Source organism: Kitasatospora sp. NPDC088779 (genome assembly GCF_040685395.1).
GTDB lineage: Bacteria > Actinomycetota > Actinomycetes > Streptomycetales > Streptomycetaceae > Kitasatospora.
The window spans coordinates 1-115,343 of record NZ_JBFBHW010000013.1; the positions used below are offsets into that span (position 1 = coordinate 1).

General features: G+C 72.8%; 91 protein-coding genes, 5 tRNA genes, 1 rRNA gene and 1 pseudogene (1 of these 98 running past the window's edge). 72 read left to right on the forward strand and 26 right to left on the reverse strand.

Going from position 1 to position 115,343, the window contains the following annotated elements:
• Positions 1 to 130 precede the first annotated feature (130 nt).
• The 5 genes from rrf to AB0P03_RS14570 all read left to right on the forward strand — a co-directional run bounded on the left by rrf (position 131) and on the right by AB0P03_RS14570 (position 5,160).
• A 5S ribosomal RNA gene (gene rrf, locus AB0P03_RS14550) occupies positions 131 to 247 on the forward strand.
• Positions 248 to 488: 241 nt separating this feature from the next.
• Complete coding sequence (locus tag AB0P03_RS14555; protein WP_363588363.1) at positions 489 to 3,077, forward strand: sensor histidine kinase KdpD; 2,589 nt, start codon at positions 489 to 491, stop codon at positions 3,075 to 3,077.
• A 109-nt stretch (positions 3,078 to 3,186) separates the two neighbouring features.
• Positions 3,187 to 3,867, forward strand: coding sequence for a response regulator (locus tag AB0P03_RS14560; protein ID WP_033351413.1), 681 nt, complete (start codon positions 3,187 to 3,189; stop codon positions 3,865 to 3,867).
• A 67-nt stretch (positions 3,868 to 3,934) separates the two neighbouring features.
• A complete protein-coding gene (locus AB0P03_RS14565) occupies positions 3,935 to 4,342 on the forward strand; it encodes an OB-fold nucleic acid binding domain-containing protein (protein WP_063347599.1) in 408 nt (135 codons plus the stop codon).
• Between the two features lie 2 nt (positions 4,343 to 4,344).
• Positions 4,345 to 5,160: a DUF3159 domain-containing protein gene (locus AB0P03_RS14570; RefSeq protein ID WP_363588361.1), complete on the forward strand. Its 816-nt coding sequence runs from the start codon at positions 4,345 to 4,347 to the stop codon at positions 5,158 to 5,160.
• A gap of 96 nt (positions 5,161 to 5,256) precedes the next feature.
• Here the strand turns inward: AB0P03_RS14570 and AB0P03_RS14575 are convergent, their stop codons facing one another.
• The gene (locus tag AB0P03_RS14575; RefSeq protein WP_063347598.1) at positions 5,257 to 5,928 is read right to left on the reverse strand and encodes a TrkA family potassium uptake protein; all 672 of its coding nucleotides are present in this window, start codon (positions 5,926 to 5,928) and stop codon (positions 5,257 to 5,259) included.
• On the reverse strand, positions 5,928 to 6,596 hold the full coding sequence (locus tag AB0P03_RS14580) for a TrkA family potassium uptake protein (protein WP_363369779.1): 669 nt from the start codon (positions 6,594 to 6,596) through the stop codon (positions 5,928 to 5,930). The genes AB0P03_RS14575 and AB0P03_RS14580 overlap by 1 nt, the downstream gene beginning before the upstream one ends.
• Positions 6,597 to 6,825: 229 nt before the next feature.
• On the opposite strand from AB0P03_RS14580, the gene AB0P03_RS14585 reads away from it, so the two are divergent.
• Positions 6,826 to 8,895 carry an APC family permease gene (locus tag AB0P03_RS14585; protein ID WP_363588359.1) on the forward strand — a complete coding sequence of 690 codons (2,070 nt, stop codon included), beginning with the start codon at positions 6,826 to 6,828 and terminating at the stop codon, positions 8,893 to 8,895.
• Between the two features lie 365 nt (positions 8,896 to 9,260).
• The gene (locus AB0P03_RS14590) at positions 9,261 to 10,607 is read left to right on the forward strand and encodes a class I SAM-dependent RNA methyltransferase (RefSeq protein ID WP_363629276.1); all 1,347 of its coding nucleotides are present in this window, start codon (positions 9,261 to 9,263) and stop codon (positions 10,605 to 10,607) included.
• A gap of 173 nt (positions 10,608 to 10,780) precedes the next feature.
• On the opposite strand, the gene AB0P03_RS14595 is transcribed toward AB0P03_RS14590, so the two are convergent.
• Positions 10,781 to 10,978 (reverse strand): hypothetical protein, encoded by a 198-nt coding sequence (locus AB0P03_RS14595; protein WP_363588357.1) that lies wholly within the window; start codon positions 10,976 to 10,978, stop codon positions 10,781 to 10,783.
• Between the two features lie 441 nt (positions 10,979 to 11,419).
• Here AB0P03_RS14595 and AB0P03_RS14600 point away from each other — a divergent pair, with 441 nt between their 5' ends.
• The 4 genes from AB0P03_RS14600 to AB0P03_RS14615 all read left to right on the forward strand — a co-directional run bounded on the left by AB0P03_RS14600 (position 11,420) and on the right by AB0P03_RS14615 (position 16,059).
• A complete protein-coding gene (locus AB0P03_RS14600) occupies positions 11,420 to 12,379 on the forward strand; it encodes a LysR family transcriptional regulator (RefSeq protein ID WP_363629161.1) in 960 nt (319 codons plus the stop codon).
• A gap of 210 nt (positions 12,380 to 12,589) precedes the next feature.
• A complete protein-coding gene (locus AB0P03_RS14605) occupies positions 12,590 to 15,250 on the forward strand; it encodes a collagenase (protein ID WP_363629163.1) in 2,661 nt (886 codons plus the stop codon).
• Positions 15,251 to 15,403: 153 nt separating this feature from the next.
• On the forward strand, positions 15,404 to 15,640 hold the full coding sequence (locus tag AB0P03_RS14610) for a toxin-antitoxin system HicB family antitoxin (RefSeq protein WP_063347592.1): 237 nt from the start codon (positions 15,404 to 15,406) through the stop codon (positions 15,638 to 15,640).
• Entirely contained in the window at positions 15,637 to 16,059 is a 423-nt protein-coding gene (locus tag AB0P03_RS14615) for a fic family toxin-antitoxin system, toxin component (protein WP_350886206.1), read from the forward strand. The genes AB0P03_RS14610 and AB0P03_RS14615 overlap by 4 nt, the downstream gene beginning before the upstream one ends.
• A gap of 74 nt (positions 16,060 to 16,133) precedes the next feature.
• On the opposite strand, the gene AB0P03_RS14620 is transcribed toward AB0P03_RS14615, so the two are convergent.
• Positions 16,134 to 16,994 (reverse strand): GNAT family N-acetyltransferase, encoded by an 861-nt coding sequence (locus AB0P03_RS14620; RefSeq protein WP_363588353.1) that lies wholly within the window; start codon positions 16,992 to 16,994, stop codon positions 16,134 to 16,136.
• A 244-nt stretch (positions 16,995 to 17,238) separates the two neighbouring features.
• Between AB0P03_RS14620 and AB0P03_RS14625 the strand changes: the two genes are divergently transcribed.
• The 6 genes from AB0P03_RS14625 to AB0P03_RS14650 all read left to right on the forward strand — a co-directional run bounded on the left by AB0P03_RS14625 (position 17,239) and on the right by AB0P03_RS14650 (position 22,645).
• On the forward strand, positions 17,239 to 18,195 hold the full coding sequence (locus AB0P03_RS14625) for an ATP-grasp domain-containing protein (RefSeq protein ID WP_363629165.1): 957 nt from the start codon (positions 17,239 to 17,241) through the stop codon (positions 18,193 to 18,195).
• Positions 18,192 to 18,998 carry an alpha-L-glutamate ligase gene (locus AB0P03_RS14630; protein ID WP_363629167.1) on the forward strand — a complete coding sequence of 269 codons (807 nt, stop codon included), beginning with the start codon at positions 18,192 to 18,194 and terminating at the stop codon, positions 18,996 to 18,998. The genes AB0P03_RS14625 and AB0P03_RS14630 overlap by 4 nt, the downstream gene beginning before the upstream one ends.
• 124 nt (positions 18,999 to 19,122) lie before the next feature.
• Positions 19,123 to 19,953 carry a putative RNA methyltransferase gene (locus AB0P03_RS14635; RefSeq protein ID WP_363629170.1) on the forward strand — a complete coding sequence of 277 codons (831 nt, stop codon included), beginning with the start codon at positions 19,123 to 19,125 and terminating at the stop codon, positions 19,951 to 19,953.
• A 94-nt stretch (positions 19,954 to 20,047) separates the two neighbouring features.
• Entirely contained in the window at positions 20,048 to 21,400 is a 1,353-nt protein-coding gene (locus AB0P03_RS14640) for an ATP-binding protein (RefSeq protein ID WP_363629171.1), read from the forward strand.
• Between the two features lie 27 nt (positions 21,401 to 21,427).
• Positions 21,428 to 21,835: a nucleotide pyrophosphohydrolase gene (locus tag AB0P03_RS14645; protein WP_363588365.1), complete on the forward strand. Its 408-nt coding sequence runs from the start codon at positions 21,428 to 21,430 to the stop codon at positions 21,833 to 21,835.
• 165 nt (positions 21,836 to 22,000) lie between these two features.
• The gene (locus AB0P03_RS14650) at positions 22,001 to 22,645 is read left to right on the forward strand and encodes a DUF6099 family protein (protein WP_363629173.1); all 645 of its coding nucleotides are present in this window, start codon (positions 22,001 to 22,003) and stop codon (positions 22,643 to 22,645) included.
• Here AB0P03_RS14650 and AB0P03_RS14655 read toward each other — a convergent pair.
• Together AB0P03_RS14655 and dapD are read right to left on the reverse strand one after the other, a co-directional pair.
• Positions 22,585 to 22,827 (reverse strand): hypothetical protein, encoded by a 243-nt coding sequence (locus AB0P03_RS14655; protein ID WP_363588341.1) that lies wholly within the window; start codon positions 22,825 to 22,827, stop codon positions 22,585 to 22,587. The two genes, AB0P03_RS14650 and AB0P03_RS14655, sit on opposite strands and share 61 nt — an antisense overlap.
• A 452-nt stretch (positions 22,828 to 23,279) precedes the next feature.
• Complete coding sequence (gene dapD, locus AB0P03_RS14660) at positions 23,280 to 24,269, reverse strand: 2,3,4,5-tetrahydropyridine-2,6-dicarboxylate N-succinyltransferase (protein ID WP_363588339.1); 990 nt, start codon at positions 24,267 to 24,269, stop codon at positions 23,280 to 23,282.
• A gap of 176 nt (positions 24,270 to 24,445) precedes the next feature.
• Between dapD and AB0P03_RS14665 the strand changes: the two genes are divergently transcribed.
• From AB0P03_RS14665 to argF, 3 genes are all read left to right on the forward strand, one after another.
• The gene (locus AB0P03_RS14665) at positions 24,446 to 26,044 is read left to right on the forward strand and encodes a 3' terminal RNA ribose 2'-O-methyltransferase Hen1 (protein ID WP_363629175.1); all 1,599 of its coding nucleotides are present in this window, start codon (positions 24,446 to 24,448) and stop codon (positions 26,042 to 26,044) included.
• A complete protein-coding gene (locus AB0P03_RS14670; RefSeq protein ID WP_363629177.1) occupies positions 26,041 to 28,776 on the forward strand; it encodes a polynucleotide kinase-phosphatase in 2,736 nt (911 codons plus the stop codon). Before AB0P03_RS14665 ends, AB0P03_RS14670 begins: the two co-directional genes overlap by 4 nt.
• Before the next feature lie 229 nt (positions 28,777 to 29,005).
• Positions 29,006 to 30,007 carry an ornithine carbamoyltransferase gene (gene argF / locus AB0P03_RS14675; RefSeq protein ID WP_363588333.1) on the forward strand — a complete coding sequence of 334 codons (1,002 nt, stop codon included), beginning with the start codon at positions 29,006 to 29,008 and terminating at the stop codon, positions 30,005 to 30,007.
• A gap of 9 nt (positions 30,008 to 30,016) precedes the next feature.
• Here the strand turns inward: argF and AB0P03_RS14680 are convergent, their stop codons facing one another.
• Positions 30,017 to 30,589 (reverse strand): superoxide dismutase family protein, encoded by a 573-nt coding sequence (locus AB0P03_RS14680; protein WP_363629178.1) that lies wholly within the window; start codon positions 30,587 to 30,589, stop codon positions 30,017 to 30,019.
• A gap of 470 nt (positions 30,590 to 31,059) precedes the next feature.
• On the opposite strand from AB0P03_RS14680, the gene acnA reads away from it, so the two are divergent.
• Both acnA and AB0P03_RS14690 read left to right on the forward strand, forming a co-directional pair.
• On the forward strand, positions 31,060 to 33,705 hold the full coding sequence (gene acnA, locus AB0P03_RS14685; protein ID WP_363588329.1) for an aconitate hydratase AcnA: 2,646 nt from the start codon (positions 31,060 to 31,062) through the stop codon (positions 33,703 to 33,705).
• A 186-nt stretch (positions 33,706 to 33,891) separates the two neighbouring features.
• A complete protein-coding gene (locus AB0P03_RS14690) occupies positions 33,892 to 35,217 on the forward strand; it encodes a glycoside hydrolase family 18 protein (RefSeq protein ID WP_363586436.1) in 1,326 nt (441 codons plus the stop codon).
• A gap of 56 nt (positions 35,218 to 35,273) precedes the next feature.
• Here the strand turns inward: AB0P03_RS14690 and pepN are convergent, their stop codons facing one another.
• Complete coding sequence (gene pepN / locus AB0P03_RS14695; RefSeq protein ID WP_363586435.1) at positions 35,274 to 37,838, reverse strand: aminopeptidase N; 2,565 nt, start codon at positions 37,836 to 37,838, stop codon at positions 35,274 to 35,276.
• Positions 37,839 to 38,129: 291 nt separating this feature from the next.
• Between pepN and AB0P03_RS14700 the strand changes: the two genes are divergently transcribed.
• Complete coding sequence (locus tag AB0P03_RS14700; protein WP_363620413.1) at positions 38,130 to 38,696, forward strand: disulfide bond formation protein DsbA; 567 nt, start codon at positions 38,130 to 38,132, stop codon at positions 38,694 to 38,696.
• Between the two features lie 63 nt (positions 38,697 to 38,759).
• Here the strand turns inward: AB0P03_RS14700 and AB0P03_RS14705 are convergent, their stop codons facing one another.
• Entirely contained in the window at positions 38,760 to 40,070 is a 1,311-nt protein-coding gene (locus tag AB0P03_RS14705; RefSeq protein ID WP_363629278.1) for an amino acid permease, read from the reverse strand.
• A 382-nt stretch (positions 40,071 to 40,452) separates the two neighbouring features.
• Between AB0P03_RS14705 and AB0P03_RS14710 the strand changes: the two genes are divergently transcribed.
• The 4 genes from AB0P03_RS14710 to AB0P03_RS14725 all read left to right on the forward strand — a co-directional run bounded on the left by AB0P03_RS14710 (position 40,453) and on the right by AB0P03_RS14725 (position 43,805).
• Positions 40,453 to 41,052 (forward strand): biotin transporter BioY, encoded by a 600-nt coding sequence (locus AB0P03_RS14710; RefSeq protein ID WP_363586434.1) that lies wholly within the window; start codon positions 40,453 to 40,455, stop codon positions 41,050 to 41,052.
• A gap of 44 nt (positions 41,053 to 41,096) precedes the next feature.
• Positions 41,097 to 41,582: a ribose-5-phosphate isomerase gene (locus tag AB0P03_RS14715; protein WP_063347575.1), complete on the forward strand. Its 486-nt coding sequence runs from the start codon at positions 41,097 to 41,099 to the stop codon at positions 41,580 to 41,582.
• A gap of 384 nt (positions 41,583 to 41,966) precedes the next feature.
• Positions 41,967 to 43,106 (forward strand): PP2C family protein-serine/threonine phosphatase, encoded by a 1,140-nt coding sequence (locus AB0P03_RS14720; RefSeq protein ID WP_350886172.1) that lies wholly within the window; start codon positions 41,967 to 41,969, stop codon positions 43,104 to 43,106.
• A gap of 501 nt (positions 43,107 to 43,607) precedes the next feature.
• On the forward strand, positions 43,608 to 43,805 hold the full coding sequence (locus tag AB0P03_RS14725; protein ID WP_063347574.1) for a hypothetical protein: 198 nt from the start codon (positions 43,608 to 43,610) through the stop codon (positions 43,803 to 43,805).
• Positions 43,806 to 43,839: 34 nt separating this feature from the next.
• Here the strand turns inward: AB0P03_RS14725 and AB0P03_RS14730 are convergent, their stop codons facing one another.
• Complete coding sequence (locus tag AB0P03_RS14730) at positions 43,840 to 44,631, reverse strand: DUF6348 family protein (RefSeq protein WP_363629180.1); 792 nt, start codon at positions 44,629 to 44,631, stop codon at positions 43,840 to 43,842.
• Positions 44,632 to 44,841: 210 nt separating this feature from the next.
• Between AB0P03_RS14730 and AB0P03_RS14735 the strand changes: the two genes are divergently transcribed.
• A complete protein-coding gene (locus AB0P03_RS14735) occupies positions 44,842 to 45,414 on the forward strand; it encodes a hypothetical protein (RefSeq protein WP_363629181.1) in 573 nt (190 codons plus the stop codon).
• Between the two features lie 109 nt (positions 45,415 to 45,523).
• Here the strand turns inward: AB0P03_RS14735 and AB0P03_RS14740 are convergent.
• Positions 45,524 to 45,594 (reverse strand) — tRNA-Gly (locus AB0P03_RS14740).
• A 157-nt stretch (positions 45,595 to 45,751) separates the two neighbouring features.
• Between AB0P03_RS14740 and AB0P03_RS14745 the strand changes: the two genes are divergently transcribed.
• The 5 genes from AB0P03_RS14745 to clpX all read left to right on the forward strand — a co-directional run bounded on the left by AB0P03_RS14745 (position 45,752) and on the right by clpX (position 50,655).
• Positions 45,752 to 45,825, forward strand: a tRNA-Pro gene (locus tag AB0P03_RS14745).
• A 294-nt stretch (positions 45,826 to 46,119) separates the two neighbouring features.
• Positions 46,120 to 47,514, forward strand: coding sequence for a trigger factor (gene tig / locus AB0P03_RS14750; RefSeq protein WP_350886166.1), 1,395 nt, complete (start codon positions 46,120 to 46,122; stop codon positions 47,512 to 47,514).
• A 265-nt stretch (positions 47,515 to 47,779) separates the two neighbouring features.
• Positions 47,780 to 48,397 carry an ATP-dependent Clp protease proteolytic subunit gene (locus AB0P03_RS14755; protein ID WP_360211667.1) on the forward strand — a complete coding sequence of 206 codons (618 nt, stop codon included), beginning with the start codon at positions 47,780 to 47,782 and terminating at the stop codon, positions 48,395 to 48,397.
• A gap of 56 nt (positions 48,398 to 48,453) precedes the next feature.
• A complete protein-coding gene (locus AB0P03_RS14760) occupies positions 48,454 to 49,116 on the forward strand; it encodes an ATP-dependent Clp protease proteolytic subunit (RefSeq protein WP_350886164.1) in 663 nt (220 codons plus the stop codon).
• A 249-nt stretch (positions 49,117 to 49,365) separates the two neighbouring features.
• The gene (clpX, locus tag AB0P03_RS14765) at positions 49,366 to 50,655 is read left to right on the forward strand and encodes an ATP-dependent Clp protease ATP-binding subunit ClpX (RefSeq protein WP_063347569.1); all 1,290 of its coding nucleotides are present in this window, start codon (positions 49,366 to 49,368) and stop codon (positions 50,653 to 50,655) included.
• A 97-nt stretch (positions 50,656 to 50,752) separates the two neighbouring features.
• Here clpX and AB0P03_RS14770 read toward each other — a convergent pair whose 3' ends face one another.
• Both AB0P03_RS14770 and AB0P03_RS14775 read right to left on the reverse strand, forming a co-directional pair.
• Positions 50,753 to 51,535 (reverse strand): hypothetical protein, encoded by a 783-nt coding sequence (locus AB0P03_RS14770; protein WP_363586431.1) that lies wholly within the window; start codon positions 51,533 to 51,535, stop codon positions 50,753 to 50,755.
• A gap of 101 nt (positions 51,536 to 51,636) precedes the next feature.
• Positions 51,637 to 52,512: a hypothetical protein gene (locus AB0P03_RS14775; protein WP_363629182.1), complete on the reverse strand. Its 876-nt coding sequence runs from the start codon at positions 52,510 to 52,512 to the stop codon at positions 51,637 to 51,639.
• A gap of 186 nt (positions 52,513 to 52,698) precedes the next feature.
• On the opposite strand from AB0P03_RS14775, the gene AB0P03_RS14780 reads away from it, so the two are divergent.
• Together AB0P03_RS14780 and AB0P03_RS14785 are read left to right on the forward strand one after the other, a co-directional pair.
• Complete coding sequence (locus AB0P03_RS14780) at positions 52,699 to 55,338, forward strand: valine--tRNA ligase (RefSeq protein WP_363369869.1); 2,640 nt, start codon at positions 52,699 to 52,701, stop codon at positions 55,336 to 55,338.
• Between the two features lie 316 nt (positions 55,339 to 55,654).
• Entirely contained in the window at positions 55,655 to 56,176 is a 522-nt protein-coding gene (locus AB0P03_RS14785; protein WP_363586429.1) for a hypothetical protein, read from the forward strand.
• Positions 56,177 to 56,198: 22 nt separating this feature from the next.
• Here AB0P03_RS14785 and AB0P03_RS14790 read toward each other — a convergent pair whose 3' ends face one another.
• The 3 genes from AB0P03_RS14790 to AB0P03_RS14800 all read right to left on the reverse strand — a co-directional run bounded on the left by AB0P03_RS14790 (position 56,199) and on the right by AB0P03_RS14800 (position 60,576).
• Complete coding sequence (locus AB0P03_RS14790) at positions 56,199 to 57,737, reverse strand: glycosyl hydrolase family 18 protein (protein WP_363629183.1); 1,539 nt, start codon at positions 57,735 to 57,737, stop codon at positions 56,199 to 56,201.
• A gap of 171 nt (positions 57,738 to 57,908) precedes the next feature.
• Positions 57,909 to 59,063, reverse strand: a complete 1,155-nt coding sequence (gene wecB / locus AB0P03_RS14795) for a UDP-N-acetylglucosamine 2-epimerase (non-hydrolyzing) (RefSeq protein ID WP_363586427.1) — start codon at positions 59,061 to 59,063, stop codon at positions 57,909 to 57,911.
• A gap of 79 nt (positions 59,064 to 59,142) precedes the next feature.
• Positions 59,143 to 60,576, reverse strand: coding sequence for a glycosyltransferase family 2 protein (locus AB0P03_RS14800; protein WP_363629185.1), 1,434 nt, complete (start codon positions 60,574 to 60,576; stop codon positions 59,143 to 59,145).
• A 174-nt stretch (positions 60,577 to 60,750) separates the two neighbouring features.
• Here AB0P03_RS14800 and AB0P03_RS14805 point away from each other — a divergent pair, with 174 nt between their 5' ends.
• The 8 genes from AB0P03_RS14805 (at position 60,751) to rodA (ending at position 69,658) form a co-directional block, all read left to right on the forward strand.
• Entirely contained in the window at positions 60,751 to 62,142 is a 1,392-nt protein-coding gene (locus tag AB0P03_RS14805; protein ID WP_363586425.1) for a folylpolyglutamate synthase/dihydrofolate synthase family protein, read from the forward strand.
• A 1-nt stretch (position 62,143) separates the two neighbouring features.
• Positions 62,144 to 62,494 (forward strand): DUF4233 domain-containing protein, encoded by a 351-nt coding sequence (locus AB0P03_RS14810; protein ID WP_063347563.1) that lies wholly within the window; start codon positions 62,144 to 62,146, stop codon positions 62,492 to 62,494.
• 110 nt (positions 62,495 to 62,604) lie between these two features.
• Positions 62,605 to 63,018, forward strand: a complete 414-nt coding sequence (gene ndk / locus AB0P03_RS14815) for a nucleoside-diphosphate kinase (protein WP_063347562.1) — start codon at positions 62,605 to 62,607, stop codon at positions 63,016 to 63,018.
• 318 nt (positions 63,019 to 63,336) lie between these two features.
• Positions 63,337 to 64,362, forward strand: coding sequence for a rod shape-determining protein (locus AB0P03_RS14820; protein WP_031076009.1), 1,026 nt, complete (start codon positions 63,337 to 63,339; stop codon positions 64,360 to 64,362).
• 95 nt (positions 64,363 to 64,457) lie between these two features.
• Entirely contained in the window at positions 64,458 to 65,390 is a 933-nt protein-coding gene (mreC, locus tag AB0P03_RS14825; protein ID WP_363620237.1) for a rod shape-determining protein MreC, read from the forward strand.
• A 3-nt stretch (positions 65,391 to 65,393) separates the two neighbouring features.
• On the forward strand, positions 65,394 to 66,035 hold the full coding sequence (gene mreD, locus AB0P03_RS14830; protein ID WP_363586423.1) for a rod shape-determining protein MreD: 642 nt from the start codon (positions 65,394 to 65,396) through the stop codon (positions 66,033 to 66,035).
• A 51-nt stretch (positions 66,036 to 66,086) separates the two neighbouring features.
• The gene (gene mrdA, locus AB0P03_RS14835) at positions 66,087 to 68,462 is read left to right on the forward strand and encodes a penicillin-binding protein 2 (protein WP_363629187.1); all 2,376 of its coding nucleotides are present in this window, start codon (positions 66,087 to 66,089) and stop codon (positions 68,460 to 68,462) included.
• Complete coding sequence (gene rodA / locus AB0P03_RS14840; protein WP_363586421.1) at positions 68,459 to 69,658, forward strand: rod shape-determining protein RodA; 1,200 nt, start codon at positions 68,459 to 68,461, stop codon at positions 69,656 to 69,658. Before mrdA ends, rodA begins: the two co-directional genes overlap by 4 nt.
• A 143-nt stretch (positions 69,659 to 69,801) precedes the next feature.
• On the opposite strand, the gene AB0P03_RS14845 is transcribed toward rodA, so the two are convergent.
• Positions 69,802 to 71,094: a M14 family zinc carboxypeptidase gene (locus tag AB0P03_RS14845; protein ID WP_363629189.1), complete on the reverse strand. Its 1,293-nt coding sequence runs from the start codon at positions 71,092 to 71,094 to the stop codon at positions 69,802 to 69,804.
• A 468-nt stretch (positions 71,095 to 71,562) separates the two neighbouring features.
• Here AB0P03_RS14845 and AB0P03_RS14850 point away from each other — a divergent pair, with 468 nt between their 5' ends.
• Positions 71,563 to 73,506, forward strand: coding sequence for a TIGR03960 family B12-binding radical SAM protein (locus AB0P03_RS14850; protein ID WP_363586419.1), 1,944 nt, complete (start codon positions 71,563 to 71,565; stop codon positions 73,504 to 73,506).
• 193 nt (positions 73,507 to 73,699) lie between these two features.
• On the opposite strand, the gene AB0P03_RS14855 is transcribed toward AB0P03_RS14850, so the two are convergent.
• Positions 73,700 to 74,074 (reverse strand): peptidoglycan-binding domain-containing protein, encoded by a 375-nt coding sequence (locus AB0P03_RS14855; protein WP_363586418.1) that lies wholly within the window; start codon positions 74,072 to 74,074, stop codon positions 73,700 to 73,702.
• A 411-nt stretch (positions 74,075 to 74,485) separates the two neighbouring features.
• Between AB0P03_RS14855 and AB0P03_RS14860 the strand changes: the two genes are divergently transcribed.
• The 10 genes from AB0P03_RS14860 to AB0P03_RS14905 all read left to right on the forward strand — a co-directional run bounded on the left by AB0P03_RS14860 (position 74,486) and on the right by AB0P03_RS14905 (position 87,148).
• On the forward strand, positions 74,486 to 75,247 hold the full coding sequence (locus tag AB0P03_RS14860) for a TIGR03936 family radical SAM-associated protein (RefSeq protein ID WP_363629191.1): 762 nt from the start codon (positions 74,486 to 74,488) through the stop codon (positions 75,245 to 75,247).
• Positions 75,248 to 75,679: 432 nt separating this feature from the next.
• On the forward strand, positions 75,680 to 79,249 hold the full coding sequence (locus AB0P03_RS14865; protein ID WP_363629192.1) for an Rne/Rng family ribonuclease: 3,570 nt from the start codon (positions 75,680 to 75,682) through the stop codon (positions 79,247 to 79,249).
• Positions 79,250 to 79,482: 233 nt separating this feature from the next.
• Positions 79,483 to 79,800 (forward strand): 50S ribosomal protein L21, encoded by a 318-nt coding sequence (gene rplU, locus AB0P03_RS14870; RefSeq protein WP_280677087.1) that lies wholly within the window; start codon positions 79,483 to 79,485, stop codon positions 79,798 to 79,800.
• Positions 79,801 to 79,814: 14 nt separating this feature from the next.
• Positions 79,815 to 80,072: a 50S ribosomal protein L27 gene (gene rpmA, locus AB0P03_RS14875; protein WP_360211510.1), complete on the forward strand. Its 258-nt coding sequence runs from the start codon at positions 79,815 to 79,817 to the stop codon at positions 80,070 to 80,072.
• A gap of 100 nt (positions 80,073 to 80,172) precedes the next feature.
• Positions 80,173 to 81,651 carry a GTPase ObgE gene (gene obgE / locus AB0P03_RS14880; protein ID WP_363586415.1) on the forward strand — a complete coding sequence of 493 codons (1,479 nt, stop codon included), beginning with the start codon at positions 80,173 to 80,175 and terminating at the stop codon, positions 81,649 to 81,651.
• 321 nt (positions 81,652 to 81,972) lie between these two features.
• On the forward strand, positions 81,973 to 83,109 hold the full coding sequence (proB, locus tag AB0P03_RS14885; RefSeq protein ID WP_363586414.1) for a glutamate 5-kinase: 1,137 nt from the start codon (positions 81,973 to 81,975) through the stop codon (positions 83,107 to 83,109).
• 294 nt (positions 83,110 to 83,403) lie between these two features.
• The gene (locus tag AB0P03_RS14890) at positions 83,404 to 83,802 is read left to right on the forward strand and encodes a hypothetical protein (protein ID WP_363586437.1); all 399 of its coding nucleotides are present in this window, start codon (positions 83,404 to 83,406) and stop codon (positions 83,800 to 83,802) included.
• Positions 83,803 to 83,938: 136 nt separating this feature from the next.
• Complete coding sequence (locus AB0P03_RS14895) at positions 83,939 to 85,261, forward strand: glutamate-5-semialdehyde dehydrogenase (RefSeq protein ID WP_363586413.1); 1,323 nt, start codon at positions 83,939 to 83,941, stop codon at positions 85,259 to 85,261.
• A gap of 133 nt (positions 85,262 to 85,394) precedes the next feature.
• Positions 85,395 to 85,973: a hypothetical protein gene (locus tag AB0P03_RS14900; protein WP_363629194.1), complete on the forward strand. Its 579-nt coding sequence runs from the start codon at positions 85,395 to 85,397 to the stop codon at positions 85,971 to 85,973.
• 116 nt (positions 85,974 to 86,089) lie between these two features.
• A complete protein-coding gene (locus AB0P03_RS14905) occupies positions 86,090 to 87,148 on the forward strand; it encodes a hypothetical protein (protein ID WP_363629196.1) in 1,059 nt (352 codons plus the stop codon).
• Here the strand turns inward: AB0P03_RS14905 and AB0P03_RS14910 are convergent, their stop codons facing one another.
• Both AB0P03_RS14910 and AB0P03_RS14915 read right to left on the reverse strand, forming a co-directional pair.
• The gene (locus tag AB0P03_RS14910) at positions 87,149 to 88,735 is read right to left on the reverse strand and encodes a HAMP domain-containing sensor histidine kinase (RefSeq protein ID WP_363586410.1); all 1,587 of its coding nucleotides are present in this window, start codon (positions 88,733 to 88,735) and stop codon (positions 87,149 to 87,151) included.
• Positions 88,725 to 89,402: a response regulator transcription factor gene (locus AB0P03_RS14915; protein ID WP_363586409.1), complete on the reverse strand. Its 678-nt coding sequence runs from the start codon at positions 89,400 to 89,402 to the stop codon at positions 88,725 to 88,727. The genes AB0P03_RS14910 and AB0P03_RS14915 overlap by 11 nt, the downstream gene beginning before the upstream one ends.
• 129 nt (positions 89,403 to 89,531) lie before the next feature.
• Between AB0P03_RS14915 and AB0P03_RS14920 the strand changes: the two genes are divergently transcribed.
• Positions 89,532 to 90,926, forward strand: a complete 1,395-nt coding sequence (locus AB0P03_RS14920; protein WP_363629197.1) for a DUF2079 domain-containing protein — start codon at positions 89,532 to 89,534, stop codon at positions 90,924 to 90,926.
• Between the two features lie 68 nt (positions 90,927 to 90,994).
• On the opposite strand, the gene AB0P03_RS14925 is transcribed toward AB0P03_RS14920, so the two are convergent.
• Positions 90,995 to 92,089, reverse strand: a complete 1,095-nt coding sequence (locus AB0P03_RS14925; RefSeq protein WP_063347544.1) for a M48 family metallopeptidase — start codon at positions 92,087 to 92,089, stop codon at positions 90,995 to 90,997.
• Between the two features lie 248 nt (positions 92,090 to 92,337).
• Here AB0P03_RS14925 and AB0P03_RS14930 point away from each other — a divergent pair, with 248 nt between their 5' ends.
• From AB0P03_RS14930 to AB0P03_RS15000, 15 genes and pseudogenes are all read left to right on the forward strand, one after another.
• Positions 92,338 to 92,484 carry a hypothetical protein gene (locus AB0P03_RS14930; protein ID WP_159398425.1) on the forward strand — a complete coding sequence of 49 codons (147 nt, stop codon included), beginning with the start codon at positions 92,338 to 92,340 and terminating at the stop codon, positions 92,482 to 92,484.
• Between the two features lie 152 nt (positions 92,485 to 92,636).
• On the forward strand, positions 92,637 to 92,792 hold the full coding sequence (locus tag AB0P03_RS14935) for a hypothetical protein (protein WP_167745857.1): 156 nt from the start codon (positions 92,637 to 92,639) through the stop codon (positions 92,790 to 92,792).
• Between the two features lie 124 nt (positions 92,793 to 92,916).
• On the forward strand, positions 92,917 to 93,549 hold the full coding sequence (gene nadD / locus AB0P03_RS14940) for a nicotinate-nucleotide adenylyltransferase (protein ID WP_363586407.1): 633 nt from the start codon (positions 92,917 to 92,919) through the stop codon (positions 93,547 to 93,549).
• A 12-nt stretch (positions 93,550 to 93,561) separates the two neighbouring features.
• Entirely contained in the window at positions 93,562 to 95,400 is a 1,839-nt protein-coding gene (locus tag AB0P03_RS14945; protein WP_363629198.1) for an LCP family protein, read from the forward strand.
• A gap of 129 nt (positions 95,401 to 95,529) precedes the next feature.
• Entirely contained in the window at positions 95,530 to 95,988 is a 459-nt protein-coding gene (rsfS, locus tag AB0P03_RS14950) for a ribosome silencing factor (RefSeq protein WP_063347541.1), read from the forward strand.
• Positions 95,985 to 96,632 carry a histidine phosphatase family protein gene (locus AB0P03_RS14955; RefSeq protein ID WP_363620420.1) on the forward strand — a complete coding sequence of 216 codons (648 nt, stop codon included), beginning with the start codon at positions 95,985 to 95,987 and terminating at the stop codon, positions 96,630 to 96,632. Before rsfS ends, AB0P03_RS14955 begins: the two co-directional genes overlap by 4 nt.
• Positions 96,633 to 96,859: 227 nt before the next feature.
• A tRNA-Ala gene (locus AB0P03_RS14960) sits at positions 96,860 to 96,932 on the forward strand.
• 43 nt (positions 96,933 to 96,975) lie between these two features.
• Positions 96,976 to 97,048: transfer RNA gene (locus tag AB0P03_RS14965), tRNA-Ala, on the forward strand.
• Between the two features lie 263 nt (positions 97,049 to 97,311).
• Positions 97,312 to 97,384: transfer RNA gene (locus tag AB0P03_RS14970), tRNA-Ala, on the forward strand.
• 97 nt (positions 97,385 to 97,481) lie between these two features.
• Positions 97,482 to 98,786 carry a hypothetical protein gene (locus AB0P03_RS14975; protein ID WP_350878238.1) on the forward strand — a complete coding sequence of 435 codons (1,305 nt, stop codon included), beginning with the start codon at positions 97,482 to 97,484 and terminating at the stop codon, positions 98,784 to 98,786.
• A 264-nt stretch (positions 98,787 to 99,050) separates the two neighbouring features.
• Positions 99,051 to 101,933, forward strand: a complete 2,883-nt coding sequence (leuS, locus tag AB0P03_RS14980) for a leucine--tRNA ligase (protein ID WP_363629200.1) — start codon at positions 99,051 to 99,053, stop codon at positions 101,931 to 101,933.
• Between the two features lie 274 nt (positions 101,934 to 102,207).
• The gene (locus AB0P03_RS14985; RefSeq protein WP_363629201.1) at positions 102,208 to 103,071 is read left to right on the forward strand and encodes a hypothetical protein; all 864 of its coding nucleotides are present in this window, start codon (positions 102,208 to 102,210) and stop codon (positions 103,069 to 103,071) included.
• Positions 103,072 to 103,203: 132 nt separating this feature from the next.
• Positions 103,204 to 104,049, forward strand: coding sequence for a DegV family protein (locus AB0P03_RS14990; RefSeq protein ID WP_363586403.1), 846 nt, complete (start codon positions 103,204 to 103,206; stop codon positions 104,047 to 104,049).
• Positions 104,050 to 104,561: 512 nt separating this feature from the next.
• On the forward strand, positions 104,562 to 105,254 hold the full coding sequence (locus AB0P03_RS14995; RefSeq protein WP_363629203.1) for a helix-hairpin-helix domain-containing protein: 693 nt from the start codon (positions 104,562 to 104,564) through the stop codon (positions 105,252 to 105,254).
• Between the two features lie 284 nt (positions 105,255 to 105,538).
• Positions 105,539 to 107,978, forward strand: a pseudogene (locus AB0P03_RS15000) (ComEC/Rec2 family competence protein).
• Positions 107,979 to 108,179: 201 nt separating this feature from the next.
• Here AB0P03_RS15000 and AB0P03_RS15005 read toward each other — a convergent pair.
• Positions 108,180 to 108,917: a chitinase gene (locus tag AB0P03_RS15005; protein ID WP_363588276.1), complete on the reverse strand. Its 738-nt coding sequence runs from the start codon at positions 108,915 to 108,917 to the stop codon at positions 108,180 to 108,182.
• A gap of 305 nt (positions 108,918 to 109,222) precedes the next feature.
• A complete protein-coding gene (locus AB0P03_RS15010; protein ID WP_363588274.1) occupies positions 109,223 to 109,516 on the reverse strand; it encodes a hypothetical protein in 294 nt (97 codons plus the stop codon).
• 139 nt (positions 109,517 to 109,655) lie between these two features.
• Between AB0P03_RS15010 and holA the strand changes: the two genes are divergently transcribed.
• Positions 109,656 to 110,654 carry a DNA polymerase III subunit delta gene (gene holA, locus AB0P03_RS15015; RefSeq protein ID WP_363588272.1) on the forward strand — a complete coding sequence of 333 codons (999 nt, stop codon included), beginning with the start codon at positions 109,656 to 109,658 and terminating at the stop codon, positions 110,652 to 110,654.
• A gap of 403 nt (positions 110,655 to 111,057) precedes the next feature.
• Here the strand turns inward: holA and rpsT are convergent, their stop codons facing one another.
• A complete protein-coding gene (gene rpsT / locus AB0P03_RS15020; protein WP_270147017.1) occupies positions 111,058 to 111,327 on the reverse strand; it encodes a 30S ribosomal protein S20 in 270 nt (89 codons plus the stop codon).
• Between the two features lie 174 nt (positions 111,328 to 111,501).
• Positions 111,502 to 111,807, reverse strand: a complete 306-nt coding sequence (locus tag AB0P03_RS15025) for an antibiotic biosynthesis monooxygenase (RefSeq protein ID WP_363588270.1) — start codon at positions 111,805 to 111,807, stop codon at positions 111,502 to 111,504.
• 188 nt (positions 111,808 to 111,995) lie between these two features.
• Here AB0P03_RS15025 and lepA point away from each other — a divergent pair, with 188 nt between their 5' ends.
• Positions 111,996 to 113,864 carry a translation elongation factor 4 gene (gene lepA, locus AB0P03_RS15030; RefSeq protein ID WP_363588268.1) on the forward strand — a complete coding sequence of 623 codons (1,869 nt, stop codon included), beginning with the start codon at positions 111,996 to 111,998 and terminating at the stop codon, positions 113,862 to 113,864.
• Positions 113,865 to 114,026: 162 nt separating this feature from the next.
• Here the strand turns inward: lepA and AB0P03_RS15035 are convergent, their stop codons facing one another.
• Positions 114,027 to 115,343, reverse strand: the 3' portion of a protein-coding gene (locus AB0P03_RS15035; protein ID WP_363588280.1) for an ABC transporter ATP-binding protein. The gene runs 582 nt beyond the window's last position; the window shows 1,317 of its 1,899 coding nt (coding positions 583–1,899); its start codon lies beyond the right edge, outside the window; its stop codon occupies positions 114,027 to 114,029.

The window sequence follows — 115,343 nt, forward strand, 5'->3', positions numbered from 1 at the left end:
GGGGTGGAGTTGACCGGTACTAATAGGCCGAGGGCTTGTCCTCAGTTGCTCGCGTCCACTGTGTTGTTCTGAAACAACGACCCCAACCCGTTTGGTCACGGGGTTGGTGCGGTTGACAGTTTCATAGTGTTTCGGTGGTCATAGCGTGAGGGAAACGCCCGGTTACATTCCGAACCCGGAAGCTAAGCCTTACAGCGCCGATGGTACTGCAGGGGGGACCCTGTGGGAGAGTAGGACGCCGCCGAACAATTATTCCGAAAAGACCCCCTCCCGTCCGGGAGGGGGTCTTTTTGCATTTCCCGGAGACAGGGCAGAAGGCTTTCACGCCGGCCCGGCCGAGGGGGGCGGGCGCCGTCAATATGTCGCTAAAACCGCATGATCAGTCCACTGATCAGCGGAAAATCGCCGCTCACGCCGTAGTCTCGAAGGGAAGGGGAACAGGTGTCCGGGGGTGGCCCCGGAGCAGAGCCGGATCAAGAATGGTGCTCATGGGACGAGGCAGGCTGCGCATCTACCTTGGGGCGGCCCCCGGGGTCGGCAAGACGTACGCCATGCTCGCCGAGGCGCACCGGCGACAGCAGCGTGGCACGGACGTCGTGGTGGCGTTCGTGGAGGATCACGGCCGGCGGCTCACCGCGGAGCTCGTCGACGGGCTGGAGGTCGTGCCGCGCCGGCAGCTGGTGCACCGGGAGGCCACGTTCGCCGAGATGGACGTGGACGCCGTCCTCGCCCGCCGCCCGCAGGTGGCGCTGGTGGACGAGCTGCCGCACACCAACATCCCCGGCTGCCGCAACGCCAAGCGCTGGCAGGACGTCGAGGAGCTGCTGGCGGCCGGGATCGACGTGATCTCCACCGTCAACATCCAGCACCTGGAGTCGCTCGGCGACGCCGTCGAGGGCATCACGGGGGTGCGCCAGCGCGAGACCGTGCCGGACGCGGTGGTGCGCCGGGCCGACCAGATCGAGCTGGTCGACATGTCGCCGCAGGCGCTGCGGCGGCGGCTGGCGCACGGCAACGTGTACGCGCCGGAGAAGATAGACGCGGCCCTGGCCAACTACTTCCGCCCGGGCAACCTGACCGCGCTGCGCGAGCTGGCGCTGTTGTGGACCGCCGACCGGGTCGACGAGTACCTGCAGAAGTACCGGGCCGAGCAGGGCATCGAGGGCACCTGGCAGGCCCGGGAGCGGATCGTGGTGGGCCTGACCGGCGGCCCCGAGGGGGCGACGCTGATCCGGCGGGCGGCCCGGATCGCGGCCCGTGTCTCGGGCGGCGAGCTCCTCGCCGTCCACATCTCCCGTTCGGACGGGCTCTCGGGCACCGGCTCCCCGCAGACGCTGATCGAGCAGCGGGCCCTGGTGGAGAGCCTCGGCGGCTCCTTCCACGCCGTCCTCGGCGACGACCCGGCCGCCGGGCTGCTGGACTTCGCCCGGGGCGTGAACGCGACCCAGATCGTGCTGGGCACCAGCCGACGGCCGGCCTGGCAGTACCTCTACGGGCCTGGCGTCGGCACCACGGTGACCCGGGAGGCCGGCGACATCGACATCCACATGGTCACCCACGAGCACGCCGGGCACGGACGCGGGCGGGTGCCGGTGCGCCGGATCACCGACCTGGGCCGCCCCCGTACCATCGCGGGCTGGCTGATCGGGATGGCTGGTCCACCGGTGCTGGCGCTGGTGCTGACCGCGATCGGCGGGCTGGGCCTGTCCACCGACATGCTGCTGTTCCTGTCGCTGACGGTGTGCGCGGCGCTGGTCGGCGGGCTGCTGCCGGCGATCGGGTCGGCGCTGGTCGCCTCGTCGGTGCTGAACTACTACTTCACGCCGCCGATCCACACCTTCACGATCAACGAGCCGCAGAACATCATGGCGGTGGCGATATTCACCGTGGTCGGCATCTCGGTCGCCTCCGTGGTCGACCTGGCGGCCCGGCGCACCCACCAGGCGGCCCGCAGCCAGACGGAGGCGCAGACGCTCAGCGCGCTGGCCGGTACCGTGCTGCGCGGCGCGCCGAACGGGGACGGGGTGCTGACCGCGCTGATGGAGCAGGTCCGGGAGACCTTCGGGCAGGAGAGCGCCGCGCTGCTGGAGCGTCCGGAGCCGCTCGGTGCCTGGGTGCCGGTCGCCACCGCCGGGCCGCGCCCGCCGGAGCGGCCGGAGGAGGCCGACGTGGACGTCCCGGTCGGCGACAGCCTGGCGCTGGTGCTGCGCGGCCGGGTGCTGCCGGGGGCGGACCGGCGCCTGCTCGGGGCGTTCGCCGCGCAGGCGGCCGTGGTGCTGGAGCGCCGCCGGCTGGCCCGGGAGGCCGCGGCGGCCCGCCGGGAGGCGGAGGGCAACCGGATCCGCACCGCCCTGCTGGCGGCGGTCTCGCACGACCTGCGCACCCCGCTGGCGGGGATCAAGGCGTCCGTCACCTCGTTGCGGGCGGCCGACGTCGAGTGGGCGCCGGAGGACGAGGCGGAGCTGCTGGCCGGCATCGAGGCCGGGGCCGACCGGCTCGACCACCTGATCAACAACCTGCTGGACATGAGCCGGTTGCAGACCGGTACCGTCACCCCGCTGATCCAGGAGACCGACCTGGACGAGGTGGTGCCGTTCGCCCTCGGCGGGGTGCCGCCCGAGTCCGTGCGCCTCGACGTCCCGGAGACGCTGCCGATGATCCGGGCCGACGGCGGCCTGCTGGAGCGTTCGCTGGCCAACCTGGTCGAGAACGCCGTCAAGTACAGCCCGGACGGCGTCAAGGTGCTGGTCAAGGCCGACGCGCTGCGTCAGCCGGGCGGTTCCGGGCGGGTCGAGCTGCGGATCGTGGACCGCGGCCCGGGCGTGCCCGAGGACGCCAAGGAGCGGATCTTCGCGCCGTTCCAGCGCTACGGGGACGCGCCGCGCGGCGCCGGGGTGGGGCTCGGGCTCGCGGTGGCGCGCGGCTTCGTCGAGGCGATGGACGGTACCGTCACCGCCGAGGACACCCCCGGCGGCGGCCTCACCATGGTCGTCAGCCTGCCCGCCGCCGAGCGGCCGCCGGAACCGGGGGAGGCGGCCGGTGACGGGCACGATCCGCTGTCGCGGCTGATCACGTGACAGCCGGTGGCCTGCCGCTCCGGCCTGTCGTTCCTCGCTTCCGCACGTCGTATGTTCAGCAAGTCCCACAGTCCGTAAGTCCGACAGCCCTGAAAGGCGGAGCCCGTAAATGACCCGGGTCCTCGTCGTGGACGACGAACCGCAGATCGTCCGCGCGCTGGTGATCAACCTCAAGGCCCGCAAGTACGAGGTCGACGCGGCCCATGACGGCGCGAGCGCCCTGGAACTGGCCGCCGCCCGCCATCCCGACGTCGTCGTCCTCGACCTGGGCCTGCCCGACATGGACGGCGTCGAGGTGATCCGCGGCCTGCGCGGCTGGACCAGGGTGCCGATCATCGTGCTGTCGGCCCGGCACGCCTCCGACGAGAAGGTCGAGGCCCTGGACGCCGGTGCCGACGACTACGTCACCAAGCCGTTCGGCATGGACGAGCTGCTCGCCCGGATGCGCGCCGCCGTACGCCGCGCCGAGCCGGTCGCGGGCGAGGACGACTCGCTGGTCGTCACCGAGAGCTTCACCGTCGACCTCGCCGCCAAGAAGGTCAACCGGGACGGCACCGACGTCCGCCTCACCCCGACCGAGTGGCACCTGCTGGAAGTGCTGGTCCGCAACGCCGGCCGACTGGTCAGCCAGACCCAGCTGCTCCAGGAGGTGTGGGGCCCCGCCTACCGCACCGAGACCAACTACCTGCGGGTCTACCTCGCCCAACTGCGCCGCAAGCTGGAGCGCGACCCCTCGCACCCGCGCCACTTCATCACCGAACCGGGCATGGGCTACCGCTTCGAGAGCTGACCCCCGGGGCGCCCCCGGTGGCCGTACGGCCTGCCGCCGGGGGTGCGGAAACCGGTACCCTTCCGGCATGAGTGGTGACAACAGCAGCGACCAGCCGCAGGGGCGATTCCGCCGCATGCTCAGCCGGCTGACCTCCTCGGCCGAGGAGCTGCAGGCCGAGGAGCTGCGCCAGGAGAGCGCGGCGGAGTCGGGCTGCACGCCGATCGCCGGCTGCGCGGACCGCGAGCTGGTCACCGTCGCGGGCACGCTGCGCACGGTGACGCTCCGCCCGCGGGCCGGGGTGCCGGCGCTGGAGGCCGAACTCTTCGACGGCACCGAGGCGCTGGACGTGGTCTGGCTCGGCCGCCGCTCGATCGCGGGCATAGAGCCGGGCCGCCGGCTCGTCGCCAGCGGCCGGATCAGCCACGCACGCGGGCGCCGCGTGCTGTTCAACCCCCGCTATGAGCTGCGTCCGGTCGGACACGGGAGCGAATGAGCGTGAGCAACCAGCCCGGCGGCGAGTCCGCCGCCCAGCTTGACCTGGCCGCGAACCACCACGCGCCGCCCGGCCCGCACGGACCCGGGGCCGCGGCCGACGCGGCCGTCCGCGAGGCCGTCGTCGCCAAGGAGGCCGCCGACAGCGCGGCCGAGGAGGCCGCCCGCAAGGCCGCCGCCTCCAAGGAAGCGGCCGACACCATTCTGCAGGCCTTCGGCGGCGTGCGCGGCATGATCGACATGACGCTGCCCGGCCTGGTCTTCATCGTCACCTTCAACATCACCCACCAGGTCAGCTCCGCCGCCTGGGCCGCGCTGGGCCTGTGCGCGGTGTTCGTGGTGACCAGGCTGGCCCGGCGGGAGACCGTCCAGCACGCCTTCAGCGGGGTGTTCGGCGTCGCCCTCGGCGCCTGGATCTCGATGAAGAGCGGTCGCGCCGAGGACTTCTACCTGCCCGGCCTGCTGTGGAACGTCGGCTACTGCATCGCCCTGGCGGTCTCCGCCCTGGTGCGCTGGCCGATGATCGGCGTGATGCTCGGCCCGGTCACCGGCGAGATGTTCACCTGGCGCAAGGAGAACCCGGGCCGGTTCGCCGCCTACACCAAGGCGACCTGGGCCTGGGTGGTGATCATGGGCCTCAAGCCGGTGATCCTCTTCCCGCTGTACTTCACCCACAACGTCAACCTGCTCGGCTGGCTCAAGGTCGCCCTCGGCATCCCGCCGATGCTGCTGGCGATGTACGTCACCTGGCAGATCCTGCTCAAGGCGCCGCCGCCGATCAAGGCGCAGTTCGACGACGACGAGGAGCCGGCCCGCTAGCCGGAGCCCCGGCCGGCCGGTCCGAACGCGACGGGCGAGGGCCCGCACCCACCAGGGGTGCGGGCCCTCGCCCGTGTCCGGTCCGCGCCTTCGGCCCTACTGGGCGCCGGAGGACGCCGACAGCAGGTCCTCCAGTTCCTCCTCGCGCTCCTGTGCGGCCACGAAGAGCAGCTCGTCGCCGCCCTCCAGGGTGTCGTCCTTACCCGGCACCAGCACCCGGCCCTCGCGGATGATCGTCACCAGCGCGGTGTCCTGCGGCCAGGCCACGTCGCCCACCCGGGTGCCGACCAGCTCGGTGTCGGCGGCCAGGGTCAGCTCGACCAGGTTGGCGTTGCCCTGGCTGAAGCGCATCAGCCGGACCAGGTCGCCGACGCTGACCGCCTCCTCGACCAGGGCGGACATCAGACGCGGGGTGGACACGGCCACGTCCACGCCCCAGGACTCGTTGAAGAGCCACTCGTTCTTCGGGTTGTTCACCCGGGCGACCACCCGCGGCACCGCGTACTCGGTCTTGGCGAGCAGCGAGACGACCAGGTTCACCTTGTCGTCGCCGGTCGCAGCGATCACCACGTGGCAGCGCTGCAGGGCCGCCTCGTCCAGCGAGGTGATCTCGCAGGCGTCGGCCAGCAGCCACTCCGCCATGGGTACCCGCTCCACCGAGATGGAGTTGGGGTTCTTGTCTATCAGCAGGACCTCGTGCCCGTTCTCCAGCAGCTCGCCCGCGATCGAGCGACCCACGGCACCAGCCCCGGCAATGGCGACCCGCATCAGTGACCCTCCTCCTTCGGCCCCTGCGCGAACGCGGCCTCGACCGCCGTCAGGTCGCCCCGGCGCAGCATCACGTGCACCAGGTCGCCCTCCTGCACCACCATCTGGGGCGAGGGCAGCACGCCCTCGCCGAGCCGGGTGACGAACGCCACCCGGGCGCCGGAGGACTCCTCCAGCACGCTGATGCGGTGACCGACCCAGCCCGGGGCGTAGGCGACCTCGGCCAGCTGGACGCCGCCGCTCGGGTCCTGCCACAGCGGCTCGGCGCCGCTCGGCAGCAGCCGGCGCAGCATCTGGTCGGCGGTCCACCGGACCGTCGCCACGGTCGGGATGCCCAGGCGCTGGTAGACCTCGGCGCGGCGGGGGTCGTAGATCCGGGCCGCGACGTTCTCCACGCCGAAGTTCTCCCGGGCCACCCGCGCGGCGATGATGTTGGAGTTGTCGCCGCTGGAGACCGCGGCGAACGCGCCGGCCTCCTCGATGCCCGCCTCGCGCAGGGTGTCCTGGTCGAAGCCGACGCCGGTCACCCGGCGCCCGTTGAACCCGGCGCCCAGCCGACGGAACGCGGTCGGGTCCTGGTCGACCACGGCCACCGAGTGGCCCTGTTTCTCCAGGGCTCTGGCGAGGGCCGAGCCCACGCGGCCGCAGCCCATGATGACGATGTGCACCGGCGCTACCTCACCCGTCCCGTAGGGTTCTTGACCTGCGCAAACACCGTTCATCTCCCTTTCCCGCCCGGCTTCCCTGGGCGAGCGTTCTTGTGGGGCGCCGACTCACAACGTGAGTGTTGCCCGCCGACTCGTATCCGACACGCTAGCCGGTCCATAGAACGCAGTCGCGACGAAGGGGGGGACAAACGGCGGAGCCCGGCCCGGGAAGCCCCTACGATTCCTTAACGTGCCTATGCCGACTGACCTACCGAAACGCATCCTGATCGGGCGCGCCCTGCGCAGCGACAAATTGGGCGAAACACTTCTGCCCAAGCGGATCGCGCTGCCCGTCTTCGCCTCGGACGCGCTCTCCTCGGTCGCGTACGCCCCCGAGGAAATCCTGCTGACGCTCTCCGTGGCGGGTGCCTCGGCGATCCACTTCTCCTGGCAGATCGGCGTCGTCGTCGCGATCGTGATGCTCGCGGTGGTCGCCTCCTACCGGCAGAACGTGCACGCCTACCCGAGCGGCGGCGGCGACTACGAGGTCGCGACCGTCAACCACGGGCCCAAGTCGGGGCTCGTCGTCGCCAGCGCCCTGATGGTCGACTACGTGCTCACCGTGGCCGTCTCGACGACCTCGGGCGTCGCCAACGTCGTCTCCGCCGTCCCCGCGCTGCGCGGCCACGAACTGACCCTGTCGGTCATCGTCGTGGTGGTGCTGATGGGCATGAACCTGCGCGGCGTCCGCGAATCCGGCACCGCCTTCGCCGTCCCGACGTACGCCTTCATGATCGGCGTCATCGGCATGGTCGGCTACGGCTTCGTCCGGCACTTCCTGCTCGGCCAGGACATGCCCGCCGAGAGCTCCGGATTCCACCTCGCCGCCACCCCCGGCAACGAATCGCTGGCCGGGTTCGCCATGGTGTTCCTGCTGCTCAAGTCGTTCTCCTCCGGCTGCGCCGCGCTCACCGGCGTGGAGGCCATCTCCAACGGCGTGCCGGCCTTCCGCAAGCCCAAGAGCAAGAACGCCGCCACCACCCTGCTGATGATGGCCAGCATCGCCGTGGTGATGTTCATGGGCATCATCTGGCTGGCCCGCCTCACCGGCGTGCAGATGGCCGAGAACCCGGCCGAGCAGCTCGTCGGCTCCTCGCCCGGCTACCACCAGAAGACCGCGCTCGCCCAGATCAGCGAAGCCGTCTTCAACAACTTCACGCCCGGCTTCTACTTCGTCGCCGCCGTCACCGGCCTGATCCTGGTGCTCGCCGCGAACACCGCCTTCAACGGCTTCCCGGTGCTCGGCTCGATCCTCGCCCAGGACCGCTACCTGCCGCGCCAGCTGCACACCCGCGGCGACCGGCTGGCCTTCTCCAACGGCATCATCCTGCTGGCGATCGCCGCGATCCTGTTCGTCATCGCCTTCGACGCGGACCCCAACCGGCTGATCCAGCTCTACATCGTCGGCGTCTTCGTCTCCTTCAACATGAGCCAGTCCGGCATGATCCGGCACTGGACCCGGCTGCTGCGCACCGAGACCGACCCGGCCAAGCGCCGCCACATGCAGCGCAGCCGGGCGATCAACACCTTCGGCCTGGTGATGACCATGGCCGTGCTGATCGTCGTCCTGGTCACCAAGATCAGCCACGCCTGGATCGCGATCGCCGCGATGGTCGTGCTCTTCGTGATGATGAAGGGCATCCGCCGCCACTACGACCGGGTCTCCGAGGAGCTCATCGCCGCCGAGGAGCCGGACGACGTGGTGCTGCCCACCCGGGTGCACGCCATCGTGCTGGTCTCCAAGCTGCACAAGCCCGCGCTGCGCGCCCTCGCCTACGCCAGGCTCGCCCGCGCCCACACCCTGGAGGCCGTGACCGTCAACGTCGACCCGGCCGACACGGCGGCGCTGCGCCGGGAATGGGACGAGCGCGGCATCGAGGTGCCGCTCAAGGTGCTGGACTCGCCGTTCCGCGAGATCACCGGGCCCGTCCTCGACTACGTGAAGAACCTGCGCCGCAGCAGCCCGCGCGAGGTGGTGTCGGTCTACATCCCCGAGTACGTGGTCGGCCACTGGTACGAGCACCTGCTGCACAACCAGAGCGCGCTGCGGCTCAAGGGGCGGCTGCTGTTCAAGCCCGGGGTGATGGTCACCTCGGTGCCGTGGCAGCTGGAGTCCTCCGAGCGGCGCAAGCCGCAGAAGGCCTGGTCGGCGCCGGGTGCCGTCCGGCGTGGCGAGCCTCGGGCGCCGAAGGCCGTAAAGTCGAAGGTCCCCGTTATGCCAGACGCCACCGCTGACAGCAGCAAGGACTCCGCCCAGTGACCCGCAACACCCCGTCCCGCTCCTCCGGATCCTCGGGCAAGGGCGCCCGCAAGGGCGCCGCCAAGCCCGGCAAGGTCGCCCGGCCGCGCTGGGGCAAGCCCGTGCGCCCGGCCGCCACCGACCGCGACGGCTTCACCGCGCAGACCGCGCCGCTCGCGCCGGGCGAGCCTGCTCCCGCGCGTCCGGCGGAAGCCGACACGGGGAAGCCGAAGGCCGCCCGTACGCAGAAGACCGACAGTGCGCAGAAGGCCGAGCGCTCCAAGGACGGTGCGCCGAAGGGCGACCGTGCGCGGGGATCCCGCGCGCAGGCGTCCCGCACGCCGGGGGAGCGGCCGCGCAAGCAGGCGGTGCGGCCGCCGAAGGCGCTGCGCACCGCGCCGCGGGCCGCGCGCCCCGAGACGCCGTCCGGCGATCCGCTGGTCGGCCAGCGCTACGAGGTCGAGGTCGGCCCGGTCGCGCACGGCGGCGGGCACTGCGTGGCCCGGTACGAGGGCCGGGTGCTGTTCGTCCGGCACGCGCTGCCCGGCGAGAAGGTGGTCGCACTGGTCACCGAGGGCACCTCCACCTCCCGGTTCCTGCGGGCCGACGCGGTCGAGATCCTGGAACCCGCCAAGGAGCGGATCGCGCCGCCGTGCCCGTTCTCCGGGCCCGGCAAGTGCGGCGGCTGCGACTGGCAGCACGTCACCCCGGGCGGGCAGCGCAAGCTCAAGGGGCAGGTGCTGACCGAGCAGCTGGCCAAGCTGGCCGGTCTCACCCCGGCCGAGGCGGGCTGGGACGGCAGCGTCGAGCCGGTCGGCGGCAAGCTGCCGGCCGGGCAGGTGCCGACCTGGCGCACCCGCGTGCAGTACGCCGTGGACCAGGAGACCGGGAAGGTCGGCCTGCGCAAGCACCGCTCGCACGAGGTGCAGCCGGTGGACCGCTGCCTGATCGCCGCCGAGGGCGTCACCGAACTCGGCATCGAGGCCCGCGACTGGCCGGGCATCGCCTCGGTCGAGGTGATCGCCGCGAGCGGATCCTCGGACCGCCAGGTGGTGCTCACCCCGCGCCCCGGCGCCCAGCTGCCGCTGGTCGAGCTGGACAAGCCGGTGTCGATCGCCCGGGTGGACGACCAGGGCGACATCCACCGCGTGCACGGTCGCAGCTTCGTGCGCGAGCGGGCGACCGGGCGGACCTGGCGGGTCAGCAACGGCGGCTTCTGGCAGATCCACCCCGAGGCGCCGGACACCCTGGTCGACGCCGTCCTGGACGGCCTGGACCCGCAGTGGGGCGAGAACGCGCTCGACCTGTACTGCGGCGTCGGCCTGTTCGCGGGCGCGCTGGCCGACCGGGTCGGCGAGGAGGGCGCGGTGCTCGGCATCGAGTCCTCCAAGCAGGCCGTGGCCGACGCCCGGCACAACCTGGCCGCGCTGGACAACGTGCGGATCGAGTGCGACCGCGTCGAGACGCTGCTGCCGCGCACCGGCATCACCGCCACCGACCTGATCGTCCTGGACCCGCCGCGCTCGGGCGCCGGGCGCGAGACCGTCGCGCACCTGGTCGGCCTGGAGGCGCGCCGGATCGCGTACGTCGCCTGCGACCCGGCGGCGCTCGCCCGGGACCTGGCGTTCTTCCGCGAGGGCGGCTACCGGCCGGTCTCGCTGCGGGCCTTCGACCTGTTCCCGATGACGCACCACTTCGAGTGCGTGGCGGTCCTGGAGCCGATCGGGAAGTGACCCGGCGGCCCTCCGGGGTGCCGGCCGGCTTCGACGGGCGCTGATCGCGTTCGAGGCGGTCCGGGGGGCTCCGGGGACTCCGAGGGCTCCGGGTAGTTCGGCGGAGGAGACGGCAGAGGAGGCGGCACCCGTTCACGCGGGTGCCGCCTCCTCGCCGTTCCGGTGCGGGACGGTCAGGGCCGGTTGTGCTCCTCTTCGTCGGCGCTGTGCGGAAGGTCGATCCCGTGCTGGGCGGCGAGCCGGAGCAGTCCGGCGATCCGGCCCTCGTACGCCTGGACGCCGTCGGCGTCCCCTTCGGCCCGGGCCGCTGCGAGGTCCCGGCGGGCCTGGGTGAGCTGCTCGCGCAGCTCCTGGTCGAACATGGCTGTCATTGCCGGCCTCCAGACCGGTCGGTGCCGCTCCGCGGAACGCTCAGGAGAGTTCAGAGTCCCGGAAGGTGAAGAACTCTTCAAGTCTCGCTCGCCCCGGCGGGGCGGCGTCGGGCGGGGTGGCCGCGGAGGGCCACGGGGGGCTTCGGAGGATCTTCGGAGGGGCTTCGCGGGGGCCGGCGTCGGGCGGGGTGGCGGGTGCCGGGCCGGGCGGTCGCCGGGGTGGGGGTCAGGGAGTGGTCAGGGGGACGCAATGCGCCGGTAAAGGCCGCTGCCGGCGCCGCCGTTCGGCTCCCGGAGGGGGCTTGACGAGGTGATTCGCGCGGGGCGAAGGTGAGCGGCCGACATGTCATGTGTGCTGTTGCACAGCCACCGCCGGGGCCGCACCCTCCAGCCCGGAGCGGTCGGCCGGGAGGGTGCGGCCCTTGCGTGAGGGGGAGGGTCATGGAGCTGGAACTGCGGCACCTTCGCGTGCTGTGCGCCATCGCCGACACGGGGAGCGTCGGCAGGGCCGCCGTCCTGCTCGGCGCCTCGCAGCCCGCGACCAGTACGCAACTGCGCCGGATCGAACGCCACCTGGGCGCGCCACTGTTCGAGCGCACGGCCGTGGGCGTCGCGCCGACCTGCTTCGGTGTCGAGGTGGTGGCCGCCGCGCGCGACCTCCTCACCCGCGCCGACTGCCTCGGCCGCCGCCCGGCGGCCCCCGGCGAGCCGGCCCGCCAGGAGCTGCGCCTGGCCGCGACCATCTCGCCGATCCTGCCGGGACTGGTCACCAGGGCCCGGCACCAGCGGCCCGACCAGCGCTTCACGGTGACCTCCGTCTACCGCTCGTCGGACATCGTCGACCTGCTGGAGCAGGGTGACGCGGAGGCCGCCGTGGCCGTCGACTACCCGGGTCGGGAACTGCGCCACTCGCCGGCCGTCGCGCACCGCGGCATCGTCACCGAGCCCGCCTTCGTCGCACTCCCGGCGGGCCACCGGCTCCGGCACCGCACCGAGATCGCCCTGGTGGACCTGGCCGAGGAGGACTGGTTCCTCACCCCCGACGACGGGGCCGGCTGGCACGGCGTGTTCTACGGCGCCTGCGCCGCGGCGGGCTTCACCCCGGCGACCGTCCACGAGTTCCTCGGCGGGCGGCTGGAGCTGCAGGAGATGATCTCCGCCGGGCTCGGGATCTCCGTCGTCCAGGCGACCACCAGGCCGCTGGCCGAAGTGCTGGTCAAGCCGCTCGCCGGGACGCCGATCTGGGTCCGCCACCTGCTGGCCTGGCGGGCCGCCGGGGTGAGCGGCGAGGTGGTGGAGACGCTGTTCGGCGCGGCGGCCGCGGCCTACCGGGACCTGATCGCCAGTTCGCCGACCTTCCAGGCGTGGGCGGCGCGGACGTACCGGCCGGTCCGGCCGTAGGGAGGCCGGGTCCGGAGGGGGGAGGCCGGGTCCGGCCGGGGGGCCGGGGCGGGCGGCCGGTCCCGGTGGGGCGGTGTTATGCCCGCCACAGTCGATGTCATATGACCTGTGACATTGTTCTGGCGGGTCGCCCGATGGCAGGATCACGTCGACTTCCCCCAAGCCTCGGCAGTCGTCCAGTCACCTCCCCCACAGGAGAAGGACCCCGCAGTGCGCCTTCGCATACCCCTCCCCACGCTCATGGCCGGCGTCGTCGCCGGCTGTGCCACCGCCGCCACCCTGCTGCCCGTCCCCGCGCTCGCCGCGTCCGGGCCGGCCGCCCAGCCGCCGACCGGCGCCAGGTCGTCCGCCGCCGCCCCGGCGACGGCCGACGCCGCGTCGGCCGTCCCGAAGCCGCTGGGGGCCTTCCTCGCGGCCGATCCCTCCGAGGCCGCCGCCCCCGCCGCCAAGCCGCTGCCGCCGGCGCTGCTGGGCCAGGTCGTGATGGGCCAGCCGGCCGGCACCGTCGTGCAGACCGCGCCCCGCCCGGCCCAGCCGCACGCGCCCGCGGCCAAGCCGGGCAACTCCGCGGCCCAGCCGGGCAGTTCGGCCCGTGCCGTCGCCGGTGCGGCCGGTGCCGCCGCTGGTACGGCCGGTGCCGCCGCGCCGAGCTGCACCCCCGCCGACTTCGGCGGGCGCAGCGGCGCCGACCTGGTCTCCTTCCTCGAAGGCTCGACCACGGACTGCGTGAACACGCTGTTCAACGTCACCGGCACCGACGCGGGCAGGATCTTCAAGGAATCCCAGATGCTCACCGTCGCCAACGCCTACCAGGGCCTGGCGGCGAACTACACCGGGGACAACTCCACCGGCATCCTGCAGCTCGTGCTCTTCCTGCGGGCCGGGTACTACGTCCAGTCCAACAACGCGGACGCGGTCGGCCCCTACGACGCGGCGCTCACCACTGCCTCCAAGGCCGGGCTCGACGCCTTCTTCGCCGGCCGGCACTGGACCGACGTCACCGACAACAACGGCACCGTGCTCAACGAGGTGCTGGTCCTGACCGACAGCGCCAACGTGCAGGGCAGCTACCTGGGCGTCTACAAGCAGGTGCTGACCAGCTACAACAACTCGTACAACGCCTTCCCGAAGATGCTCAAGGCGGTCAACGCCGTGCTGTCCGCGCCGCTGTGGCGGGGCAACTGGAACAGCGACTTCGTCAGCGCGGTCGGCGCCGACCCGAGCATCGGCACCGTCCTGGGCGACTTCGCGCTCAACCACAAGGACCTGCTCGGCACCGCCAACGCCTACCTCGACGTCAACGCGGGCAACGACCTCGGCCGGATGGCCGGCGACGGCCCCGTCGTCGAGGCCGCGGTCAAGGGGAAGGTCAAGGCGGTGCTCGACGGCGCCCAGATCACCGGCGTCACCGGCCCGTTGTACGTCCACACCGCCTACCAGGCCAACGCCTTCGACCCCGGCCAGTGCTCGTACTACGGCACCTGCGACCTGCCGGCGAAGCTGACCGCGGCGGTGCTGCCGAACCAGCTGGTCTGCGACAACCGCACCATCCAGACCGAGTCGCTGTCGCCCGCCGACCTGGCCGCCGTCTGCACCAGCCTGCGCGGCGAGGACACCTTCTTCCACAACCTGGTGAAGGACAACGGCCCGGTCAACCCGTACGACAAGAACATGACCCTCGCGGTCTTCGCCAACCAGGCCGACTACCTGAACTACTCCTGGGCGATCTTCGGGAACTCCACCGACAACGGCGGCCAGACCGTCATGGACCCGACCGACCCGAACAACCGCGCCGTGTGCGTGATGTACCAGAAGTCGTGGAACGACGGCTTCACCGCCAACGTGTGGAACCTCAACCACGAGTACACGCACTACCTCGACGGCATCTACGACATGAAGGGCAACTTCTCCACCGAGATCTCCGTGCCCGACATCTGGTGGATCGAGGGCGTCGCCGAGTACGAGTCCTACGCCTACCGCGGCACCACCGACACCCAGGCGATGGCCGAGGCCGCCAAGCACACCTACAAGCTCAGCACCGTCTTCCAGAACACGTACGGCAACTCGGACTCGGTGCGCACCTACCCGTGGGGCTACCTCGCCGTCCGGTACATGTTCGAGAAGCACCCGGCCGACGTCTACGCCATGCTCGGCCACTTCCGCACCGGTGACTACCAGGGCGGCTACGCGGTCTACAACGGCATCGGCACCGGCTACGACGCCGACTTCGACGCCTGGCTCGACGGCTGCGCCGGCGGCGCCTGCTACGCGGCCGGCCCGACCGCGCTGTTCGCCCAGGCCGTCAACGGCGCCACCGTCACGCTGACCGACAAGTCCGTCCAGACCGGCCCCGGCCAGATCACCGCCTGGCACTGGACCTTCGGCGACGGGACCTCCTCCGACCAGCGGAACCCGAGCCACGGCTACGCCGCCGCGGGCACGTACACCGTCGCCCTGACCGTCACCGACGCCACCGGCAGGACCGCCAGCACCCCGGCCTCGGTCACCGTCACCACCGGCACCGGCGGCGGCACCACCCTGCCGACCTGCACCGACCCGCGCACCGACGCGCTCGGCCAGAACTGCTCCCGGTCCAACCTCACCGCCACCGCCGGCAACCTCGACTACCTGTACGTCTACCTGCCGGCCGGCGTCAGCACCCTGAAGATCAGCACCTCCGGCGGCACCGGCACCGCGTACCTGTACTACAACGCGGACACCTGGGCCTCGCCGAACGCCTTCACCGCCTCCTCCACCAACGCCGGCAGCACGCAGAGCATCACCGTCACCAACCCGACGGCCGGCTACCGCTACATCAGCCTCTACGCCAACACCGACTTCAGCGGGGTGACGGTCAGCACCCAGTTCTGATCCGGTCCCGCGTCCGCTCCCGGGCGGCCAGGCCCGCGGCACCCTGCCGCGGGCCTGGCCGCCCGGCGTCCGTGGGGGCGTCCGCCCGGTGTGCGCGCGCCCGGCGTGCGTGCGCCCTTGTTGTGCTAGCACTTCAGCGCTAGCTTGAGATTCATGGGTAAGAAACAGCTGAACGTCCGGGTGGACGCCACGACCGCGGAGATGGCCCGGGAACGGGCGGAGCAGCAGGGGATCAGCATGAACCAGTACATCGAGCGCCTGGTCCAGCAGGACATGGGCGAGGCGGGGCGGGCCTTCGTCGACGCCGCCGCCCAGTTCATGAAGGAGTACGAGACGGCCTTCCTGGCCGAGTTCGCGGAGCCGGGCGACCTGAAGGACGTGCGCCGTTGAAGCTGGAGGTCGACCTCTCGTGGCTGCTCATGACCGCCGAGCAGTACACGCCCGGTGACCCGCAGGTCACCGACTACGGGTCGTTGCTCGCGGCCGTCGCCCGGCACCAGGCCGAGATCTTCGACATCGACGTCTACCCCGAACCGCAGGACCGCGCCGCCGCCCTGATGCACCAGCTGATCCGGGTGCCGGCCCTGGAGAAGACCAACGAGCTCTACGCCACCGCCGTCGCCTATGCCTACCTCGTCGCCAGCGGCTGCACCGTCGCCACCACCGCCCGCGAGGTGCGCAGCCTCGCCCGGGCCATCCGGGAGGGGCGGCTCGGCGTGTCCGGGGTCGCCGAACGGCTGGCGGGGTGGGTCGTCGACGAGGCCGAGGGGGAGGGCGTCAGCGGGGCGGAGGACGAGGACGACGACTGACCGGGCGGGCCCATGCCCGGTCGCGTCGTCCTCGTCATCCGTTCAGCAGGGCTCTGGTCGGTGCGCCCGGCGGGTCAGTCGCCGGGCCGCTCCGGGGCCGGCTCGGCGATCAGGGCCGTCGCGAACGGACGGAAGCCCGCCCGGCGGTAGATCCGGGCGACCTCCTCGTCGGCGGCGGACAGGAACACCGTCCGCACGCCGTTCGCCCGCGCGTGCGCGACCAGGGCCGCGGTGACCGCCAGGCCCAGCCCGCGCCGCCGCGCGGCCGGCAGCGTCCCGACCCCGGCCACCTCGGTGACCGCGCCCACCGGATTGTGCTGGCCCGCGCACAGCGCGGAACCGTCCTCCAGCGCGGCGGCCAGCACGGTGGCGCCGTCGGTGATCCGCCGTGCGATCCGCTCCACCGCGCCCTCCGCCACCAACCGCCCTGCGGCCTCGGCCAGTTCGGCCGCACCCACGGCGCCCACGCCGGTGCCGGGCTCGGCGAACGCCAGGTGCGGAACGGCGACCGCCGACGCCAGCTCCGGTGCGTCCGCGCCCAGCACCTCCACCCGCACCTCCTCCGGCAGCTCGGGCGCCGGGGCCGGCTCGTCCTGCGGGCCCAGCACCAGCAGCGGGTGCTCGTGCACCGCGAGCCCGGCCGCCTCCACCGCGGCCCGCAGCTCCGGACTCCGCTCGGCCACCCACTCGAAGGCCTCCGGCTCGCCCAGCTCCCGCTGGCGGGCCAGCACCCGCAGGACGTCCTCGGCGGTGGTGGCGGGGCCGTCGTGGTCGAGCGTGGGGCGGGCGTAGTAGGGCCAGCCCGCGCTCTCGCGGACGAACAGGGTCAGCGGGCCGAAGTCCTCGGCCCGTGCGGCGCTGCGCGGCACCGCGTCGTAGTAGCGCTCGATCGCGTCGAGGAGGGAAGGGTCGGGAGCATGATCAACAGAAGTCACGGCGTGCATCCAAGCAGGGGCGCCGGCGGCCCGCCACCGCTTTGTTCCCGGGCTTCGCGCCGGGGGCGCCAGGGGCGGTGACGGGCGGCGCGGCGCGGGCGCGGGCGCCTGATTGTTGCTGAACGCTTACCGGCTCGCAGTGATCTTGTGCGTATACCGCGTGGCATGCTGATGCCTTGACAGCTCTGCCGAAGGGGGACGGCGGACGTCCGCACTCGGCTCGGCAAGGGGGGAAGACAGGCCCATGAGGCTCTGCTTTCTGGTGGAGGAGCACTACCGGCACGACGGCATGCCGCTCGACGTGGCACGCCAGCTCACCGCGTGGGGGCACCGGGTGGACGTGCTGCGCCCCGGGGACTCACTGATGGCGATCTCCGAGGCGATCCGGGCCGGCAGCCACGACGCCTGGGTGCTCAAGACCGTCTCCGGCGGGCCCGGACTCACCCTGCTGGACGCGGCCGCCGCCGTCGGCCTCACCACCGTCAACGACGTCCGCTCCATCCGCGGCGTCCGCGACAAGGCGCTCGCCTCCGTCATCGCCAGCACCCGCGGCCTGCCCGTCCCCGTCACCTACGCCACCGCCCGCTGGGAACGGCTCGCCGAGATCCCGGCCGCCGAGTACCCGCTCGTCGTCAAGCCCGCCGACGGCAGCTCCGGACGCGCCGTCCGGCTCGTGCCCAGCCCCGACCACCTCCTCGACCTCGGCGCCGAACTCGCCGACGAGGGGCTGTTGATCGCCCAGCCCTACGTGCCCAACTCCGGCACCGACCTCAAGGTGTACTGCGTCGACGGCGAGCTCTTCGCGACGGAACGTTCCTCCCCGCTCCACCCCGGGCAGGGCGTGCGCGAACGGCAGGTCCCGTTGCCCGGGGAGGTCGCGCGGATCGCGGCGCAGGTCGGTGAGGTGTTCGGGCTCGACCTGTACGGCGTCGACGTGCTGCTCGGGCCGGACGGGCCGGTGGTCGTCGACATCAACGACTTCCCGAGCTTCCGCCAGGTGCCGGACGCGGTCGCCAGGGTCGCCCGGGCGGTGCTGCGGCTCGCGCGCAGCGGGACGGCCGTGTCGGCGCCCGCGCCCGCACTGGTGTCGGCGGGTGGTGGCGCGGGGTACGGGCAACTGGGCTTCGGTCGTGGAGAGTTCGGCGGAGCCGGCTTGGGTGGGGCCGGCCTTGACGGGGCCGGCCTGGGCGGGGCGATATGAGGATCGGCCTGATCACCGCCGACCCCGGACACCCGGTGCTCGCGGCGACCGCCGCCCTGCTGGCGGACCGGCACGAGGTGACGATCGTCGACCCTGCCGGCCCGGCGGGGCCGGCGCTCGCCGACGTCTATCTGCTCAAGGCCCACACCCGTCGACCCCTTTCACTCGCACGAGAGTTGGAGCGGCGCGGGGCGCCTGTCATCAACTCGGCCGCGGCCACCGAACTCTGTCAGGACCGGGTGCGGATGGCCGAACTCGCGCGCGCGGCCGACCTGCCCTTCGCGGCCACCCGTGACGCCGGGCGGATCGCCGAACTCGCCGATCCCGACTACCCGTTCGTCGTCAAGAGCCGGCACAGTCGGCGCCACGACCTGGTCGCCCGGGTCGACGGCCCGGCCCGGTTGCGCGAACTCGTCGCGCGTTGGCCCGACGAGCCCGTCGTCACCCAGTCGTTCGTCCCGGGGACCGGCTGGGACCAGAAGCTGTGGGTGATCGACCGGCAGGTGTTCGCCGCCCGGCGGCGGTCCGAACTCGCCGACGGCCAGGGGGAATCGGGGCAGGGGCAGGACTGGGAGCCGCCTGCCGAACGGGCTGCGCTGGCTCTGCGCGTCGGCGAGGTGTTCGGGCTCGACGTCTACGGCGTCGACCTGCTCGACGGGCCCGCCGAACCCGTCATCGTCGACGTCAACGCCTTCCCCGGCATCCGTGGACGGCTGGGCGCGCCGGAGGCGCTCGCCGCCCTCGCCCTGCGCGTCGCGGCGGAGCGCGGGCGCGGGCACGTCGCGCAGGGGCGGGGCCGGTAGGCCGGGTAGCGGGGCCGTCGGACCCGGGGCGGGTTCGGCGGGCCGTCGGGGGCGAGCGGGGTCGTTAGGCTGGTTACTCAGGGCCACCGGGCACCCGGGCCGAACGGCGAGAGAAGACGGAACGTTGCTGCAGGACATCGAGCGCTACCTGGCCTGCCCCCACTGCGCGCAGGCCCTCACCCGGCACGAGCGCGCCCTGCGCTGCCCCGCCGGCCACAGCTTCGACCTCGCCAAGCAGGGCTACGTCAGCCTCCTCGCCGGCGACGCCCACACCGGCACCGGCGACACCGCCGAGATGGTCGCCGCCCGTGCCGACTTCCTCGCCGCCGGCCACTACCGGCCCATCGCCGACGCCCTCGCCGAGGCCGCCGCGGACGCCGACCCCGAAGGCCTCGTCGCCGACCTCGGCGCCGGCACCGGCCACTACCTGGCCCATGTCCTCGACGCCCTGCCCGGCCGCGTCGGGGCCGCCCTCGACATCTCCAAGTTCGCGCTGCGCCGCGCCGCCAAGGCCCACCCCCGGATCGGTGCCGTGGTCTGCGACGCCTGGCGGCCGCTGCCGCTGCGCGACGCCTCCGCCGGGCTGATGCTCAACGTCTTCGCCCCGCGCAACGGGCCCGAGATCCGCCGCGTGCTGCGCCCCGGCGCCACCCTGCTGCTGGTCTCGCCCACCGCCCGCCACCTGCGTGAACTCGTCGGCGCACTGGGCCTGTTGTCGGTCGACGAGGAGAAGCAGCGGCGGATCGACGAGAAGCTCGGACCCTACCTGACCTCCGCCGGCCGGCGGCAGGTCGAGTTCACCCTGCGGCTCGGCCCGGACGACGTGCGCACCGTCGTCGGCATGGGCCCCAGTGCCTGGCACACCGACCCGGACCGCCTGGCCGCCGCGCTCGCGGACCTGCCGGACCCGGTCGAGGTGACCGCCTCCGTGACGGTGGCCGCCTACCGGCGCTGAACGTCGGGCGCGCGCGGGGTGTGGCCGCCACGTTGGGATGAATCTGCTGAGCAGGCACGTTTCTGCCGACCGGCCTGCGGCTAACGTCCGATGGGTGAACCGCGACGCCACCCGGCCCGCCGCGCCGGCCCACCCCCGACCGAGCGCCCCGGGGCCCGATCGGCCATCCGTAACACGTCCCACCGTCGAGGAGCTCCGGCTCACCTCGTTCAAGTCCTACCGGCGCGCGGTCCTGCCGCTCGCGCCCCTCACCGTCCTGCACGGGCCCGCCGGCGTCGGCAAGTCCAACGCCCTCGACGCACTGGCCGTGCTCTCCCGGCTGGCCCTCGGAGAGGAGATCGCCGACTCCTTCGACGGGCTGCCCGACCGCACCGGCCCCCTGGCCAAACCCGTCCGCGGCGGCCTGACCGGGTGCGTCCCGCACGGGCGCGACGCCGTCATCCTCGGCTGCACCGTCCGCTCCCCGCACGGCCGCATCCGGCTCGACGTCGTCGTCCGCACCGACGGCCCGGTGCGGATCGCCCGCGAATCGCTCACCCTGGACGGCCGCACCCTCGTCGACACCGGCGAACAGGACGTCCGCAAGCGGCGCGTCAACGTCTGCTGGCACAACGACACCCGCCAGGGAGACATCCGGGCGCCCTTCCCCAGCGGCACCATGATCACCGCGCAACTGCCGCTCCGGGTGGCCGGCTCCTCCCGGGGCGAACGGCAGGTCCTCGCCGCCACCGAGGACCTGCTCACCGCCCTGCGCGAGGTCTTCCCCGTCCACCCCGTCCCCGCCCTCATGCGCGGCTGGGCCCGACCCGACCCGCAGGCCCGGCTGCGCAGCAACGCCGCCAACATCTCCGCCGTCCTCGCCCGGCTCGGCAACGAGTGCCCGCGCCGCTACGGGCAGCTCCTGCGCGCCGTCCAGTCCGCCGCCCCGCACCCGCTGCTCGGACTCTCCCTCGCCCACCGCGGCAGCGGGCCCGACCAGCGCGTCCTCGCGGTCTTCGACGAAGGCGTCCTCGGACGCACCGGGGCCGACCAGGCCTCCGACGGCATGCTGCGCCACCTCGCGTTCGCCGCGGTGCTGCTCACCGGGGCCGGGGTGCTCGACCTCGACGTGGCCGCCGAGGTGCCGTGGGCGCACCGGCAGCTCACCGTGCTCGCCGAGGACCTCGGCGCCGGGCTCGCCACCGAACAGACCGCCTCACTGCTACGGCTGGCCCGGGACATGTCCGGGCGCAACCAGCTGCGCGTCCTCGCCGCGCTTCAGGAGCCCGCCGCGGCGCGGGAGGCGCTCGGCGTGGCCGAACCGCGGTCGGGCGCGGCCGTGCTGGTCGAGTGCCGGCGCGACCCGGACTCGGGGCACACCGTGCTGCGGCCCGAGACGACCAGGGTGCCGGCCCAGTGCGGGCGCGGGGACGGAGCCGACCCGGGGGCGGACGAGGTGGACGGGTGAGGTAGACCTGGACGGGTGAACGAACGAGTGACGAGGCCGGGGGAACCGGCCGGGCCCACCGGGCCGACCTTGGAGGCCCTGCGGCAGCGGCTGGCGGACTTCGCGGCGGCCCGGCGCTGGGAGCCCTTCCACACGCCGAAGAACCTGGCGGCCGCGCTGAGCGTGGAGGCCGGCGAACTGCTGGAGATCTTCCAGTGGTCGACGCCCGAGCAGGCGGCCGCGGTGATGTCCGATCCGGAGCGGGCCCACCGGGTGCGGGACGAGGTCGCGGACGTCCTCGCGTACCTGGTGCAGTTCTGCACGGTGGTCGGGGTGGATCCGCTGGAGGCCCTCGCGGCCAAGATCGAGCGGAACGAGCTCCGCTTCCCGGTGCCGGACGGACCGGCGGACGCCGACCAGGGCGGGGCGGGTGTCAACCCGGACGTGGACGAATAATCCTTGTGAGGGACGGGAGTTATCCACAGCCCCGGACTTGTCCACAGCTTTCCCGATGACGGATGCGGCCTCGCCGACTTCGCCGCACGCTTTCGCCGTGACCACCTGCCCGCCCCACCGGCGGTGGTGGTCCCACGGCGACAGCGAGCGAAAGGAGTGGCGGCCATGGAGGCGCTGCGACTGATCAAGAGGGCCCGGCACGCCCTGGCCGAGGCCAGACACGTACCGGATGTGCTGGCCGAGGCGCGGCAGGCCGCGCTGCTCACCGAGGCGGTGGGGGCCAGGCTGGCGGAGCTGGACGACGACGAGCTCGCCGGGCTGGGGCAGCAACTGGCCGAGGCCGCGGCGCACGCGGCGGTCTGCCTGGAACGCTCGGTCGTCAGGGCCGCCGTGCTGAGCGGAGGCCGGGCCGGGCGGCTCACCGAACTCGGCGAGCTGGCACCGGCCTTGGGCGCGCTGGACGGGCTGCTGCGGGACGTCGGGGAGACGCTGGTGGTGCTGGCCTGCGGGGCCGACACCGAGAGCCTCTACTGGACGTGCATCGACGGTGTGGACGCGGTGTCGGAGTGCAAGGACCTGGCCGGGCGGCTGCGGAAGGTGGCGGGCAGGTTGGAGGGAGAGGAAGGCGCGGTGCTCGGCGGGGCGCCGGCCGAGCGGGGCTCGCCCTTACTCGTGGTCCGGCTCGACCCGCCGGACGAGGGCGGGCCGACGGGGGAGGGCGGGCCGACGGGGGAGGAGCAGGCGCCGGACTATCGGGTGCCTGGCGTGGCCGGAGCGTCGGAGGAGGAGGTGTCCGTACCGGTGGGATAGGCGGCCGGGCCGTCCTCCCGGATGCCGGGGGACTGTAACTCGGCGAGATCCGCGGACACCGAGGCGAGCAGTTCGTGCAACTGTTCCAGCAGGCTCTTCTGCGCGGCGGGCCCGGACGAGGTGCCGGCGGCCGAGCCCGCCGGGCTGCTCGGGAGCTGCGGCGTGGCAGTTGGTTCGGTCATGACGGGACCTCTTCGGATCGGTAGTGCGGCGTGAAGCGGCCGACGGTGGCTCGGCCCGCGCAGCGGGGGTGCCTGATGCCTGGCCACCGAGGCACACGCCCCCGCCGCAGCAACCAACGAACCGCTCCGGCGGCCGGTCACCGCGCGCCACCCGATGTGGTCCAACTCCGTTACGCCGTAAGCCTCCCGGGTGATCCCGGCTTGCCGCCGCGAAGCGGCCTGGGCTAGGCGCGCGACGAGACACTCCCGGCTTGCTCGGCGCCGAGCAAGCCGGGAACCCGAGCAAGCCGGGTGCCCGAGCAAGCCGGGACAGGGCCAAGGCTTCGGGCGAGGGGAAGGAGGGGAGGGAGGGGGAGGGGGGAGGGGGCCCGCACGCCCGCCGAAAGCCGCAGAACGCACTCGGGGTCCGGAGCCCGAGTCGGCTCCGAACCCCGATGGTGTGGTCCCGCAGGTCAGTTGTGGGCGTGCAGGTCGGCGTTGAGGCCGCCCCAGGAGCCGGAGCGGGCGATGACCTCGACGGCGCCGGTCTGCGAGTTGCGGCGGAACAGCAGGTTGTCCTGGCCGGACAGCTCGACGGCCTTGGCCACGGTGCCGTCCGGGGTGGTGACCCGGGTGCCGGCGGTGACGTAGAGGCCGGCCTCGATGACGCAGTCGCTGCCGAGCGAGATGCCGATGCCGGCGTTGGCGCCGAGCAGGCAGCGCTCGCCGACCGAGACGACCTGCTTGCCGCCGCCGGAGAGGGTGCCCATGATCGAGGCGCCGCCGCCGATGTCGCTGTGGTCGCCGACGACGACGCCCGCGCTGATCCGGCCCTCGACCATGGAGGTGCCGAGGGTGCCGGCGTTGAAGTTGACGAAGCCCTCGTGCATCACGGTGGTGCCGGCGGCCAGGTGGGCGCCGAGGCGGACGCGGTCGGCGTGGGCGATGCGCACACCGGACGGGGCGACGTAGTCGGTCATCCGCGGGAACTTGTCGATGCCGTACACGGCGAGCTGGCCGCCCTGGGCGCGGACCGCGAGGCGGGCCTGCTCGACCGCGTCCACCGGGACGGGGCCGATGCTGGTCCACGCGACATTGGCGAGCAGCCCGAAGACGCCGTCCAGGTTCTGGCCGTGCGGCTTGACCAGGCGGTGGCTGAGCAGGTGCAGGCGCAGGTACACGTCGTGGGTGTCGAGCGGCTTCTCGTCGAGCGAGGCGATGGTGGTGCGCACGGCGACCACCTCGACGCCGCGGCGCGGGTCGGCGCGCAGCGCCTCGGCGGCGCCGGCGCCGAGTTCGGCCTCGGCCTGCTCGGCGGTCAGGCGGACGGTGCCGGCCGGGCCGGGCTCGGCGGCCAGGGCGGGGGCGGGGAACCAGGTGTCGAGGACGGTGCCGTCGGCGGCGATGGTGGCCAGGCCGGCGGCCACGGCCCCGTTCGGGAGGGAGGTCGATTCAGCAGTCACACCGTGCACGTTAACCAATGCGGGGCCCTGCTGCCGAACACGCCCGTCGTACGGACGCGGCCGTCGGTCGGCACGCCCCCGCCGTGCGTACACGGCCACCGACGGGCTGCGGCGGACGGCCGCCGAGCCGGAAAACCCGGTGTTCAGCGGAGGTTTGCTCGGCGATACTCGGGCGGGTGTTCATGTCGATCTCCACCACCGGCAGCGTCGAGGGCCCGGCCACCGATCTCGGCTTCCTGCTGCACAAGCACCCGGGCAAGGTCCAGCGGTTCGCGACGTCGCACGGCGAGGCGCACGTCTTCTACCCCGAGGCGGGCGACGACGTCTGCACGGCGGCGCTGCTGCTGGACGTCGACCCGATCGCGCTGGTCCGCAAGGGCCGGGGCAAGGGGCGCGGCGGTTCGCCGGACTTCGCGCTCGCCCAATACGTCAACGACCGCCCGTACGCGGCGTCCTCGCTGCTCGCGGTGGCGCTGCGGACGGTGTTCCGGTCCGCGATGAAGGGCGCCTGCCCGGCCCGGCCCGGGCTGGCGGACCGGCCGCGCCCGCTGCGGATCACGCTGCCCGCGGTGCCCGCGAACGGCGCGGGCGAGGGCGGTGGCCCGGCGATGGCGGTCCGGCTGTTCGAGCCGCTGGGCTGGCGGGTCGAGGCGGTGGCGCTTCCGCTGGACGAGGCGTTCCCGGAGTGGGGCGAGTCCCGGTACGTGCGGCTCACGCTGGTCTCGGACGCTGTGCGGCTCGCCGACGCGCTCCAGCAGCTGTACGTGCTGCTGCCGGTGCTGGACGGCGCCAAGCACTACTGGGTCGCCCCGGACGAGGTGGACAAGCTGCTCGCCGCCGGCGAGGGCTGGCTGGCCGCCCACCCGGAGCGCGACCTGATCACCCGCCGCTACCTGTCCCGGAGCCGGGCGCTGACCCGGGTGGCGATGGAGCGTCTGGAGCTGGCCCGGCTGGCGGAGGCGGACGACCGGGAGCCCGAGGAGGTCGACAACGCGGTCGACGAGCGGCCGGAGGAGCCGGAGGAGGCCGCCGGGGCGACATCGGAGCCCAGGCCGCCGTCCCTCGCCGGGCAGCGCCGCGCCGCGATCCTCGCCGCCCTGCGGGAGGTGGGCGCGGCCCGCGTCGCCGATCTCGGCTGCGGCCGGGGCGAGTTGATCGGCGAACTGCTGAAGGACGCCCGGTTCACCGAGGTGCTCGGCGTGGACGTGTCGGCGCGGGCCTTGCAGGCGGCGGCCCGCGGACTGCGCCTGGACCGGATGCCGGAGCGGCAGGCGGCCCGGGTGACGCTGGCGCAGGGCGCGCTGACGTACACGGACGCCCGGTTGAAGGGCTTCGACGCGGCGGTGCTGTGCGAGGTGGTCGAGCACCTGGACCTGCCCAGGCTGCCCGCCCTGGAGTACGCGGTGTTCGGCGCGGCCCGGCCGGGGGCGGTGGTCGTCACCACGCCGAACGCCGAGTACAACGTCCGCTGGGAGAGCCTGCCAGCGGGCGCTGTCCGGCACGCCGACCACCGCTTCGAGTGGTCGCGCGCCGAGTTCCGCGCGTGGGCCGAGCGGGTCGCGGCGGTGTTCGGTTACACGGTGGTGCTGCGCCCGGTGGGGCCGGAGGACGGGGAGGTCGGCGCGCCGACCCAGCTGGCCCTGTTCCGCCTCGGCACCAGCCCGACCGAGCAGACCCCGACCGAGCACACCCCGACCGGCGCCACCCGGACCGACCCGGCCGCGACCGAGCACACCCCGACCGACCCGGCGCCCGAAGGAGGCGAATCCCGATGACCGACGAAGCGACCCCGACGTCCGAGCAGCACCAGCACCAGGAGCACGACCAGGGTCAGCCCCAGGACCACCCCGCCCCCCGCCGTCTCCCCGTCACCGACGTCTCCCTCGTCGTCCTGATCGGCACCAGCGGCGCCGGCAAGTCGACCTTCGCCCGCCGCCACTTCCTGCCCACCCAGGTCGTCTCCTCCGACTTCTGCCGCGGCCTGGTCGCCGACGACGAGAACGACCAGTCGGCCTCCGCCGAGGCCTTCGACGTCCTGCACTACATCGTCGGCAAGCGCCTCGCGGCCGGCCGGCTGACCGTCGTGGACGCCACCAACGTCCAGCCCGAGGCACGCCGCCAGCTGGTGCGGATCGCCCGCGAGCACGACGTGCTGTCGATCGCGATCGTGCTGGACGTCCCGCCGGGCGTGTGCGCCGAGCGCAACCGCTCCCGCCCGGACCGCCGGCTGCCGGCCCACGTCGTCCCGCGCCAGCACCGCGAGCTGCGCCGTTCCCTGCGCGGCCTGGAGCGCGAGGGCTTCCGCAAGGTGCACGTGCTGCGCGGCGCGGCCGAGGTGGCGGCGGCCGAGGTGGAGCTGGAGAAGCGCTACAACGACCTGCGTCACCTGACCGGCCCGTTCGACATCGTCGGTGACATCCACGGCTGCCGCTCCGAGCTGGAGACCCTGCTGATCCGCCTCGGCTACACGCTGACCCGGGACGCCGGGGGCCGGCCGGTGGACGCGGTGCCGCCGGCGGGCCGTACCGCCGTGTTCGTCGGGGACCTGGTCGACCGCGGCCCGGACACACCGGGCGTGCTGCGCCTGGTGATGGGCATGGTCGCGGCCGGGCACGCGCTGTGCGTGCCGGGCAACCACGAGAACAAGCTGGGCCGGGCGCTGGACGGCAAGAAGGTCAACGTCGCCTACGGTCTGCAGGAGTCGCTGGATCAGCTGGCCGGCGAGTCCGAGGAGTTCCGGGCCGAGGCGCGGGAGTTCATGCGCGGCCTGGTGAGCCACTACCTGCTGGACGGCGGCGCGCTGGTGGTCTGCCACGCCGGTCTGCCGGAGCGGTACCACGGCCGCAACTCGGGCCGGGTGCGCTCGCACGCGCTGTACGGGGAGACCACCGGCGAGACCGACGAGTACGGCCTGCCGGTGCGCTACCCGTGGGCGGAGGAGTACCGGGGCAAGGCGCTGGTGGTGTACGGCCACACGCCGGTGCCGTCGGCGAGCTTCGTCAACAACACCGTCTGCCTGGACACCGGTTGCGTGTTCGGCGGCACCCTGACGGCGCTGCGCTACCCGGAGCGGGAGCTGGTGAGCGTGCCGGCCGAGCGGGAGTGGTACGCGCCGGTGCGTCCGCTGTCCACGGACGCGCCGGGCGCCCGCGAGGGCCGTCCGCTGGATCTCGCCGACGTGGCGGGCCGCCGGATCGTCGAGACCGGGCTGCACGGGCGGGTCGCCGTTCGGGAGGAGAACGCGGCGGCGGCGCTGGAGGTGATGAGCCGCTTCGCGCTGGACCCGCGGCTGCTGGCGTACCTGCCGCCGACGATGGCGCCGAGCGCCGCCTCCCGCCGGGACGGCTTCCTGGAGCACCCGCAGGAGGCGTTCGCCGCCTACCGCGCGGACGGCGTGCGGCACCTGGTGTGCGAGGAGAAGCACATGGGGTCCCGCGCGGTGGTGCTGGTCGCCCGGGACGACGCGGCGCTGGAGCAGCGCTTCGGCGTGGCCGGTTCGGGCGCGATCTGGACCAGGACGGGCCGGGCGTTCCTCGCCGACGACGGCCTGACCGCGGCCGTGCTGGGCCGGGTGCGGGTGGCCGCCGAGCGCTCGGGGCTGTTCGACGAGCTGGGCACCGGCTGGCTGCTGCTGGACGCCGAGCTGATGCCCTGGTCGCTGAAGGCCGTGGAACTGCTGCGCCGCCAGTACGCGGCGGTCGGCGCGGCGGCGGGCGCCGCCCTGCCGGAGGCGCTGGCGGCCCTGGAGCGGGCGGCCGGTCGCGGGCTGGACCTGGCGGAGCTGACCGCCAAGCAGCGGCGGCGCGCGGCCGACGCGCAGGCGTTCACCGAGGCGTACCGGCGGTACTGCTGGCCGACCGAGGGGCTGTCGGGCGTGCGGCTGGCGCCGTTCCAGGTGCTGGCCGCCGAGGGGGCGAACCTCGCCGTACGCCCGCACGACGAGCACTTGGCCTGGATCGACCGCCTGGTCGCGGCCGACGAAGCGGCGACCGAAGCGGCGACCGAAGCGGCGGCCGAAGCGAGGGCCGAAGCCGCGCTCGCAGCGGCGTCCGTGACGGCGTCCGAAACGGACGGTGACCGGGCACCGGTCCTGCACCGCACCGGCCGCCTCCTGGTGGACACCGAGGACGAGGCCTCGGTGGCGGCCGCCACGGTCTGGTGGGACGAGCTGACGGCGGCGGGCGGCGAGGGCATGGTGGTCAAACCGCTGGCCTCGGTGGTGCGCACGAAGCGGGGCGGGGGCCGTCCGGGCGGGCTGGTGCAGCCGGGGGTGAAGGTGCGCGGCCGGGAGTACCTGCGGATCGTCTACGGCCCGGACTACACCGAGTACCTGGACCGGCTGCGCGAGCGGTCGCTGGGCCACAAGCGCTCGCTGGCGCTGCGCGAGTACGCGTTGGGCCTGGAGGCGCTGGACCGGCTGGCGGCCGGCGAGCCGCTGTGGCGGGTGCACGAGCCGGTGTTCGCGGTGCTCGCGCTGGAGTCCGAGCCGGTCGATCCGCGCCTGTAGGCCGACCGGACGCAGAAGGGGGTCCGCGCCCGTAGGCCGACGGCGTCCAGGAGGTCCGCGCCTGTAGGCCGACCGGGCGTTGAGGGTGCCCGCGGCTGTAGGCCGACCGGGCGTTGAGGGGGAGTCCGCGGCGGGGCTCCCCCTCTCCCACCCCCGCCGTGTATAGAAATTCCGAGCATCGTATAGACTTGCTACTTTCCCGTACGTCCCGTCATCCCAGGAGCCCGGTATGGCCTTCAACCTCCGGAACAGGCACTTCCTCAAGGAGCTCGACTTCACGCCCCAGGAGTTCCGCTTCCTGGTGGACCTCGCCGCCGGGCTCAAGGCGGCCAAGTATGCGGGCACCGAGCAGCCCCGGCTGCGCGGGAAGAACATCGCGCTGATCTTCGAGAAGACCTCCACCCGTACTCGCTGCGCCTTCGAGGTCGCCGCCCACGACCAGGGCGCCACCACCACCTACCTGGACTCGTCCGGTTCGCAGATCGGCCACAAGGAGTCCATCCGGGACACCGCCCGGGTGCTCGGCCGGATGTTCGACGGCATCGAGTACCGCGGCCACGGCCAGGAGATCGTCGAGGAGCTGGCCGCGAATGCCGGCGTCCCGGTCTGGAACGGTCTCACCGACGAGTGGCACCCCACCCAGATGCTGGCCGACGTGCTCACCATGACCGAGCACGGCACCAAGCCGCTGACCGGGACCGCCCTCGCCTACCTCGGCGACGCCCGCTCCAACATGGGCAACTCGCTGCTGGTCACCGGCGCCCTGCTCGGCATGGACGTCCGGATCGTCGCCCCGCGCTCCCTCTGGCCGGCCGAGGATGTCCGGAAGGCGGCCGAGACGCTGGCCGAGGCGACCGGCGCCCGGATCACCCTCACCGAGGACGTGGCCGAGGGCGTGGCCGACGTGGACTTCCTCTACACCGACGTCTGGGTCTCGATGGGCGAGCCCAAGGCGGTCTGGGCCGAGCGGATCGAGTTGCTCAAGCCCTACCAGGTGTCGATGGACACCGTCCGGGCCACCGGCAACCCGGCCGTGAAGTTCCTGCACTGCCTGCCCGCGTTCCACGACCTCGGCACGGTGGTCGGGCGGCAGATGTACGAGGCGACCGGCATGACCGAGCTGGAGTGCACCGACGAGCTGTTCGAGTCGGCGCACTCCGTCGTGTTCGACCAGGCCGAGAACCGCCTGCACACCATCAAGGCGGTCCTGGTCGCCACCCTCGGCTCCTGAAGCAGGAGCTCACTTCTCCAGCTTGACGCAGGCCGCCCGGTCGCCCGCCGCGTGCGGGCCGGCCGGGGTGCCCGCGTGCATCACCAGCGAGCGCGCCTCGCCCGGCCGGGGCTGCCAGGGCACCGAGGCCGTCGCGGTGCCCTCGCCGTGCGCGTCGGTGCGCAGCGCCAGCCGCAGTTCGTTGCGCCCGTTGGCGTACGCGGGGTCGGTGGACGGCTGCACCGGGTCCACGGCGTCCTGGTAGTGCGGTCCGGACGAGGCCGGGTCGGCCCCGCAGGAGCCGGTGTGCAGGTGCACCGGGAACTCGTGGTCGGGGGCGAGCCCGGTGACGGTCATGGTGAGCACCGTCCGCCCCGCGGTGGAGCGGTCGGTGACGATCCGGGTGTGCGCGCCGTACGGCACGAGGTCGTCCGCGTAGCTGACGGCGGTCGGCGGGACGAAGGCCGTCGCGGGGTCGAAGGCGGCCTCGACGACGGAGACGGGCGAGGCGATGGGGGCCCGCGGGGTGACGGGGGCCGGCGAGGCGGCGGCGGGGGCGAGCAGGGCCAGCGGCAGCAGCGCGGCGGCGAGCGGAGTGGACATCAACGGGCCTTCCACGGGCGGGGTGACGGACACCGTGCTCAACGGCGCCGGGCGCCGGCGGACACCCTCGAACGGGCTCGGAGGCGAGCGGGCCGCGCGGGCGCGCCCCCGCTCGTCCCGTCGCCGACCGGCGGTTCCGGTGGTGAGCTGGTGTGAGTCGGTGCTGAGTCGACACTGAGCCGGTGCCGAGCCGGTGGTGGGCCGGCAGCGGTGCGGTTGTCGGCCTCCGCCGCCGGAATGGCCGCTGACCTGCGCTTCTATCGACCCAGGCATGCCTGCGGTGGTGAAGGCGACGGCATGCACTATGGTTTATCTCGACATCGAGATAACTGCCCCATAGGATATATCTCGACATCAAGATACTTGCCGAGCGGAGCTCGCCGGCGATGCGGGCAAGGTAAGCCTAAGTAAGGCTGACCTTACCACCGTGGCGGCCGGATACCGCACGAAGCACCCAGAAGGAGTCAGTCGTGTCCGCGAACAGCTTCGACGCCCGCAGCTCGCTGCAGGTGGGCGACGAGTCGTACGAGATCTTCAAGCTCTCCGCCGTCGAGGGTTCCGAGCGGCTGCCGTACAGCCTCAAGGTGCTGCTGGAGAACCTGCTCCGCACGGAGGACGGCGCGAACATCACCGCCGACCACATCCGCGCGCTCGGCAACTGGGACGCCAGCGCCCAGCCGAGCCAGGAGATCCAGTTCACGCCGGCCCGCGTGATCATGCAGGACTTCACCGGCGTGCCGTGCGTGGTCGACCTCGCCACCATGCGTGAGGCCGTCAAGGAGCTGGGCGGCGACCCGGCCAAGATCAACCCGCTGGCCCCGGCCGAGCTGGTCATCGACCACTCCGTCATCGCCGACAAGTTCGGCACCCCGGACGCCTTCGTCCAGAACGTCGAGATCGAGTACGGCCGCAACAAGGAGCGCTACCAGTTCCTGCGCTGGGGCCAGACCGCCTTCGACGAGTTCAAGGTCGTCCCGCCCGGCACCGGCATCGTCCACCAGGTGAACATCGAGCACCTGGCCCGCACCATCATGGTCCGCGGCGGCCAGGCCTACCCGGACACCTGCGTCGGCACCGACTCGCACACCACCATGGTCAACGGCCTGGGCGTGCTGGGCTGGGGCGTCGGCGGCATCGAGGCCGAGGCCGCCATGCTGGGCCAGCCGGTCTCCATGCTGATCCCGCGCGTGGTCGGCTTCAAGCTCAACGGCCAGCTGCCGGCCGGCACCACCGCCACCGACCTGGTGCTCACCATCACCGAGATGCTGCGCAAGCACGGTGTGGTCGGCAAGTTCGTCGAGTTCTACGGCGAGGGCGTCTCCGCGATCCCGCTGGCCAACCGCGCCACCATCGGCAACATGTCGCCGGAGTTCGGCTCGACCTGCGCGATCTTCCCGATCGACGCCGAGACCATCAACTACCTCAAGCTCACCGGCCGCGACGAGCAGCAGCTCGCCCTGGTCGAGGCGTACGCCAAGGAGCAGGGCCTCTGGCACGACCCGTCGGTCGAGCCGGTCTTCTCCGAGTACCTGGAGCTGGACGTCTCCACCGTCGTCCCGTCGATCTCCGGCCCGAAGCGTCCGCAGGACCGCGTCGTCCTGGCCGAGGCCGCCACCCGGTTCGCCGAGGCGCTGCCGACCTACTCCGCCGAGGCCTCGAAGCCGACCCTCGTCACCGCCCCCGACGGGTCGAAGTACGAGATCGACAACGGCGCGGTCGTGATCGCCTCGATCACCTCCTGCACCAACACCTCCAACCCCTCCGTCATGCTGGGCGCCGCCCTGCTGGCGAAGAAGGCCGTGGAGAAGGGCCTCACGGTCAAGCCGTGGGTCAAGACCACCCTGGCCCCCGGGTCCAAGGTCGTCATGGACTACTACGAGAAGGCCGGCCTGCTCCCGTACATGGAGAAGCTGGGCTTCAACCTGGTCGGCTACGGCTGCGTCACCTGCATCGGCAACTCGGGCCCGCTGCCCGAGGAGGTCTCGGCCGCCGTCAACGAGGCCGACCTGGCGGTCGTCTCGGTGCTCTCCGGCAACCGCAACTTCGAGGGCCGGATCAACCCGGACGTGAAGATGAACTACCTGGCCTCCCCGCCGCTGGTGGTCGCCTACGCCCTGGCCGGCAACATGAACATCGACATCACCCGCGACGCCCTGGGCCAGGACGCCGACGGCAACGACGTCTTCCTCGCCGACATCTGGCCGTCGGAGCGGGAGGTGGCGGACACCGTCGCCGGCTCCATCGACGAGGCGATGTTCGACAAGGGCTACCAGGACGTCTTCGCCGGTGACCACCGCTGGCAGTCGCTCCCGGTCCCGACCGGCAACACCTTCGAGTGGGACGCCGAGTCCACCTACGTGCGCAAGCCCCCGTACTTCGAGGGCATGGCCAAGACCCCGAGCCCGGTGACCGACATCGCCGGCGCCCGCGTCCTGGCCAAGCTGGGCGACTCGGTCACCACCGACCACATCTCCCCGGCCGGCAACATCAAGCCGGGCACCCCGGCGGCGCAGTACCTGACCGCCAACGGTGTCGAGAAGCGCGACTTCAACTCCTACGGCTCGCGCCGCGGCAACCACGAGGTGATGATCCGCGGCACCTTCGCCAACATCCGTCTGCGCAACCAGATCGCGCCGGGCACCGAGGGCGGCTACACCCGCGACTTCACCCAGGCCGACGGCCCGGTGTCGTTCATCTACGACGCCTCGCAGAACTACCAGGCCGCCGGCACCCCGCTGGTCGTCCTGGCCGGCAAGGAGTACGGTTCCGGCTCGTCCCGTGACTGGGCCGCCAAGGGCACCGCGCTGCTGGGCGTCAAGGCCGTCATCGCCGAGTCGTACGAGCGCATCCACCGCTCGAACCTGATCGGCATGGGCGTCCTGCCGCTGCAGTTCCCGGAGGGCCAGACCGCCGAGTCCCTCGGCCTGACCGGCGAGGAGACCTTCTCCTTCACCGGCGTGACCGAGCTCAACGAGGGCCGCACCCCGAAGACCGTCAAGGTCAAGGCCGGTGACAAGGAGTTCGACGCGGTCGTCCGCATCGACACCCCCGGTGAGGCGGACTACTACCGCAACGGCGGCATCCTGCAGTACGTGCTGCGCTCGCTCATCGGCTGAACCGAGTTCTAGTTCGGGGGGCTGAGCGCCCCGGTGGCTGAGAGGCCGGACCGCATCGCGCGGTCCGGCCTCTTTTGCATGCTGCCTCTCCTGAGTCCTGCCCCTTGTGCGGTGTGCCGCGATGGACTAAACCTCTATCCCATCTGGTCCAGACCAATTGACGCTCATTCAGAGAACAGGTCCGGTATGCCCACTCGCGCCTCAGCCCTGCTCGCCGCCGCCACCGTCGCCGCGCTGCTCGCCGTCCCCGCCACCGCCAACGCCGCCGACGGCGGGCACGGCCCGAAGCTGAAGGGCCAGCGGGTCGGCTACTTCACCCAGTGGGGCGCCGACAGCTCCGCCAAGCGCGTCCAGGACTCCGGCCAGGCCGGGAAGCTCACCGTCGTCAACTACGCCTTCGGCAACGTCTCCGCCGACGGCACCTGCTTCGAGAGCAACGACGCCGGCCAGGGCGACGCCCACAACGACTACCAGCGCGCCTTCTCCGCCGCCGACTCGGTCGACGGCGTGGCCGATGCCCCGGGCCAGAAGCTGAAGGGCCACTTCAACCAGCTGCGCAAGCTCAAGGCGAAGAACCCGCAGCTGCGCACGGTCATCTCGCTCGGCGGCTGGAGCTGGTCCAAGTACTTCTCCGACGCGGCCGCCACCGACGCCGCGCGCAAGAAGTTCGTCTCCTCCTGCATCGACCTCTACCTCAAGGGCGACGTGCCGGTCCTGCCCGGCTCCCCGGAGGGCGGCGCCGGCGCGGCCGCGGGCGTCTTCGACGGCATCGACATCGACTGGGAGTACCCGGGCGGCGGCGGGGACGCGGGCAACGTGGTCCGCCCCGAGGACGGGCGCAACTTCACCCTGCTGATGCAGGAGTTCCGGCGCCAGCTCGACGACTTCGGCAAGAAGGGCGGAAAGAAGGGCGACAAGGGCAGGCACTACCTGCTGACCGCCGCCGTCGCCGCCAACGAGACCGTCGCCGACCGGCTCGAACTGCCCGAGCTGAGCGAGTCGGTGGACTGGCTCAACCTGATGACCTACGACCTGCACGGCCCCTGGGAGGGCAAGGGCCCGGCCAACCACCAGGCCAACCTCTACTCCGACCCGGCCGACCCCGACGCCCGCCGGCGCAGCGCCGACACGGCCGTCGACCACTACCAGGAGCGCGGCCTGCCCGCCGAGCAGATCGTGCTCGGTGCCCCGCTGTACGGCCACGGCTGGACGGGCGTCGCGCCCGGCAAGCGCGGCGGCCTCTACCAGAGCGCCACCGCCGCCGCCCCCGACCTCTCCTACCGGGAGGTCAACGCGCTGCCCGGCAAGGTGTACGTGGACCGCGACCACGGCGCGTCCTGGAAGTACGACGGCACCACCTTCTACAGCTACGACACCGCCGAGGTGCTCACCCAGAAGGCGCGGTACGCGCGCTGGAACGACCTGGGCGGCGTGATGGTCTGGTCGCTGGACGGCGACGACGCCCAGGGCAGCGCGATCGCCGCCCTGGACCGCGGCCTGCGCCGCGACTGACGCCCCGACGTGAAGGGGCCCGCCGTGTCCGCACGGCGGGCCCCTTCACGCCTGGGTCAGGCCCGGTCGCAGGCCTGCGCCCGCAGCGCGCGGGCCAGGTCGTCGCGGCACTCCAGGACCAGGCGGCGCAGCGCCGGCGCGGCCTGCGGGTGGCCGTCCAACCAGGCGTCGGCCTCGGCCAGGGTCTGCTCGCTGGTCTGCGCGCGCGGGAAGAACCCGCTGACGATCCGCATCGCGATCTCGATGGTCCGCTCGGCCCAGACCCGTTCCAGCAGCTTGAAGTAGGGCGCCGCGTAGAGCGCGGTCAGGTCGCGGTGGGCGGGCAGCGCGAAGCCCGCGATCTCGGCCTCGACCAGGGCGTTCGGCAGTTCGTCGGAGTCGACCACGGCCGACCAGGCGGCGGCCTTGGCCTCCGCGGTGGGCCGGGCGGCCAGGCACTGGGTGTACTGGCGCTTGCCGCTGGCGGTGTTGTCGGCGGCCAGCTCTCCGGCCAGTTCCTCGTCGCCGGCCTGGCCGGCGGCGGCCAGTGCCAGCCACAGCGACCATCGCAGCTCCTGGTCGACCTCCAGGCCGTCGATCCGGGCGCTGCCGGCCAGCAGGCCGCGGACCAGGCCGAGGTGCTCGGCGCCGCCCGCGGTCTGGGCGAGGAAGCGGGCCCAGGCCAGCTGGTGGTCGCTGCCGGGGACGGCCTCGCGCAGTTCGCGCAGGGCGCCGTCGGCCAGCTGCCGGCCGCCCTCGCCGCGCCAGGCCGGGTCGGCGTACAGGTCGACGGCGGTCTTGGCCTGGGCGTGCAGCGACTGCAGCACGCCGATGTTGCCCTCCTGGCCGGCGAAGCGCAGCACCAGGGCGACGTAGTCGCGGGCCGGCATCAGGCCGTCCCGGGTGAGGTTCCAGACGGCGGACCAGGCGAGTGCCCGGGCCAGCTCGTCGTGGATGTCGCCGAGGCCGGTGCGCAGGGTCTCCAGGGACTCGGAGTCGAAGCGGATCTTGCAGTAGGTGAGGTCGTCGTCGTTGAGCAGCACCAGCGCGGGGCGGGGGCGGCCGGCGGCCTCGGCGACGACGGTGCGGTTGCCGGTGACGTCGAGCTCGAACCGCTCGGTGCGCACCAGGGAGCCGTCGGCGTCCCGGTCGTAGAGGCCGATCGCGATCCGGTGCGGGCGCAGCACCGCCCCGTCCTGGAGGACGGCGAGTTCGGTGATCCGGCCCTCGGCGTCGGTGGTCACCTGCGGGGTGAGCGAGTCGACCCCGGCGGTCTGCAGCCAGGCGGCGGCCCAGGCCTTGAGGTCGCGGCCGCTGGTCTCCTCCAGGACGCCCAGCAGGTCGCCGAGTTCGGTGTTGCCGAAGGCGTGGCGCTTGAAGTAGCGGCGGGCGCCCTCGAAGAAGGCCTCGGAGCCGACGTACGCGACCAGCTGCTTGAGGACGGCGGCGCCCTTGGCGTAGGTGATGCCGTCGAAGTTGAGCTTGGCGTCCTCGAGGTCGCGGATGTCGGCGGTGATCGGGTGGGTGGTGGGGAGCTGGTCCTGCCGGTAGGCCCAGGCCTTGCGCTGGTTGGCGAAGGTGACCCAGGCGGAGGAGTACCGGGTGCGGGCGCCGATCAGGCCGTAGGAGCCCATGAAGTCGGCGAAGGACTCCTTCAGCCACAGGTCGTCCCACCAGCGCATGGTGACCAGGTCGCCGAACCACATGTGCGCCATCTCGTGCAGGATGACGTTGGCGCGGCCCTCGTAGGCGGCGTCGGTGACCTTCGAGCGGAAGACGAACTCCTCGCGGAAGGTGACGCAGCCGGGGTTCTCCATGGCGCCGATGTTGTACTCGGGGACGAACGCCTGGTCGTACTTGCCGAAGGGGTACGGGTAGTCGAACTCCTCGTGGAAGAAGTCGAGTCCGAGCTTGGTGACGCCGAGGATCTCGTCCGCGTCGAAGTACTGGGCGAGGGACTTGCGGCACATCGCGGAGAGCGGGATCTCCAGGGTGGTGCCGTCGGCGAGTTCGCGGCTGTAGTGGTCGCGGGCGACGTGGTAGGGGCCGGCCACGACGGCGGTGAGGTAGCTGGAGATCGGCTGGGTCGGCGCGAACTCCCAGGTGCGGGCGGCGCCTTCCTCGGTGACCTTGTCGTGGACGGCGTTGGACCAGACGTCCCAGGCGGCGGGGGCGGTGACGGTGAAGCCGAACGGGGCCTTCAGGTCGGGCTGTTCGAAGGTCGCGAAGACCCGGCGGGCGTCGGCCGGCTCGTAGTGGGTGTAGAGGTACGTCTCGCCGTCCACCGGGTCGGTGAAGCGGTGCAGGCCCTCGCCGGTGCGGCTGTAGGCGCAGTCCGCCTCGACGGTGAGGACGTTCTCGGCGGCGAGGCCGTCGACGTGCACCCGGGCGCCGTCGTAGGCGGTGGCCGGGTCGATCGCGCGGCCGTTGAGGGTGACGGCGTGGACGGCGGGGGCGAGCAGGTCGAGGAAGGTGTCGGCGCCGGGCCGGGAGCAGCGGAACGTGACGGTGGTGGTGGAGCGGAAGGTGGCGGCCTCCGGATCGGGGGCGGAGGTCACGTCCAGCCGGACCTGGTAGCCCTCCACGGCCAGGATGCTGGCCCGCTGCTGCGCTTCGTCGCGGCTCAGGTTCTTGCCCGGCACGGCGGTACTCCTTTGTCCGGCTCGCACGGTGGTGCGTCTGTGGGTGGTGCGGTCTCGGCGCGCGGTGTGCCGCGCCCCGCAGGGGCATCCTTTCACGCCCTCCCTCGCCGGTACCATTGCACAGGCCGTCCCGGCGGGGCCGGAATCAGCGGCGGCGGGCGGGTGTTGACGCGTGGGGGTGGCACGCCTGCCTGCCTCGTCATCACCTCACGAAGGACGACAGCCGTGACGACTGCCGCTGAGCGCAAGACCGCCGACTTCTGGTTCGACCCGGCCTGCCCGTGGGCGTGGATGACGTCCCGCTGGCTGATCGAGGTGCAGCAGTTGCGTCCGGTGGACGTGAACTGGCACGTGATGAGCCTGTCGGTGCTGAACGAGGACCGCGACCTCCCGGAGAACTACCGCGAGCTGCTGGACAACGCCTGGGGCGCGGTGCGGGTGTGCATCGCGGCCGCCCGGGAGCACGGCGACGAGGTGCTGGGCCGGCTCTACACCGAGCTGGGCCTGCGCTTCCACAACCAGGGCCTGCCGCAGAACCGGGAGACGGTCGAGGCGGCGCTGGTGGCCGCCGGGCTTCCCGTGGGGCTGGCGGACGCGGCCGGCACGGACGCGTACGACGAGGCCCTGCGCGCCTCGCACAAGGAGGGCATCACCCTGGTCGGCGAGGACGTCGGCACCCCGGTGATCGCGGTGGAGGGCGTGGACGGCGAGCGGGTCGCCTTCTTCGGCCCGGTGGTCACCCCGGCCCCGAAGGGCGAGGCCGCGGCCCGGCTCTGGGACGGCACCCTGCTGGTGGCCTCCACCCCGGGCTTCTACGAGATCAAGCGGACCCGTACGGCGGGCCCGTCCTTCGAGTAGCGCGGGGCGCGCGAAGGGCCCGGTACCGCAGCAGGCGGTACCGGGCCCTCGTGCGTGCCGGGGTCAGCGGGCGGCGGCCGCGTCCCGCCGCTGCTTGACCAGGCCGGCGGCGCTCAGCAGCGCGACCAGTACCCCGGCCGCGTACAGCTGCTGCCGGTTGCCCTCGGTGGTGGTCATCAGGGCGAGGATGCCGGTGACGGCGGCCATCGCGATCCAGGTCAGGTACGGGTAGCCCCACATCTTCACGGTGAGCAGTTCGGGCGCCTCGCGCTCCAGCCGGCGGCGCATCCGCAGCTGGACCAGGCAGATGAACAGCCAGACGACCAGGATGGCCACGCCGGTGGTGTTCATCAGCCAGGTGAAGACGGTCTCCGGCCAGAACTTGGCGGCCAGCACGGCGCCGAAGCCGAACAGGCAGGAGGCCAGCACGGCCCGGCGCGGCACCCCGCCGGAGATCTTGGCCAGCGCCCGGGGGCCCTGGCCGCGGCCGACCAGCGAGTACGCCATCCGGGAGGCGCCGTAGATGTTGGCGTTCATCGCGGAGAGCAGCGCGATCAGCACCACCACCTCCATGATCGTCCCGGCGCCGGTCACCCCGAGGTGCCGCAGCACGGTGACGTACGGGCCGTCGGTGACCACCGCCGGGTCCTTCCAGGAGACCAGGGTGACGACCAGGGCCATCGAGCCGATGTAGAAGATCGCGATCCGCCACACCGCCGTGCGCACCGCGTTGGCGACGTTCTTGCGGGGGTCGTCGGACTCGGCGGCGGCGATGGTGACGGTCTCCAGCCCGCCGTAGGCGAAGACCGAGGCGAGCAGGCCGACGATCAGCCCGCTGACCCCGGTGGGCAGGAAGCCGCCCTGGCCGGTCAGGTTGGTCGCGCCGGGGGCGCCGGGGCCGATCACCCCGGCGATGCCGAGCCCGCCGAGGACCAGGAAGGCGACGATCGCGGCGACCTTGATGGTGGCGAACCAGAACTCGAACTCGCCGAAGTTCTTCACCGCGGTCAGGTTGCTGGCGCAGAAGAAGACCATGAACAGGCCGACCCAGACCCAGGAGGAGACGCCCGGCACCCAGCCGTTGACGATCTTCCCGGCGGCGGTGGCCTCGGCGGCGACGCCGCAGCACAGCATCACCCAGTACATCCAGCCGGCCGTGATCCCGGCCCAGGGGCCGATCTCCTTCTCGGCGTGCACCGAGAACGACCCGGAGGCGGGGCGGGCGGCCGACATCTCGCCGAGCATCCGCATGATCAGCATGACCAGCAGGCCGGAGAGGGTGAACGCCAGGATGATCGCCGGACCGGCGGCGGCGATACCGGCGCCGGAGCCGACGAACAGGCCCGCGCCGATCACCCCGCCCAGCGCGATCATCGACAGGTGGCGCTGCTTGAGGCCGTGCGCGAGCTGCTGGCCGGTGGCCGGGGCACCGTCGGCGTCGGTGGTCCCGGACGCCTTGGGCGCGGAGGTGGGGGCCATAGGGCTGGATCCAGACTGTGCGGAATGCGGCATGAGCTGTCCAATATCCGGTGACACCTCTGTTCATGCCAAGAACGGGGACCCCGGGCCCACCATGCGGACCACGCGGTGACGGAACGGGTCCGACCGGTGACACGGCGTCGGTACGGGCCGGAATGGGCCGGTTCCGACAACGGTCGAGGGCGGGGCTTTGTCCGAAACCGTGGCGGTGGCGTAGTGGATCACCACGTAGGTTCACAGGTGTTCACTCACCTGAGCACCCCACAGGAGACCCCCGATGGCCACTGCCACCACCCCGATACCGCGCCGCGCCGTCCTCGCCGACCTGCTGCCCGCCGCCACCACCCGCCTCGGCGCCCAGGCCCGCGACCTGGCCCTGGTGGCCGGCGGCGCCGCCCTGACCGGCGTGGCCGCCCAGCTGTCGGTGAACATCCCCGGCTCGCCGGTGCCCGTCACCGGCCAGACCTTCGCCGCCCTGCTGGTCGGCACCGCGCTCGGCGCCCGCCGCGGCGTCGCCTCGCTCGCCCTCTACCTGCTGGCCGGCCTGGCGGGGATGCCCTGGTTCGCCGAGGGCACCTCCGGCTGGACGATGCCCTCGCTCGGCTACGTGCTCGGCTTCGTCCTGGCGGCCGGCCTGACCGGCGAGCTGGCCCGCCGCGGCGCCGACCGGACCCCGGTGAACACCGCCGTCACCATGGTCCTCGGCAGCCTCGCCATCTACGCGGTCGGCGTCCCGTACCTGGCCCTGTCGCTGCACGTCCCGCTCGCCCGGGCGGCCGAGCTCGGCCTCTACCCGTACCTGGTCGGCGACGCGCTGAAGGCCGTCCTCGCCGCCGGGGCCCTGCCGCTGGTCTGGAAGCTCGCCGCGAAGCGGTGAGCCCCCTGCCGGGCCCGGGCGCACGCGCATGCCACACTCATGGCATGCGCGTGTACCTGGGCTCAGACCATGCCGGATACGAACTGAAGAACCACCTCGTGGAGTGGCTCAAGGAGGCCGGCCACGAGCCGGTCGACTGCGGGCCGCACATCTACGACGCCGAGGACGACTACCCGCCGTTCTGCCTGCGCGCCGCCGAGCGCACCGCCGCCGACCCGGAGGCGCTGGGCGTCGTCATCGGCGGCTCGGGCAACGGTGAGGCGATCGCCGCCAACAAGGTCAAGGGCGTGCGGGCGGCGCTGGCCTGGAGCGAGCAGACCGCCGGGCTCGGCCGCGAGCACAACAACGCCAACGTGGTCTCCGTCGGCGGCCGCATGCACACGCTGGAGGAGGCCACCAAGTTCGTCGAGGTCTTCCTCAACACCCCCTACAGCGGCGAGCCGCGGCACACCCGCCGGATCGAGATGCTGAGCGAGTACGAGACCACCGGCGAGCTCCCGCCGATCCCGGCCCACCACCCGCAGGGCTGATCCCTCCCCCCGTCCACCCTCCGTCGGTCGGCCGCGTGCTCCACGCGGCCGGCCGCCGCCGTTCCCGGGCCCGTACGGCTGTGTCATCGGCCACAGGGCCGGGCGCGCCGACGCCGGTACGCGTGGGGCGCGTGCGCCGCCCGCGTGGTTCGTACGCCCAACCGGCGCACGCCTCCTGACGCCGTGCCCGCCGTCGCGGCGATCGGCCGAAACCGGCTGACGGACCCGCGCCACGGCACACCCGCTCGCGTCCGGCCCGTCGACGCCGGGCGGTGCCCGTGGATAGGGTCGGGCCCCATGGCTGGCAGACCGCCGGGCGCACCGCCCCAGACGACTGCGACGAGGCCCGGCGCCGCCACGGCGTCCGGACCCGTGACGGCCCGGTTGCGCAGGAGGCTCCGCCGGGTCCGCCGAAGGCTGCGCACGGCCGGTGTGGACTACTTCCGCGGCGGCGCCGCCGACTGGCCGGTGCTCTGCGCGCTCGCCCTGCTCGTCCCGCTGCTGATCCTGCTCAACATCTGGATCCCCGCCTGGGCCCCGCCCACCGCGCTGGTCCTGCCGATCCTGGCCGGCGCGCTGCTGCTGCGCCCCGGCAGCCTGGTGGTGCTGTACGCGCTGGCGGCGCTCGGCCTGTCCGCCGAGTCGGTGATCCACACCGGCCAGCGGGTGGCCAGCGAGAACCCCGAGGCCTACATCTACGGCGTCACCCCGGGCGCGGCCCTGGTGGTCGGCGCCGCCGGGGTGGGCGGCCTGCTGCTGGCCCAGTTCCGGGCCCGGGTCGGCGTGCCCTGGTGGGGCGGCTCGACCATGCTGTTCGACCTGCGCGAGCGGCTGCGGGTGCAGAGCCGGGTGCCGGAGCTGCCGGACGGCTGGCACGCCGACATGGCGCTGCGCCCGGCCGGCGGGCAGTCCTTCTCCGGGGACTTCGTGGTCGCCGCCCGCACCGGCCCGGGCCAGCGGCTGCTGGAGGTGGTCCTCGCGGACGTCTCCGGCAAGGGCATGGACGCCGGCTCCCGCGCGCTGCTGCTCTCCGGCGCCTTCGGCGGCCTGGTGGGCTCGCTGCCCGCGCACGACTTCCTGCCCGCCGCCAACGGCTACCTGCTGCGCCAGTCCTGGGAGGAGGGCTTCGCGACCGCCGTCCACCTGGTGCTGGACCTGGACACCGGCGAGTACGAGCTGCTGTCGGCCGGGCACCTGCCGGGGATGCAGCGGCTGGCGGGCGCCGGGCGCTGGGAGGTCAAGGAGGCCGAGGGCCCGCTGCTCGGGATCTACGACGGCGCGAAGTTCGACGGCGTGCGCGGCCGGCTGAACCGCGGCGACGTGCTGATGCTGTGCACCGACGGCATGGTCGAGGAGCCGGGCCGGGACCTCTCCGAGGGGATGGACCGGCTGATGGGGGAGGCGGACCGGCTGGTGCCCGGCAGCGGTCCGGGCGCGGGGGCCGGTGCGGCGGCCGCGCTGATCGAGACGGTGGCCCGGGACATCAACGACGACCGCGCGGTCCTGCTGCTCTGGCGCGACTGACGCCCCCTCGGCCCGGCCGTCCGTCGCCGGACGGACCGGCACATGCCGCGGGCACGTGCTGTCAAGCCGGGCAGCCGATCTTCGGCCAAATCGGCCGCCCCTTCGGCTGACCGGACCTGCGGCTTCCGTTACCCGCCCCCGGCCGCCTTCCGGCCGCTCAGCGCCGCCCCGCCGACGATTCGTCAGAACGGCTCCGCTATCGTCCCGGTCGGCGGAAACTCGTCTCGCATCGCAGGATATCGGCGTTGGGCTGACTGTCAGACCTTTACGCAATCGGCACGGTCGACCACACTGAGTCCGGGCGGGACTGTTCAGGATTCGGGGGATGGGGGGCGTCACGTGCGGCACGGCAGACAACGTTCGACCGCGCCGGGCTCCCTCGCCGGTGGTGTGCCGGTCGATCCGCGATTCCGCCTCGGGACCGTCGGACAGGCCGGGGTCCGGCTTCGCAGGTGCCGCCGGGCGGCGGCACCACGCTATGAAACGAGGAAGTGAGTCCGGGTGGCACTCTCCGTCTCCGCGCTGGTCCTGTTCGCAATCCTGTGCATCATCTTCATCCGCAACAAGCAGCTGAAGATCGCGCACGGCATCATCGCCGCCCTGTTCGGCTTCATGCTGCACGAGACCACGGTCGCGGGCTCGATCAACTCCCTGCTGGCGAACCTCGCCCACAGCATCTCGGGCATCACCGGCGGCTGACCCGGCCGGGCCGTCCGCGACCCCCGCGAGGGGATCACCGGCCGGCCCGTCTGGCCTCCCGCCAGCGAGCGAACAGTCCCCGGGGGCGGGCCGCCGCCTGGGCGGGGGCGCGCATCGGCGCGGGTGCCGCGGCACCCGCCGCGGCGGCCTGCCCCGGCGCCGCCGAATCGGCCGTCAACAGCACGAACAGCCGCGCCCAGCACAGTCGTTCGCCCCGCGGCCAGTCCATCGCGCGCAGCGCCGCCGACGCGGCCTCCGACACCTCGCCGTCGACCCGGACCTCGGCGACGTCGTCGCCCGCCTTCCCGCCCAGGAAGAGCTTCACCCCGACCGGCCCCGGCCCGGCCAGCTGCGGCCGCAGCGCGGGCGCGAGCGCCGGCAGCACCCGGTGCTCGGCGAGCCACCCCGCCAGGTGCTCGTTGCCGAAGCCGAACACCGCCGCCGGCCCCTGGACGGCGTGCCAGCCCTGGAGTTCGGCGTGGTCCGCGTGGTCGGCGTGCACGCCGCGCCCGTCCGTCAGTTCGACCAGCACCGAGGCGGTGGTGGTCGCCCACATCTTCACCGCGTTGGCGAGCTTCTCCTCCTCGGTCTTGCCGAGGCCGGCCGCGCAGTCCCACACCACCGGGGCGTCCGCCCGGCCCAGGTGCAGCACGTAGCCGAGGTCGACGTGGCCGGCGCCGTCGTCCCCGGGGTGCTCGCGCACCGCCACCGCCGTCGTCCCCGGGCCGCGCACCACCTCGCCGTCGGCGGTGAACTCCTGCCCGAGGCGTGCCATCTCCCGGACGACACAGCGCTGTATGACGGCCAGCCGCTCCTGGGGACGCACCGGGACTCCTCCACCTCGGAGCGCGGCGGGTGAGCTCCCGCTCGAACTGCGCTCGAACGCCGCCGAGGCTATCGGCCCGGCAGCCAGGCGGGAAACCGTCCGGTCTCCCCGGTTCTCCAGTCGCGGAAATGTCTGGAATGCACCACTTTGGGAAGCGGAACCGCCCTGTGGCCGCCGGCCGGGGCCCTGCCGCCCGCCTGGAGAGCCCGCATGACCCGCACCGCCCCGACGAGGCCGTCATCGCTCCCGACGGCCCCTCCGGCCCCCCTTCCGCCCCTTCTGGCGGGCCCGGACGGCTCCGGCCTGGCCGCCGAGATCGAGGCCTACCTCGCCTCGCTGCCCGCCCCCGCGCGCCACCCGGTGCCGCACGTCTGCCCCCACGGCACCACCGTGCGGCCGTGGTGCGCCGGCCACCCGGAGCCCCGGGCCACCCTGCTCGACCGGGCGCTGCGCCGCCCGGCCCGCCCGGTGCCGGTCAGCGCCGCCGACCACCTGCGACTCGCCTCCCGCTACATCGGCGCCCACGGCTGGCTGCAGGGCGCGATGTGGGACGCGCGCGGACGGGTCTGCCTGCTCGGCGCCCAGGCCGCCGTCCTCGCGCACGGCTACGGCACCCCGGCCACCGTGCGCACCGCCCGGGTCCAGCTGATGGAGGTGCTGCACGCGACCGGCCGCCCGGCGCGCTCCCCGGACGAGTACAACGACCGCCCCGCCACCCGGGAGGCCGACGTCCACCGGCTGCTCGACCGGGCCGCCGCCCGGGCCGCCCGGCTCGGACTCTGAACCGGCCCTCCCGGCCTCCGCCCCCGGACGCCGGGCTCGCGGGGCCGCCGGGCCGCCCGGAAACGCCAACGGCCCCGGTGCGTGGAGACGCACCGGGGCCGGGCCGATGAGCGGGCGACGAGAATCGAACTCGCGTGACTAGTTTGGAAGACTAGGGCTCTACCATTGAGCTACGCCCGCGCGATCCCCCGGTCGTTGCCGGCCGGAAGTTCGGGGGACAGCGTACCCGGTCCGGCCGCTTCCGCGCACACCGGATTCTGCGCGCGCTCCCTCGGACCGCCCCCGAATATGTCGGCGAGCCGCCAGGGCCCGACGTGTACGCTTCCTCTCGGCACCACGGGGTGTGGCGCAGTTTGGTAGCGCGTCCGCTTTGGGAGCGGAAGGCCGTCGGTTCGAATCCGGTCACCCCGACAGTGCGGCAGGGTCTCGTCCACCGTGGCGGGGCCCTGTTCTGTTCGGGCCCGATGGTGGCGCCTGGCGTCCGCCTTTCGTGGTACCGGTAGGATGGGGCGCTGGCGGTAGTCCCTGCGGTCTCAACCCAGGTCAACCGCACGAGGGCGAGGAGTCACTCTCACCGTCCACCCCCCACGGGAGATGCAGCTCCAACCCTTCATCGCCCGTCTCGCCCGACCCACTCGTACGGCCTCGGCCGGCGACCGGGAACGGCGGAGGCAACCTGACCGCAAGCCCATAGGAGACCTAACCGTGAAGAGCGCCGTCGAGACTCTGAACCCGACCCGGGTTCGACTCACCGTCGAGGTGCCCTTCGAGGAGCTCAAGCCCAGCCTCGACGCGGCGTACAAGAAGATCAACCAGCAGGTCACGGTTCCGGGCTTCCGCAAGGGCAAGATCCCGGCTCGCGTCATCGACCAGCGTTTCGGCCGCGGTGCCGTGCTGGAGGAGGCCGTCAACGACGCCCTGCCGCGCTTCTACACGCAGGCCGTCGACGAGGGCAAGATCGAGGTCCTCGGCCAGCCCGACATCACCAACATCGAGGGTGTCGAGAAGATCGCCGATGGCGGTGACCTGAAGTTCACCGCAGAGGTGGACATCCGTCCGGAGATCACCCTTCCGGACTTCGCCTCCATCGAGGTGACCGTCGACCCGATCGTCGTCTCCGACGAGGACATCGAGAAGTCCCTGGAGCAGCTGCGCGAGCGCTTCTCCTCGGTCAAGGACGTCGAGCGCGCCGCGGCCGCCGGCGACATCGTGGTCGTGGACCTGATCGCCAAGGTCGACGGCGAGGTGCCGGAGGACGGCACCGCCAACGGCGTCAGCTACGAGATCGGCTCGGGCCGCCTGATCGACGGCATCGACGACGCCGTGACCGGCCTGGAGGCCGGTGGCACCGCCACCTTCTCCACCGAGCTCAAGGGTGGCACCCAGGCGGGCCAGACCTCCGAGGTCACCGTCACCGTCACCGCCGTCCAGGAGAAGGAGCTGCCCGAGCTGGACGACGAGTTCGCCCAGCTGGCCAGCGAGTTCGACACCCTGGAGGCCCTGCGCGACGACTCCCGCAAGCGCCTGGAGCGCATGAAGGAGTACGACCAGGCCACCCAGGCCCAGGAGAAGGTGCTGGACGCCCTGCTCGGCCTGGTCGAGATCGAGTTCCCGGAGAAGCTCCTCAAGGACGAGGTCGAGACCCGCAAGCACAACCTGGAGCACCACCAGCTCCAGCCGATGGGCCTCGACATCGACAGCTACCTGGAGACCCAGGGCAAGACCCGCGAGGAGTGGGACGCCGAGATCGAGGAGCAGGCGAAGAAGGGCATCAAGACCCAGTTCGTCCTGGACCAGATCGTCGCCGACGAAGAGCTGGGTGTTAACCAGGAGGAGCTGACCGAGCACCTCATCCGCCGCGCCGCCGGCTCGGGTCTCACCCCGGACCAGTTCGCGCAGCAGGTCGTCCAGGGTGGCCAGGTGCCGCTGCTGGTCGGCGAGGTCGCCCGCGGCAAGGCGCTGGCCACCGTGGTCGAGGCCGCCAAGGTCGTCGACACCGAGGGCAACGAGGTCAACTTCGACGACGAGGACGAGACGGCCGAGACCGTCGAGGCCCCGGCCGCCGAGGAGACCGCCGCCGAGGAGAAGACCGAGGCCTGAGTGCCCCGGTAGCCCCTGAGGTCTGCGACGGGCCCGGACGCCGTACGGTGTCCGGGCCCGTCGTCGTCCCCCGGGGCGGGCCCGACCCTGCGCTCACAGCGAACAGTTCTGCGTGAGGGATTCTGCGGCCCGGCCTGCGCGTTAGGGTCCTTGGACAGCACCAATCACACCGTGATACCCGGAAGCTGTGCGACATCGTGACGGCCGTGGAGCGACCGTCCAAATCGACTGAGCAGGTGGCTAAGTGACGTTCCCGCAGATGCAGATGCCTGGCCCGATGGCGCCGCACGCCGCCTCTGGTGACGTGCTCGGCGGCCTGGGCGACCAGGTGTACAACCGGCTGCTCAACGAGCGGATCATCTTCCTCGGCCAGCAGGTCGACGACGACATCGCCAACAAGATCACCGCCCAGCTGCTGCTGCTGGCCGCGGACCCGGAAAAGGACATCTTCCTTTACATCAACTCCCCGGGCGGTTCGATCTCGGCGGGCATGGCGATCTACGACACCATGCAGTACATCAAGAACGACGTCGTCACCATCGCGATGGGCATGGCGGCCTCGATGGGCCAGTTCCTGCTGACCGCCGGCGCCAAGGGCAAGCGCTTCTCGCTGCCGAACGCCAACATCCTGATGCACCAGCCCTCCGCCGGCCTCGGCGGCTCCGCCACCGACATCCGCATCCAGGCCGAGCAGCTGCTGCGCACCAAGAAGCGGATGTCCGAGCTGATCGCCTTCCACAGCGGCCAGTCCTTCGAGCAGATCACCAGGGACTCCGACCGCGACCGTTGGTTCACGCCGGAGGAGGCCCTGGAGTACGGCCTGATCGACGCGATCATGCACAGCGCCGCGGACGTCCCCGGCGGCGGCGGCACGGGCGCCTGAGCCTCGGCCCGGCCCACGAGACCACAGCCACAACGCCCCGGAGGACAAGAACCCCCATGAACATCCCCAGCCTGTCGGCCGCCCAGGCCCGCGTCGAGGACATGCGCGCCGAGGGTCGCTACATCGTCCCGCGCTTCGTCGAGCGCACCACGCAGGGCATCCGCGAGTACGACCCGTACGCCAAGCTGTTCGAGGAGCGCATCATCTTCCTCGGCTCGCAGGTCGACGACGTCTCGGCGAACGACATCATGGCGCAGCTGCTGTGCCTGGAGTCGATGGACCCGGACCGCGAGATCCAGATGTACATCAACTCGCCCGGCGGCTCGTTCACGGCCCTGACGGCCATCTACGACACCATGCAGTACGTGAAGCCGGACATCACCACGGTCTGCATGGGCCAGGCGGCCTCCGCCGCGGCCGTGCTGCTCGCGGCCGGCACCCCCGGCAAGCGGATGGCGCTGCCGAACGCCCGCATCCTGATCCACCAGCCGTACACCGAGACGGGCCGCGGCCAGGTGTCCGACCTGGAGATCCAGGCCAAGGAGATCTTCCGGATGCGCGAGCAGCTGGAGCAGATGCTCTCCAAGCACTCCAACAAGCCGGTGGAGCAGGTGCGCGAGGACATCGAGCGCGACAAGATCCTCACCGCCGAGGAGGCCTTGGAGTACGGCCTCGTCGACCAGATCATCTCCACCCGCAAGACCTCGCTGACCTCCTGAGGCCGGCACCCTCCGAGGCGGGGCGCGCATCCTGCGTGCGCGCCCCGCTCCGGTTCGTCGGCGGCCTCCGCAACGGCATCTGTTCGGTATCAATTCGCCCAGGGCGTAGGGCAGACCCGGCGAAGAGGACGGAATCAGGGGCCCGGCAGAGTACCGTCGGATAGCGAGACCGATCGCCGTCGGCGTTGACGGTCCACAGCACCAGGCCCCGGAACCCCTGCGGGGCCCCTGGCGAAGGGGAAGCACCTCGTGGCACGCATCGGAGACGGTGGCGACCTGCTCAAGTGCTCGTTCTGCGGCAAGTCGCAGAAGCAGGTGAAGAAGCTGATCGCCGGCCCAGGCGTGTACATCTGCGACGAGTGCATCGACCTGTGCAACGAGATCATCGAGGAGGAACTCGCCGAGACCTCCGAGGTGCGCTTCGAGGAGTTGCCGAAGCCGCGGGAGATCTACGAGTTCCTGGACCAGTATGTGGTCGGCCAGGACCTCGCCAAGAAGGCGCTGTCGGTGGCGGTCTACAACCACTACAAGCGCGTCCAGGCCGGCGAGGCGGGCCGCAGCGGCGGCAACGGCCGCGAGGACGCCATCGAGCTGGCCAAGTCCAACATCCTGCTGCTGGGCCCCACCGGCTCCGGCAAGACGCTGCTGGCGCAGACCCTGGCCCGGATGCTCAACGTGCCGTTCGCGATCGCGGACGCCACCGCGCTGACCGAGGCCGGGTACGTCGGCGAGGACGTCGAGAACATCCTGCTCAAGCTGATCCAGGCGGCCGACTACGACGTCAAGAAGGCCGAGACCGGGATCATCTACATCGACGAGATCGACAAGGTCGCGCGCAAGAGCGAGAACCCGTCGATCACCCGGGACGTCTCCGGCGAGGGCGTGCAGCAGGCGCTGCTGAAGATCCTGGAGGGCACCACCGCCTCGGTGCCGCCGCAGGGCGGGCGCAAGCACCCGCACCAGGAGTTCATCCAGATCGACACCACCAACGTGCTGTTCATCGTCGGCGGCGCGTTCGCCGGCCTGGAGCGGATCATCGAGGGCCGGGCCGGCGCCAAGGGCATCGGCTTCGGCGCCAACATCCGCTCCAAGCGGGAGTCGGACGCCAGCGACCACTTCCGCCAGGTGATGCCCGAGGACCTGGTGAAGTTCGGCATGATCCCCGAGTTCATCGGCCGGCTGCCGGTGATCACCAGCGTGCACAACCTGGACCGCGAGGCGCTCCTGCAGATCCTCACCGAGCCGAAGAACGCGCTGGTCAAGCAGTACCGCAAGCTCTTCGAACTGGACGGCGTGGAGCTGGAGTTCTCCCGGGACGCGCTGGAGGCGATCGCTGACCAGGCGATCCTGCGCGGCACCGGCGCGCGCGGCCTGCGGGCCATCATGGAGGAGGTGCTGATGTCCGTGATGTACGAGGTGCCCTCGCGTCAGGACGTCGCCCGCGTGGTGGTCACCGGGGACGTGGTCTCCAAGCACGCCATCCCCACCCTCGTCCCGCGCGACATGATCAAGCGCGAGCGGCGCGAGAAGAGCGCCTGACCCGCGCCCGCCGTATCCGAAAGGGCCCCGCACCGACCGGTGCGGGGCCCTTCGGCGTTTCCCGGTGCCCGGAGGGTCACCGGCGGTTCCCGGTGGACTACTTGGGGACCTCGGCGACCGCGCGCAGGTCGCGGGTGTCGGCGGCGAGCTTGTCCAGGTCCGGCTTGGCGCTCGGGTCGGCCACCGTCATGACCATCACCAGGCCGCTGCTGTCGGCCCAGGAGCAGATGCCCATCGTGGTCCCGGCCTCGCTCTCGCCGCCGACGACCGCGGCGCACTCCATCGCGCCGCCCTTGGGGCCGGCGTCCACCACGTGCCGGTCGCTGAGCTTGCGACCGGTGGACGCCATGCCCTGGAACGCCTGGTCCAGTTCCTGCTTCGGCGCCAGGACCTTGCCGTAGCCCCCGAACACGACCAGCTGAGGCTCCGACTGCGCGTTCTGGTAGAGGGCGCCCACCCCGGTGGGGTTCCAGTTGCCGTCGCCCTTGCCGAAGCTGGAGGTGAGCCCCTTCTCCAGGGTGTCGGCGACCTGGGGGTCGTCGCTCTGGCGCAGGTCCTTGAACGTGGCCGGCAGGACGATCTTCTGGGTGCCCGCGTTGCTGGCGACGTCGTAGACGAAGTAGGCGAGCGTGCCGCCGCCCAGCAGGACGAAGGCGCCGACGACGCCGAGCACGGTCCAGAGCGTCTTGCGGGACTTGCGCGGCGGCGGTACCGGCGGGTAGGCGCCGTACCCCGGGTAGGCACCCGGCTCGCCGACCGGCGGGTAGCCGGGCGGCGGGCTCTGCGGCGGGATGCCGCCGTAGCCCGGCGGGGCCGGCGGGGGCGGCGGTGCGTCGTGTCCCGGCTGCGGCGGGGGGCCGTAGGGGTTCTGCTCGGTCACGCGAGGCCTCTCTGATGGCGATGCCCGGGTGCCGCCCGGCGCGGCCGGTGGCGGCGGGGACGTGGTGCTGACGTGTGGTGACGCGGCGGGGCGGTGCCCGGTTACTTGGCGACGACCATGGCGTCGCGGATCGCCCGGGTCCTGTCCGCGGCCTGGGCCGGGGTGAGGCCCTGGCCGCCGCCGGTCAGGCTGATCTTGCTGAAGGTGATCCGGCCGGTGGTGGACTTGTCCGCCCACACGCAGACGGTGGGCCCGGCCTTGCCCGCGATGACGCCGGCCACGCCGCAGGCGAGCTTCGCCGAGGAGCTGTGGCCGTCCTGCGCCGGGAAGTCCGTCAGCGGCGTGGTCCAGGTCAGCCCGCCGGTGTCCTTCTTCGAGTCGTCGATGATCTGGCCGGGGTCGTTGAGCTCCCCGTAGACGCCGACCACGGAGAGCGTGTCGAGGGCGTCGGAGCCCTTGCTGTAGCTGGCCGCCAGCACGCTGAGGTTCTTGCCGAACTTCGCCGCCTCGGGCTTGGCCGGGTCGACGGCCTCCTCCTTGGCGGACTTCTGGGTGTAGCCGTCCGGCAGCGACTGCGGCGCGGAGATCTTGTACTGGCCGCCCTGGTCGTCGCCGAGGAACTTCCACGCGGCGAAGCCGCCGCCGCCCAGCACCAGCGCGCCCACGACCAGGCCGACCACCAGGCCGGTCCGGCCCTTCTTCGGCGGCGGCGGGTAGCCCGGCTGGCCGTACGGGGCCTGCGGCGGGTAGCCGTACGGGGGCTGCGGGGCGCCGTACGGCTGCTGCGGGGCACCGTAGGGCGGCTGGGGAGCGCCGTAGGGCTGGCCGTCCTGCGGCGGGTAGCCGTACTGGGGCGGCTGCTGCGGGGCGCCGTAGGGCGGCGGTGGCTGCGGCGGGCCGTACGGGGGCTGGCCCCCGTACTGCTGAGGCTGTCCCTGCGGTTGTCCCTGCGGATACTGCTGGCCCTGGCCGTACATCTGCGTCCGTGCTCCCCCGCCGCACCCGCGGCCTGTCGTCGTGTCGTCCCGGGGTCCGTGCGGACACCGGACGAGTGCCCGGGAACGGTACCGTACGGTGTCCGCCACCGAGCCGATCGGGCGGGTCGCGTCCGCGCGGCGAAAGCGGTTCGTAACACGTGCCCGCGGTTACGTAAACTGTGCGTCGTGACCGACACGACGAACCAGCACCCCGTGAGCACCTTTGCCGGGGACGAAGCAGCAACTCTCCCGACGACCTACACCCCCGCGGACGTAGAGGGCGAGCTGTACGAGCGCTGGGTAGAGCGTGGCTACTTCACCGCGGACGCCAAGAGCGACAAGCCCCCGTTCACCATCGTCATCCCCCCGCCGAACGTGACCGGGGCCCTGCACCTGGGCCACGCCTTCCAGCACACGCTGATGGACGCCCTGACCCGCCGCAAGCGGATGCAGGGCTTCGAGACGCTCTGGCTGCCGGGCATGGACCACGCGGGCATCGCCACCCAGAACAAGGTGGAGCAGCAGCTCGCCGAGTCGGGCCTGTCCCGCCACGACCTGGGCCGCGAGGCCTTCGTCGAGAAGGTCTGGGAGTGGAAGGAGAACTACGGCGGCCGGATCCTCGGCCAGATGCGCCGCCTGGGCGACGGCGTGGACTGGTCGCGCGAGCGCTTCACCATGGACGAGGGGCTCTCGCAGGCCGTTCAGACCATCTTCAAGCGCCTCTTCGACGACGGCCTGATCTACCGGGCCGAGCGCATCATCAACTGGTGCCCGCGCTGCCTCACGGCCCTGTCCGACATCGAGGTGGAGCACGAGGAGGTCCCCGGCGAGCTGGTCTCGATCCGCTACGGCGAGGGCGAGGACTCGATCGTCGTCGCCACGACCCGGGCCGAGACGATGCTGGGCGACACCGCCGTGGCCGTCCACCCGGACGACGAGCGGTACCGGCACCTGGTCGGCCGGACCATCAAGCTGCCGCTGACCGACCGTGAGATCCCGGTCGTCGCGGACGAGCACGTCGACCCGGAGTTCGGCACCGGCGCCGTCAAGGTGACGCCCGCGCACGACCCCAACGACTTCGCGATCGGACAGCGCCACAACCTGCCCAACCTGAGCATCATGGACGAGCGCGGTGCGATCACCGTGCACGGCCCCTTCCTCGGCCTGGACCGGCTGGAGGCCCGCTCGGCCGTGGTCGGCGCGCTGCGCGAGCAGGGCCGGATCGTCGCGGAGAAGCGCCCGTACATGCACTCGGTCGGCCACTGCTCGCGCTGCCACACCGTGGTCGAGCCGCGGCTGTCGCTCCAGTGGTGGGTCAAGGTCGAGCCGCTGGCGAAGGCCGCCGGCGACGCCGTGCGCGACGGCAAGGTGGAGATCCACCCGAAGGAGCTGGAGCGCCGCTACTTCGACTGGGTCGACAACATGTACGACTGGTGCATCTCGCGCCAGCTGTGGTGGGGCCACCGGATCCCGGTCTGGTACGGCCCGGACGGCGAGGTCGTCTGCGTCGGCCCGGACGAGCAGCCGCCCACCGGCGAGGGCTGGCACCAGGACCCGGACGTCCTGGACACCTGGTTCTCCTCCGGCCTGTGGCCGTTCTCGACGCTCGGCTGGCCGGAGCGGACCCCGGAGCTCGAGAAGTTCTACCCGACCGACGTCCTGGTCACCGGCCACGACATCATCTTCTTCTGGGTCGCCCGGATGATGATGTTCGGCCTGTACGCGATGGACGGCGAGGCGCCGTTCAAGACCGTCGCCCTGACCGGTCTGGTCCGCGACGAGTTCGGCAAGAAGATGTCGAAGTCCTCGGGCACCGCCGTGGACCCGCTGGACTGGATGGACGCCTACGGCGCCGACGCCGTCCGCTTCACCCTGGCCCGCGGCGCCAACCCGGGCGCCGACGTGCCGATCGGCGAGGACTGGGTCAAGGGCTCGCGCAACTTCTGCAACAAGATCTGGAACGCGACCCGCTTCGCGCTGATGAACGGTGCCACCGTCGAGGGCCCGCTGCCCGCGCCGGAGCAGCTCACCGCGGTGGACCGCTGGATCCTGTCGCGGCTGAACGCCACCATCGCCGAGGTGGACGCGCTCTACGACGGCTACGAGTTCGCCAAGGCCTCGGACGCGCTCTACCACTTCGCGTGGGACGAGGTCTTCGACTGGTACGTCGAGCTCTCCAAGACCACCCTGGCCAAGGGCGGCCCGCAGGCCGACGCCGCGCGCCGGGTGCTCGGCGAGGTCCTGGACACCACGCTGCGGCTGCTGCACCCGGTGGTCCCGTTCGTCACCGAGGCCCTGTGGACGGCGCTGACCGGCGCCGAGTCGCTGGTGGTCGCCGACTGGCCGACGGACGGCGGGTTCCGTGACACCGCCGCCGAGGCCGAGATCGCCACGCTGCAGCAGGTCGTCACCGAGGTCCGCCGGTTCCGTTCGGACCAGGGCCTGCAGCCCGCGCAGCGCGTCCCGGCGAAGCTGGAGCTGGACGGCACCGTGCTGGCCGTCCACGAGGACGCGATCCGCTCGCTGCTGCGGCTGACCGTCCCCGAGGAGGGCTTCGCGGCCACCGCCTCGCTCCCGGTCGCCGGCGCCACCGTCGCGCTCGACCTCTCCGGCACCATCGACGTCGCGGCGGAGCGCAAGCGCCTCGCCAAGGACCTCGCGGCTGCCGAGAAGGAGAAGGCGCAGACCACGGCCAAGCTCGGCAACGAGGCGTTCCTCGCGAAGGCGCCGGACGAGGTGGTCGCCAAGATCCGGGGCCGTCAGGAGGCCGCCGAGGCCGACATCGCCCGGATCACCGCCCAGCTCGCGGCGCTGCCGCAGGGCTGAGCCCGTACCGGTCCGTGAGGGGCCGCACTCCGCGACGCGCGGGGTGCGGCCCCTCCGGCGTTTCCGGGCGGCTCGGCCGGGCACGGCGGCGGTGTTCTTTTTGCTACGCCTAATAGCCCAGCAACATTGCTCCCTTCCGGCGAATATTCATCCTGGACCGGGTGAGGTCCTATTCCTTCCGAATTCATTCCGGTCTTGCCCGCGCGGGTTCGCGGAAGTTTGCAGGTCGGATGTGTACGGTGTGCACGGAGTTTCTGACGGGTGTTTCTGCTGAGCGTTCCTGCTGAGCCGACGGACGGGAGGGCATGGCGTGGTGGTGACCGAGGAATTGGCCGAAGAACTTCCTGCCGAGGCGGTGGAGGAGGCCAAGGCCAGGGCGGCGACCCTGCTGCTGGCGTTCCGCCACGGCAACCAGCTCGCCTTCGACCACGAGCTGGACCTGCTCCTCGCCGAGCGCGCCGAGCGCGAGGTGACCACCCTGCTCGCCTGGATCGCCGCCGAGGCCGTCCGCAAGGCGTACGCGCCCGAGGTCGGCGACCGGGTACTGCGGGCGATGGCCCGGCGCGCCCCGGCCGACAACGGCGCGGTCGCGGTGGACGAGGAGAGCGCGGACGCCGCCCGGCTGATCGAGGCGGTGGCCGCCGGTGAGGTGGCCGAGGTGCGCGGCCTGGTCGCCTCGACCGCCGACACCACCTTCCTGCTCGGCGGTCTGCTCCAGGGCGTCGCGATGATGCTGCCGCTGCTGCCCGAGGGCGAACTGGCCGAGATCACGGCCGAGTTGCGCCGCCGGCACGGCGGGCCCGCGGCACACGTCCCGGAGGCCCGGGCCGGGGTCTGAACCCCGGTCCGGGCAGGGGGCGTCACGGCATGGCGTGCAGGTGCGCGCCGATGGTGCCCGCGACCGGGTTGCCCGCCTTGGCGTCCCAGTTGGTCGACCAGGTCATCGCCCCGCCGATGCCCGGCCAGGTGGTGTCGGGCTTGTAGCTGCCGCAGTTGGTGCCGGCGGCCAGGCAGTCCAGCGCGTTGTCGACCACGCTCGGGCTGACGTACCCGCCGCCCGCCGCGCTGGTGGAGGCCGGCACGCCGAGCCCCACCTGGTCGGGCCGCAGCCCGCCCTTGAGCTGGATGCAGGCCAGCCCGGTGAGGAAGTCCTCGGTGCCCTGCGAGTAGACGTTGCCGTCGCAGCCGTTCATCGCACCGGAGTTGTAGTACTGCATGTTGACGATGGTGAGGATGTCCTTCACGTTCAGCGCCAGCTTGAAGTACTCCATGCCGGTCGACTGCATGTCGATGGTCTGCGGCGCCATGGTGAGGACGAACCCGCTGCCGCTCTTCGCCGCCAGCGAGTGCAGCGCCTGGCCCAGGTAGGCGGCGTTGACGCCGTTCTCCAGGTCGATGTCGACCCCGTCGAAGCCGTAGCCCTGCATCAGCGCCCACGCGGTGCTCGCGAAGTTGGCCGCCGAGGTCGGGTCGCTCACCGACACCGTGCCGTTCTGCCCGCCGACCGAGAGCACCACCTTCTTGCCGGCCGCCCGCTTGGCCGCGATGTCGGCCTTGAACTGGGCGTCGGTGTAGCCGCCGAGGCGGGAGGAGAGGGCGGGGTCCAGGGTGAAGCCCAGCCCGCCCGGTGTGGTGGTGGCGTCGGCGAAGGAGACCGCGATGATGTCGTAGGCGGCCGGGACGTCGCTGATCCGCTGGACGGTGGCGCCGTTGTCGAAGTTCTGCCAGTAGCCGGTCAGGATGTGCTTGGGCAGGCCGGGAGGCTTGCCGGTCGAGGTGGCGGTCGGGCTTGCGGTGCCGGTGTCCGTGGGGGAGGGGCTGCCGGTGCCGGTGGGGCTCGGGGACGTGGTGGCGGTCGGGCTCTGGGAGGGCTGCGGTCCGCCCGGGCCGATCAGCGAGACGTCGTCGGCGAGGAAGGCGGGCTGCCCGTACCAGCCGTGCAGGTAGACGGTGACGCTGGTGGTGCCCGGGCCGGTGGTGAAGCCGGTGCTCAGCTGGGCCCAGCCGGTGGAGTTCGTCCAGGTGCCGGGGTCGGTGCCGCCGGTGCCGCGGGCGCCCAGGTAGACGTACGAGCCCTGGACCCAGGAGCTCAGCGTGTACGTCGAGGAGGGCTGCACGGCGACGGTCTGGGTGCACTCGCCGGTGTCGCCCGAGCCCGGGGTGGACTGCAGGGCGTAGCGGCCGGAGTGCACGGTCGCGCTCTGGACGGCGCCGTTGCCGCAGGACCAGCCGGACAGGGTGCCGGTCTCGAAGCCGCCGTTGGTGATCAGGTCGGGGTCGGCGGCCTGGGCGCCGGTGCCGGTGGCGAGGGCGAGCCCGCTCAGGCCGAGGGCGATGGCGCAGGCCCCGGCGAGCAGGGTGTGGACGGCGCGTGGGCGCCGGTGTCGGGCAGGTGGCATGACTCCATCTCCTGTGGGGGAGGCCCGGCGGCGCGCCTGGGTGGTGGGGGTGGAGCGCCGTCCGGGGTGTCGATGGTGCGCGTGCGGGAGCTACCGACAACTCAAGTCCCTGTCGGGGGAGGAGACTTGACTCACAAGGTGGAGTAGACCAATCCGGCTGTCAAGAGGGCGCTAGGCGGCCGACGGCCGTGCCCTGGAGTCGGCTGCTCCGGGCTCGGCCGGCTCGGCGACCGCGGCGGTGAGCGCGGCGATCCGCGCCGAGGCCAGGCCGTCGCCGTACGGGCTCGGGGTGGCCGCGAGCCGGGCGAGCCGCTCGGGGGTGTCGGCCAGCCAGGTCCGGGCCAGCGCGCCCAGGTCCTCGTCGGGGCCCACCAGCGCGGCGAAGCCCGCCGCCACCGCCTCCGGACGCTCGGTGGAGCGGCGCACCACCAGCAGCGGGCGGCCGAGCACGGTGCACTCCTCCTGCACGCCGCCGGAGTCGGAGACCAGTAGCGCGGCGTGGCTCGCCAGGCCCAGGAAGTCGGCGTACCCGACCGGCCCGGTGACGGCCAGGTGCTCCAGCAGGGCGTCCAGCGCGAAGCGCTCGACGGCGGCCCGGGTACGCGGATGCATCGGGAACAGCACCGGGGTGCCCGCCCGGGCGATCCGGTCCAGTTCGGCCAGCACGGCGCCCAGTGCCTCGGCGGTGTCGGTGTTCTCCGGGCGGTGCACGGTGGCCAGCACGTAGCCGTCCGGGCGCAGCCCGTGCGCGGCGAGCAGCGCGGCGCGGTCGGCCGCGGCCGGCAGCTGGCGGCGGACCACCTCGACGACGGTGTTGCCGGTGAGCGCGATCCGCTCCTCGGCGAGGGCCTCGGCGCGCAGGTTGGCGACGTTGTCCCCGGTGGCGGCGCAGAGCAGGTCGGAGACGTGGTCGACCATCACCCGGTTGTGCTCCTCGGGCATCGCCCGGTCGAAGCTGCGCAGCCCGGCCTCGACGTGGACCAGCGGGATCTCCCGGGCGTTGGCGGCCAGCGCCCCGGCGAGGGTGGCGTTGGTGTCGCCCTGGACGACCACGGCGGCGGGGCGGTCCTCGGCGAAGGCGGCGTCCAACTGGCCGAGGGACTGGGCGATCTGGCCGGCCCGGGGGCGCCCGCCGACGCCGGTGAGCAGTTCGGGGCGGGGCAGGTCGAGGTCGCGCAGGAAGCGGCCGGACATCGCCTCGTCCCAGTGCTGGCCGGTGTGCACCAGGCGGGTGGCGTCGCCGAGTTCGTGGATCAGCGGGGCGAGCTTGACCAGTTCGGGGCGGGTGCCGAGGACGACGGCGACGCTGGCGGGGGGAAGGCACATGCTCATGGGGAGGCTCCGAGGGGGTGGGGCTGCTCAGGGCTCGGGCGCGGGGCTCGGGCGCGGGGCTCAGGACCGAGGCTCAGGACTCGAGGGCGGTGGGGGCGCCGAGGGCGACCTTCTCGGCGTTGCGCCGGGTCTTGGCCCAGCCGTTGCGGCCGAGCAGCATCCGGGCGGCGGCCCGGGTGGCGACCACGAAGAGGTGGTAGGCGTAGAGCCAGATCAGGACGCCCCAGAGCAGCCCGGTGAGCCGGCCGCGGTCGGGGTGGACGAGCCGGCGGTAGGCGAAGCCCCAGAGCATCATCGGCAGGGTGGCGACCGCGAAGGCGAGCAGCATCCACGGGCCGAACCTGACGTGGAAGTCGGCGGTTTCGGCGGGGAAGAGCACCAGCCCGGCCGCGGTGATCCCGAGCGAGAGCGGGAACAGCAGGACCAGCAGGACGCAGACGACGGGCTGGAGGAAGGTGTACAGCACCTCGGCCTTGCCGGACCAGGTGTAGAAGGGGGAGCGCAGCACCCGGCCGGTGTAGCGCAGGCACTGCATGTTGCCCTGGGCCCAGCGGGTGCGCTGGGTGAGGAAGCGGCGCAGCGAGATCAGGCCCTCCTGGGAGACCTGGGTCTCGGTGACGTGGGTGAGGCGCCAGCCGGCCAGGCGCAGGTCGAGGCCGGACTCGTAGTCCTCCAGCAGGGCGCGCTCGGGCCAGGGGCGGCCGGCCCGGCCCTCCTCGGCGGTGAGCGAGTCGAGGGCGGTGAGGCGGACGAACTGGCCGTTCCCGCCGAGGCCGACGCTGCCGGTGCGGCGGCGCAGCAGCTGCATGCCGGCGTTGTTGGCCTGGAACTCGACGTCCTGCATCCGGACCAGGGCGCGGGCGAACGCGTTGGCGGCGCGGCCTCGGCCGGGCAGCGGGAGTTCGTCGTCGGCGTTGCGCATCCGCACGCCGATCTGGACGGCGCCGGTGTCGGGGCGGCCGAGTGCCTTGTCGTTGCAGACCTGGGGGAGGGTGCCGGGGTCGAGCCGTCCGTCGGCGTCGACGACGCCGATCACCACGCGGGAGCGGTCGGTGCCCCCGGGCAGCCAGGCGGTGATCTCGCGGTAGGCGGCGTTGAGGGCGGCGCCCTTGCCGATCCGGGCGTGCGGGCGGCGGCGCTGGACGAGGTGGACGCGGTCGTCGTGGGCCGCGGCGGCGAGGACGAGGTCGCGGGTGGCGTCCTCGCTGTCGTCGTCGATCACCCACAGGTGGGCCTCGGGTGCGTTCTCGCGTAGGCCGGCCAGGGTCTGGGTGACCACGGCCTCCTCGTCGCGGCAGGGGATCACCAGGTGCCACTGGAAGGCGGCCGGGTCGCCGGGCTCGGCGGGCCGGTTGTGCCGGAAGGCGTGCCGGGAGCCGGCCCAGTACAGGAGGAAGCGTCCGAAGACGAAGGCCATGTAGCCGACGAGCGCCAGTGAGACCAGTCCGGCGAACCAGACGACGGCGTCCTGGCGGAGCACGATCCAGTCGTGCAGGGCGTCGGGCATGGCGTGGTACTCCTCATGATCAAAGGCGGTGCGGCTCCAGGGGGTGCGAATCGATGCTTCATTGCGGTTCAAACTCGCCAAAGAGATAGTAAAGGGGGCAAATTGGAAACCCCGACCAAAGTGGTCGTTCTCACCCCGTGAGGACGGCCCGCCAACCCTCCGTAGACTGTGGTCGTGAGTGACAAGGCCGACCCGAACCCGTACACCCTCCGTCCCGCCGACGGCGACACCGACGACACCCTGCGCGATGTCGAGGTGGAGCTCTCCAAGCGCTGGCCGGAGAACAAGCTGGAGCCCTCGCTCGACCGGATCGAGGCGCTGATGGACATCCTGGGCCAGCCCCAGCGGTCCTTCCCCTCCATCCACATCACCGGGACCAACGGCAAGACCTCCACCGCCCGGATGATCGAGCAGCTGCTCAACACCTTCGAACTGCGCACGGGCCGCTACACCAGCCCGCACGTGGAGAGCGTCACCGAGCGGATCACCCTGGACGGCGCCCCGATCACCCCCGAGCGCTTCGTCGAGGTCTACCGCGACGTCGAGCCGTACGTGCAGATGGTCGACGCGGCGCAGCCGGTGCCGATGTCCTTCTTCGAGGTGCTGACCGGCATGGCCTACGCCGCCTTCGCCGACGCCCCGGTGGACGTCGCCGTGGTCGAGGTCGGCATGGGCGGTTCCTGGGACGCCACCAACGTCATCGACGCCGCCGTCGCCGTGATCACCCCGATCGGGCTGGACCACACCGACAAGCTCGGCGAGACCACCGGCGAGATCGCGGTCGAGAAGTCCGGGATCGTCAAGTCCGGAGCCGTCGCCGTCGTCGCCCAGCAGCAGCTGGACGCCGCCCAGAACATCCTGCGTCGCGCCGTCGAGGTCGACGCCACGGTGGCCCGCGAGGGCATGGAGTTCGGCGTGATCCGCCGTGAGCTCGGCGTCGGCGGCCAGCTGGTGACGCTGCGCGGGCTCGGCGGCGAGGAGTACGAGGACGTCTTCATCCCGCTGCACGGCGAGCACCAGGCGCACAACGCGGTGCTGGCGCTGGCCGCGGTCGAGGCCTTCTTCGGCGTCGGCGGCGCCCGAGGCGGGCAGCTCGACGTGGACAAGGTCCGCCAGGCCTTCTCCGGCGTCTCCTCGCCCGGCCGCCTGGAGGTCGTCCGCCGCAGCCCCACGATCGTCCTGGACGCCGCGCACAACCCGCACGGCGCCCGCGCCACCGTCGCCGCCCTGGGCGAGTCCTTCGGCTTCACCCGGCTCGTCGGCGTGATCGGCACCTCCGGGGACAAGGACGTGGCCGGCGTGCTGGAGGCCTTCGAGCCGATCCTCGCCGAGGTCGTCATCACCCAGAACTCCACCCACCGCGCGATGGACGTCGACGAGTTGGCGGCGCTGGCCGTCGACATCTTCGGCGAGGACCGCGTCCAGGTCGAGCCCCGGCTCGACGACGCCATCGCGGCCGCCGTCACCCTCGCCGAGGAGGAGGGCGACCTCGGCGGCGCCGGGGTGCTGGTCACCGGTTCGGTCATCACGGTGGGCGAGGCCCGCCTGCTGCTCGGGAGGAAGTGACATGAGGACCCTCTGCTCCTCGACCCTGATCGGCGAGGCGCTCCTGGCCATGTTCGCCGCGCTGGTCGCGATGCAGCTGTCCAGCGTCTCCACGGCCACGATCTGGATCGTCACCGGGATCGTCATGGCGCTCTGCATCGCGCTCTGCGGCATGATCAACCGCCCTGGTGCGGTGGCCGTCGGCTGGGCGCTGCAGATCGGACTGATCGCCAGCGGCTTCATCCTGCCGACCATGTTCGGCCTCGGTGTGGTCTTCGCCGGCCTGTGGTGGTGCTCGGTGCACTACGGCCGCAAGGTGGACGAGTTCAAGGCCGCCCGGGCCGCCGCCGAGGCGGCCGCCGTACCGGTCTAGGGCCCGGACCGGCGGGCCGACACGCCGCACACGCAAGGTAATCTCTGCCGTGTCGGCTCCCGCCCGTCGGCCCGACTGCCTTGCCGTACCGAATCCCCAGGAGACGCACCGTGTCCCAGCGCACTCTCGTCCTGCTCAAGCCCGACGCCGTCCAGCGTGGCCTGGCCGGCGAGATCATCAGCCGCATCGAGCGCAAGGCCGGCTGGCGGCTCACCGCCGTCGAGCTGCGCACCTTCGACCGGGCGACGCTGGAGCAGCACTACGCGGAGCACGTCGGCCGCCCGTTCTACGAGCCGCTGCTGGAGTTCATGACCTCCGGCCCGTCGATCGCGCTGATCGTCGAGGGCGAGGAGGTCGTCCGCGGCATCCGGATGCTGGCCGGTGCGACCAACCCGCTGGAGGCCGGGGCCGGCACCATCCGCGGCGACTACGCGACGATCACCCGCGAGAACCTGATCCACGCCTCGGACTCCCCGGAGTCGGCCGAGCGCGAGATCAAGATCTTCTTCCCGGCGCACGCCTGAGTCCAGCCGGGCGACACGCCCGAGGGACCTTGGCACTGCCCCGGTCGGGACCATTGGCCCGGCCGGGGCACTTTTATCGTGAAATAAGCAACCAGTGGCGCCGACACGGCGTCCCAATGCCCGGAGAAGCGAACACGCTCCGGACAATGGACGGTATGCCCCGCATCGACGTCCGTACCGCGCCGCGTGACTACGATGGACGCGACTCAAGGGCCCGGTAAGGCAGCTCAGCTGGCTCCGCCCGAGCGTGGGCGCGCTCTCGTCCCACCCCCATGAACTCCGAGCCCGGGAAGGCAACCACACCCCATGGCGAGCAACCTGTCGTTCATCGGCCGCGACTTGGCGATCGACCTTGGAACTGCCAACACGCTGGTGTACGTCAGGGGCAAGGGGATCGTCCTCAACGAGCCGTCCGTCGTCGCGGTGAACACCAACACCGGCGGCATCCTGGCGGTCGGTGCCGAGGCGAAGAAGATGATCGGCCGGACGCCGGGCAACATCGTCGCCATCCGCCCGCTCAAGGACGGCGTGATCGCCGACTTCGAGATCACCGAGCGGATGCTCCGCTACTTCATCCTCAAGATCCACCGCCGCCGCTACCTCGCCCGTCCCCGGGTCGTGGTCTGCGTGCCCTCCGGCATCACCGGGGTCGAGCGCCGCGCCGTGATCGAAGCCTCCTCGCAGGCCGGCGCCCGCCAGGTGCACATCATCGAGGAGCCGATGGCCGCCGCCATCGGCGCCGGGCTGCCCGTCCACGAGGCCACCGGCAACATGGTCGTCGACATCGGCGGCGGCACCACCGAGGTCGCGGTCATCTCCCTCGGCGGCATCGTCACCGCCCAGTCCATCCGGGTCGCCGGCGACGAGCTGGACAACGCGATCGTCCAGCACATCAAGAAGGAGTACTCGCTGCTCCTCGGCGAGCGCAGCGCCGAGCAGATCAAGATGAGCATCGGCAGCGCCTTCGGCTTGGAGGGCGAGAAGGACGAGCACGCCGAGATCCGCGGCCGCGACCTGGTCAGCGGCCTGCCCAAGACCGTGGTCATCTCCGCCGCCGAGGTCCGCGAGGCCATCGACGAGCCGGTCAACTCGATCATCGACGCCGTGAAGACCACCCTCGACCAGTGCCCGCCCGAGCTGGCCGGCGACGTGATGGACCGCGGCATCGTGCTCACCGGCGGCGGCGCCCTGCTGCGCGGCCTCGACGAGCGGCTGCGCCGCGAGACCGGCATGCCGATCCACATCGCCGAGAACCCGCTCGACTCGGTCGCGCTCGGCTCCGGCAAGTGCGTCGAGGAGTTCGAGGCGCTCCAGCAGGTACTGGACGCCTCCCCGCGCCGTTAGCACCACCGAGACATCCGACACTCAACTGAACGGGCTGCCGCCCGGGCCCCACAGCCCGGGCGGCCGACCAGGTACGAAGGGGCAGTACCAGCACCGTGAGGGACACACGAGAGAGCCGGCTGCTGCTCATCCTGCTGGTGGCCGTCGCCTTCGCACTCGTCACCGTGGACATCAAGGGCGGTGAGAGCTCCCCCCTCGGCGGTGCCCGACACGCCGCCGCCAGCGTCCTCGGTCCGGTCGAGCGCGGCGCCGCCACCGTCGTCGACCCGGTCGCCGACACCGTCCGGGCCTTCCGCGACGCCGCGTCCAACAACGGCCGCACCGACCAGCTCGCCCGCGAGAACACCGAACTGCGGCAGAAGCTCGCCTCCTCCGACATGGCCACCGGGCGCACCAAGCAGCTCGACGACCTGCTGCGCACCGCCGGCGCCGGCGGCTACACCGTCAAGGCCGCCCAGGTCATCGCGATCGGACCGGCCCAGGGCTTCTCCTGGACCATCACCATCGACGCCGGCAGCGACGACGGCCTCACCCGCGACATGACGGTGATCAACGGTCAGGGCCTGGTCGGCCGGATCACCACCGTCGCCCCGACCACCGCCACCGTGCTGCTCGCCTCCGACCCCGGCTTCTCGGCCGGCACCCGGCTGGAGGCCAGCGGCGAGATCGGCTTCGCCTCCGGCGGCGGCACCAGCCCGATGAAGGTCTCGCTGCTCAACGGCAAGGCCCAGGTCAAGGCCGGCGACCGGCTGGTCACCTTCGGCTCGCAGAGCGGCCGCCCGTTCGTGCCCGGCGTGCCGGTCGGCAAGGTCGTCGAGGTCGAGGCCACCCCGGGCCAGCTGACCAAGACCATCCTGGTCGAGCCCTTCGTCCAGTTCACCCGGCTGGACCTGGTCGGCGTGGTGGTCGTGCCGCCGCGCGCCGACCCGCGCGACGCCGTCCTGCCGCCGGCCCCCGCCCAGGGACAGGCCGCCCCGGCCCCGGCCGCGCCCGCCGCCCCGCCCGCCAAGCCCACTGGGGGGAACTGAGCCATGCGCCTCGCCCGCATCCCCGTCTCCGCCGGCCTGATCCTGCTCGGCCTGATCCTCCAGGTCAGCGTCTTCGGCCGGCTCCAGCTCCCGGGGGCCACCCCGGACATACTGCTGCTCGTCGTGGTCGGCCTGGCCCTGGTCTACGGGCCGTCCGGCGGCTGCGTGGTCGGCTTCTCGGCCGGCCTGCTCGCCGACCTCGCGCCGCCCTCCGACCACGCGATCGGCCGCTACGCGCTGGTGCTCTGCCTGATGGGCTACGCCGCCGGGCTGCTGCGCCCGGACCACGGCCGCCAGCGGTCGGTGTCCAGCGCGCTGATGGTGGTGGCCGCCGCGGCGGTCGCCTCCACCCTGCTGTACGCGATGGTCGGCGCCCTGGTCGGCGACACCGCGGCCCGGCACGTCGGCCTCGGCGGCCTGGTGGTCAGCGCCCTGCTGTACGACGTGCTGCTGGCGCCGTTCGTGGTGCCGCTGGTGATGCTGGTCGGCCGCCGCTTCGGGCGCGACCCGGTGACCGCGGCCACCGATGACGACGAGGGCGGCTCCGGTCTGGGCACGCTGGCCCGCTACCGCACCACGCGCGAGGCCTCGGCCGGCCCGTCCTACAAGAAGCGGCGCATGCCCGGCTTCGCCCGGCGCCCGTAACCGGCCCGGCCCCCGACCTCCCGACTTCCCGCATCCTGGAGCGCACGAGACGTGAGCAACATCCCCGAGACCGGCCGTACCCGGCGGGTGACGATCCGTCTGGTGGTGCTGCAGATCCTGGTCCTGTCGCTGCTCGCCACTCTCGGCGGGCGGCTGTGGTACCTGCAGATCCGCAACGCCAGCGTCTACACCGCCAAGGCGACCGGCAACCACATCCGTGAGGTGGTCGAACCGGCCGTCCGCGGCGAGATCCTGGACGCCTCCGGGCGGATCCTGGCCGGCAACGAGGCCCGGCTGGTGGTCTCGGTCAGCCGCACCTCGCTGTTGCAGCAGAAGGACGGCGGCAAGGCGGTGCTCGGCCGGCTGGCCGAGGTGCTGGGGATGCCCGCCAAGGACGTGCAGGAGAAGACCCGGCTCTGCGACGCCAAGACCCCGCAGCCCTGCTGGAACGGCTCGCCCTACCAGCCGATCCCGGTCACCAAGGAGGCGACCACCCAGCAGGCGATGCAGATAATGGAACGCCGCGAGGACTTCCCCGGGGTCACCGCGCAGCCCACCGCCGTGCGCCGCTACACCGGCGCCGAGGGCGCCAACATGGCCCAGGTGCTCGGCTACCTCTCGCCGGTCACCGACGAGGAGGTCGGCAAGACCGCCTCCAAGTCCGGCCTGGACCGCTACCTGCCGGCCGACCAGATCGGCCGGGCCGGCCTGGAGTCGGTGTACGACCGCGACCTGCGCGGCACCGCCGGCATCACCCAACTGGAGGTGGACAACCTCGGCCGGGTGATCGGCACCGCCGGCACCGCCGCCCCGCAGACCGGCAACAACCTGGTCACCAGCATCGACGCCCGGGTGCAGAAGGTGGTCGAGGACAACCTGGCGCAGGCCATGGCCGACGCCCGGAAGACCTTCGACAAGGTCACCAACCGCAACTACGAGGCCGACTCCGGCGCCGCCGTGGTGATGGACGTCCACACCGGTCGGATCGTCGCGATGGCCAGCGCGCCGACCTACGACCCCAACCTCTGGGTGGGCGGCATCACCGGCAAGGACTACCAGTCGCTGACCAGCAAGGACTCCAACTTCCCGCTGCTGAACCGGGCCATACAGGGTCAGTCCGCCCCCGGCTCGACCTTCAAGGTCGTCTCCACCACCGCCGCCGTGGAGGCCGGCTACTCGCTGGACGGGACGTACGCGTGCCCGAAGAGCATGACCATCGGCGGCCGTGAGTTCAAGAACTTCGAGAGCGAGAACTTCGGCTCCATCTCCCTGGAGAAGGCGCTGGAGGTCTCCTGCGACACCGTCTTCTACGGCCTGGCGTACGACCAGTGGATGAAGGACGGCGGCATCAAGCCGAAGAAGGAGCCGGGCGACTGGTTCTTCAAGACCGCCCACCAGTTCGGCCTCGGCGCCAAGACCGGCATCGACCTGCCCAGCGAGGTCACCGGCCGGGTGCCGGACCGGCAGTGGAAGCAGTCCTTCTACGACAACAACAAGGACGCCTGGTGCGCGCAGGCGCAGAAGGGCGGCACCAGCTTCTCCGACCAGATCGCCAAGGAGAACTGCGTCGACGGCTACCAGATGCGCGCCGGTGACGCCGTCAACTTCGCGATCGGCCAGGGCGACACGCTCGTCACCCCGGTCCAGATGGCCCGGATCTACTCGGCGCTGGCCAACGGCGGCACCTTCTACCGGCCGACCGTCGCCAAGGCGGTGATAAGCCCGAGCGGGGACCTCGTCCGCGAGATCGCTCCGCACGAGGACGGCAAGTTCCCCGGCTCCCAGAAGCTGCTGAGCTACATCGACCAGGCCACCGCGGGCGTCATCACCGGCGGTACCGCCGCCTGGAAGTTCTCCGGCGCCGGCTGGCCGCAGAACAAGATCGAGCTGCACGCCAAGACCGGCACCGCCGAGGTCGAGGGCAAGCAGACCACCTCCTGGCTGACCACGTACAGCAAGGACTACGCGGTCGTCATGACGATAAGCCAGGGCGGCACCGGCTCCGGCGGCTCCGGCGACGCCGTCCGTCGGATCTACCAGGCGCTGTACGGCGTCGACGACAAGGGCAACATCGACAACGGCAAGGCGCTGCTGCCCGCGCCGCAGGCCGAACTGCCGAAGTTCAACCCGGACGGCACCGCGATCGTCAAGCCGGCGGCCTACACCGCCGACACCGCCGACACCGGCAACACCGGCAACACCGTCGACCCGGCGCAGGCCGTCGCGGGCCCGGGCCTCCTGGCGGCGCCGAACCAGGCGCAGGGTGTGCCCGGACCGGCGCCGGCCCTCCTGGAACAGGTGCCGGGCGAGCCCGCCCCGGCCTCGGCCTTCCTGGACCCGGCGCAGCCGAACGACCGGCCCGCCCCGGGCACCGCGGCCGAGGCCGCACTCGAACCGAACCGCGGCCCGGGAAGGGGGCGGGCATGACCTCCTACGGCTCCTACCGGCAGCTGCGGCTGAGCCCGCAGCGCAGCGGGGTCTCCAAGGCCCTGGCCAAGGACTCGCCGCTGTGGCGGCTGGACTGGATACTGCTGCTCGCCGCGCTGGCCCTGTCGCTCGGCAGCTCCCTGCTGGTCTGGTCGGCCACCCGCGGCCGGGACTCGCTCACCCACGGCGACCCGCAGTACTTCCTGTACCGGCACCTGACCAACCTGGTCGTCGGGCTGGTGCTGTGCTCGGTGGTGATAGGGATAGGGAGCCGGCGCTTCCGCACCCTCGTGCCGTTCCTGTACATCGGCGTGATCCTGATGCTGCTCGCCACGCTCAGCCCGCTGGGCTCGACCATCAACGGCGCGCACTCCTGGATCCAGCTGGGCGGCGGCTTCTCCATCCAGCCCGCCGAGTTCGCGAAGCTGGCGATCGTGCTGGCGATGGCGGTCGTGCTGTCCGACCAGGTGGACGCGGGGGAGCGGGAGTACCCCTCGCACCGGGCGGTGTTCCGCGGTCTGGTCTGGGCCTTCCTGCCGATGTGCGTCGTGCTGCTGATGCCGGACGCCGGCTCGGTGATGGTGATGGCCGCGATCGTGCTGGGCATCCTGCTCGGCTCGGGGGCGGCCAACCGCTGGGTGCTCGGGCTGCTGGTGGCGGGCACCGGCGGGTGCGTGGCGATCTGGAAGCTCGGGGTGCTGAGCAAGTACCAGATCGACCGCTTCGCGGCCTTCGCCAACCCGCAGCTGGACCCCTCCGGCGTCGGCTACAACACCGCGCAGGCCCGGATCGCGATCGGCTCGGGCGGGCTGACCGGCAAGGGGCTGTTCCACGGGACGCAGACCACCGGGCAGTTCGTGCCGGAGCAGCAGACCGACTTCGTGTTCACGGTGGCCGGTGAGGAGCTGGGCTTCGTCGGGGCGCTGGCGATCATCCTGCTGGTCGGCGTAGTGCTGTGGCGGGCCTGCCGGATCGCCCGGCAGGCGACCGACCTGTACGGGACGATCGTGGCCGCGGGGATCATCGCCTGGTTCTCCTTCCAGGCCTTCGAGAACATCGGGATGTGCCTGGGCATCATGCCGGTGGCGGGCATCCCGCTGCCGTTCGTCTCCTACGGGGGGTCGTCGATGTTCGCGGTCTGGATCGCGATCGGGCTGCTCCAGGCGGTCCGCAGCCAGCGGCCGATAGCGGCCTGAGCCGACTGTCCGTCCGCGCGTCCGTCTGCGCGTCCGTCCGTCGAGGGTCGGCCCGGGAATCTCTCGGGTCGGCCCTCGGTGGTTTTCAACTGGGCTCTGTGGGTGGGTGGTTGCTGCCCGGTTGTGGCGGACCTCGGCCCCGGTCAGAGCAGGCGGTCGGCGGCGGTGAGTGCCGCGCGGACCTGGTGGGCCAGCTGCTCCTGGACCGGCACCCAGCGGGCGCCGAAGCGGTGGTGAAGCAGGCCCAGGCCCTCGGTGACGATGTCGCGGGCCCGGCCCCGGGCCGCCTCCACGGTCGGACCGCCGGTGTCCGCCAGCAGCCGCAGCACCGTCGACGCCACCCGCAGCGGGATCCGGGCCGCGACGATCTCGGCGGTGGTCACCCGGGACACCGTGAGCGGCTCGGCGCACCAGCGGGCCAGCCACTCCTCCGCCACCGACGGGCAGAACTCCAGGGTGAACCCGGCCGCGCGCACCAGCGCGCCGTGCGCCGCCCGGGTGTGCGCGGGCACGTGGGCCAGCAGCCCGGAGAGCTCCTCGGCGCGCTCGCGCAGCGTCCGGGCCGCGGCGCCGACCGCCCGGTCCGCCGCCAGGTGCGGACGGCCGTCGCCGACCGCGTCCACGGCCCACATCGGCACCTCCAGCACGGCCGTCACCCCGCCGTGACGGCCGGCGTACGACCAGGTGGACAGCTCCGGCTCGTCCGGCAGCGCCCGTGACCGGCCCGCGCCGTCCGCCGAGGGCATCAGATAGGTGCCGGGGAAGGGGCTGGCCCAGCCGACCGCGTCGAAGGGGTCGACGTCCAGCGGGATGCCGGCCCTGCGCACCGAGGCGGCGAAGAGCTCGGGCAGCCCGGGCACCGGAGCGGTCAGCTGGATGAAGGCGCCGCCGAAGTCCACCCCGTGCATCGAGCACTGCAGGAACGGGCGCAGCTCGTCGATCAGGCCGGTCAGCGCCAGGCTCTCCGGCATCGGGGGCCGGCCCGCGTCGGCGGCCGGCAGCAGTTCGGGCTGCTCCTCGAACGAGGGGCGGAAGAAGTGCTCGTAGTGCCGGCGCACGGTGAGCGGCCCGTCCAGCCAGCCCGCGTTGAGCGCGGCGCCGTCCGGGTCCAGGCAGAGCAGCAGGTGCCAGGACAGGCCGGGCCGGGTGGGGCGCGCCAGCAGCACCTCGGCCAGCCGCAGGGCGCCGGCCGTGCCGATCGGCTCGTTGGGGTGCGGGCCGCCGACGACCAGCACCGCGCGCGGGCCCCGGTCGACGGACAGCAGCAGCAGCGGGCGCCCGGCCCGCGAGCGGCCCACCTCGCGCAGCCGGCACCGCTCCGGGTGGCGCAGCGCGAGCCGCCGGGCCGCGGCCTCGGCCTGGGCCGGCGCGGGGTAGCGGGCGGCCCGGCTGCCGAGGGGCCGGGGCGGGCGGACCCGCCGGTCGGTGTCGGTCATGGCTCTCCTAGGGCGTGGCCGCGTGGCCGCGCGGCCGCCTGGCTTGTCGGGCCGCCGGGGCGCGCGGGGGCGCCGACGGACGCGACCTGCGGGGCCGGGGGGGGCGGGGCCCTGTGCGCCGGGGACGGGTCGCCGGGGGAGTCGGCGAGGGTTGAGCGTACGGCCCAACTCCCTTGTCCGGAAGGGGTGCAGAGGTCTCTGGCGGGGCCCTGTCAGTACCGCATGGGTGGTCCGGGCATGTCAACGGCGGACGGCGTCGGGCGGCGGGCGCGCACTGCGCGTGCCGGGGCGGGCCGGGGAGGGGCGGCCGCGCCGGAGCGCGGGCGGGTGCCCGGGCCGGGCGTCGGTGAGCCCGGGGGTGAGCCAGCGGGCCTTTCCCCGGATTGGGCTACCCTTGAGGGTCACCCCTCCCCGCCGTCGCCTGCCGATGCGCGCGGCACCGAATCACGTCGTAAGGGTTCCTAGTACATGACTGTCGAATCGGTCTTCCCACGCCTGGAGGCCCTCCTCCCGCACGTCCAGAAGCCGATCCAGTACGTCGGCGGCGAGCTCAACTCGACCGTCAAGGACTGGGACGCCTGCGACGTCCGCTGGGCGCTGATGTACCCCGACGCCTACGAGGTCGGCCTGCCCAACCAGGGCGTCATGATCCTCTACGAGGTGCTCAACGAGCGCGAGGGCGTGCTCGCCGAGCGCACCTACAGCGTCTGGCCGGACCTCGAAGCGCTGATGCGCGAGCACGACGTCCCGCAGTTCACCGTGGACGCGCACCGCCCGGTGAAGGCCTTCGACGTGTTCGGCCTGTCGTTCTCCACCGAGCTCGGCTACACCAACATGCTGACCGCGCTCGACCTGGCCGGCATCCCGCTGGAGGCCAAGGACCGCACCGACGAGGACCCGATCGTCCTGGCCGGCGGCCACGCCGCGTTCAACCCCGAGCCGATCGCGGACTTCATCGACTGCGCGGTGGTCGGCGACGGCGAGCAGGCCGTGCTCGACATCACCGAGCTCGTCCGCGGCTGGAAGGCCGAGGGCCGCCCGGGCGGACGCGACGAGCTGCTGCTGCGCCTCGCCCGTACCGGCGGGGTGTACGTGCCGAAGTTCTACGACGTGGAGTACCTGGCCGACGGCCGGATCGGGCGCGTCGTGCCGAACGCCCCGGGCGTGCCGTGGCGGGTGTCCAAGCACACCGTGATGGACCTCGACGAGTGGCCCTACCCGAAGCAGCCGCTCGTCCCGCTCGCGGAGACCGTGCACGAGCGGATGTCCGTGGAGATCTTCCGCGGCTGCACCCGCGGCTGCCGCTTCTGCCAGGCCGGCATGATCACGCGCCCCGTGCGGGAGCGAAGCATCACCGGCATCGGCGAGATGGTGGAGCGCGGGCTGAAGGCGACCGGTTTCGAGGAAGTGGGCCTGCTGTCGCTGTCCAGCGCCGACCACACCGAGATCGGGGACATCGCCAAGGGCCTGGCCGACCGCTACAGCGACGACAAGATCGGCCTGTCGCTGCCGTCCACCCGCGTCGACGCCTTCAACATCGACCTCGCCAACGAGCTGTCCCGCAACGGCCGCCGCTCGGGCCTCACCTTCGCCCCCGAGGGCGGCAGCGAGCGCATGCGCAAGGTGATCAACAAGATGGTGTCGGAGGAGGACCTGATCCGCACCGTCGCCACCGCCTACGGCAACGGCTGGCGCCAGGTGAAGCTGTACTTCATGTGCGGCCTGCCCACCGAGACCGACGAGGACGTGCTCCAGATCGGCGCGATGGCGAAGAACGTCATCCAGAAGGGCCGCGAGGTCACCGGCCAGAACGACATCCGCTGCACCGTCTCCATCGGCGGGTTCGTGCCCAAGCCGCACACCCCGTTCCAGTGGGCCCCGCAGCTGTCCGCCGAGGCCACCGATGCCCGGCTGGCCAAGCTGCGCGACTCGATCCGCGGCGACCGCAAGTACGGCAAGAACATCGGCTACCGCTACCACGACGGCAAGCCCGGCATCGTCGAGGGCCTGCTGTCCCGCGGCGACCGCCGCATCGGCGCCGTCATCCGCGCCGTCTACGAGGACGGCGGCCGCTTCGACGGCTGGCGCGAGCACTTCTCCTACGACCGCTGGATGGCCTCCGCCGAGAAGGGCCTGGCCGGCACCGGCGTCGACGTCGACTGGTACACCACCCGCGAGCGCACCTACGAGGAGGTGCTGCCCTGGGACCACCTGGACAGCGGCCTCGACAAGGACTGGCTCTGGGAGGACTGGCAGGACGCCCTGGAGGAGGTCGAGGTCGACGACTGCCGTTGGACCCCGTGCTTCGATTGCGGCGTGTGCCCGCAGATGGACCTCAAGATCCAGATCGGTCCCACCGGGAAGAAGCTGCTGCCGCTGGCCGTGGTCAACGGGGCTGACCCGCAGGGCTAGTTGATGGCGCGGGTGGCGCGGATCGGGTGGGTCCGGGCCGCGTGACGTGCTCGACGTGACGGATGGAGCCCTCCCCGGGAATCGGGGAGGGCTCCATGCGTTCGCCGAGCGGACGACGGCCGGTGCGTGAGGCGCCGGCCGGCGGGTATCGCCGCCGCGTCCTCCGGTCGTCGGGCGGGGCCCGGATGCGGGATCAGCAGGCCCAGTTGGTCGAGGTGCTGATGGAGTCCAGCTTGGCCCAGGTCTGCGCGCCGACCTGACCGTCCTGGGAGAGGCCGGTACAGGCCTGGAACCGCAGCACCCTGCTCAGGGTGTCCTGTCCGAACGCGCCGTCGACGTTCAGGGGGGTGGTGTTCAGGGAGGAGTTGAGCTCGCACTGCAGGGCCTTGACGGCGTCGTTGTGCTCGCCGCCGCGCAGCAGCGGCTCCCAGGTCGTGTAGGTGGTCCCGCAGTAGCTGCCGGCCTGCGCCGCGGACGCGCTGCCCGCCGTGGCGACGCCGCCCGCGAACAGGAGGCCGGTCACTGCGAGGCCGGCGAGGATCTTGCGCATGGAGGTTCCCTTCCTCATGCCGCACACCCCCGGTGTGCGGTCGGTGGGTCCGGGTGAGTCGCACTCGGACGGCTCGAATCCTGCCTAGCGGGCGGGCGTCCCAACACGGAGGAACGGCATCAGGGATGTTCCGGGAATTTTCCCGCCGCCGGACGAGGGCCTCAGAACGGCCCGCCACCTGCGGGGACGTGCTCGCCGTGGGTGGCCGGGGGGTTGCGGGCGCCGCCCCCTCGGTCGGAGCGTCCCGGCCGGGGGCGTCGGGGTGCGGCTGACCAGGGGCGGGACGAGGGGGGGTGGCGGGGCGCGTACCCTTTGAGGTGACAGAGTCCGGACAGCGGCGGCAGCCGTCGCGCCGGACGGGGACAACTGACTAAGGACTGAGCGACCCTGGCACGCCGTACGCCCGACGGTCCTCCGCCCGCGCCGACGGTGCAGCGGATCCGTCTCCGCTACACCAAGCGCGGCCGGCTCCGCTTCACCAGCCACCGCGACTTCCAGCGTGCTTTCGAGCGCGCCCTGCGCCGGTCCGCCGTGCCGATGGCCTATTCGGCCGGCTTCACCCCGCACCCGAAGGTGTCCTACGCCAACGCGGCCCCGACCGGGGTGGCGAGCGAGGCGGAGTACCTGGAGATCGGCCTGGCCGCCCTCCGTGACCCGGAGGAACTGCGGGCACAACTGGACGAGTCGCTGCCGACCGGACTGGACGTGATCGACGCGGTCGAGGTCCGGACGCCGAACTTCGTGGAGCGCCTGGAGGCCTCCGAGTGGCTGCTCCGGCTGGACGGCGTCGAGTCGCAGGAGGCCGCCCGCGCGGTCGCGGTGTTCCTCGCCGCGGAGCGGGTCGAGGTCGAACGCGTGACCAAGAACGGCGTGCGGGTCTTCGACGCGCGCGGTCCGGTGGCGGTGCTCGAGATCGCCGCGCCGCAGGTCGTCGACGGTGCGGACACGGCGGCCGAAGCGGACCGCAATGTTCGGACCGGCCGTGCCTGTGCGATACTGCGCCTGGTAGTACGACACGCCACACCCGCCGTACGACCCGACGACGTATTGTCCGGTCTCCGTGTGACGGCCGACCTGGCGCCGCCGGTCCCCGCAGAGGTGACCAGGCTGGCGCAGGGGCCGCTCGACGAGGAGTCCGGCACGGTGACCGACCCGCTGGCGCTCGACCGCGCCGCGGCTCCGGCCGGCTGACAGCCGCCGGGGTTCGCGGGGCCGCGTCCGCCTGACGGGCGGAGGCCGGGCCCAGTGCCTCACTGGGCCCGACGGTCCTCCAGGTTCCCGCGGCTCCCCAGGGGAGCGAGCGTCGTCGCAGCACAGGCCGGCCACCTGAGGCCCGCCGACCAGGAAGGTCGGTGGGCCCGGGAACCCCGTCCGGGAGCCACCCGGGGTTGGGGAACGGCGCAGCTTGGGAAAACCTCAGAAGACTGGTCAGACCAGAAGACTTTCGACACCCCGCCGAGCGGCGGGGCGCCGAGCGAGACTACGAGCCCCTGTGCGGCCTCGCGTCCGCGCGGCGGCACCGTGAAAGGGTCCGGCCCGAGCATCGTCACGATGCCGGCCGGCCACGGGTGCCGTGCCGTGCCCGGATGTGGAGCCCGGGGGCCTGACGGGAGATCCACCCGCATGCTCGATAACACCGATCCGCAGCAGAACGCGGCGACGGAACAGAACGAGACCGCCGCGACCGGCGGCGAGGGCACCTCCGCGGCGCCGCCGCGCCGCCGTCGCCGTGCGGTGTCCCGCCCGGCGGGCACCCCGCAGGGTGCGGCCGCCGAGACGGCCGAGACGGTCATTCCGGCCGAGGCGCCCGTCGCCGAGGCGCAGGCCGCACCGGCCGCCGAGCCGGTGGCCGAGAAGCCGGTCCGGGCCCGCCGGACCCGCAAGCGCGCCGAGGCTCCGGCCGGGACGCCGGAGACGACCCCGGTCGTGGCCACCGAGCCGGCCGCCGCCGAGAAGACGACCGCGAAGGCAAGCGCGAAGGCGACCGCGAAGCCGGTCGAGAACGCCGCTGAGCCGGCCGCCGAGCCGGTGGCCGAGAAGCCGGTCCGGGCCCGCCGCACCCGCAAGCGCGCCGAGGCGCCCGCCGGGGCGCCGGCCGCCGCCGAGACCCCGGCCGAGGAGCCCGCTGCCGCCGCCCCGGTGGCCGAGGCCCCCGCCGCCGAGGAGGCTGTCGAGGAGGCCCCCGCCGCTCCGGCCCGCCGGGCCCGTCGCCGCCGCGTGGTCGAGGCCGCGCCGGTCGTCGAGCCCGCCGTCGAGGAGCCCGCCGTCGCGGAGGAGCCCGTCGAGGAGGAGCCGGTCGAGGAGCCCGTGGCCGTCCAGCCCGCGCCGGCCGCCGAGCCGACCCACCGGGTGCGCCGCCGTGCGGTCCGCCCGTCCACCGCGATCTTCCAGGCTCCGGTGTTCCAGGAGCCCGCCGCCGGCCCGGCCCCCGCCGCGCAGCCGCAGGCGCCGCAGCAGCCCGCCGCCGCTCCGGCGCCGGTGGAGGCTCCGGTCGCCGCGCAGCGCGAGGAGGACGAGTTCGAGTACAGCGGCGTCGGCCGCCGCCGCCGGGTGCGCACTTCGGTGCGGGTGCAGCCGCCGAGCCGTTCGAAGGCCGCCGAGAGGAAGGCCGCCGAGAAGGCCGAGAAGGCTGAGAAGGCCAAGGTCATCGAGCGGGCGAAGGCCGCCGAGAAGGCGAAGCCGGTCGAGCGGGTCGTCGAGGTGCCGGTCGAGGCGCCCGTCGTCGAGGCCCCCGTCGCCGGTCCGGAGACCGAGGGCGAGTGGGAGGACGACCGTCCGTCGCGCCGTCGCCGTCGGGGCGGCCGCCGTCGTCGCCGTGGCGAGGCCGAGGAGTTCGAGGCCGAGGCCGTCGAGACCGGGCAGTCCGTCGTCGAGGAGCCGGCCGCGGACGTCGAGGAGGACGTCGAGGACGACGACGACCTGGCCGCCGGCCTGTCCTCGTCCCGCCGTCGTCGCCGTCGTCGCCGCCGCAGCGGTGAGGCCGGTGCTGTCGAGACCGCCGAGACCACCGAGGACGGGGTCCGCACGGTGGTGAAGGTGCGCGAGCCGCGCCGCCGTTCCACCGAGCCGTCCTTCGACCCGGACGAGGTGCAGTCCATCAAGGGCTCGACCCGTCTGGAGGCGAAGAAGCAGCGCCGCCGCGAGGGCCGCGAGCTGGGCCGCCGCCGGGTGCCGATCATCACCGAGGCCGAGTTCCTGGCCCGCCGCGAGTCGGTCGAGCGCGTCATGGTGGTGCGCCAGAACGGCCAGCGGACCCAGATCGGCGTCCTCGAGGACGGCGTGCTGGTCGAGCACTACGTCAACAAGGAGCAGGCCACCTCGTACGTCGGCAACGTCTACCTGGGCAAGGTCCAGAACGTGCTGCCGTCGATGGAGGCCGCCTTCGTCGACATCGGCAAGGGCCGCAACGCCGTGCTGTACGCCGGCGAGGTCAACTTCGGTGCGCTGGGCCACGGTGGCCCGCGCCGGATCGAGTCGGTGCTGAAGTCCGGCCAGTCCGTGCTGGTGCAGGTCTCCAAGGACCCGATCGGCCACAAGGGCGCCCGCCTGACCAGCCAGATCTCGCTGCCCGGCCGTTACCTGGTCTACGTGCCCGAGGGCTCGATGACCGGCATCTCGCGCAAGCTCCCCGAGAACGAGCGTGCCCGGCTGAAGCAGATCCTCAAGAAGATCGTCCCGGACGACGCGGGCGTCATCGTGCGCACCGCCGCCGAGGGCGCCTCCGAGGACGAGCTGACCCGCGACGTCCAGCGGCTGCAGCAGCAGTGGGAGGACATCCAGAAGAAGGCCGCGACCGGCAACGCCCCCGCGCTGCTGTACGGCGAGCCGGACATGACCGTCCGGGTCGTCCGCGACATCTTCAACGAGGACTTCACCAAGGTCATCGTCTCCGGCGACGAGGCGTGGAGCACCATCCACGACTACGTCTCCAACGTGGCCCCGGACCTCGCCGAGCGGCTCCAGCGGTGGACCTCCGAGGTGGACGTGTTCGCCACCTACCGGATCGACGAGCAGCTGATGAAGGCGCTGGACCGCAAGGTCTGGCTGCCCAGCGGCGGTTCGCTGGTGATCGACCGCACCGAGGCGATGGTCGTCATCGACGTCAACACCGGGAAGTTCGTCGGTCAGGGCGGCAACCTGGAGGAGACGGTCACCCGCAACAACATCGAGGCGGCCGAGGAGATCGTGCGCCAGCTGCGGCTGCGCGACCTCGGCGGCATCATCGTGATCGACTTCATCGACATGGTGCTGGAGTCCAACCGGGACCTGGTGCTGCGCCGACTGCTGGAGTGCCTGGGCCGGGACCGGACCAAGCACCAGGTGGCCGAGGTCACCTCGCTGGGCCTGGTTCAGATGACCCGCAAGCGGGTCGGCCAGGGCCTGCTGGAGTCCTTCTCCGAGCCGTGCGTGCACTGCAACGGCCGCGGCGTGATCGTTCACATGGAGCAGCCGAGCGCCCACGTCCACACCCCGGCCGTGTCGGCCGAGGCGGCCGCGGGCAGCAGCAAGCGCCGTCGCCGGGGCAAGGGCGGGGCGGCCGCCGAGGAGCCGCAGGCCGTCGAGGCCGCGGTGGCCGAGGTGGTCGTCGAGGGCGAGCCGGTGCGCGAGGAGATCGAGGGCCAGCTGGCCCTGGAGGTCCCGGGCGTCGAGGCGGAGGCCGTCGAGGAGGCCCCGGCCGCCCAGCCGGACCTGGTCGAGATCCCCGCGGCCCCGGCGGCTCCGGCCGGCCGCACCCGCCGCCGCGCGGTCCGCAAGGCGACGGCTCCGGCCGGGGCGCCGGGCGAGGCCGAGATCGTGGTGCTCCAGGCGCGGGCCGACGCGGCGCTGGAGGCGGCCCTGGAGGCCGCCAACCCGGCCGCCCCGGCCGTGGTGACGCCCGAGGCCGTCGAGGCCGTGGAGGCCGTCGTCGAGGCTCCGGCGGAGGAGGCCCCGGCCGTCGAGACCGTGGAGGCCGTCGTCGAGGCTCCGGCGGCGGAGGCCCCGGCCACCGAGGCCGAGGCAGAGGAGCCGCCCGCGGAGGAGGCTCCGGCGCCCAAGAAGCGAGCCGCCCGCAAGACCGCCGCGAAGAAGACCGCCGCCAAGAAGACGACCACGGCGGCCAAGAAGACCACCGCCCGCAAGACCGCGACCAAGCGGACGAGCGCGGCGGCCAAGAAGGCGGCGGCCGCCGAAGGTGATACGGCGGCCGAGTAGTGCCCACGCGCCCGGGGCGGGACCCTTCCCGCCCCGGGCCGTACGGGCCGGTTTGCCCCCCGGGCGGCCGGTCCGTATTCTTGACCCTCGGCGTGTCTACGCCACACGCTCCCGAGCACATCACCTTCCCGAAGCGCCGCGTTCGCGCGGCAGCGGGCGGGGAGAGGCCCCTGTGTCCGTACCCAGGTGGCTGGCGTCGGGAGTTCCGACCGAGTAAGGAAAGCAGGTACCGCATGTACGCGATCGTTCGCGCAGGCGGCCGCCAGCACAAGGTCGCCGTCGGCGACGTGCTGGAGATCGACCGTATCGAGGCCAAGCCGGGTGACTCGGTCGAGCTCTCGACCATCCTGATCGTCGACGGCGAAGCCGTCACGTCCGACCCGTGGGTCCTGGCCGGTGTGAAGGCCCACGCCGAGGTCGTCGACCAGACCAAGGGCGACAAGATCGTCATCCTGCGCTACAAGAACAAGACCGGCTACCGCCGTCGCCAGGGTCACCGTCAGAAGCACACCGCGGTGCGCATCACCAGCATCGACTCGGTCAGCAAGTAAGGGGATAGCGAGATATGGCACACAAGAAGGGCGCAAGCTCTACCCGCAACGGCCGTGACTCGAACGCCCAGCGCCTCGGCGTGAAGCGCTTCGGCGGCCAGGTCGTCTCCGCCGGCGAGATCCTCGTGCGCCAGCGCGGCACCCACTTCCACCCGGGTGCGGGCGTCGGTCGCGGTGGCGACGACACCCTGTTCGCGCTGACCGCCGGTGCCGTGCAGTTCGGCACCCGCCGCGGCCGCAAGGTCGTCAACATCGTGGCCTCCGAGGCCTGAGTCACACCAGACTCACAGTGAAGGGTGGGCCGGAATGTTCCGGTCCACCCTTCATGCTTTACGCAGGTAGCAGCAGACTTTCGCACACTGGAGGCACACCATGACCACCTTCGTGGACCGCGTCGAACTTCACGTCGCCGCGGGTAACGGGGGCCACGGCTGCGCCTCCGTGCACCGGGAGAAGTTCAAGCCGCTCGGCGGCCCCGACGGCGGCAACGGCGGCGAGGGCGGCAGCGTCATCCTCACCGTCGACGCGCAGATCACCACCCTGCTGGAGTACCACCACTCGCCCAAGCGCAAGGCCACCAACGGCAAGCCCGGCGCGGGCGGCCACCGCACCGGCGCGGACGGCGGCGACCTCGTCCTGCTGGTGCCGGACGGCACCGTGGTGCTGGACCGCAACGGCGAGGTGCTGGCCGACCTGGTCGGGCACGGCACCAGCTTCGTCGCCGCCCAGGGCGGCCGTGGCGGCCTCGGCAACGCCGCGCTGTCCTCGGCCCGCCGCAAGGCGCCCGGCTTCGCGCTGCTCGGCGAGCCCGGCGAGGCCCGCGACATCGTGATGGAGCTCAAGTCCGTCGCCGACGTGGCCCTGGTCGGCTACCCGAGCGCCGGCAAGTCCTCGCTGATCTCGGTGCTCTCGGCGGCCAAGCCGAAGATCGCGGACTACCCGTTCACCACCCTGATCCCCAACCTTGGCGTGGTCACCGCCGGCGACACCGTCTACACCATCGCCGACGTGCCCGGCCTGATCCCCGGCGCCAGCCAGGGCCGCGGCCTGGGCCTGGAGTTCCTGCGGCACGTCGAGCGCTGCTCGGTGCTGGTGCACGTGCTGGACTGCGCCACCCTGGAGCCCGGCCGCGACCCGCTGACCGACCTGGAGACCATCGAGGCCGAGCTGGCCGAGTACGGCGGTCTGGAGGAGCGCCCGCGCCTGGTCGCGCTCAACAAGGTGGACGTGCCGGACGGCCAGGACATCGCCGACCTCACCCGGGAGTCCCTGGAGGAGCGCGGCTACCGGGTGTTCGAGGTCTCCGCCGCCTCCCGCAAGGGCCTGCGCGAGCTGAACTTCGCGCTGGCGCAGATCGTCGCCGAGGCGCGCGCCGCCAAGCCGGTCGAGGAGTCGACCCGGATCGTGCTGCGGCCCAAGGCCGTTGACGACGAGGGCTTCACCATCACCGAGGAGGACGGCGCCTACCGCATCCGCGGCACCAAGCCGGAGCGCTGGGTCCGCCAGACCGACTTCTCCAACGACGAGGCCGTCGGCTACCTCGCCGACCGGCTGGCCCGCCTCGGCGTCGAGGACAAGCTGTGGAAGGTCGGGGCGCACGAGGGCGACACCGTCATCATCGGCCCGGACGAGAACGCCGTCGTCTTCGACTGGGAGCCGACCATGGCCGCCGGCGCCGAGATGCTCGGCCGCCGCGGTGAGGACCACCGCCTGGAGAGCCCGCGCCCGGCGGTCGACCGCCGCCGCGAGAAGCAGAAGGGCCGGGACGCGGCCGAGGCCGAGTTCCTCGCCTTCGAGGCGCTCTCCAGCACCCGCCCGGCCGCCATCGACGAGGGCGACGACGAGGAGTGACCCGGCCGGCGGGACGCGTCCCGAGCCGGCCTGGGCGAACGGCCCCCACCACCCTCCGGGGCGGTGGGGGCCGTTCGCGTGTCCGGCCCCCGTTCGGAACCGACGGGGCGTCACTTTCGTCGGGCCCGCGGTCAGGGACCGTACCGGCCCCGGCCCGCCGGCCGTCCGGACCGGCGATCCGGCCGTCGCGGCGCCGTGGCCGGGGCGGGTCCGGACGGTGAAACACCCTGCGGGCGACCTGCGCGGATCGCGTAGATTTCGGGGGTGACGGCCGGGCCCGGCCCGCCGCACCCGCACCACACCGGAAGGGCGTACAGCGAGATGAGCGAGGACTCACTGCGCGAGGAGGTGCTGACCGCCCGGCGGATCGTCGTCAAGGTCGGCTCCTCCTCCCTCACCACGGCGGCCGGCGGCCTGGACGCCGACCGGGTCGACGCCCTGGTCGACGCGCTCGCCAAGGTGCGCAGCCGCCCGGACGCGCCCGAGGTCGTCCTCGTCTCCTCCGGCGCCATCGCCGCCGGCCTGGCCCCGCTCGGCCTGGACAAGCGGCCCAAGGACCTGGCCCGCCAGCAGGCCGCCGCCAGCGTCGGCCAGGGCCTGCTGGTCGCCCGCTACACCGCCTCCTTCGCCCGGTACGGCATCCGGGTCGGCCAGGTGCTGCTCACCGCCGAGGACGCCAGCCGGCGCGCCCACTACCGCAACGCCTACCGCACCCTCGACCAGCTGCTGGCGATGGGCGCGATGCCGATCGTCAACGAGAACGACACCGTCGCCACCGCCGAAATCAAGTTCGGGGACAACGACCGGTTGGCCGCGCTGGTCGCCCACCTGGTCCGGGCCGACCTGCTCGTGCTGCTCTCCGACGTGGACGGCCTCTACGACGGCGACCCGGCCCGGCCCGGCACCAGCCGGATCGACCAGGTGAGCGGCCCGCACGACCTCGACGGCGTCGAGATCGGCAGCGCGGGCAAGGCCGGCGTCGGCACCGGCGGCATGGTCACCAAGGTCGAGGCGGCCCGGATCGCCACCGGCGCGGGCATCCCGGTGGTGCTCACCGCCGCCAGCCAGGCCGCCGACGCGCTGGCCGGACGGCGCACCGGCACCCTGTTCCTGCGCACCGGCAGCCGCACCTCCGACCGGATGCTCTGGCTGGCCCACGCGAGCAGCCCGCGCGGCGCCCTGCACCTCGACGCGGGCGCCGTCACGGCCGTCGTCTCCGGCGGCGCCTCGCTGCTGCCCGCCGGGGTCACCAAGGTGGACGGGGAGTTCACGGCGGGTGATCCGGTGGACCTTCTTGCCGAAAACGGCCACATCGTGGCTCGCGGACTGGTCAACTTTGATGCGAGGGAGTTGCCCCGCCTGCTCGGCCGGTCCACCCGCGACCTGGCCCAGGAGTTCGGCGCCGCGTACGAGCGTGAGGTCGTCCACCGCGACGACCTGGTCGTTCTGCGCGGCTGACCGGCCGGTGTGCCGGTACCGGCCGATCGGCAGAGCGCGGTGGGCGGGCCGCTCCGCACGGGGAGTGGCCCGGCCGCGGGCGAGGAGCGGTGCAGCCGTACCGGTCGGCCGCGGGCCGGCGGGTCCGGTGCGGGGGACGACACGACATCGCCGAACAGGAGGCCGCCGGTGGAACGCAGAAGCGAGGCAACGCTGACCGCAGGGACGGCGGGCCGGCGGCTGACCAGCATCGACGGCGGACGCGGGGACGGACCCGCCGAGCCGGCCGGTCCGCCGCCGCAGGGGCCCGGCGGGATGCGCAGGCCGCGGTCGCAGCACGCGGACCCGGGGGAGCCGCCCACCGTGCCCGAGCAGGCCCGGCTCTGGCACGTGGTGCTGAGCGTGTCCGGGCAGGTCACCCCGCTGTCCTCGCTGCGGGCCTCGCTGGAGCGGCTGGCGCACGACCACTCGTTCTTCCTCACCGCCCGCTACGCCGCCGACCACGCCGAGATCCGGTACTGGGAGCAGGCCCGGGACCTGCACGACGCGGCGGCGATAGCGCTGCGGCTGTGGGGCGAGCACAAGGTCACGGCGAACCTGCCGCCGTGGGAGATCGTCGGCCTGGAGGTGGTCGACCGGGCGACGTACCACAAGCGGGTGGCGGAGGGCTTCGGCGATCCGCCGCCGCACCTGGGCGGGGTGCACCCGTACTGAGGGGGACGCCCCCCGGCGCGGCCCCCGGGATGAGGCCCGGAGACGGATGAGCCACAGGGGAGAACCGTCCCGCCAGGCCGTCTCACCGGGCGAAATGGCCGCTCGGCGGGCCCTGCGCAGTCGCTACCCTTGGCGCATGAGCAGCGACCTCGCCACCGCCGACAGCCCCGTCCTCGCCGTAGCGCGCCGAGCCCGGGAGGCCGCCGCCGCGCTCGCCCCGCTGCCGCGCAGGGCGAAGGACGCCGCGCTGCTGGCGATCGCGGACGCCCTGGTGGCCCGCAGCGCCGAGATCACCGCCGCCAACGCCGAGGACGTGGCCCGCGCCCGCGCGGCCGGCACCGCCGAGTCGGTGATCGACCGGCTGAGCCTCGACCACGAGCGGATCGCCGCGATCGCCTCCGACGTGCGCGACGTCGTCGGCCTGCCCGACCCGGTCGGCGAGGTGCTGCGCGGCTACACCCTGCCCAACGGCCTGGACGTGCGCCAGGTGCGGGTGCCGCTCGGCGTGGTCGGCATCATCTACGAGGCCCGGCCGAACGTCACGGTGGACGCCGCCGCGCTCTGCCTCAAGTCCGGCAACGCCGTGCTGCTGCGCGGCTCGGCCTCCGCCTACCGCTCCAACACCGCGCTGGTCGCCGTCCTGCGGGACGCGGTCGCCGCGGCCGGGCTGCCCGCCGACGCCGTCCAGCTCGTCCCGGGCGAGAGCCGGGACTCCGTCCAGGAGCTGATGAGGGCCCGCGGCCTGGTCGACGTGCTGATCCCGCGCGGCGGGGCCTCGCTGATCCGCACGGTGGTCGAGGGCTCGACCGTGCCCGTGATCGAGACCGGCACCGGCAACTGCCACGTCTACGTGGACGCGCAGACCGACCTGGCGATGGCCGTCGGCATCCTGCTGAACTCCAAGGCGCAGCGGGTCAGCGTCTGCAACGCGGCCGAGACGCTGCTCGTCCACCAGGACGTCGCGGACGCCTTCCTGCCGCTCGCGCTGGCCGCCCTCGCCGAGGCCGGGGTGACCGTGCACGGCGACGACGCGGTGCTCAAGGCCGCCGAGGGCGGCGCCGCCACCGTGGTGCCCGCCACCGACGAGGACTGGGGCGCCGAGTACCTGTCCTACGACCTGGCCGCGGCCGTGGTGCCCTCGCTGGACGCCGCCGTCGAGCACATCCGCCGCTGGTCCTCCGGCCACACCGAGGCGATCGTCACCACCTCGCAGGCCGCCGCCCGGCGCTTCACCCGGCTGGTCGACTCGACCACGGTGGCCGTCAACGCCTCCACCCGCTTCACCGACGGCGCCGAGTTCGGCTTCGGCGCGGAGATCGGCATCTCCACCCAGAAGCTGCACGCCCGCGGCCCGATGGGCCTGCCCGAGCTGACCAGCACCAAGTACATCGTCACTGGTGACGGGCACGTGCGCGGCGAGGCGACGCAGACCGTGGGCGGGGACGCGGACGTGCGCTGAGCGCGGCCCGTCCCGGCCCGCGCGGCGGGCCGGCCGGGCCCCGGGGCGGTCCGCGGCGGCCCGCGTCACACGTGTGACGGACCAACTGCGATGAGCCACAGACAAATCGGCCGCCCGGTAATACGCTGAAGCCGTGGCTGACGATGTGGGGGGCTCGCCGTACCCCGACGGCGCCGACCACGGTGGTGCGGACGACGAGTTCGCCACCGTGGTCTTCGATGAGGCCTTCGTCCGGTCCGCCGCCGTGCACGAGCCGACGGCCAAGGAGCGGCAGCTCGCCGCCGCCGAGGCCCGGTTCGAGCCGGACACCGCGGGCCCGGTCTGGGGCTATGACGTCACCGCCGGGGACGGGCTGCCGCTGGAGCTGCGCCCGCACCCGAGCGGACTCGACGACGACCACCTGTACTCCGATCCCTGGTCGGGCCCCGGCCGGGCGACCGGCCGCCCGGGCCGCCGCCGACGCGGCTACGACCCGGCGCGCGGGCGCGGGCGGTACGTGGCCCAGCAGCGCTGGCACCGGCCGGTGGCGTGGGTGCTCGCCGTGATCATGGGCGTGAGCCTGGTGGCCGTCGCGGTCGCGGCGATCTACCAGGGCGTGGGCGGCTCCTCCGGCGCGCCCCGGCGCCCGGAGTCCGGCAGCAGCAGTCCCGGGACCGACCCGAGGCCCGCGCCCGCCGAGCCGTCGCTCGTGGTCACGGCACCTGCGGGGTGACGTCGTAGGGCGTGGCGCAGGGGTGGTGCGCGCCGGGGCGGGCGGTTGCGGGGCGTTCCCGGGAATCTGCGGTCGCACCCTCGTGGAGGGGCGACGGCGCGCCTTACCCTGGTGTCATGGGTGACCCGCGAGAGCCTCCTGAGGGTGCGCCCGACGGTGGTTCCGGCAATGAGGACGAGTACCGGTCCGTCGTCTTCGACGAATCCTTCGTCCGGGCTGCCCGGATCCAGGAGCTGTCCGCCCGGGAGCGGCTGGCCGGGTCCTTCGGCCGGGCCACCCGACCGCGGGTGCGGTTCGGCCCGCTGGGCAGCGTGCCGCGGCAGGCGCTCGCGCTGCTGCTGCTCGTGCTGCTGGCCTTCGGGGCCGCGGTGTACTTCGGGGTCAGCTCGCCGAACCGGATCTCGGCCCGGCCCGAGGGCAGCCAACTGACCGTCAGCCTGGTCGCGTTGGCCCCGGCCTCGGTGGTCCGGCCGGTCGCCGACCCGGCCAACCCGTTCGCCGCGCTGCCGGTCGGGTACAGCGACGGGGCGATCGGACTGGGCACCCCGACCGGGGCCGCCACCGAGCACTTCAGCCGGGTCGAGGTGACCAAGGCGCTCGACACCGTCCAGCGCTACCTGGTGGCCTCCTCGCTGGCCCCGGCCACCCTCGTCCAGGGCGCGACCGCCGACGTGCGGGCCTTCGTCACCCCCGGGGAGCAGGCCCAGTTCGACACCAGCGTGACCCAGCCGGTCGACGACCGGCACCACGCGCTGACCGGCTGGCTGGTGCGCTTCGACCCGGCGCAGGTCGCGCTGGCCGCCGACACCGTGAAGGTGACCGGCGCGATGCGGATCGACGAGGCCGACGGCGGCACGCTGCAGATCACCACCGACCACACCTTCGTCTACGCGCTGAAGCCGGCCGGAGCCGCGGCCGGTGCGCCGGTGACCCTGGAGACCGTCCGGCGGCAGCTGACCTTCCAGTTCGACCGGGTCGACCTGGCCTCGGCCCAGCTGCGGCTGGTGGACTCGGTGGTCCAGGCCGGGCCGGAGCCCTGCACCACCTCGATGGCCGGCTTCCTCCAGCCGGTGCTGGCCACCCCGCAGGGCACCCGGGTCCCGCCGCCGGCGCCGATCGACCCGGGCAACCACGCGCAGCCGGCCTGGCAGGTGTGCGGGGTGCTCGCGCCTTAGTCAGGTCCTGTCCGGGGCGCCGGCGGCGAGCGGGAGGCGGACCACCGCGCGGGCGCCCGGGCCGGGCGACGGCGGGTCGGTGAAGGCGGCGGTGCCGTGGACGCCGCGGGCGATCGAGCGGACCAGGGCGAGGCCCAGGCCGGCGCCGCCGGCGTCGCGGGATCGGGCGTCGTCCAGCCGGACGAACCGGTCGAAGACCCGCTCCCGGTCCTCCGGCGGGATGCCCGGGCCGTCGTCCGTGACGGTCAGCACGGCGTGCCCGTCCTCGACGGTCACCGAGACGGCGACGGCGGTGCGGGCGTGCCGGGCGGCGTTGTCGAGCAGGTTGCGCACCAGCCGGCCCAGCCGCAGTTCGCTGCCCGGGACGGGTGCGGGCTCCAGGGAGACGGCCAGGAAGGCGGGCCCGCCGGAGGGCAGGTGGGTGCGTTCGCCGAGCTGCTCGCCGACCAGGTCGGCGAGGTCCACCGGCTCGCCGCCGAGCGGCCCGGTGGGCTCCTCGACGGCGGCGAGCAGCAGCAGGTCGTCGGTGAGCAGTTGCAGCCGCTCGGTGTCGGTGAGCGCGTCGCGCACCACCTGCGGCCACTCCACGCCCGCCGGGTGGGCCAGCGGCACCTCCAGCGAGTTGCGCAGTGCGGCCAGTGGGCTGCGCAGCTCGTGCGAGGCGTCCGAGACCAGCCGGCGCTGCTCGTCGATCGCGTGTTCCAGGCGGCCGAGCGTGGTGTTGGTGGTCTCGGCCAGCCGCGCGATGGCGTCCCGCGAGGGCGGCACCGGGACGCGCTCGTGGAAGGCGCCGGCGCCGATCCGGGCCATGCCCCGGCGGATCGACTCCACCGGGCGCAGCGCCAGGCCGGTGACCAGCCAGGCGATCAGGGCGGTGAACAGGGTCGCGGCGGGCAGTACGTAGCGCAGCAGGATGCCGGTGGTCCGGTCCTCGGCCTGGTCGGCGGCGGTGGGGTTGACCAGCAGGTAGACGGTGACGCGCTGGGCCGGCAGGCCCGCGATGCCGGTGTACTTCTCCAGCGCCTCCGAGGACGCCTGGTCGGTGATCCGCTTGAGCAGGGTGACGTCCCGGTCGGTGAGGTCGGGGCCGCTCCGCGGCGGGTGCCACAGCCGGGTGTGGACGGGCAGGTGGATCCGGATCCGGTCGGTGCGGCCCGGTGTGGCGTTCTGGGGGTAGGACGGCATCTTGGCGAAGGGTTCGACCGGCAGACCGGCGTACTCCTCCAGCAGGGTGCTGGCCTGGACCCAGGAGGCGTTCGTGCGGGTGTCGTTCCAGACGCGGCCGGCGTCCCAGGGGCGGACCGGGAACGCCAGCCGTCCGTCCGCCAGGACCAGGACGAAGGACTCCTGCAGGGATTCGACCCAGGTCTGTGAACCGCCGGGTATGTCGTGGGTGACGAGTTGGATGCTGCGCTCGGCCTGCTTCTCGGTGACGGCCGTCCACTGGTCGTGGACCGCGCCGCCGACCCAGAGGCTGGCCACCGAGAAGGCCAGCACCGAGGCGAGGGCCGCGCCGAGGGCGGCGCGGATGCGGAGCGAGGAGCGGTGCCAGGGGCGCAGCAGCGGGTGGAGGCGGTCAGCGCGCATCGGGCACCAGCCGGTATCCGGCGCCGCGCACCGTCTCGATCCGGCAGCCGATGCCGGGCACGTCCAGTTTCCGCCGCAGGGCCGCGATGTAGACCTCGACGATGTTCACGTCGCCCCGGAAGGCGGCGTCCCAGACGGTGTCCAGGATGCCGCCCTTGGGGATCACCTCGCCGGGTCGGTGGGCCAGGCACTCCAGCACGGCGAACTCCTTGGTGGTGAGCCGGACCTGTCGGTCGGCGGCGGTGCAGCGGCGGGCCGCCGGGTCGATCCGCAGCGCGCCGACCGCGAGCACCGGTGGGCGGGCGACGGCGCCGCGGCGCAGCAGGGCGCGCAGCCGGGCGGTGAGCACGACGTAGGAGAACGGTTTGCTGAGGAAGTCGTCGGCGCCGCAGTCCAGCGCCTCGGCCTCGTCGTACTCGCCGTTCTTCGCGGTGAGCATCAGAATCGGTACGGAATTCCCGGCGCCGCGCAGTTCGCGGCAGACCTTGAAGCCGTTGAGGCCGGGCAGCATCAGATCGAGCACGATCACCGAATAGGGCTCGACGAGGGCGAGTTCGAGCCCCTGGACGCCGTCGGCCGCCAGGTCGACCGCGTATCCCTCGGCCGCCAGCCCCTGTCTCAGGGACTGCGCGAGCCGCTCCTCGTCCTCGACGATCAGTAGCCGCATGACGCCCATCCTTGGTGGAATTCAGTTTTCCCGCAACGGCCATGACCGGCTTGCCCGGGATATCCGAACTGAAGTTTTCCTCAGCTTTCCTCAGTTTCCCTTCAGTGCGGAATTCCTAGCGTCCGGACCATGGATTTCCGACGTGTGCTGCCGTGGTCGGTGGCCGCCCTGTTCGCCCCGCTGTACGCGGCGGTCTCGCTCACCCGGCACGCCCGGTTGGAGAGTTCGGGTTTCGACTTGGGCATCTTCGAGGAGGCGGTGCGCGCCTACTCCCGGCTCGAAGCACCGGTGGTCGCGCTGAAGGGTACGGGCTTCAACCTCCTGGGCGACCACTTCAGCCCGGTGCTGGCGGTGCTGGCGCCGTTCTACCGGCTCTGGCCGGGCCCCGGCACGCTGCTGGTGGCGCAGGCGGTGCTGGTGGCGCTGTCCGCGGTGCCGGTGACGGCGTACGCGGTGCGGGTGCTGGGGCCGGCGGGCGGGGCGGTCGCCGGGGTCGCGTACGGGCTGTCGGCGGGGTTGCAGAGTGCGGTGGCGTTCGACTTCCACGAGGTGGCCTTCGCGGTGCCGCTCGCGGCGGCCGCGGTGGTGGCGCTGGCCCGGGAGCGGTACGGCCCGGCGGTGGCGTGGGCGCTGCCGCTGCTGCTGGTCAAGGAGGACCAGGCGCTGCTGGTCGCGGCGGTCGGCGGCTACGTGTGGTGGCGCGGGCGGCGCCGGCTGGGGGCGGTCACCGTGCTGGTGGCGGTGGCGGCCGGGCTGCTGGTCACCCTGGTGGTGATCCCGGCGGTGAACCCGGGCGGCGAGTACACGTACGCGCACATGGGGGAGTTCGACGGCGGGAACCCGGTGGTCCGGCTGCTGTTCCCGGAGGTCAAGGCGCTGACCGTCCTGCTGCTGCTGGCGCCGACGCTGCTGCTGGCGCTGCGCTCGCCGCTGGTGCTGCTGGCGGGCGTGCTGCTGGCGGCCCGGTTCTGGGTGGTCAATCCGGCGTTCTGGCGCACCGGGCAGCACTACGACGCGGTGCTGGTGCCGCTGCTGTGCACGGCGGGGCTGCACGGGGTGGGCCTGCTGTTGCCCCGGCTGCCCCGGCTGGGCCGGCTGGGCCGGGGGCTGCCGGTGGCGGCGGGGATGCTCGCCGTCACGGTGGCGCTGACCGCGACCGGCCCGGTGGCGGGCGTGCTGTCGGGGGACGCCCGGCGGGGCGACGGGCGGGCGGCGCAGGTGCGCCGGGTGCTGGCGGTCGTCCCGGACGGCGCCCGGGTGGCCGCCGCCAACCGCCTGGCGCCGCAGCTGACCGGGCGCTGCACGGTGTCGCTGTTCCCGTACCTGACGCCGCCGGGCGGGGTGGGCGGGCCGGGCGGCTGGGGGCGGCCGGTGGCGGAGTGGGTGGCGGTGCTGGAGGAGCCGGACGCCTTCCCGGTGCCGGTGGCGGAGCAGCGGCGGTTCCTGGCCGGCCTGGTCGGCGGCGGGTACCGGCGGGTGGCGGACGGGGCCGGGGTGGCGGTGTACCACTGGCAGCCGGGGTAGGCCCCGGCAGGCCGACGGCCGGTGACCCCGGGCGGGGCGCACCGGCCGTCGGTTTCGGGTGCCGCGGGTCAGCCGTCGGTGCGCTCGCCCCGGTCGGTGCGGCCGTCCTCGCGGGTGGCGGAGCCGCCGCGGGAGCCGCCGGTGAACGTGTCGGCGAAGGTGTCGCGGAGCTTGCCGCCGACGGTCGCGGCGCCGCCGGCCACGTCGCGGATCAGGCCCATCAGCGGGTCCTTGCTCTCCTTCACCGAGGTCGTGTAATGGTCGGCGGCGGCCTTCCACTGCTCGCCGACCGAGGTGTCCGGGTCGTCCGTGCGACGCGGGTAGGCGCCGGCCAGGATCGAGCGGTACTCGTCGCTCTCCGCCCACTTCTTCAGCTGGGCGACCCGTACCACCGCGAACGGGTGGCTCTGCGGCAGCAGTTGGAGCAGCTTGAGCACGCCGTCGCGCAGGTCGCCGGCCTTGTCGTACTCCTCGGCCTGCTCCAGGAAGGCGTCGACGTTCAGTTCGGCCAGGTTGTGCCCGCCGGCCAGTTTCATCAGGGCGCGCATGGACGCCTGGACGTCCTGCCCGGCGAGCAGGCCGGCCCGGTCGCTGGACAGCTCCGCCTTGCGGAACCACTCCTTGAGCGCGGTGACGATCGCCATGATCGCCAGGTTGCCGAGCGGCACCCAGGCGACCCGGGTGGCGATGTTGGTGAGGATCATCAGCATCGTCCGGTAGACCGCGTGGCCGGACATCGCGTGGCCGACCTCGTGGCCGATGACCGAGCGCAGCTCCTCCTCGTCGAGCAGCTCGATCAGGCCGCTGGTGATCACGATGATCGGGGTGTCGATGCCGATGCAGTACGCGTTGACCGTCGGGTCCTGGGTGACGTACAGGTCCGGGACCTGCTCCAGGTCGAGCACGTAGGCGGCGTCGCGCACCATGTCGTACAGCTCGGGGAACTGGCGCTCGGAGGTCTTCACGGCGGTGGCCAGGAACATCAGCCGGATCGAGCGCTCGGACACCAGCCCGGCGAGCTTCCTCAGGACGTCGTCGAAGCCGGTGAGCTTGCGCAGGGCGACCAGGGCGGAACGGTCCGCGGGGTGCTCCCAGGCGCGGGTGGAGATGTCGGGGAAGCGCTGACGGCGCCGGCTCGGGGTCTTCGCGGTCGGGTCGGTCATGGTCTGAGTACCTCCTGGTCGACGGCGGCCCCGGCCCGGCGGCCGGCCCCCGCTGGTCTACGCCTGCAACGACTGTCCTTGCAACGTCCGCGGTTGCGTACTCGTCCCCGCGGCCAGCGTACGCGCGGGCCGGGCCACGCCGCAGGGGCCGGTGGGCGCCGCCGGTGTGAGGCCGGTCTACCCTGAATGCCCTGGAGAACCGAGACCGGACCCGGCCCCGGTACCGAGCAGTTCGAGGAGCCCCGCAGATGTCCACCGACGCGCTTGTCAGCCTGGCCGCGCCCATCTCCAACGAGGCCGGCCCGGGCCTGTTCCTGCGGATCATCGTGGTGGCGTCGTTCGTCGGCGTCGGCCTGCTGGTCTGGATCATGGCGCGGGCCTTCCGCGGCAACTGAGCACCGCCGCCCCGGTTCAGGCTCACGCCCGGTCAGCGGCGGTGGGCCGCCGAGCGGTTGCCGGGTAAGCCCCCGTACGATGACAGGTGGGCCTTCACCGGCCCGGAAGAACCCCTGGTCCGTTCACCCGAGCCGAGAAGGTCCCGCCGACCATGAACACTGCCGCCGCACTCCCCGTCCTGAACCTGCTCGCCGAGAGCGAGGGGGGCAACCACGAGAGCCTGAACCCGTACCTGACGGGTGGCGCCGCACTGTTCATCCTGGCGCTCCTGCTCTTCGTGACCACCCGCTTCAACCGGGACCGCTGAGCCGCCTCCCGGGGCCGCTCGGGGAGCGTCCGGCGTACCGGCCGGCCGCTCCCTCACGCGTCTTCGGACAACCCCCACCCGGGCGTTCCCGCACCGTAACGGGCGTCGCGTAAGGTGTGGCGGCATGGGAGAGCAGGCCGGGAATCCCGGCGGACCGGAACCGGTGAAGAAGCGCCTCGGGGTGATGGGCGGCACCTTCGACCCGATCCACCACGGCCACCTGGTCGCCGCCAGCGAGGTGGCGAGCGCGTTCCACCTGGACGAGGTGATCTTCGTGCCGACCGGGCAGCCGTGGCAGAAGAGCGACCGCCACGTCACCCCGGCCGAGGACCGCTACCTGATGACGGTCATCGCCACCGCCGAGAACCCGCAGTTCTCGGTCAGCCGGATCGACATCGACCGCGAGGGACCGACGTACACCGTCGACACCCTGCGCGACCTGCGCTCCCAGCACCCGGACGCCGACCTCTTCTTCATCACCGGCGCCGACGCGCTCGCCCAGATCCTCTCCTGGCGCGACTCCGACGAGCTCTTCTCGCTCGCGCACTTCATCGGGTGCACCCGCCCGGGACACACCCTGTCGGACGCCGGGCTCCCGGTGGGCGGGGTCTCCCTGGTCGAGGTCCCCGCGCTGGCCATCTCCTCCACGGACTGCCGCAACCGGGTCGCCAAGGGCGAACCGGTCTGGTACCTCGTCCCGGACGGCGTGGTCCGCTACATCGACAAGCGGGCGCTCTACGCGCCGCACCGGACCTGACCAGGAGCGGGCGTGACCGAGCGAAGCGGCGGAGGCCAGCGGCACCAGCAGCAGCCGGAGGACTGGTCGACCGGGCAGTACCAGCAGTACCAGGGTTACCAGCAGCAGCCTGAACAACCTCCGCAGCAGCAGTACGACCAGCAGCAGTACGACCAGTACGGGCAGCCGGTGTACGCGGCGGACCCGTACGGCGGCTACCAGGAGCAGCAGCCCTACCAGGCGCACCAGCAGCCCCCGCAGCAGTACGACCAGCAGTACGACCAGCAGTACGACCAGTACGGGCAGCCCGTGCAGGCGTACCAGCAGCAGGGGGGCTACGGCTACCAGGACCCGGCGTACGGCGGATGGGGGTCGTCCGGGCCGGAGGCCGGGGGCGGCTACCAGCAGCAGGCCTACCCGGCCGCGCCTGCGGCGGGTGCACAGGCGGCGGTCGAGCCCGAGGCCGTCGTCGCGCCCGCGCCCGTCGCCCCCGCGCCGCCGCGCCCGCGCGTGCCCCGGCCCGCCGCCGAGGCGGCGGGCGCCAAGCCCGAGCCGCCGTCCGAACTGGTCGGCGGGGCCCGGGCCGGGAAGTCCGGCGGCAAGGCCGGAGGCAAGGCCGCCGAGGACGGCTACCCCACGGACGAGTTCACCTTCGTCGACGAGGAGGGGGAGGAGTCCGAGGACGTCATCGACTGGCTGAAGTTCGCCGAGTCCCGCAGCGAGGTGCGCGCCGAGCGCCGCCGCCGGCTGCGCAACCGGCTGATCGGCCTCGGCGTGGTGGTGGCGCTCGCGGCGGCCGGCACCGGCGGCTACCTCTGGTTCACCGGCGACAAGCAGACCGCGGCGAACGCGGCCGGTCCGCGCCAGGTCAACGTGGTCCACCTGCGCGACCTCCAGGGCAAGGTCTCCAGCGCGCTGCTGGTCAACGACTCCACCGGGAAGAAGGGCACCGTGCTCCTGCTGCCCGACACCCTGCGGCTGCCCGGCCCCGGCGACCCGCCGGTCACCACCGTCGGCCAGGCCATGGACAGCATCGGCGCCTCCGCGACCCGCGACGGCCTGTCCACCGTGCTCGGCGCCCCGGTCGCGGGCACCTGGCGGCTGGACACCCCCTACCTGGAGATGCTGGTCTCCCAGCTCGGCGGCGTCCGGGTGGACACCAACGCGGAGACCCACGAGGGCGGAAAGCCGGACGGCAAGCTGCTGTCCGCGGCCGGCAAGAACACCCTGCTGAACGGGAAGGCCGCGGTCGCCTACGCCACCCTCCAGGCGTCCGGCGAGAACCGGGACGCCCAACTGGCCCGGTTCGGACAGGTGATGGACGCGGTGGTGCGCGCCATGCCCACCGAGTTCAAGGACGCCAAGGACGACGTGCACCGGATGAACGCGGTGCTCGACCCCTCGCTGCCCGAGGACGCCCTCGCCGGGGTGCTCGCCCAGCTCGCCCAGCAGGCGAAGGACGGCCACCTCGGCACCACCGCGCTGACCGTCAAACCGGACGGCGGCCTGGACGACGCCACCGCCGGCAAGCAGGTCAAGGACGTGCTCGGCGGCACCGTGAAGTCCGCGGCCTCCGCCGACGCCCCCGCCCGGGTCTCGCTCCAGGACGCCACCGGCAACGACCAGGCGGCGGCCGCCGCACAGGTCCAGATCGTGAACTCCGGCCTGACCTTCCTGCCCGGCGGCTCCAAGACCGCCGCGCAGGCCGCCAGTGAGATCCGCTACACCGACGACGCCCGGCAGGCCGCGGCGAAGTCGCTGGCGATCAGCCTCGGACTGCCGGACACGGCGGTGAAGAAGGTCGGCGACGCCCAGAACGCGGACCTGGTGGTCGTGCTCGGCAAGGACTACCAGCCGCCGAAGAGCCAGTAGGCCGCGGCCTCCGGCCCGGGCGGCCCCGGAAAAGCGTTCCGGGGCCGCCCGGGCGGCGTGAGATCCTGGAAGGCGACCCCCGGCCAGGAGCCGGGGGTCGCCCCCAAGCCGCCGAGCCGGAAGAACACCGTGACCGTCACCGACCACAGCCAGCAGCTCATCACCGTCGCCGCGCAGGCGGCGGCCGACAAGCTCGCGCACAACATCATCGCCTTCGACGTCAGCGAGGTGCTGTCGATCACCGACGCCTTCCTGATCGCCTCCGCCAACAACGACCGCCAGGTCCGGTCGATCGCCGAGGAGATCGAGGACCAGCTGCGCGAGCAGCTGGACATCAAGCCGGTGCGCCGCGAGGGCGAGCGCGACGGCCGCTGGATCCTGCTCGACTACCTGGACATCGTCGTGCACGTCCAGCACTCCGAGGAGCGCTCCTTCTACTCGCTGGACCGCCTCTGGAAGGACTGCCCCGAGCTGCCGCTGCCCGAGGACGCCCTGGCCACGCGCAACCGGCCCGACGCCCACACCGACGAGGCCGGCAACGTCGTCGCCCCGGCCGACGACTTCGGCAAGCCCGAGGACCTGCACTGAGCCGGGACGGGCGGGGGCCGCGCGTCGTCTTCTGGCGCCACGGCCAGACCTCGTGGAACCTGGAGTCCCGCTTCCAGGGCACCACGGACATCGAACTGACCGGTCAGGGCGTCCTCCAGGCCCAGCGGGCGGCCCGGCTGCTCTCCGGCCTGCGCCCCGACCTGCTGATCTCCTCCGACCTCACCCGGGCCAAGCGCACGGCCGAGGAACTGGCCAAGGTCACCGGCCTCGACGTGCAGCACCACGAGGGCCTGCGGGAGACCTACGCGGGCTCCTGGCAGGGCCTGACCAACGCCGAGATCCGCGACCGCTTCCCGCAGGAGTACGCGGCCTGGGCGGCCGGCGAGCCGGTGCGGCGCGGCGGCGGCGAACTGGCCACCGAGGTCGCCGACCGCTCGGTGCCGGTCGTGCTGGAGGCCGTCGACAAGCTGCCGGAGGACGGGACGCTGGTGGTGGTCAGCCACGGCGGCACCATCCGCACCATGCTCGGGCGGCTGCTGGACCTGGACCCGGTCCAGTGGGAGTGCTTCGGCGGGCTGTCCAACTGCTGCTGGTCGGTGCTCGGGCAGGGGGCGCGCGGCTGGCGCCTGCTGGAGCACAACGCGGGCACGCTCCCGCAGCCGGTCATCGGCGACGACACCTGAGCGACGGGCGCGTCGCGGGGTGGGGTGGGGCGGGGCTGGGTTGCGGGCTCGCAGGGGCTTGCCGGGGGCTCGCCAGGGGCGTGCAGGGGCGTGCAGGGGCTTCGCAGGGGGCTTGCAGGGGCTCCGCGGGGGCGGATTTCGCAGTTCCGGGCCTGACCAGCTAGAGTTTTCCTCGTTCGCAGGGAAGGAACGCGGCCCGGAAGGGAAGCGGGAGATCCGACGACTGCGGGGCTATAGCTCAGTTGGTAGAGCGCTTGCATGGCATGCAAGAGGTCTGGGGTTCAATTCCCCATAGCTCCACTCCGCACCAGCGCTCCTGTTCGATCAGGAGCGCCCGTGTCGCGGGGCTGTAGCTCAGTTGGTAGAGCGCTTGCATGGCATGCAAGAGGTCCGGGGTTCAATTCCCCGTAGCTCCACAGCAGTTGAGAGGCCGTCACCCACCGGGTGGCGGCCTCTCGCGTTGCCGGGCCGCCTCCGGGGCGGGGCGCGGGCGGCAGTGCGGGGCCCGGGGTGGGGGAGCGCGGGCTCCGGGGAGGGCGAGCGCGGGTCCGAGGGAGTGGGAACGCGGGCCCCCGGGAGCGGATTCGTGGAGCACCCCCGGGACCGTGTAAAGTAGTCGATGTCGCCGAGGGAAACCGGACGGAAACGGTCGAAAGCCCCCGGTGACATCGCAGGTCAAGGGGCTGTAGCTCAGTTGGTAGAGCGCTTGCATGGCATGCAAGAGGTCCGGGGTTCAATTCCCCGTAGCTCCACAGCAGTCGAGGGCCGCCTCCCGAAATGGGAGGCGGCCCTTCGGCGTTCTGCGCATGCCACCGGCGGAACGGCGGGAAAGACCGCTACCGTCGTTCCATGGCCGATCTGGAGAGAAGGCGGAACGAGGAACTGGCCCGGATACTGCACCAGCTCGGTTGGAGTCCGGAACGGCTCGCCCGCGAGGTGAGCCTCGCCCTGCCGCCAGGCCTGGCCATCAGCTCCACCGCCCCCTACAAGTGGCGCGACCGCGGCATGGTGCCTCGCAGCCCGCACGACCAGACCGTCTGCGAAGTGCTCAGCCGCACCCTCGGCATCGCCGTCACCTACGAACAGCTCTGGGGCCGGATGGGCGGCCACCGCGGCGCCAAGATCCTCTCGCCCCGGCTGCTCACCGACCCGTGGACCGCCGACACCGCCCAGACCGCGCTGCGCGAGGCCGCCACCGACGCCGGGCCCGTCCGCCTCACCGACCTCTTCCGCGGCGCCGACCTCGACCAGGCCGCCGAACGGCTCGCCTCCCCGCCCCCGCCCGTCGGGGGCGGCGAAGGGGCGCTGCGCATCGACCCCGGCCTCGTCGGCGACCTCGGCCTGTCCTACCGCAGCAAGCAGCGGCTCGAACGCTCCTGCGGCGGCGGACTCGTCCTCGGCCCCACCCGGGCCGAACTCGCCATGCTGGCCAAGCTGTTGGAACTCGGCGCCTACGACGAACGGGTCGGCCGCGAGCTGTACGGCACGGCCAGCCGGCTCGCCCGGCTGGCCGGCTGGGCCGCGTACGACCTCGGCCACGACGCGGCCGCCCAGCGCGCCTTCGTCGCCGCCCTGCGGGCCGCCCACGTCAGCGGCGACGCCCGGCTCGGCGTCGCCGTGCTCGGCGGCCTGGTGGTGCTCGCCACCCAGGGCGCCGGCGGACGCGGCCTGGACGCCGTCGCCGCGCTCAACACGGCCCTGGCCCGGCACGGCTCCGTACTGAGCCCCGCCGGCCGGGCCCGGCAACTCGGCCGGATCGCCCGCGCGCACGGCCGCCGGGGCGAGGCCGAGCAGGCCGAGGCCGCCGCCGCCCGGGCCTTCGCCGAACTCGACGGCGTGCCCGGCACGGAGGCGGCCCGCGCCGAACTCGCCGGGATGGTGGGGGAGGGGCGGCTGGCACTCGGCCAGCACCGGATGGCCAAGGCGCTGCTCGCCGAGGCCGTCGCCGGGCTGGGGGCCGGCCGCGGGCGGTCCAAGGCGCTGCTGATGGTCCGCCTCGCCGAGACCCACCGGCGCCTCGGCGACCAGCGGGAGGCCGCCCGCACCGCGTCGCTCGCCCGGGCGCTCGCGGCGGGCATGCAGTCCGAGCGGCTGGCGCGGGCGCTGCGCGACTTCGACGCGGCGACGCGGGCGGCGGCGTCGGCGGGGCGGTGAGGCCCGTGCGGGGGCGGGCCCGGGGCCGTCGGGCCCCGGCGGATACCCGGGAGCGCGCTGATCTGCTTGCGGTACCCTGAGCCCATGCGAACCGTGCGCCTGCTCCTTAGCCGGCCGCGCTGACCAGGACCGGTTACGCCCTCGGGCGGTGCCGGAGTCGGCGTGGCGTCCCCTCCTGCGAGGGGATTTTTTGTTTTCCGCCCCCGTTCACGGGCCGGCCGTGTGCGCGGTTCGCCAACTGACATCGATGGAGCTTGAAGGACCATGAGCGAGACGACCCCTGCGTCCGGCACGGCCGAGACCGCGACCGAGCCGTTCCGGTACAGCGCCGCGCTGGCGGCGGAGATCGAGTCCCGCTGGCAGGACCTCTGGGAGAAGGAGGGCACCTTCAACGCCCCCAACCCCGCCGGTGCGCTGGCCGACCCGGAGGCCGGTGACGTCGCCGCGAAGCCGCACAGCTTCATCATGGACATGTTCCCGTACCCCTCGGGCGCGGGCCTGCACGTCGGCCACCCGCTGGGCTACATCGCCACCGACGTCTACGCCCGCTACCAGCGGATGACCGGCCACAACGTGCTGCACACGCTGGGCTACGACGCGTTCGGCCTGCCCGCCGAGCAGTACGCGGTGCAGACCGGCACCCACCCGCGGGTCTCCACCGAGGCCAACATCGCCAACATGCGCCAGCAGCTGCGCCGGCTGGGCCTGGGCCACGACCCGCGCCGCTCGATCTCCACGATCGACCCGGAGTACTACCGCTGGACCCAGTGGATCTTCCTGCAGATCTTCAACTCCTGGTACGACGAGCAGGCCGGCGGGGCCCGGCCGATCGCCGAGCTGATCGCCCGGTTCGAGTCCGGCGCGAAGCCGACCCCGGACGGGCGCCCGTGGGCCGACCTGTCCGCCGCCGAGCGCGACGAACTGCTGGGCGAGTACCGGCTGGCGTACTCCAAGGAGGTGCCGGTCAACTGGTGCCCCGGCCTGGGCACCGTCCTGGCCAACGAGGAGGTCACCGCGGACGGCCGCTCCGAGCGCGGCAACTTCCCGGTGTTCAAGTCCAACCTGCGCCAGTGGATGATGCGCATCACCGCGTACTCCGACCGCCTGATCTCCGACCTGGACCTGCTGGACTGGCCCGAGGCCATCAAGCTGCAGCAGCGCAACTGGATCGGTCGCTCCGAGGGCGCCCGGGTCGACTTCGCCGTCGGTTCCGATGAGAAGATCACCGTCTTCACCACCCGGCCCGACACCCTGTTCGGCGCCACCTACATGGTGCTGGCCCCCGAGCACGGCCTGGTCGACTCGATCGTCCCGGCCGCCTGGCCCGTGGACGTGCCCGCCGAGTGGACCGGCGGCGCCGCCACCCCCGCCGAGGCCGTCGCCGCCTACCGGGCCACCGCCGCCGCCAAGTCGGACGTCGAGCGGCAGGTCGAGGCCAAGGTCAAGACCGGCGTCTTCACCGGCGCCTACGCCGTGAACCCGGTCAGCGGCGCGTCCGTCCCGGTGTTCATCGCCGACTACGTGCTGATGGGCTACGGCACCGGCGCCATCATGGCCGTCCCCGCCCACGACCACCGCGACTTCGCCTTCGCCCGCGCCTTCGCGCTGCCGATGCGCTGCGTCGTCCAGCCCACCGACGGGCGCGGCGAGGACCCGGCCGCCTGGGACGACGCCTTCGACACCTACGACTCCGTCATCGTCAACTCCTCCCGGGACGGGCTGACGCTGGACGGGCTGAGCGTCGTCGACGCCAAGGCCGCCGTCACCGCCTGGCTGGCCGAGCGCGGCATCGGCGAGGGCACCGTCAACTACCGCCTGCGGGACTGGCTGTTCAGCCGCCAGCGGTACTGGGGCGAGCCCTTCCCGATCGTCTACGACGAGGACGGCGTCATGCACGCCCTGCCCGAGTCGATGCTGCCGGTCGAGGTCCCCGAGGTCGAGGACTACTCGCCGCACACCTACGACCCGTACGACGCCACCTCCTCGCCGAAGACCCCGCTGTCGCGCAACGAGGCCTGGGTCAACGTCGAACTGGACCTGGGCGACGGCGTCCGCACGTACCGGCGCGAGACCAACACCATGCCCAACTGGGCGGGTTCGTGCTGGTACGAGCTGCGCTACGTCGACCCGTCGAACTCCTCGGCGGTCGTCGACCCGGCCAACGAGAAGTACTGGCTGGGCCCCACGGCCACCAAGCCGGCCGGCGGCGCCGACCTGTACGTCGGCGGTGCCGAGCACGCCGTGCTGCACCTGCTGTACGCGCGCTTCTGGCACAAGGTGCTGCACGACCTGGGCCACGTCTCGTCCGTCGAGCCGTTCCACAAGCTGTTCAACCAGGGCATGATCACCGCCGACGTCTACCGCGACGAGCGCGGCTTCCCGGTGCCCGCCGCCGAGGTCGAGGAGCGCGACGGCCAGTACTTCTGGCAGGGCGAGGCCGTCAAGCGCGAGGCCGGCAAGATGGGCAAGTCCCTGAAGAACGCCGTCGCGCCCGACGACATCGCCGACGAGTACGGCGCCGACACGCTGCGCCTGTACGAGATGTCCATGGGCCCGCTGGACGTCTCCCGCCCCTGGGACACCCGCGCCGTCGTCGGCTCGTACCGCTTCCTGCAGCGGCTGTGGCGCAACGTCGTCTCGGAGGCCACCGGTGACCTGGTCGTCACCGAGGAGGAGCCGGACGAGGCGACGCTGCGTGCCCTGCACAAGGCGATCGACGGCATCCGCGGCGACATGGCCGGGCTGCGGTTCAACACGGCCGTCGCCAAGGCGATCGAGCTGAACAACTACCTGGTCAAGCGCGGCTCCACGCCGCGCGCCGTGGCCGAGCAGCTGGTCCTGGTCGTCGCACCGCTGGCCCCGCACATCGCCGAGGAGCTGTGGCGCCGGCTGGGCCACGGCGAGTCGCTGGCGCACGCCGACTACCCGGTCGCCGACCCGGCGTACGTGGTGGACGAGACGGTGACCTGCGTGGTGCAGCTCAAGGGCAAGGTGAAGGCCCGGCTGGAGGTCGCGCCGACGATCTCGGACGCCGAGCTGGAGGCGCTGGCGCTGGCCGACCCGGCCGTCGTCGCGGCGATCGGCGAGGCGCCGGTGCGCAAGGTGATCGCGCGGGCGCCGAAGCTGGTGAACATCGTTACCGGCTGAGGCTGAGAGGCCGAGGCTCAGGTCGGTCGACTGGTAGTCGGTCGGCTGAGGCTGCTGGGGCGGGTGTCCTTCGGGACGCCCGCCCTTGCTCGTGCCCGGAGCCCCGGGAGGACCCGCGAACCCTCGGGGAGATCCCCGATCTGTCCCTGATCTCCGCCGCCCGGGCCCGTTCCGTCCGCTCCGGGCCCGATCCGGCGGCTACCGTGGAACCCTCGGCAGTACGGCCCGCGTTGGGTCCGGTGGGGGCCGAAACGGTGGCGGAAGGTGGCTCGCGATGGACGCGTTCGGCGTGATGATCGGCCTGGTCCTGCTCTTCGGGATCGCGGCGTTCGTCCTGGCCGTGGTCGGCACGGTCAAGGCGGCGAAGGCCGTAGCCACGAAGATCGGGCGGCACGAGGCCAATGCCCGGCGCGCCGTGGAGAACGCGACCCTCAAGGCGAAGACCTTCACCAAGGTCGGACCGCCCGGCCAGATCGCCGCCGTCCGGCTCGGCCTGCGCACCTCGCTCGACGGCACCCGGCAGGTGCTGGAGAGCGGCCTCCCCCAGGACGGCCAGCTCGGCGAGTCCCTCGCCCTGCTCGGCAGGCTCGACACACACGCCGCCGAACTCGACGGCGAACTGCGGATGCTGGAGCGGGAGCCGGACACCGCGCGGATCGCGGCCAAGCTGCCGGAGCTGCGCGAGCGCGCCGAACGGATCACCCACTCCGCGGAGACCATGCGCTGGGCCGCGCAGGACCGGATGCACCGGTTCGCGGACGACGAGCTGAGCCGGCTCAGCCAGGAGTGCGAGAGCGAGGCGGGGGCGCTGCGGCACTGGGACACCTCGGGGGAGTCGTCGTCCGCGTCCTCCTCCGGTGGCTCCGCTGCCGGCGCCGGTTCCGCAGGCTCTGCTGCCGCCGCTGGCTCCGCTGCTGGCGCTGGTTCCGCTGCTGCCACTGGTTCCGCTGGCTCCTCTGGCTCCGCGTCCGCGTCTGCGGGTACGCGTTCAGGGGCGGCCTCCGGCGGTGCTGCGCGGGCCGGGCTGACGGACGGGAAGGGGCGCCCGAGCGCGGAGGAACTGCTCGGGCTCGCCGACCCGCTGGCCAAACTGGCCCAGCGGCTGCGGAAGCCGTCGGCGGGGCCCACGGCGGGCTGAGCACCCCGCGTCGGGTGCTGCGGCCGTGTTTCGGCGGGTGCCGCGTGCTTGTCCCGGCGGCGCCCTCGGGGCCCTTCGGGGTTCGCACCCGGGCGCTGTCCTCCCGGACGAACGGGGAGTAATCTCCGCCTCATGCCCTCTGACCTCGCACTTGTCACCGACTCCACGGCCTACCTGCCGCAGGAGACCCTCGACCGGTACGGGATCACGGTGGTCCCGCTGAGCGTCGCGGTCGGTGACGCGGTCCTGTGCGAAGGCGTTGAGATCTCCCCCAAGGACGTCGCCGAGGCGCTGCGCGACAAGCAGCGGGTGACGACCTCCCGACCGAACCCCGAGGCCTTCGCCGCCGCCTATCGGGCCGCCGCCGAGGCCGGGGCGAAGGGCATCGTCTCGGTGCACATCTCCGGCGAGCTGTCCGGCACGGTGGAGGCCGCCCGGCTGGCGGCCGCCGAGGCTCCGGTACCCGTGCGGGTGGTGGACAGCCGACTGGTCGGCATGGCCCTCGGATACGCGGTGCTGGCGGCGGCCGAGGCGATCGCGGACGGGCGGGACCTGGCGGAGGCGGCCGAGGCCGCCACCCGGCGGGCGGCCGTGACCAGCGGGTTCTTCTACGTCGACACCCTGGAGCACCTGCGCAGGGGCGGCCGGATCGGGGCGGCGCGGGCGCTGCTCGGGTCGGCGCTGGCGGTCAAGCCGCTGCTGCACCTGGACGGGGGGCGGATCGAACCGCTGGAGAAGGTGCGCACCGCGTCGCGGGCGATCGCGCGCTTGGAGGAGATCGCGGTCGAGCGGTCGGGGGGCGGGGAGGTCGACATCACCGTGCACCACCTGGCGGCCGAGGAACGGGCGGAGCCGCTCGCGGAGCGGCTGCGGGCCCGGGTGCCGGGGCTGCGGGAGCTGTACGTGGGCGAGGTGGGGGCGGTGATCGGCGCGCACGTCGGGCCGGGGCTGCTCGCGGTGGTCGTCGCGCCGCGCTGAGCGGGCCGGTCGCGCCGCGTCGCGGGCTCTGGTCAACTTTTCGCGGCACCGATCACTCGTGTGAGTGATCTGTTTTGTCCACAACCCCTGAGTTATCCACAGGGGTTCGGTAATTTCTGCGCGCTCTGCCGAGGACTCCTACCGTCCTCGGCATGACGACCATGGGCCTGGGCGCGGCGAAGCGCCACGAGATCAACGAGACCGTCCGGCTGCGGATGGCGGCGCTGCTGCCGACCGGCGGCAGCAGCGCCGTGGGCGGTGGGGCAAGGGCAGGGGTCGGGGCAGGGGCAGGGGTCGGGGCTGGCGGGCCGGTGGGCTTCGGTGCCGCGGTGGGCGCGCTCGCGTCGACCGGGCAGCCTTCGGGCGCGGTTCCGTCCGGGGCGGGGGAACGGCCTCCGCCGGCGGGGCCTGCGCCGCCTGTGCCACCTGTGCCGTTGGATTCGGTCAGGGCGGGCGGTGACATGGATCCGCCGGAGCCGGGGGCCGGGTCGGGTCTTCGATTCGGCTCGGCGATGGCACTCGACCGGCGGGCGGTGGCCGGGTTGGCCGTCCTGCTGCTGTTCGCGGTCGGCTACGCCGTGCAGCACTTCTGGCTGGCCAGACCGCAGGCGGTGGCCGTGCCGGCGTTGGCCTCCGCCCCGGTCTCACCGGTCTCACCGGATTCACCGGATTCACCGGGGGCGACATCCGCGTCCGTGCCGGCTCCGGCCTCGGGCCCGGGCCCGGACTCGGTCTCGGCGGCCGATCCCGTCGGCGCCGGGGGCGGGGCGGTCGTCGTGGTCGACATCGGCGGGCGGGTGCACCTCGCAGGCCTGCACACCCTGCCCGGCGGCTCGCGGGTGGCCGACGCCCTGCGGGCGGCGGGCGGTCCGCTGCCGGAGACGGACACCCGGAGCCTCAACCTGGCCCGGGTACTGACGGATGGTGAACAGATCCTGGTCGGCGAGCCGGCTCAGGCCTCCGCCCCGGGTGCCGGAGCCGGCAACGGACCGCCGGCGGCCGGCACGTCCAGACCGCCTGTCAGCCTCAACCGCGCAGGCCTCGAACAGCTCGACGCCCTCCCCGGCGTCGGCCCGACCCTCGCCCAGCGCATCCTCGCCTACCGCACATCGCACGGCTCGTTCCGCACGCTCGACCAGCTCCGGCAGGTCAGCGGCATCGGGGCGCGCACGTTCGCGGAACTCCGTCCGCTGCTGACCCTCTGACCTCCCCGTCCGTCCCCTTGCCCGCCTGTTCTCCCGTCCGTCCGTCTGTCGTCGTCCGTCCGTCGTCGTCCTTCGTCCGTCGCCGCCACCCGCCGAAGGGAGGTACCGCCGTGCCCGCCACCACCGAACCGAACCTGCCGAACCGCTCCACCGGTGCCGACTTCCGGCTGCTGCTTCCCGCCGTCTCGGCCTGGGTGGTGACGGCCGCGCTCCTCGGCCTGGAGCCGGGGTACGACGTCCTCGCCTTCGGCCTGGCGGGTGCCGCCGCGCCGGCGGCCGTCCTGCTGCTCGTCAGGCCCGCGCTCCTGCGCCGACGCGCAGCGGCGGTGACCTTGGCCGCCGTCCTGCTCACCGGAGCCGCCGCGGCGGTGGCCACCCCTCTGCACACCGCCGATCTGTACCGGGGGCCGCTGCCGGAGCTCGTCCGAGCGGCCGAGCACGCCCCGCCGCGGTCCCCGGGCGAGCCCGCTCGGGTGGTGGAGGCGGAGCTGACCGTCGCCGGGGACCCGAAGGCCCACACGGCCCGGGGCGGGACCACCGGCGGGCAGACCCTCCTCACCGTCGACGCGGTGGCCGACCGGGTCACGCTCCTGCCGGACGGGCGGAGCACCCGGACGCGGACCCCGGTGACCGTCATGGTCCGGGGCGCGGAATCCGGGCCCTGGCAGGGGCTGCTCCCGTCGGAGCGGCTGGCGGTGGAGGCCGAGGTGCGGCCCGCGGGAGACGGCTACGACACCTCGTGCGCGGCGCTGCTGGTCGTCCACGGCCCGCCCCGGCACCTCGCACCGCCGAGCCTGCCGCAGCGGATCGCCGGGCGGCTGCGTGCCGGTCTGCGCACGGCCAGCGACGGGCTCCCGCCGGACGCGCGCGGACTGCTCCCGGGCCTGGTCGTGGGGGACACCTCGCGACTGCCCGACGACCTTGAGGACGCCTTCCGGGCCACCGACCTGGTGCACCTGGTGGCGGTGAGCGGGGCCAACCTGGCGATCGTCCTCGGCGCGCTGCTGGGCGCCCCGGGGCAGGCCGGCACCCCGGAACGGCGCGGGCTGGCCGCGTTGCTGGGGCTCTCGCTGCGCACCAGCGCGCTGCTCGGGACGGCGCTGACGCTGGCCTTCGTCGCCGTCTGCCGGCCGGAGCCCAGCGTGCTGCGCGCGGCCGGGACGGGGCTGATCGGCATGCTCGCGCTGGCCACCGGCCGGCCCCGGCAGGCGGTGCCCGCGCTCGCCGGGGCGGTCCTGGTGCTCGTCCTGCTCGACCCGTTCCTGGCGCGTTCCTTCGGATTCCTGCTCTCGGTGCTCGCCACGGCCGGGCTGCTCGTCCTCGGGCCGCACTGGGCCGAGGCGCTGCGGTCCCGGCGCTGGCCGCACCACCTGGCGGGTGCCCTGGCGGCGACGGCCGCCGCCCAGGCCCTGTGCGCGCCGGTGACGGTGGTGCTGTCCGGGCACGTCAGCCTGGTCGCGATCCCGTGCAACCTGCTGGCCGAACTGGCGGTGGCCCCGGCGACCTTGCTCGGCTTCGGGGTGCTCGTGCTGCAGCCGCTCCTCCCGGACCTGGCCCGGCTGCTCGCGGAGCCGGCCGGCGTGCCGGTCGGCTGGCTCGCCCTGGTGGCGCGGCGCGGTGCCGAACTTCCGGGCAGCCAACTTTCCTGGCCGGGCGGGTGGTTCGGGACGGCGACGGTCGCGCTGGCCACCCTGGCGGTCTGCTGGGTGATGCCGCTCCTGCTGCCACGGCGGGCGCCGTCCGGCAAGCCCGTCCGCGCCCGGCGGCGGTGGGTGCGGGCGCTGGTGGCGGGGGTCCTGCTCGTGGTCCTGCTGGCCGTGCTGCTGCGGCCACCGCAGCTCACCCGGATCGCGACCGGCTGGCCGCCGCCGGGGTGGCGGATGGTGATGTGCGACGTGGGCCAAGGGGACATGCTGGTGCTCGCGGCCGGTGCACAGGACAGTGCGGTGGTGGTCGATGCGGGGCCGGATCCGAACGCCGCCGACAGGTGCCTACGGGATCTGGGTGTCACGGAAGTGCCGTTGTTGGTGGTGACGCACTTCCACGCCGATCACGTCGAGGGTGTGCCGGGGGTGTTCCGGGGCCGCCGGGTCGGAGCGATCGAGGGCACGACCCTGGACGATCCACCGAGTGAGGCGGCCCGGGTGGCGGGCTGGGCGGCTGGTGCCGGAGTCCCGCTGCTGCGCGCGGGGCGCGGTGAACGGCGCGGGGCTGTCCTGGGAGGTGGTCTGGCCCGACGCCGGGGCGGCTGCCGAGGCACCGGGGGCGAACAATGCGAGCGTCGCGCTGGTGGTGTCGGTGGCGGGCGGACTGCGGATGGCGTTGCTCGGGGACCTCGAACCGCCCGCCCAGTCGGCGCTGCTGGGCCGGTTGGGGCGGGTGGACGTCCTGAAGGTGGCGCACCACGGATCCGCGCATCAGGACTGGGCCTTGACCGGTGCGTTGCGTCCCCGGCTGGCATTGATCTCGTGCGGCGAGGGAAACGCGTACGGGCATCCGTCCGTGCGGACGGTGGACCGGCTGCGCGCGCTGGGCGCGAGCGTGCTGCGCACCGATCGGGTGGGCGACATCGCGGTGACGGGCGGCTCGCCGGCCGTCCTCGGGGTGTCCGTGCACCCGCAGACGGCGCACGAGGCGCGCAAGCCCCGCTCGCACGCTGCGGACGGAGCGCCCGACTCCCGTACCGGGCGGGGCCCGCACACTCCGCGAGCCCCGCCCGGCTGACCCCGCCCTCCTCTCCTCCCAGCCATCAGGTGGGGGAAGGGAAAGGGGTGGGGGTGGGGAGGAGGGCGGGGGGCGGGGCGGGGCCCGGAGAACGATCGCGGCGCGCTCCGGGCCCTGCCCGGAGCGCGCCGAAGTACGGGCACCTACGGTGGTGCGTCGCGCTCGACCGTCGAGCGTGAGCTGTTGGCAGGGCCGGCCGGGTCAGCAGGAGATGTTGCCGCCGCCGACGTCGGTGCCGAGGATGCCGACGAAGTTCTGGAAGAGGTTGATGCGGTCGTTGCGCTCGTCCGGGTTCTGGCCGTTGCATTCCAGGGCGCCGTTGATGCTGCGGATGGTCTCGCCGAAGCCCCTGCCGTTGACGATGGCGTCGTGCGGGGTCATCGTCCCGGCGCCGTTCTGGGTGTCCCAGAACCAGAGGCCGGTCTTCCAGGAGACGGCGGGGTCCTGCTCCACCTGGTAGGGGTTGTCCAGCAGGTCGATGTTCAGGGCGTCGCCCGCCGCCTTGTAGTTGAAGTTCCAGCTGATCTGGAGCGGGCCGCGCCCGTAGTAGGCGCTCTGGCCGGCCGGACAGCCGTAGGGCTGCGAGGCGTCGCAGTAGTGGCTGTAGTTGGCGGTGTTCTGCTCGACGACGTACCGCAGGCCGCCGGTCTCGTGGCTGACGTTGGCGAGGAAGGCGGCCGCCTCCCGCCTGCGCGTCGCGTCGTCCCCGGTGGTGGCGAACCCGGGGTAGGCGCTCAGCGCATTGACCAGGCCGTCGTACGTGTAGAAGGAGTTCCGGTTCGGGAACATCTGGTTGAACTGGGCCTCGCTGACCACGAACCCGTCGGCGGAGGCGGGCGTCGCCGGAACGGCGACCGCCAGCCCGCTCGCGACTGCGGCGGCGCTCAGCACGGCCAGAACGCGGGACCGGGTCCGGGACAGGGCGCGGGATACGGACATCTGCACTCCTTCGGTGGCGTGGACCGAGCCGCTGAGCCCCTGCGGGCAGCCGGCTCGGACGCTCAAGGATTCGTGGCCGAAGCAACGTGCGCAGAATGACACGCACTTGGTGTGAGGAGGCACGGAATTGACGGTGAATCACTCGACGGGGGTGTGGCTCGTCGAGGGTTGACGCCGAGGTGGTCGGACCCGGCGGCGCGGGGTGGAGGTGGCCTCGTGCTCCTCGGCCCGGAACGGGCGCAGCGCCGCGTCCGGGTCCGTTCCCCTCGAAGGTTCCGGGCCGGGCCGGGGTCCGGCCGTCGGTGTCAGCCTTCCTCGCGCCAGCCCTCGTGTTCGACGGCGATGGCGTCCAGGGCGTGCAGCAGGGCCGGGGTCCAGCCGTCCTCCGGGGGCTCGACGACGACCAGCCACTGGGCGTCCTCGGCGTCGTCCTCGCCGGCCAGGGCGTCCCGGACGAGGTCGAGCTCGCCGAGGTCGGGGTGGGCGGCGCTGAGCTCCTCGGCGGCGTCCTCGGCGGCGTCGCGGTCGGGCAGGACGAGCAGTTGCCGGGCGTGCGGGTCGTTGACGTCCGGCAGGTCGGTGGTGTGGTTCTCGGTCACCGGACCATTCTCCAGGTCGGGTGATCGGCACGGTCGGGCAGGTCGGGTAGGTCGGGCCGGAGAGGCGGGACCGGGCGGGGCCAGGGGCCGGGGTCGCCCCGGGCGGGAGTGTCCGCGCCCCGTGGGATGCTGGTAGGCGATGGCCAGGAAGAGTGCACCCGACGACCTGCTCGCCCCGCTGACCCTCGCGGTCGGCCAGGAGGAGCTGCTGCTGGACCGCGCGGTCGCCCAGGTGGTGGCGGCGGCGAAGGCGGCGGACCCGGACACCGACGTGCGGGATCTGCCGCCCGGCGGCCTGCAGCCGGGCAGCCTGGCCGAGCTGACCACGCCGTCGCTGTTCGCCGAGCGCAAGGTGATCGTGGTGCGGGCCGCGCAGGACCTCTCCGCCGACTCGGTGAAGGAGGTCAAGGCGTACATCGAGGCGCCGGCCGAAGAAGTGATCATGGTGTTGGCGCACGCGGGCGGGGCCAAGGGCAAGGGCCTGCTGGACGCCGGGCGCAAGGCGGGCGGTCGCGAGGTGGCGTGCGCGAAGCTGACCAAGGCGAGCGAGCGGCTGGCCTTCGTCCGGGGTGAGTTCCGTACGCTGGGCCGCTCGGCGACGCCGGAGGCCTGCCAGGCCCTGCTGGACTCGCTCGGTAGCGACCTGCGCGAGCTGGCGGCCGCGTGCAGCCAGTTGACCTCGGACGTCGAGGGCGCGATCGACGAGACGGTGGTGGCCCGCTACTACAGCGGCCGGGCCGAGGCGACGGGTTTCGAGGTGGCCGATCTGGCGGTCACCGGCCGGGCCGCGGAGGCGTTGGAGCGGCTGCGCTGGGCCCTGGCGGTGGGCCAGCCGCCGACCGGCATCACCTACGCGCTGGCCTCCGGCGTGCGCAGCATCGGGCGGCTGGCGACCACCGGGCGGAACATGCGTCCGGCGGACCTGGCCCGCGAGTTGGGCATGCCGCCGTGGAAGGTCGATCGGGTGCGCCAGCAGATGCGCGGCTGGACGGGCGACGGGGTGGCCACCGCGCTGACCGCGATCGCCCAGGCCGACGCCGCCGTCAAGGGCGGCTCGGACGATCCGGCCTTCGCGCTGGAGCGCGCGGTGGTGGCCGTCGCCCGGGCGGCCCGGGCCGGGTCCCGCCCGGCGTACTGACGGCGCGGCCACCGGACCGGACCCGTCCACCGGACCGGACCCGTCCACCGGACCCGGCCCGCGCCTGCCCGGCCACCCGCCGACCCGCCTGCCACCACCTGCTCACCCGCCGACCCGCCTACGCGCCCATCGAGCGGACGGCTTCCCAGGCGTCGGCCCGCAGCGCCGTCCGGAGCCCTGCTCGCGCGTGACCGGCAGACGACAGCGACCGGGCCGCGGAACGCGACAGGCGCCGTAGCGGGCCTCTGGGGAGAGGCCGACTACGGCGCCTGTCGTACTGCTTCGTACACCGCACCCGCGTGGCGAACGCAGGCCGCGTGCGGTGCGAGTCTCTCGCGCCTCAGGGGTCCGGGTAGAGGGCCGGGTCCGTCCCGAGGCGGTGGGGGCCGAGGCCCCCGGGGCGTCAGGCCTGGGCGGCCGCGTTGACGCGCTTGGTGATGGCCGACTTCTTGTTGGCGGCCTGGTTGGCGTGGATGACGCCCTTGCTCACGGCCTTGTCCAGCGCCTTGGAGGCGGCGCGGGCCAGCACGGTGGCCTTCTCGGTCTCGCCGGCGGCAGCGGCCTCGCGGGCCTTGCGCAGGGCGGTCTTCAGCGAGGACTTGACGGCCTTGTTGCGCAGGCGCGCCTTCTCGTTGGTCTTGTTGCGCTTGATCTGGGACTTGATGTTCGCCACGAAGGAGCCTCAGTCTTGTCTAAAAGGATTGAACGGGCTGCACCGCGCGGCCGCCGGGCAGCTGAGAGGGCATGCCGGGGCCAGGTGCAGCAGCCCACGCTACCAGGGGCCGCCACCCGCCCCAAACCGGGCGCCCGGCCCCGCGGCCGGGTCGCCTGCGCGGTAGTGGGTCGCCTACGCACTGAGCACCGGCTCCCCGTAGTGCTCGACCTCCGGGAACGGCCGGTAGAAGCGGTGCAGCAGCTCCCGCCACCGCCGGTACTCGGCTGAGCCGCGGAAGCCCTCGGTGTGGTCCGCGAGCGTCTCCCATTCCACCTGGAGGAGGAATCGCGAGCCGCGTCCTTCGTCGAGGCAGCGGCGCAGTTGCAGGGAGCGGAAGCCCTGCTGGACGGCGATCAGGGGCCGGGCCTCGGCGAAGGCGGCGAGGAACTCGTCCTCCTGGCCGGGCAGGACGTCGAGCAGGGCGCTTTCGAGGATCACGGGGTGCCATCCTGCCGTCTGGCGCGGGCCCGGAGAAGGTCCGGGCGGACCGAACGGCGGCCCGCGCCGTGGTCGTGGGAGGATGGGAGGAACTATTTCGATCGGACGAGACTGTCCGGTCCCCGGGAAAACCGGTCAGCGATGACCAGGACACCCCCGGCCCCGGACCAACGGAGAATCGGACCAAGGTGCCCGCGACCCCCAGCAATGTGCCAGAGCCCAGCCGTACCGACCCGGCGCTGATCCGCAACTTCTGCATCATCGCCCACATCGACCACGGCAAGTCGACGCTCGCAGACCGGATGCTGCAGATCACGGGCGTCGTCGACCCGCGGCAGATGCGCGCCCAGTACCTCGACCGCATGGACATCGAGCGCGAGCGCGGCATCACCATCAAGTCGCAGGCGGTCCGCCTCCCGTGGGCGCCGAGGACCGGTCCGAATGCCGGGACGACGCACATCCTCAACATGATCGACACCCCCGGCCACGTGGACTTCACGTACGAGGTGTCCCGCTCCCTCGCGGCCTGCGAGGGCACCATCCTGGTGGTCGACGCGGCCCAGGGCATCGAGGCGCAGACCCTCGCCAACCTGTACCTGGCGCTGGAGAACGACCTCACGATCGTCCCGGTGCTGAACAAGATCGACCTGCCGGCCGCCCAGCCGGAGAAGTACGCGGCGGAGATCGCGCACATCATCGGCTGCGACCCCTCGGACGTGCTGCAGGTCAGCGCCAAGACCGGCCTCGGCGTCGAGGACCTGCTGGACCACATCGTCAACACCGTCCCGGCCCCGGTCGGCGTCAAGGACGCCCCGGCCCGCGCGATGATCTTCGACTCGGTGTACGACTCCTACCGCGGCGTGGTCACCTACGTGCGTGTCGTGGACGGACAGCTCACCAAGCGCGAGCGGATCGCGATGATGTCCACCGGCGCCACCCACGAGCTGCTGGAGATCGGCGTCATCTCGCCCGAGCCGAAGGTCGCCGACGGCCTGGGCGTCGGCGAGGTGGGCTACATCATCACCGGCGTGAAGGACGTCCGGCAGTCCAAGGTCGGTGACACCATCACCTCGATGCACAAGGGTGCGACCGAGGCGCTGGGCGGCTACAAGGACCCGCGCCCGATGGTGTTCTCCGGCCTGTACCCGCTGGACGGCTCGGACTACCCGCTGCTGCGCGACGCCCTGGACAAGCTGCGGCTGAACGACGCCGCGCTGGTGTACGAGCCGGAGACCTCGGTCGCGCTCGGCTTCGGCTACCGCTGCGGCTTCCTCGGCCTGCTGCACCTGGAGATCATCCGGGAGCGCCTGGAGCGCGAGTTCAACCTCGACCTGATCTCCACCGCCCCGAACGTGGTCTACCGGGTGATCATGGAGGACGGTACCGAGCACATCGTCACCAACCCGAGCGAGTTCCCGACCGGCAAGATCGCCGAGGTGTACGAGCCGGTCGTGCGCGGCACCATCCTGGCGCCCAACGAGTTCGTCGGCGCGATCATGGAGCTCTGCCAGTCCCGCCGCGGCAACCTCCAGGGCATGGACTACCTGTCCGAGGACCGGGTCGAGCTGCGCTACACCCTGCCGCTCGCCGAGATCGTCTTCGACTTCTTCGACCAGCTGAAGTCCAAGACCCGCGGCTACGCCTCGCTCGACTACGAGCCCATCGGCGAGCAGTCCGCCCAGCTGGTGAAGGTCGACATCCTGCTGCACGGCGACGCGGTGGACGCCTTCTCCGCGATCGTGCACAAGGACAAGGCCTACGGCTACGGCGTGATGATGGCGGGCAAGCTGCAGAAGCTGATCCCGCGCCAGCAGTTCGAGGTGCCGATCCAGGCGGCCATCGGCTCCCGGGTGATCGCCCGTGAGACGGTCCGCGCGATCCGCAAGGACGTCCTCGCCAAGTGCTACGGCGGTGACATCTCGCGCAAGCGCAAGCTGCTGGAGAAGCAGAAGGAGGGCAAGAAGCGGATGAAGATGGTCGGCCGCGTGGAGGTCCCGCAGGAGGCCTTCATCGCCGCGCTGTCCACCGACGCCGAGGCGCCGAAGGAAAAGAAGTAACCACAGGCGCGTGAGAGGGGCCCGGGCGGACAACCGCCCGGGCCCCTCCTCGTTCTCCCCACCCTCGTTCTCTCCGCCGGAGCGGGCCACCGCAGCGCACCACGGACGAGGAGCCGGGGCGGTTCGGGCCCGCCCCGGCTCGGCACCGGCGGTGTGCGACGGTCAGTCCACCTCGGCCACGGCCTCCGCGAACTGCGCCTGGTACAGCCGCGCGTAGGCGCCGTGCGCGGCGATCAGCTCGTCGTGCGAGCCCTGTTCGACGATCGAGCCGTTCTCCATCACCAGGATCACGTCGGCGTCCCGGATGGTGGAGAGCCGGTGCGCGATCACGAAGCTGGTGCGGCCGGTGCGCAGCCGGGCCATGGCCCGCTGGATCAGCACCTCGGTGCGGGTGTCGACGGAGCTGGTCGCCTCGTCCAGGACGAGGATCGACGGCTGGGCGAGGAACGCCCGGGCGATGGTGATCAGCTGCTTCTCGCCCGCGCTGACCCCGGCGCCGTCGTCGTCGATGACGGTGTCGTAGCCGTCCGGCAAGGTGCGCACGAAGCGGTCGACGTGGGCGGCCTTGGCGGCCTCGACGACCTGCTCGCGGGTGGCTCCCTGGGCGCCGTAGGCGATGTTGTCGGCGATGGTGCCGCCGAACAGCCAGGTGTCCTGGAGCACCATGCCGATGCCGGAGCGCAGTTCCTCGCGGGACATCGCGGAGACGTCGACCCCGTCGAGGGTGATCCGCCCGGAGCTGACCTCGTAGAACCGCATCAGGAGGTTGACCAGGGTGGTCTTGCCGGCGCCGGTGGGGCCGACGATGGCGACGGTCTGGCCGGGTTCGACCTTGAGCGAGAGGTCCTCGATGAGCGGCTTCTCGGGGTCGTAGCGGAAGGACACGTCCTGGAAAGCGACCCGGCCGTGGATGGTGTCGGGCCGCTCGGACACGGCCGGTTCGGGGGTCTGCTCGGGGGCGTCCAGCAGCTCGAAGACGCGCTCGGCGGAGGCGACCCCGGACTGCACCAGGTTGGCCATGCTGGCGACCTGGGTGAGCGGCTGGCTGAACTGCCGCGAGTACTGGATGAACGCCTGCACGTCGCCGATGGACAGCGCGCCGCTGGCCACCCGCAGGCCGCCGACGACCGCGACCAGCACGTACTGCAGGTTGCCGATCAGCATCATCGCGGGCTGGATGATCCCGGAGATGAACTGCGCCCGGAAGCTGGAGGTGTACAGCGCCTCGTTGTGCTCGCGGAAGGTCTCGGCGGACTCGCGCTGGCGGCCGAACACCTTGACCAGGGTGTGGCCGGTGTACATCTCCTCGATGTGCGCGTTGAGTTGGCCGGTGGACTTCCACTGCTGGACGAACTGGGGCTGCGCCCGCTTGCCGACCTTGGCGGCGACGGCCACCGACAGCGGCACCGAGATCAGGGCGATCGTCGCCAGCAGCGGGGAGATCCAGAACATCATCGCCAGCACGCCGATCACGGTGAG

Coding starts and splice junctions, on each gene's coding strand:
- AB0P03_RS14555 (WP_363588363.1), top strand. CDS start 489: ATGGGACGAGGCAGGCTGCGCATCTACCTTGGGGCGGCCCCCGGGGTC.
- AB0P03_RS14560 (WP_033351413.1), top strand. CDS start 3,187: ATGACCCGGGTCCTCGTCGTGGACGACGAACCGCAGATCGTCCGCGCG.
- AB0P03_RS14565 (WP_063347599.1), top strand. CDS start 3,935: ATGAGTGGTGACAACAGCAGCGACCAGCCGCAGGGGCGATTCCGCCGC.
- AB0P03_RS14575 (WP_063347598.1), bottom strand. CDS start 5,928: ATGCGGGTCGCCATTGCCGGGGCTGGTGCCGTGGGTCGCTCGATCGCG.
- AB0P03_RS14595 (WP_363588357.1), bottom strand. CDS start 10,978: ATGACAGCCATGTTCGACCAGGAGCTGCGCGAGCAGCTCACCCAGGCC.
- AB0P03_RS14600 (WP_363629161.1), top strand. CDS start 11,420: ATGGAGCTGGAACTGCGGCACCTTCGCGTGCTGTGCGCCATCGCCGAC.
- AB0P03_RS14610 (WP_063347592.1), top strand. CDS start 15,404: ATGGGTAAGAAACAGCTGAACGTCCGGGTGGACGCCACGACCGCGGAG.
- AB0P03_RS14625 (WP_363629165.1), top strand. CDS start 17,239: ATGAGGCTCTGCTTTCTGGTGGAGGAGCACTACCGGCACGACGGCATG.
- AB0P03_RS14630 (WP_363629167.1), top strand. CDS start 18,192: ATGAGGATCGGCCTGATCACCGCCGACCCCGGACACCCGGTGCTCGCG.
- AB0P03_RS14650 (WP_363629173.1), top strand. CDS start 22,001: ATGGAGGCGCTGCGACTGATCAAGAGGGCCCGGCACGCCCTGGCCGAG.
- AB0P03_RS14655 (WP_363588341.1), bottom strand. CDS start 22,827: ATGACCGAACCAACTGCCACGCCGCAGCTCCCGAGCAGCCCGGCGGGC.
- AB0P03_RS14670 (WP_363629177.1), top strand. CDS start 26,041: ATGACCGACGAAGCGACCCCGACGTCCGAGCAGCACCAGCACCAGGAG.
- argF (WP_363588333.1), top strand. CDS start 29,006: ATGGCCTTCAACCTCCGGAACAGGCACTTCCTCAAGGAGCTCGACTTC.
- AB0P03_RS14680 (WP_363629178.1), bottom strand. CDS start 30,589: ATGTCCACTCCGCTCGCCGCCGCGCTGCTGCCGCTGGCCCTGCTCGCC.
- AB0P03_RS14690 (WP_363586436.1), top strand. CDS start 33,892: ATGCCCACTCGCGCCTCAGCCCTGCTCGCCGCCGCCACCGTCGCCGCG.
- AB0P03_RS14700 (WP_363620413.1), top strand. CDS start 38,130: ATGACGTCCCGCTGGCTGATCGAGGTGCAGCAGTTGCGTCCGGTGGAC.
- AB0P03_RS14705 (WP_363629278.1), bottom strand. CDS start 40,070: ATGATCGCGCTGGGCGGGGTGATCGGCGCGGGCCTGTTCGTCGGCTCC.
- AB0P03_RS14710 (WP_363586434.1), top strand. CDS start 40,453: ATGGCCACTGCCACCACCCCGATACCGCGCCGCGCCGTCCTCGCCGAC.
- AB0P03_RS14715 (WP_063347575.1), top strand. CDS start 41,097: ATGCGCGTGTACCTGGGCTCAGACCATGCCGGATACGAACTGAAGAAC.
- AB0P03_RS14735 (WP_363629181.1), top strand. CDS start 44,842: ATGACCCGCACCGCCCCGACGAGGCCGTCATCGCTCCCGACGGCCCCT.
- AB0P03_RS14755 (WP_360211667.1), top strand. CDS start 47,780: ATGCCTGGCCCGATGGCGCCGCACGCCGCCTCTGGTGACGTGCTCGGC.
- AB0P03_RS14760 (WP_350886164.1), top strand. CDS start 48,454: ATGAACATCCCCAGCCTGTCGGCCGCCCAGGCCCGCGTCGAGGACATG.
- AB0P03_RS14775 (WP_363629182.1), bottom strand. CDS start 52,512: ATGTACGGCCAGGGCCAGCAGTATCCGCAGGGACAACCGCAGGGACAG.
- AB0P03_RS14790 (WP_363629183.1), bottom strand. CDS start 57,737: ATGCCACCTGCCCGACACCGGCGCCCACGCGCCGTCCACACCCTGCTC.
- wecB (WP_363586427.1), bottom strand. CDS start 59,063: ATGTGCCTTCCCCCCGCCAGCGTCGCCGTCGTCCTCGGCACCCGCCCC.
- AB0P03_RS14800 (WP_363629185.1), bottom strand. CDS start 60,576: ATGCCCGACGCCCTGCACGACTGGATCGTGCTCCGCCAGGACGCCGTC.
- AB0P03_RS14810 (WP_063347563.1), top strand. CDS start 62,144: ATGAGGACCCTCTGCTCCTCGACCCTGATCGGCGAGGCGCTCCTGGCC.
- mreD (WP_363586423.1), top strand. CDS start 65,394: ATGCGCCTCGCCCGCATCCCCGTCTCCGCCGGCCTGATCCTGCTCGGC.
- rodA (WP_363586421.1), top strand. CDS start 68,459: ATGACCTCCTACGGCTCCTACCGGCAGCTGCGGCTGAGCCCGCAGCGC.
- AB0P03_RS14845 (WP_363629189.1), bottom strand. CDS start 71,094: ATGACCGACACCGACCGGCGGGTCCGCCCGCCCCGGCCCCTCGGCAGC.
- AB0P03_RS14850 (WP_363586419.1), top strand. CDS start 71,563: ATGACTGTCGAATCGGTCTTCCCACGCCTGGAGGCCCTCCTCCCGCAC.
- AB0P03_RS14855 (WP_363586418.1), bottom strand. CDS start 74,074: ATGAGGAAGGGAACCTCCATGCGCAAGATCCTCGCCGGCCTCGCAGTG.
- AB0P03_RS14865 (WP_363629192.1), top strand. CDS start 75,680: ATGCTCGATAACACCGATCCGCAGCAGAACGCGGCGACGGAACAGAAC.
- rplU (WP_280677087.1), top strand. CDS start 79,483: ATGTACGCGATCGTTCGCGCAGGCGGCCGCCAGCACAAGGTCGCCGTC.
- rpmA (WP_360211510.1), top strand. CDS start 79,815: ATGGCACACAAGAAGGGCGCAAGCTCTACCCGCAACGGCCGTGACTCG.
- obgE (WP_363586415.1), top strand. CDS start 80,173: ATGACCACCTTCGTGGACCGCGTCGAACTTCACGTCGCCGCGGGTAAC.
- proB (WP_363586414.1), top strand. CDS start 81,973: ATGAGCGAGGACTCACTGCGCGAGGAGGTGCTGACCGCCCGGCGGATC.
- AB0P03_RS14890 (WP_363586437.1), top strand. CDS start 83,404: ATGCGCAGGCCGCGGTCGCAGCACGCGGACCCGGGGGAGCCGCCCACC.
- AB0P03_RS14895 (WP_363586413.1), top strand. CDS start 83,939: ATGAGCAGCGACCTCGCCACCGCCGACAGCCCCGTCCTCGCCGTAGCG.
- AB0P03_RS14905 (WP_363629196.1), top strand. CDS start 86,090: ATGGGTGACCCGCGAGAGCCTCCTGAGGGTGCGCCCGACGGTGGTTCC.
- AB0P03_RS14910 (WP_363586410.1), bottom strand. CDS start 88,735: ATGCGCGCTGACCGCCTCCACCCGCTGCTGCGCCCCTGGCACCGCTCC.
- AB0P03_RS14915 (WP_363586409.1), bottom strand. CDS start 89,402: ATGCGGCTACTGATCGTCGAGGACGAGGAGCGGCTCGCGCAGTCCCTG.
- AB0P03_RS14920 (WP_363629197.1), top strand. CDS start 89,532: ATGGATTTCCGACGTGTGCTGCCGTGGTCGGTGGCCGCCCTGTTCGCC.
- AB0P03_RS14925 (WP_063347544.1), bottom strand. CDS start 92,089: ATGACCGACCCGACCGCGAAGACCCCGAGCCGGCGCCGTCAGCGCTTC.
- AB0P03_RS14930 (WP_159398425.1), top strand. CDS start 92,338: ATGTCCACCGACGCGCTTGTCAGCCTGGCCGCGCCCATCTCCAACGAG.
- AB0P03_RS14935 (WP_167745857.1), top strand. CDS start 92,637: ATGAACACTGCCGCCGCACTCCCCGTCCTGAACCTGCTCGCCGAGAGC.
- nadD (WP_363586407.1), top strand. CDS start 92,917: ATGGGAGAGCAGGCCGGGAATCCCGGCGGACCGGAACCGGTGAAGAAG.
- AB0P03_RS14975 (WP_350878238.1), top strand. CDS start 97,482: ATGGCCGATCTGGAGAGAAGGCGGAACGAGGAACTGGCCCGGATACTG.
- leuS (WP_363629200.1), top strand. CDS start 99,051: ATGAGCGAGACGACCCCTGCGTCCGGCACGGCCGAGACCGCGACCGAG.
- AB0P03_RS14985 (WP_363629201.1), top strand. CDS start 102,208: ATGGACGCGTTCGGCGTGATGATCGGCCTGGTCCTGCTCTTCGGGATC.
- AB0P03_RS14990 (WP_363586403.1), top strand. CDS start 103,204: ATGCCCTCTGACCTCGCACTTGTCACCGACTCCACGGCCTACCTGCCG.
- AB0P03_RS14995 (WP_363629203.1), top strand. CDS start 104,562: ATGGCACTCGACCGGCGGGCGGTGGCCGGGTTGGCCGTCCTGCTGCTG.
- AB0P03_RS15005 (WP_363588276.1), bottom strand. CDS start 108,917: ATGTCCGTATCCCGCGCCCTGTCCCGGACCCGGTCCCGCGTTCTGGCC.
- holA (WP_363588272.1), top strand. CDS start 109,656: ATGGCCAGGAAGAGTGCACCCGACGACCTGCTCGCCCCGCTGACCCTC.